Origin of the sequence: Cellulosimicrobium cellulans (assembly GCF_024124905.1) — a bacterium.
Taxonomy (GTDB): Bacteria; Actinomycetota; Actinomycetes; order Actinomycetales; family Cellulomonadaceae; genus Cellulosimicrobium; species Cellulosimicrobium cellulans_G.
The window spans coordinates 341495-455371 of record NZ_JAMXST010000001.1; the positions used below are offsets into that span (position 1 = coordinate 341495).

The window sequence follows — 113877 nt, forward strand, 5'->3', positions numbered from 1 at the left end:
AAGCTCATCCTCGTCCGCTCAAGTCCGTCTTCCGATCCGACGTCCGCCTGACGGTGCCGCTCTTCCAGCGCCAGTACGTGTGGAACGTCGCCGACCAGTGGCTCCCGCTCTGGCAGGACGTCCAGCAGACACAACGCCGGTTCGAGCTCGGGGATCTCACGCCCCACTTCCTGGGCGCCGTCGTCCTCCAGCAAAAGCCCGCCAGTCTCGGCAGCCTGGACCTCCGGGAGATCATCGACGGGCAGCAGCGTCTGACGACGCTGCAGCTTTTCATCACTGCCGTCCGAGACCTTGCCGAGCACCGGTACGGGGACACTCGGCTCGCCCGGCGACTGACCAGACTGGTGGAGAACGACCAGGACTTCGTGGAGCGCCCCGACGAGGAGTTCAAGCTCTGGCCCACCAACAGGGACCGCTCCGCGTTCAGGAGCGTGCTCTCCGGCGATCACGTCGAGACACCGTACGCCCAGTCGCTCTCTCGCCCGGTCCAGGCGTACACGTGGTTTCGCGACCACGTCGCGGAGCACCTCGACCGTACGGGGAGAACGCCGGGGGAAGCACTCGCTCGCCTCGCCGACGTGATCACCGACGGCCTTGTCATGGTCGTCATCGACCTCACCGCGGACGACGACGCTCAGGTCATCTTCGAGACTCTCAACGCCCGTGGGACGCCGCTCCTCGCGGCAGACCTCATCAAGAACCACATCTTTCGCACGCTCGAGAGCGCGGGTCGTCCGGTGGAAGACCTGTACGCCACGTACTGGCGCCCACTCGAAGAGCGCGTCTGGGACGAGGACGTCCGTCAGGGCAGACTCGTGCGCAAGCGTCTTGACGTCTTCATGAACTACGTCCTGACCGCCCACCTGCAGCAGGAAGTCCTCTCGCACGACCTCTTCTCGACCGTGCGGACGTATGTCGGCGGTGACGCTGGCCGGGCCGTCGAACTACTCGACGTGATCCGCGCGTACTCGAGCATCTACCTCGAGACGGAGGCCACCGTGATCGGCACCGCACAGGAGCAGCTAGCGCTGAGACGCCTGCGGATCGCCGACACGACCACGGCGACACCCCTGCTGCTCTGGCTTTTCAAGAACACCGGAGGCGCAGAGCGAGAGCGCGCCATCGCGGTGATCGAGTCGTTCATCGTCCGCCGAGCCATCTGCGGCTGGTCGTCGTCCAACTACAACAGGATCTTCCTCGAGGCCCTACGGCGGGTCAGCTCCGGTGAACGCCCTGTCGACGCCGTGATCCAGGAGCATCTGGCGGGGCTGGGTTCCGGTTCCGGGTATTGGCCGCGAGACCACGATCTAGAGCAAGAGCTGCCGACTCGTACGCTCTTCAAGCGACTCAAGCGCGAACAGCTCCGACTGCTGCTCGAAGCGCTCGAAGACGCGCTGACGACGCGGTACACCGAGGCTCGTCCCCCCGGTACCAAGCTGTCGGTCGAGCATCTTCTTCCTCAGGCCTGGCGCTCCAGCTGGCCCCTCCCCGACGAGCAGGGCGACGACGCCGTTCGCACGGTGAGCGAGCGACGGGACGGCCTGCTCCACACGCTGGGCAACCTGACCCTGGTGACCGGGCCCCTCAACAGCTCGATGTCGAACGGCTCGTGGGCCGCAAAGCGTCAGCACCTCATGCGCTACTCGGCTCTCACGCTGAACCGGACCCTTCCCGTGGTCTGGGACGTCGAGGAGATCGAGGAGCGCGGGCGGACGCTCACGCGTGCGGCCTGTGAGATCTGGCCCGCGCCGCCGCCGATCAGCGACACGGTCACGCCCGACCTCGCGACGACCGAGCGGGCGTCGGCAGACGAGCTGGCCATCGCAGGAGTCGATCCCTCGGAATCGGCACGACCGGTGCGCACAGGGCGTGGCGATATCGCGGCGCACATCGACTTCGCCTTCGCCGACCGCGCTCCCGGCGACTTCCTGACGATCCATGAGATCAGCAAGGTCCCCTCCCCGGCATACCCCGACAAGGCGCCGTCCCAGGGAGCGATCGCGGCGAGGCTCTTCCCGGACGGTCGTCCGTCGACGGTTCCGGGCGTGCGGCCGGACAGGCGCGACGGCGTCAGAGGTGCTGTCAAGGTCTGAGTGTCGTGGCGCTCGGTGTCGAACCCGCGGCGAGGTCCTGCGTGCCCAGCACGCCGAGCAGGCGGATCCGATCCACTGCCTCCGTGCCCGGTGCCGCCGTCAGCACGAGCAGCACCTGCTGCTGGTCCTCCGTCAGCAACGCCTGGCAGTCGACCTCGATCTCCCCCACGACCGGGTGCACGAGGACCTTGTGGTCGACGAAGCGTCGCGCGACCTCCTGCCGCTCCCAGAGATCGGCGAACTCGGGGCTCGTGCGCCGCAGCTCGCGCACCAGCCGCCCGGCACGCGAGTCCCGGCCGAGCACCGCGACCGCCGAGCGCAGGCTCGCCACGAGCGCGCGCCCCTGGCGTTCCCTGTCGTCCTCGGGATAGATCGTGCGCGCCGTCTCCGGGTGAGCGAACCACCGGTAGATCTCGCTGCGGTCCCACCCCGTGTACGCCGTCGCGTCGCCGTAGAGCGCACGGGCCAGGTCGTTCTGCGCGAGCGTCTCGCCGAGGGGGTTCAGGATCAGCGCCGGGGTGTCGCCCAGCCGGTCGAGCACGCGCTGCAGCGCGGGCGCCACGTGGCCGGGATCGGTCGCCCGGTCGGGGACGCCGTGCCCCGCGACCCGGAAGAGGTAGTCGCGCTCGTCGTCGGACAGGCGCAGCGCCCGCGCGATCGACGCGAGCATCTGGGTGCTGGGCTGCGGGCCGCGCTGCTGCTCCAGGCGCGTGTAGTAGTCCGTCGACATGAGCGCGAGCTGGGCCACCTCCTCGCGGCGCAATCCCGGTGCCCGACGGCGCAGCCCGGGCGGGAGGCCGACGTCGCCCGGCTGCAGCGCCTCCCGGTGGCGGCGGAGGAAGTCGGCGAGCGCGGCACGGTCCATGCGTCCCATCGTCCGGGGCGCGCGGCGCGCGTGCCAGGGATCGCCGGTCCCCCGTTCACCGGACTCTGCCGCGCGCGTCGCCGCGCGCCCAGGATCGAGGCATGGACCTCACGAACAGCATCGTCTTCATCCCCGGCGCGACGAGCGGCATCGGCCTGGCGCTCGCCGTCGCGCTCCACGAGCACGGCAGCACCGTCGTCGTCGGCGGCCGCCGCACCGCGCTGCTGGAGCAGATCGCGGCCGAGCACCCCGGCATCGACACCGTGCGCGTCGACACGACCGACCCGGAGAGCATCGCCTCCGCCGCGAAGGAGGTGCTCGAGCGGCACCCCGACCTCGACACGCTCGTCGCCATGGCGGGCATCATGCGCGCCGAGGACTGGCACCACCCCGAGGGGTTCCTCGACACCGCCGAGGAGATCGTCACGACGAACGTGCTCGGGCCGATCCGTCTCGTCGGTGCGTTCGTCGAGCACCTGCAGACCCGGCCGCGCGCGACCATCGTCACCGTGTCGTCCGGGCTGGCGTTCGCCCCGCTCGCGGTCACGCCGACGTACGACGCGTCCAAGGCCGCGATCCACATGCTCAGCGAGGCGCTGCGGCTCCAGCTCGCGGACACGAGCGTCGACGTCGTCGAGCTCGTCCCCCCGTCGGTGGCGACCGACCTCATGCCCGGCCAGCGCGAGAGCGCGTTCGCCATGCCGCTCGACGAGTTCGTCGCCGAGGTCGTCGAGCTGCTGCGCACGCAGCCCGACGTGCACGAGATCCTCGTGGAGCGCGTGAAGTTCCTCCGGTACGGCGAGGCCCGCGGCGACTACGACGAGGTCGTGCGCGTGCTTAACGCCTCGGACCCGCACGGCCGCTGAGCCGCGGGACGTCGGGCGCGTGCGATCGGGAGGTCAGAAGAGCGGCCACGGGACGGCGGGCATGCCGCCCGACGGCGCCGGGAACCGTGCCGCCCCGAGCAGGCGGTCGCAGCGCTCGGCGAGGGCCGTCACCTCGTCGGGCGCGAGGAGCTCCGCGAGCCGGCGGCCGAGAGCACCGTCGGGGTCGGCGCCGCCGCCCGTGCCGAGGCTCGCGCGCACGCGCTCCACGCCCGCGAGCTCGTCGGCGTCGAGGCTCTCGCCGAGCCAGCCCCAGAGCACCGTCCGCAGCTTGGGCTCGACGTGGAAGGTGACGCCGTGGTCGACGCCGAGGCGCCGCCCGTCGGGCAGCGGCAGCACGTGCCCGCCCTTGCGGTCCGCGTTGTTCACGACCGCGTCGAACACGGCCATGCGCCGCAGCGCGGGTGTGTCCTCGTGGACCACGCTCACCGGGCGGTCCTCCTCGTCGACGCCCTCGAGCACCGTCCGCACGCCGTCCGGCGGGACGTCGCCCGTCGGGACGACGTCGACCGGCGACTGCGTCGCGTCGACCTCCTGCCAGAGCTGGACCATGCCCGGACCCAGCGGGCCGTCGCGCAGCCACGTGCGCGGCACGATCCCCCAGCCGAGCGACTCCGAGACGAGGTACGCGGCCACCTCCCGGGCCGCGAGGGTGCCGTCCGGGAAGTCCCACAGCGGCTTCTCCCCCGCCACCGGCTTGTACACGACCGAGACCTCGCCGACCCGGGCGAGGAAGGTCGCGTTCGACGCGGCACGGATGCGTCCGACGACCTCGAGGCGCGCGGTGTCGAGCGGCGTCGTGTCGGGCGGCATCGCGTCGAACGGCGTCGTGTCGACGCCGTCGTGCGGGGACGTCACGCCTCGTCGGGCAGCGCGCACTCGTGCCCGTCCGGGTCGACGGGCCGACCGCAGCGCGGGCACGCCGGTCGCCCGGCCTGCACGACGGCGCGCGTGCGCTGGGCGAAGGCGCGCGCCGTCCCGACGGGCATGCGGATGAGGAACGACTCGGCGGGCTCGGGCTCGTCCGCGTCGGGATCGAGCTCGTCGTCGTCGACGAGCGGGAACGCCTCGACGACGACCTGCGCCGTCCGGGGGTCCCAGCTCAGCCGCATCGACCCGGTGCGGAACTCCTCCTCGACGGGGAGGTCCAGCGGGTCGTCGTCGACGAGCTCGGCCGCCACGTCGACGGGGACGCTGTACCGGTTGTCGGGCGCCTCCATCAGCTCGTCGAGCAGGCGCTGGATGGTGTCCGCGAGGACGGCGGACTGCTCCTTCTCCAGGGCGACGCTCGTCGTGCGGGTGCCCGTCCGGGCCTGGAGGTAGAAGGTGCGGGAGCCGGGCATCCCGACGGTTCCCACGACGACGCGGTCGGGCCAGTCGTGCTCGTGGACGAGAGGGGGCATGACCCCACTCTACGAGCGCCCGCGCGCGACCCGCCGGGTGGCCGCAGGTCGGATGTCAGGACGGCTGCGGCTCGCTCGCGCCGTCGTGCCGCGCCGGGCCCGCGCCGCCCCCGACCGGCGCGTCGCCGACCGGCGCCGCCGTGGCGAGCCACGAGAGGTCGCCGGAGTCGGTGTTCACGGCCACCACCTCCGGGCGGTGCGGCCCGTACCGGACGATCGAGATCGACGCCGGCCCGACGACGATCCGCTGGAACAGGTCCAGGTGCGTCCCGAGCGCGTCGGCGAGCACGGACTTGATGACGTCCCCGTGCGACACCGCGGCCCACACCGCGTCCGCCCCGTGACGCGCGGCGACCTCGGCGTCGTGCCGGCGGACGGCCTCGACGCCTCGCGCCTGCATCGCCGCGAGCGACTCCCCGCCCGGGAACACGGCCGCCGACGGCTGCGTCTGCACGACGGACCACAGCGGCTCCGTGGCCAGGTCCTTCAGCGCGCGCCCCTGCCACTGGCCGTAGTCGCACTCGGTGATGCCCTGCTCGGTGACGGACTCCGGCGTGGCCGCCTGGCGGTCGAGCAGGGCCTGCGCCGTCTGCCGGCACCGCTCCAGCGGGCTCGTCACGACGCGCGCGAGCGGCACACCCGCGACGCGCTCGGCCGTGCGGGCCGCCTGGTCGCGACCGACCGCGTCCAGCCGGACCCCGGCAGACCGCCCGGCGAGGATCCCCCCGGCGTTCGCGGTGGTGCGGCCGTGACGGACGAGGAGGACGGTCGGCATGCCCTGAGCGTAGGCGGGACCGCCGACCCGTGCGGACGGCGCGGGCGGCGTCCCGGCCTCAGGTGGCGAGGGCGAGCACGACGACCGCCGCCCCGAGGACGGCGTCGAGCGCGCAGCAGAACGCCGCGAGGGACGCGGAGACGACGCGGCCCGTGCGCAGGTGGTGCACGTCCCATGCCGCATGGGCGAGGAGCCCCGCGCCGACGAGCAGCCCGGCCCACGGCTGACCGAGGAGGGCGACGGCGACCGCGACGCCCACGACGACGGCCATCGCCACGGCCTGCAGCGGCAGCCCCCACGCCGGGCGGGCCGCCCCGCGCGCGAGGCCGTAGACCGCCAGCACGACGACGACGCCGAGCATCGCCCAGAACGGGTCGAAGCCGGGGAGCGCGAAGCCGACACCGATGAGCACGAACGTGAGCCCGAACAACGGCCACGCGGCGTCGCGGCGACCGAGCGCGGCCGCGCCGAGGTAGACGAACGCGGCGGCGGTCAGGACGAGCGAGGACTGCGCGGTGTCGGAGAAACCGACCCACGCGGCCACGGCGAGCGCGCCGCCGAAGAGCGCACCCGTGACGACGGGCCACCACGCGGCGGGCCGGGCGAGAGCGCGCCCCGCGGTGCGCGCGGGGGTACGGTCCGCGGCGGTCATCGCGCCACCTCGTCCGGAACCGCGGGCACCGGCGTGCCGGGCGGGGTGAAGGCGGCGAGGACCGTCGCGGTGATGGTCGTCGCCGCGTCGTCGGGCGCGAGCCGGCCCGCGTCGATCTCCTCCGCGGCGCCGTGCATCACCCGGTGCAGGGTGCCGACCAACCAGGATGTCGGCAGGTCGGCCCGGAACACCCCGTCCGCGCGACCCCGCTCGACGAGCCGCTCGACCCGGGACGCCGGCCGCGCGTGCAGCGCGAGCACCCGCTCGGGCCCGAGCGCCTCCGTCGCCGCGGTGAGGAGCGAGCCGACCTGCACGATCGTCAGCCAGCTCTGTCGGACGAGGCGCACCAGCGCGTCGCGCGGGTCGCCGGTCAGGTCGACGGCGTCGAGCGCCGCGTCACCCTCCTCGATCGCGCGCGCGACGACCGCGTCGACGAGCACCGCCCGGTTCGCGAAGTGGCCGTAGAGCGTGACCCTGCCGACTCCCGCGGACCGTGCGATCTCGGCGACGCTCGCGTCGGGGTCACGGCTCAGGCACACGGCCGCCGCGTCGAGGATCGCCTCGACGTTCCGGCGCGCGTCGGCGCGCCGGGTCTGCTGCTGGATGGGTTCTCCGGGCATGTCGCCCTCCGTAGTCGAACACCACTGTACGAGTTACAGGACCGACTCCACCCGAAGTTCGGGGCAGAGTCAAGGGTTCGGCAGCGGATTCCTGAACGCGGCCGAGCGCGTCAGCCGATCACGCGGACCGACAGACCCTGCGACGCGAACGCCGTGACGCGCTCGCGCAGCCGCTCGACGTCGACGTGCGTCGCCAGTCCCAGCGCGGGGTCGACCTCGAAGCGCACCGTCGTCCCCGTCGAGCCGTCGTCGGCGACCGGGACCAGGTCCGTGACCGGGACGCCCCGCGCGTAGCGCTGGGTCCACGAACCGTTCAGCCGGCGGTTCGTGTGCACCAGCTCGGCGCTCAGCGCGCTCACGACGGACATCCCGCGTCGCGCACGCCCGTCCGGCAGCACCGGCGGCTGCGTCGCGTCGAAGAACCGCAGGTCCCGCGTCGCCATCACCGGCTTCTTGACGAACCGGCCCGCGTCGTCCGGCAGCGTGGCGGTGCCACGACCGTCGTCCGCGACGGTGGCACCCCAGGCGCGCAGCGTCACGACGGCGGAGCCCCCGCCACGGTCCTCGGCCTCCTCCGCGGCATACGCCAGCACCTCCAGCACCAGGTGCTCCACACCGCCCGGTGCCAGCTCGTGCGCACGACGCCGCACGTCTGCGAGGTGCTCGTGGTCGACCGACGCCGACCAGTCGTGCGTCGTCCTCGTCCAACCGGTCACGGCCCTCCCCCTCGGTGACGCCACGGATGCGAATCTCTCACGGCTGGAGGGGATGCGCGACGGTGCGCAAACACGGAGAGGGACCGGCCGAAGCCGATCCCTCTCGATGTCGGGCTGACAGGATTTGAACCTGCGACCCCCTGACCCCCAGGCGTCCAGACGGCTCCGCCGATCCCGAAACCCGCGTCGTTCCGGACCCCAGGTCATGCAGCGCGTGTCACGACATGCATGGTTTGCATGATTCTGGTCCCCTTTTGGTCCCCCTCGTCACCGCGGCTTGAAGGGCTGATTGACACTTTGTTTCTCGGTCGAAGCGTCTCTTGTGCCAGCCAGATGCTTGACCGGGTCAAGGGCGTCCGAGTGGGCCACACGTCTTGCGTGCATCATCAGTCCTCGACGGGATGAGTACGATCCTTTGGCAGCCGCCAACCTGCCGGAACTCGATCGTCAGCGATGCTCGGGTTGGGCACTGGCAGTTGCCGCTCCTCTATGCGGACCGTGTAGCGGTGCCAGCCGGATGCTGCCTGAAACCTTGCCAGCCGGAGTTGCGTTACACCGAGAGGATCGGACACGTCACGGCTCACGCGACCACGGAACCAGACGTCGGAGATGCCATGCGGAAGGACAAGGTCGTCCACGTCCTCCCCCGTCCCGCCTTCGTAGGAGTCGGAAAGACGATAGAAGTAGGAGCCATCCCTATGTTGCCGAGCGAACAAGAACAAATGTCGCTCATCCGCCGATTGAGCTAGAAGCTTCTCGAAGTTCTGGCACGCCCACTGCGTCGCCAGCATCTCGGCGCAAACTCGCGCTAACTGATTCAGACGCGTGGGGATCGATCCACTCTCGGTCTGTGGCCGACCCTCCCTCTTCGCTCGCGCCCACTCAGCCAACAAGCGCTCGGCTGGCGGCGACGTGACCTCGACGATGCCCTTGCGTCCTCTGCTATCGGGGTAGGTCCAAGAACCGTCTGGCATCTTGTCACCAGCGCCCGCGTCCGCCAACGAGATGTCGATCCCAAGCACTTGTTCCATCGCCAGGAACGCAATCTCCTCTTCGCGACGAGCCTTCGCCCCGACCGCATTGCTCATAGGTTCAGCGTCCTCTGGCTTCGGAGTTGCCCGGTGTCATGTGGACCACCAGCAGGTGCCTGGTCGGCCTCCTACGTCTGCTCTTCATCTGCTTGGGGCAAATCGTCAACATATGCGTGGATCGTGGCAAGCACGTTCTCGGGCTTGATGTTGAGTTCCACTCGGTCTTCACGAGCCATGAAGTATCCAGGAGCCATACGGCTCAATGCCAAGCACTCTTCACGCAACTCGGCGTCAGTAATCGTTAGCTTCTTAGTGAGGCGGAGCGCGGTTCTGAGTGCCGCGTACTCGACCGTGTGGTCTCGATCATCCTGCTGGAGCTCCCACACTGTCTCCAAGATTTGTTGATGCGGGCTGGACTCCGGCTGAGACAGAGCAATGGCATCGACCCACTTTTCTGCGTCTGCTGGACTTTGACAAGTGGCGAGCAGTTCGCGCATCTTTGCCAGATTCACTCGCTTGATCGGCGCCAGCCTCACCAGCCTCGCCAAGTCCTTCGCGCGCATGAGGGTGATGCCTTTGGTCGGGTTCGCCACCCGATCGGCCTGGATCTCGCGCATGACCGCACCGAGGTCATCTGCACCGGTCTCGAAGTCCGGTCCGACAACGATCGCAAAATCGCACTCCGCTTCATCGCGGTGGCGCGCAATAGTGGATACCTCAACGCCGCTCTTCTTTACTTTTCCGCCGGGCTTCTCTTTGCTCTTGGCCTCTAGGGAGACTCGATACTGAGTCTTTCCATGCTCACCCGCAGGTAGGAACGCTTCCGCAAGCCCGTCCTGCTCGTCCTTTGCTGCTTTCGGGACGGCCTCGAAACCGAGTTGCTGGAATACCTCGACCAGCGCAAGCTCAAGGCCTTTGGCGCTAGTTAGCGATGCCATCAGGCCCTGCGCGACGGTAATTGAGTTGCGCGCACCCGACGAACGTGCAAGGTGGCGAAGTAGCTCGTCGCGAGAGTCCAGAACGGTCGAAACGGCGGAGTCATCAAGGTTTGCGTCGTGAAGCCCTGCTTCAAGAAGAATCTCCGCCATTGCGAAAAGTTCCAGAGGGAGGTTCTTCTTGCGATCGTTGAACTCGTCGGCAAAGTGTGCCACGAAGGGATGCTCAAGGTTGATCGAGAGCTGCCCGCTTGCGCTGTCCAGCATCGCCATTGGAAGCAGCGTGCCGAGGTCTTCATACACGACATCGCCGATGAGACCGCCGCCATCAGTGATACGACTTTCGAGAAAAGCGATCAGCTCTGCGGCGGTCGGGAACTTCTTCTTGTCGATCGGTACGAGATGGCGGGAGTGAATCTTCTCCTCATACGAGTCCACGACCATTCGCAGGATCGGTCGTTCCGTGAGGCTCGCAGGGCTGTCAGCGAAGCGCTGCGAGGCCCGCCTTTCGCGAGCGGTCTCGGTTTCGTGTGCGTCCAGTTTCGTTCGTGCAAGGTTGAAGAGACCACGAAGGAGTTCTCGGGCGCGCTCGACCACGGGGCTCGCGAGCAGAGTCTCGCGGCTGGATCGGAGCTCGGCGTCGAGACGATCGATGTTGATAACCAGGCGGAACCGCGAGAAGGTGCCGTGGCGAAGGCTGTTTCGGTCGATTCCGAACCCTGAGTCGTCGGGGTTGATGAGTCGGCCATGGACGTAGACGAAGAAGCCGTTGCTTCTCCCAACTGCTTCAGATTTTCCCGCATCGATGGGGTCTTCGTAGAGCTCAAGGTACCCACTGACAGGGCCCAGACTCTTGTCGACTAGGAGAAAGTGCTGGTACTCGGCTTCAGGAATCTTCTCGTCCGCGTCCGCGTCTAGCTCCTCTGGAGCAGGACTCGGGATGGTGAGAATATCTTTGCCGAGAACCCACGTCCCGACCTGCTTCGCGGATGCTTTCGAGGCGACGACTTCGTTGCCGTTCAGATACAGGGAGAAGTCATCGCGCAATGGCATGGCGGTAGATAGAACCCATCGAAGCCTGCCTGCGGAGAGTTCGATCGCCATCGGTTTGAGTTCGGTGATGATCGCCACGGTCCAGGAGTCCTCGGCCTCGTCCCCAAAGAGAGTCAGGTTCTCGCGGCCGGTGTCGTCAGACAGCCAGGGACGAACGGCTCTGTGCGCTTCCTCCTCGGTGAGTTCACGAAGCGGAAGCTGGACTGGTGGCGTCGCGGTGCCTTCAGACTCGTCAGTGCGTTCGCTCGCCGGTGGAGGCGTTGGAATCGCCTTGAAATCCATGGTTGTCGAGAAGAATTTCCCGTCCGCCTTCGTGATGTGTGTCAGGCGGGTGCCCAGGACGTAAGCTGCGAGCTTGCCGATGCCGAACTTCCCGATGGTACGGCGACCACGGGCGGTTGTGCGGTTGCTGGCCTTGACGGAGTCGCCGACGATCCAGTGGACCTTGAGCCCGGTTGCATCCATCCCAGTTCCGTTGTCAAGGATGGCGATAGACGCGTCACTCGCAGCTCGGTCAGGTGACATGACGGTATGTACGCACGTCGCATCGGCGTCAAAAGCATTTGAGACCAGTTCTTCAATCGCCTTGTTGGGGCTGCTATAGAGACCTTCGGAGAATAGGCCGATGATCTGGAAACTGATTTCGACATTGATGTGGTCTGTGACAGTGCCCGACTCGAAGAATGTGGTCATGGCTTCTTCACGGTCAGTACGACCTCGGTCCGCATCCGCTTCGCCATCGACGATTCGAGGTTCGCAGTCCGAACCGGGAGGTACCGCCTATTCTCCGGCAGCTCGCGCTCAGTTCGAGCCGCGACAAGGAAGCCAGAATGCTCATACGCCTTTCGGACGAGCACATCGTTCTGGATATAGTTTCCACGCAGCGTGGAGTTGCCGATTACCGTGACAACCTCAGAGCCGGTCTTGCAGACACGGTTAAGCTCGCGCGAGAAAAGTGCGAGATCGTGCGCGTAGCGCGTGATCGTGGCCATGGGAAGTTGGTCCGGCGCGTCCACCGAGTCCTTTATGTACTGCACCATATCCGTGACCTGCTTTAGAGCGTCGCCGTCGAGCGCGCGTTCTGCCCCGATGCTGTTCGAACGAATCTTCCGCAGTTCAGGGATCGTGTGTCCGAACCAGATCAGCGACATCTTATGGCCGCGTAGATAGTCGATCGCATTTAGGTATGGCGGTGAAGTGATAATCAAGTCAACCGATGAATCAGGCAAATCGAGCGCGCGCGCATCTCCCCTACAAACCTCAACCTGTCCAACGATGGATCGCTCATCGAGCAGCTTCTTGAGGCTTGCAACAGACCCCTCGAACCCGCGATAGACGTCGTAACTAGATTCGGTAGCCACACGGTGTGGTCTGCTGTGCGATGTGTCGGCCGCCAGCGAGGCCTTGGGCGCCTTCGTGACGATGATCCGACTCAACGCCACTTGAAGAGCCTGACGAACGGCATCATCGCCGATCCCGTCCAGCTCCCGTGCGAGGCGGTTGAGTTGAGTGCGCTGAGTTGCCGCAAACCAGTACTCGGCGAACTTCTGCGTCTCTGGGTCGTCCCATCGGGGTGAGTCCACGCTGGATGCTCGCGCAAGTGCGCAGATGCGCTCGGCTTCGGCGACGACTTCCTCGGTGTCAACGGCCTGGGTGGCAACGGAGCTCATGAGGACTGCGAGAGGGTCGACATCGAACCCGCGTGCGGCGTGGCCTCTGTCTGCCGCTGCGGCGAGGACCGTCCCTGACCCGCACATCGGGTCGAGTACCACTAGCTCCGACTCGTCTGCAGTGGAGTCCAGGTGGTCGATGGCGATGTCCGGCGCCATCCTGGCGGGGAACGGGTGGATCGTCCTTGCACCCATCAGCACTCCTTCGACTCGTACGTTCCGGCACGAGCAGGCGTGCTCCTAGAGGCCGTTCACCTTCTCATCATCCCAGGGGCGCGGGAGTCAGGTCAAAGAAGCCTGCCGGCGTGTCCGAGCGTATCGGCAGCCTCCGACACGCTCCTGGCGCCTGCGCCGCACGAGCTGGATCAGACTGACGGGGCCGTTCCAGAGGAACTTGAAGGCGTTCCAGACGAACACCAGGACCAGCAGGTGGAGCCAGCCGGGGCCGCCGTCGTTGATGATCGTGGTGCAGATCGCCGCGGCGTAGAGGTAGGCCCCGGCGAGGAGCATCGCGGGGATGCCCCACTTGAGGCCGCGTCTGGTGCGGATGGCGTTGAGCAGCAGGTTGGTGGGTGCGTAGCGGAGTACGCCATAGCCTCGTGCGCTGAGCGCCACGGACGTGCGGAGCATTGCGGGTCTCTCTTCCTCGTCATAGCGCGACGGGTGTCCGTCGTGGAGGCGGCTATGAACCGAGTGCCCGCGAGGGGCCGTCCCGAAGGACCCGCGTAGTTTGCTGAACCTGCCTCGCTACCGAGTTTACGACTGACTCGTGACAGAGGGAACCCCCGGCGGCAGGCAGGCGTGTACCTCGTCGGTGACCTTGGAGCGGAAGGGACACCGATCATGGCGACGTTGGCGGAGCAGGTGCAGGGTGAGCGGATGGCGCGGATCGCGCTGTCGATGATCGCCGAACCGAACGACCCGACCACGGGGTACGTCCTCACCCGTCACGGCGGGGTCGAGACGCTGCGGCTGATCGAGTCCGACGACGAAGTGCCCGGCCTGGCCCGCGCCGACACACTGATGTGGCGCGAACGGCTGACGGCACGTGTAACGTCCGGCCTGCTGGATCAGGTAGCTCAGGCGGAGCCGCACGGGCTCAGCACGCTCATCCCGGCAGACAAGGAATGGCCCGCCCGCCTGAACGACTTGGGCGACCGTGCGCCGTACCTGCTGTGGACGCGCGGCACGGTCTCGTTCTTGACGACGGCGTTGAGTGATCGGGCCACGATCACCGGCGCGCGCGCTGCGACCGCCTATGGAGAGCAGGTCGCGGGTGAACTGGCGATGGGTCTGGCCGATGAGGAACGAGTTGTGGTCTCCGGTGGCGCCTACGGGATCGAAGGGGCCGCGCACAAGAGCGTGCTCGCCGCGAGCGGACACACGATCGCCGTCCTGGCCGGCGGGTTGGACCGCCCCTACCCGGCCGGGCACAGCGAGTTGTTGAACCGGATCGGGGATGTCGGGCTGTTGGTCAGCGAGCTGCCCCCCGGAGCGACGCCGACCAGGCACAGGTTCCTGGGCCGCAACCGTCTGATGGCGGCGCTCTCGGGTGCGACTGTCATCCCCGAAGCCGGTCCCCGGTCCGGCTCGATGACCACCGTTCTCGCCGGACACGAACTCGGCCGGGGCGTCGGCGCGGTGCCCGGCCCCGTGACCAGCGTCACGAGCGCGGGACCGAACGAACTCATCAAGCAGGGCCTCGCCTCACTCGTCACTCAGTCGAGCGACGTGATCGACCTACTCGACGCCGACAGGACCCAGGACCGGACTGTGACGCGGTCCGAGGTCGGACGCGAGATCGGGCATCGGCGCCCGTCGCCGGGCACGCCGGGGCGCTCTCTCTGACGGCCGCCCCGCTGGACGGGTTCACAAGCTCGGTGCGGGGCGTGATGTGGTCGCTGGCCGCACCGCATCAGCCGTCGTGCCTTCGTGAGCGATCGCATGGGCGCGGTTGAGGGCGGCGCGGGCGCGGATGGCGTCGATCTTCTGGCTGGTGCTCTCCGGCGTCGGGCCGAGCGGGGTCCGGTCGTCGGTGATGCCGTAACGGTCGCGGTAGGCGGCGACGGTGCGAGCGGCACGCCACCACGCCGCCTTCTGCTTGTCGCCCCTCGGAGCCGCGCCGAGGTCGGCCGTCCACGGCTCCTCATCGGTGAGGTAGCCGCGGAGCACGGCGTCGGCGCGGGCTTCGATCAGCTCGCGGCGCTCGTCCAGGGCTCGCCGCATGTCGTCTGCCATCTGCCCGCCGGCGTGCGGGATCAGTCCGACGATCAGCCTCGGGGCCTTGCGGGTGCGGCCTGATCCGGCGGGCCGGGCGGTGGCGCGTGCCACGCGGGCGTGCAGGACGGAGGCGATGTCATCGGCATCGTCCAGACTCCGCGCGGCGACCAGCCGCGGGAGCAGCGCGTCGAGGTCGTGGTGGTTGGCCTCGGCGTGACGCAGCTCGGCCGACAGCGCGCCGTAGGCGTCGGAGCCGAGCACGTCTTCGACCTGCTCGACGGTGAGCCCGGACGCGGCGAGCAAGATCGCCCAGCGGTCGTGCTGGGCGGCTTGCGCGATCGTGTCGTACTCGGCCGCGAGCTGCGCGATCGAGCCCCAATGGTCCTGCTCGGCAGCGACCGTGTCGTGCGCAGACAGCTCGGCGCCGATGTGCTGCAACACGCCGTAGAGGATCGAGCGGGCGGTGACGTTCGGGTTGTCGCCAGGATGCGGCACCGCGTGTTCGGCGTCCTCTCGGTCGACGGTGACATAGGCGTGGTTGCTGTGGGCGCCGCGGGTCAGGGAGACGTAGAAGCTCTCGCGCGTCGTGGTGGCAGTGACGACCGCGTGCGCGGTGTCGGTGGTAACGCCCTGGGCGCGGTGCGCGGTGATCGCGTAGCCGAGGTCCAGGTGCTCGGCCACGTAGTCGGCAGGCAGGACGATCCCGCCGCCGAACCTGCGCCCGGGCGGGCGGATGCTGACCGACCCATCCTCACGAACTCCGGTGACGGTCCAGCGGGAGCCGTTGCGGACCCACGTTCGGCCGTTGTGGAGCCGCCGGTCGTTCTCGCGGGTGATGACCAGATCGCCCTCGGAGACCGCGGTGCCGTCGCGCAGCGGCAGTTCTCGGGTGGGACTCACGGTGCCGTCGATGATCCGATCCGCCCGCGCTCTGGTGTTCAGCTCGGTGACGGTCGCGTGGGTCTCGGTGACCAGGATCGACGCGCGCCCGGCGGCAAGGTCACGCCGCCATGCGGTGTAGGCGGCGTCGATCATCGCTTCCTCGTCGCCGCCGGTGATCCGGCCGTGCTCAATCAGGGTGTCGATCGCCTCGGTTCGGCCGTGGCGGAGCTGGAGCGAGGTGGTCTTCTCCCATTCGCTGGTGAAGCGGTGCAGATCGGTCAGCTCGGGGGCGTCGTCGCGGGCGTGCACGAGCATGGCGAAACTGCCGCCGGCGCCGGGTGATTGGAGCTGGCCCCAGTCGCCGACCAGGAGGACTTTCGCGCCGGCCTTCTCGGCTTCGTGGGTGAGCCGATCCAGCGACATCGTGCCGGCCAGGCTCGCCTCGTCGATGATGACGAGCTGCCCGGCCGTGAACGTGGTCCCGTACATGATGTGGTTCTGCCACCACTTCGCCGTGTTCTCAGTGGTGATGCCGAGGTCATCGGCGAGGACCTGCGCGGCGACCGCGGAGGGGGCGAGCCCGATCACCGACCCTGTGCCGTGCTCCTTCTCCCATGCCCGCCGGAGCCCATTCATGGCTGTGGTCTTCCCGGCGCCGGCCGGGCCGACCAGCACGTCCACGACGCGACCGGAGACCGCGATCGCGGCAAGGGCCGTGGTCTGATCCTCGCCGAGCACCCGGCCGCGTGCGTCGGGCTTGCGGGCGATCCTCTCGACCGTCTCCAACGGCACGGTCGGTCCTGTTGTGGCGGCGGCCCTTGCAAGGAGTAGGTCTTCGGCGGCCAGCAGGGCTTCGGATGAGAACAGGGTCGAGGCGTGCGGCCGGAACCGGGAGGTGCCGTCGACGCGGCGGAACTGCAACGGGCTCGACGCCAGCTCCGGCGGCGTCAGCCGTAGCGAGGCGTGCTCGGCGGCATCGACCACGAGCCCGGTGATCGCCTCCCGGTCCTGGATGCTGGCGAACCGCCACCCCATCAACTGCCGGGATGCTTCAGCGTGCAGGTTCCAGCGGGTCCAGGTCGAACGCTTCTCACCGACCGTCTCCATCACGGTCTGCCCGACCTCATGCACCAGATCCAGCGGCACATCATCGGCGCGCAGCACCCGCCGCGGCGCTTGCGCGTTCGCCGTGGTCAGCGTGCGCGCCCAGCCATTCGGGTCCCGGCGCAGCACCCGGCCGGCGCGTTGCCGCCACTCGGCGGTGAGGTCGGCCAGCGAGCGGACCTGCTTCTCCGGCCTCGTGGCGAGCGTCGCCTGCGCCCGGAGTTTCAGCACCGTTCGCGCGGAGGGCTGCCTGCCGTGCTTGGCGACGTACTCCGCGATCAGGCGGTCTTTCTCGGCCTCGATGTGCCGGGAGCGGGTGGAGAACTCGGTCACCAGTTCGTCGGGCACGCCCTCGATTTCCCATGCCGGGTTTCGATCCCGGCCTCGCTCGCGCGCTTCCCACTCGACGCCGAGGACGCGGGTGAGCTGGTCGGCCAGAGCGGCGTTGTAGAGCTCGGAGACTGCGACGACCACGGAGTGCATCGGCCGGCCGGCGAGGGTCCGCCAGCGGCCGTCCTGCACGGTCAGGACCTTGTTGCTGACGACGACGTGGGTGTGCAACTGCGGGTCGCCCGCACGGCTGTCGTAGTGATCGAATGCCGCGGCCACGACACCGGCGACGTCGACGTGCGCAACCGCGCCGTCCGGCCCGGTTGCACCGACGCGGGTTGCGGCAACCTCGCGTTCGAGGAACGCAACCAGCTCTGCAACCGCCGCATGATGGGCGTCCGCGATCAGGGCTTGGGTGCCGGCGTCCGCGACCGCCCAGATCGTGGAGACTGACTTGGGCACGCTGAATGTGAAGTCGTAACCGGCTACTGCGCGGCGGGTGCCGCGCTCGGCTTCCTCCGCCTCGATCGCGGCCACTTCCTGCGCTCGAGTCGCCGGCCCCAACTCGGGGTCGAGGGCGTCGACGCGCTGCTTGATCCGCTCGGTGATCGACGCGAACTGCTGGTAGGCGCGGCCCAGCGGCTCGCCCGTGATCGGGTCATGGCCCATCCCGACCAACAGCGCGAGCTGAGCTTCAGAGACCTGCCCTCCCTCGACCAGGTCGCCGTGCCCGAGACGACCCAGCCCCGAGCCCATCCAGAAGCCCGGCGGCGTGCCCGCCTCCGCGTAGTAGCGGGTCAGCGGCGTGCTCAGGCTCCGGTCGCCGTCGCCCGCGGCGATGGACTTCAACAGGTACTTGTATCCATCGCCCGCGCTCATCACGCGCATCGAAACCGTCACCTCGGCTGCTCCTTCCGGCCGCGCTCGGAGAGCAGGTGAGCCCGCGAGACCGGTCGCATCAGATGCGACAAAGCCCGAAACGGCCTCGTCTGAAAGACGTGTGATGGCTCGGTGGGCCGGCGAACGAGAGCTGGCGGCGCCGCCTGAGTCACGGATTCCGAAGTACGCGGGGGTGGTGCGCCGCGCGCGGGTCACGGCATCGGCGACGAGGCAAGCGGTGGCGGTTCGAGTGGTCGCGCACCTGGTCGCTGACCAGCCCGGTGGTGACCTCATGCGTGAAGTCCGACCGGGATCACCCGTCAACCGGAGCCCTCATGCACGACCCTCACGACCGGACTCGCCCACTCAGGGTCGGATCACTGTTCTCCGGGTACGGCGGTCTCGACCTCGCCGTCGAACACGCCTTGGATGGCGAGACGATCTGGTTCTCCGAGAACAACGAACACGTCTCCCGCATCTTCGCCCACCACTGACCCGACGCCCCCAACCTGGGCGACATCACCACCATCGACTGGCGCACCGTCGAGCCGGTCGATGTTCTCTGTGGAGGCTTCCCCTGCCAGGACGTCTCGACCGTGGGCAAGCGCGCCGGCCTCGCGCCCGGCACCCGCTCCGGGCTCTGGTCGTACATGGCCGCCGCGATCGACGCGCTGCAACCCCAGCTCGTCGTCATCGAGAACGTGCGCGGCCTGCTGTCCTCACCCGCCGTCCGCGCACCCCTAGAAGAAGACGACGATGCGCAAAGCAATCCCGACCACGCAACCCCCGGCGATGCAGCCCTTCGCGAAGTGGAACCCGACCCGTGGGGTCTGGGAGACCTCGCAGCTCGACCTCTCCGGGCAGTCGGCGCCGTACTCGGCGATCTGGCCGACCTGCGGTATGACACGCAATGGATCGGCCTACCAGCGTCCCTTGTCGGCGCTCCTCATCCCAGGCTTCGCGTCTTCATCCTCGCCCGCAGCCGGGGCACTGTTCAGGACGCCGCTCGCCACGGACTCGACTCGTGGCGGCGAGTCACTGGAACAGGTGAGGGCGAGGCGGGGGACGATCGCGCTCTCGCATCAGATCATCGACCTCGCGCTAAACGGGCCGGCTGGCTTGCAGAGCAAGAGCAGCGAACCCGAGATGCTGTGGTTCCTGATCGAGGACATCTTCGCCGCTGGGGACGCTACGCCCGCGCCATCGCCCGATGGGAGCATGTGACAGGACGAATCGCGCCAGCGCTGCTAGACAGGACTAGTGGACCGCGGCCGTCGCCCGAGTTCGTGGAGTGGTTGATGGGTCTCCCCAGTGGTTGGATCACTGATCCGATCCATCAACTCACGGCTAATCAGCAGATCGCTGCGCTCGGCAACGGCGTTCTTCCGCTACAAGCGCTCTCGGCGATGCGCGTCGGCGCACTCGTGCAGGCCGATGCTGCTTCGTTGGCTGGAGTCCAGCACCCGATGGTGTCGCGAGGATGCACGGTCTCGCAGGAGGAGGAAGGCGAGGACGAGAAAGCCGGCGAGAGTGCCTGAGACGATCAGCGTGTTGATCGACTGCGCCAACATGACGGCGGCGGTGAGCCCGTCCCGGAGCTCAAGGTCGGCGATCATGAGTCCGGGTTCGTCCGCGGCTAGTGCGGCCAGCGTGGCGCCGTTCGGGGCGAGTACCTGGCTGGTGCCGGTGGTGGAGAGGTTGACGACGCTGCGGCCGGTCTCGATGGCGCGCATGCGCGCGAACGCAAGCTGTTGCAGGTTTTCATCGGTGTCGCGAAAGTCGGCGTTGTTCGTCTGGAACATGAGCACCTGGGCACCGCTGTGCGCGCCTTCGTGAATGACGTCATCGAAGGCCACGTCGAAGCAGATCGCCAGTCCCACCTCTACGCCGTCGACCTCGATGGCGGGTGTGTCGACGCCGGCGGCGTACTCGCGTTCTAGGAGGTCTACCAGGCTGGGCACGAGCGCGCCGTAGAACCACCGGTCGGGCACGTACTCGCCGAAGGGGACGGGATGGCGTTTGGCGTGCGCGGCCGTCGGCCCGTTCGAGGTCCAGAGGAAGGAAGTGTTGTAGACGAGGTGGCCGTCTGCCGCGGCGGCGTTGAGCAGGATCGGGGCGTCGTATCGGGCGGCTGCATCGTCGAGCGCGTGAGCGGTGGCCTCGTCGGCGAGGGGATCACTGTCGACGCCGCCCTCGGGCCAGAGCACGATGTCGACCTGTTCGTCTTCGAGAGGGGCGGAAGCGGCGAGCTGAGATTCCAGGACCGCGCCCGGTTCGTGCTCATCGACGTACGCGGCGGGGCCGTTGCCCTGCACAGCGCCCACCCGGATGGTGCCCGCGTGACTGGTCGGGAACTGCGGCACCAGGACCATCACCGCTGCGAGACCGAGCACGGGGATCGACGCCGCCCACGAGGCGAGAGGTGTTCTCGGGTGCTCGGTGGCGTTACCGCGTGCCGATTGCGCGCGCACGATCCAACGGACTGCTTCGATCGCGGCGGCGCACACGGCGACCATCAGGAAGCCCAGGCCGGAGACGCCGACCCATGACGCGACCGGAGCGATCGGGCTTTCCGATTGGCTCATCGCCACCCGTCCCCACGGGAATCCGCCGTAGGGCCAGGAGCCCATGATGAGTTCGCGGATCGTCCAGGCTCCCGCTACCAGCAGCGGCAGCGCCAGCAGCCGCATCGCGAAGGCGTTGCGCCGGCGCGGCAGCCATCGGTAGGCGAGGGCGATCGGCACCGTCAGCACAGCCGTGTAGATCGTCAGCGCGCCAGCCAGGGCCACCCACGGGACCCAGCTCAGCGGATGCTCCCCGAGAAACTGCGCCGACCAGGACACGTGAGGAAACCAGAACGCTGCGCCGAAGACTGTCCCGACCAGCAGCGCCCCCCAGGACCGTCGCCCGATGAGAGTGACCAGGGACAACGTCACCGAGACGAACGCCAGCGGCCACCACCCGAGTGCGGGGAACGCCGCATCCATCGCGAGCCCGGCCACGCCGGCGACTGGCATCGCGGCCCATAGCGGCAAGGGCGCAGTCTCGGACGCCCGCGTCCGCGTGTCGGCCGATGTCTCGACTCTGAGCCCGGAAATGATGCGCTCCCTGTTCTAGCGAGGGTCGGACGCCTGCATTTGCGCGCGCACGTGGTCCATGTCGAGGTCGCGGATTTTGCCGATCAGGTCGTGGAGCGCTTTGGCCGGGAGCGCTCCGGGCTGGGAGTAGACCAGGACGCCGTCTTTGAAGCCCATCAGCGTGGGGATGGAGGTGATCTGTGCGGCGGCGGCCAGGGATGCCTGGGCCTCGGTGTCGACCTTGGCGAACAGGATGTCGGGATGCTCGGTGGACGCGGCCTCGAAGACGGGGGCGAAGCTGCGGCATGGTCCGCACCAGGCGGCCCAGAAGTCGACCAGCACGATGGGATGGTCGGTGATGGCGGCTGAGAATGCGTCTTCGGTGAGGTCGATGGTTGTCATGAGGGTGGGGCTCCGGAGTCTGGTCGGCGACGGTGTGTTGTGAGGTGAAGTGGTTCAGCCCGGGGTCGGCCGGGCTAGGCCGAAGGGACAGTTGAGAGCGGTCAGCCGGCAGACGAGGACGAGGACCACCGTGATGAGTCCGAGGCCTCCGGCGGCGATCGCCCAGGCCGGCGGCAGCTCGATCACGAGCACGAGCGTTCCGGTGAGCAGGACGAAGACGCCGAAGACCTTCTGGAGGGCGTCGGCTGGTATGCGTCCTGACAGGCGCGCACCGAGGAGCGCTCCGAGCACGGCCATCGCAGTGACCGCGGCCACCAGGGGCCAGTCGAGGGTCACCGTGGTCAGGTAGCCGGCGAGTCCGGCGAAGGACTTCATCGCGATCACCAGCAGTGAGGTGCCCACGGCCACCGGCATGCTGAGGCCGCCCAGCAGCACGAGGGCGGGGACGACGAGGAAGCCGCCGCCGGCGCCGACGATCCCGGTGATGAGGCCGACGACGATGCCTTCGAGCATGGTCCGCAGCATCGGCAGCGAGTGGGCGCGCTCGGTCCCGGCATCGGCCGTGGGTTGGTCGGTGTCGCGCCTGGGCTTTCTGGTGACCATCGCGATCGCGGTGGCGATCATCATGATCGCGAAGGCCACCATCAGCACGGCACCGGGGAGCTGGCCTCCGATGAGTCCTCCGGCGAAGGCGCCCACCATGCCAGCGGCTCCGAAGATGAGCCCGGTGCGCCATCGGACTCGACGGTGCCGGGCGTGCACGACGAGGCTGGACAGCGAGGTCACGCCGACGATCAGCAGCGAGGCCGCGATGGCCTCTTTCGGGGGCATGCCCGCGATGTAGGTGAGCAGCGGGACGGTCAGGATCGACCCGCCACCGCCGAGCGTCCCTAGCGCGAGCCCGACGCTCACGGCGAGCACGAGGGTGAGGATCAGGGTGCCGCTCACTCGTGCTCACCGGGCATCGTGGTTGGTGCTGCGGGTCGTGACGCCGACCGTGCCGATGCCGGTCCAAGATGCGGGGTCGTTGCGGTTGAACGCCGTCGGAACGTCGGAGCACGCCAGGGCATCACAGTTCCTGGGTCGCGACCGGGATGGATGCGATCGCGCTCCGTGCGGTGGGGCTGGCCGTGACCTTGTTCCAGGGCATGCGGGAGAGGATGCGGCCCATCAGGCAGGAGCCGGTGAGCGCCGCGACGACGAGCCCGGCGCTGAGCGCGAACGCGATGAATCGGGACTCCGGCCACAGGAACTCGGCCACGAGCAGGCTCACCAGGACGATCAGCCCGGCCGTGAACCGCACCTGGCGCTCGATGTCCCAGCGAGCTGCGCCGCGGACCACCTGGCCGCCAGCGGCCTCGAAGGCGGGCACGCCGCCGGTGAGCACGTTGGCCGTCCGCACGCCGGCGGCAGCGAGATGCTGCTGGGCCTGGGTGGCGCGGTTGCCGGACTGGCACACCAGCACCGCGCGGTGCCCGAGCCGCTCTGCCAGCTCCGAGGCATGTTCGGTCAGCAGCGGCAGCGGGACGTTGTACGAGCCGTGGATATGGAGGGTCTCGAACTCGGCCGGGGACCGCACGTCGATGATCGTGAGGTCGTCGTGAAGCTGACGCCACTGGGCGAGCTCCTCGGCGGTGATCGTTCGGAGTTCAGCGGAGGGATTGGTCATGGGGTGGTTCCTCGTCAGGTCTGGCCGCGGGCAGCGGAGATGCGAACGGAAGGGGCTGGGGCCGACCGCACGTCGGAGGATGCGAGCGGTCTGCTGTGCGTCAGGCCAGCGCGGTCTCGCTGGTGGTCTCCTGCCATGCGCGCCAGGCGTTGTAGCTGCCGTCGAGTTCTACGACGTCGTGCCCGGCGCGTCGTAGGGCGCTGGCGGCGACGGTGTTCCGCATCCCGGACTGGCAGTAGGTCACGATCGTGCCGGAGCACGGCAGCTCGTCTTGGTGCCAGAGCACGCGCGCGGCGCTGAGCTGTGTGGCGCCGGGGATGTGCCCGGCGGCGTACTCGCCGCGCTGGCGCACGTCCAGCAGCAGCGCGGCATCGAAACCTGCCAGCTCGGCCGGCTCGATGAGGGGCGGGACGAACCGGGGAAGCCCGTCGATGGTGGTGACGTAGCCGGCGGTCTGGTCGATGCCGACCCGCAGCAGCCGATCCGCGATCGCCTGGGCGGCGGTCTGGTCCTCGGCCAGCAGCACCAGCGGACGCGAGTCGGCCTCGGGATCGTAGGCCCAGGCGGCATAGGTGGCGGTCTTGGAGCCGTCGGGGATGTTGAGCGAGCCGGCAACGGTGCCCTGATGGGCCTGCGCCGGCGGGCGGGTGTCGACGAAGGTGATCTCGTCGGCCTCCAGCCGCCGCGCCACCTCCGCTACGGCCAGCTCTGGCACCGGGCCGCGCTCGCCCAGCACGGCGGGACCCTCGCGGTTCTGCTTCTTCATCCTCGCGAAGTAGGCGTGCGCGTCGGGCTGCCCGTCGAGCAGCTCCTCGATGAACCCCTGCTCGTCCTCGGCAGCCAGGTGGCGACTCCACCACGCGTGGGCGCGCTCGTAGCCGACCGTGGTCGAGGGCAGCGCTCCGAGCGCCTTGCCGCACGCACTGCCGGAGCCGTGCCCCGGGTGGACCTGGACATGATCCGGCAAGGTCAGGAACACCTCACGCAAGCTGCTGAACAGTTGCCGCGCGCCCTCGAAGCGCGTGTCGACCCCACCCGCGGCCTCGTCCAGCAGGTCGGGGCGGCCCAGGTCCCCGGCGAACACGAAGTCGCCGGAGATGAGGTAGCCGGGCTCGCTGGCGAAGGCACCATCGGTGACCAGGAACACCAGGTGCTCAGGAGTGTGACCAGGCGTGTGCCGGGCCTGGATCGTGATGTTGCCGATCGTGATCGTGTCGCCGTCGTACAGACGCCGGGCGTCGAAACCGTACTGCCAGTCCGCGCCGCCCTCGCCGGAGACGTAGACCTCGGCGCCGACCGCCGCAGCCAGCTCGCGCGTCCCGGACAGGTAGTCAGCGTGGATGTGGGTCTCGGTCACTGCGACGATCCGCATGCCGTGCTTGGCCGCGAGCGCCAGGTAGTCCGCGATGTCGCGGCGCGCGTCGATCACCACCGCCTCGCCCTTGGTCTGGCAGCCGATGAAGTACCCGGCCTGCGCCAGGTCCTCGTCGTAGATGCGTTCGAGGAGCACTGTTCATCCTTCCGTCGATGTCATCGATACCCTGGGGGGTATTTTTACCGTCTCATACCCCCTGGGGTATTTCAAGTCGAGTCTGCCACCCGAGCGCCCACGATCGACATGCCCGCGTGGCTGGACGTCGGGAAGGACTCGTTCAGAGGGGACTCAGCGATCGTCGCCACCAGGTGCCGTCGTTCCTGGAGGAGGAGTGCAGCGCCGTTGATGGTGATGTGGGTGGGCACGATGATCGGTCCTTGGCCGTCGGGTTCGTAGGCTTGGGCGACATCGCCGGTGAGGACGTTGTGGACCCGGATCGCCCCGTCCTCTCGCAGGTAGAGGAAGACGCCGCCGATCGCGGCGATGGTGGTCTCGGCGGCAACAGGCAGGGACCACAGCGGTCGGTCGTCGGCGTCGTAGCCGTGCAGGCCGGTGTCGTCCAGGGTGACGAGGGTCCCCGTGGTGGGGTCTACGGCGGCGTCGCGGGCGGTGCTGCTCACGATGCTGCCCTGATCCAGGTTGAGGAGCGCGCCGGTGGTCTCGGAGGTGGCGATGAGCGCGAGCCCGTCTCCCGGTTCAGGGCGCAGGGACGCGCTGATGGACGCCGCTGTCCAGCCGTGCTCGGCGAGGGGGATGCGCCAGAGCTCGTGATCGTCGGCCGTGTCGCGCGCGATCAGAGCGTCCTCGTGGGTGAGCAGCACGATGCCGTGGTACTCGCCGATGATGCGGATACCTTCAGGGCTCGACTCGTCGGCCGCGACGTCTCCGGTGGTGGGATCGAGCGCGACGCGTGGGCCGGTCTCGCCCATGAAGCCATCGGGAGGTGCGGCGAAGACCAGGCCGGGGCCTTGGTAGGGGCCGGGCACCTCGACCGGACCCCAGACCTGTTCCCCGGTCGTCAGGTCGTAGGCGGTGGCAGTCGTCGCGGCCAGGGCATCGGCCGTGATCTGGAGGTCGCCCAGGATCGCGAGGGCTCGGCCGTGCGCGTCGGTGGTCACGACGAACCCGGTGCAGCTCGCTGGACGTTGCGCGGCCCACAGCACGTCCCCGTAGACGTCCACGGCGGTGAACTCCAGCACACCGTCGCGTTCACCGGCGGCCAGGTACACCCCGTCCGCGTACTGAGGAGTGATGTCCCACCCGGGGTCCACGACCTCCAGCTCCTCGAACGGCGTCGGCAGCTGCAAGCCCGAGGTGTCCACCACGGGTAGCGACCCATCGACCGGGTAGGGGTCTCTTACGGGCTCGGGCTCGGATGCCCCGCAGCCGGTCACCAGCAGCGCGGCCACGGCGGCGAGGGCAAGGCTGGAGCGTCCCCGGCGCGGCGTCATGACTGTTCCGCGCGGTGCTCGCCCGCCTGGGCGTCAGCGCGAGCGTGGGTACGGCGGCGTCTGGCCCAGAGCACGAGCACGATCCCGGCGATGAGGACGACGGCGAGGATGTCCAGGATCGGGTTCGCCAGGATCGCGGTGTTCTCCTGGAGCCAGGCCTGGGCGTCGAGCGGAACCAGTTCGGGAGCCCCGACCAGGCCGTTGGTGGTCCAGAACAGCACCCCGACGCCCACGATCAGCAGCCCGGTGACCACCGAGGTGGTGTGCAGCTCCCGGCCCAGCACGGTGAACGATCGCCCGCGCAGGAACCGGCGTCCACGGGCGCCCAGGCGCTGCCAGAGCGCGGCGATCAGCAGCAGCGGCAGCACCATGCCCGCGCCGTACACGGCGAGCATGACGCCGGCGGCGAGGGTGTCGCCGCGGGCGGCGGCCAGGGTGAGCACGGCGCCCAGGATCGGGCCGGCGCAGAATCCCGCGATGCCGCTGGCAGCGCCCAGCAGCACCGTCTTGACGAGTCCGGTCTTGGACGCCGCTTGCGCGTGCAGGTCTGCCCCGGCCGGTAGCAGCCGGGCAGGGTCGAACCCGAACCCGAGCGCCTGCGCCGCGCCGAGGACGACCAGGACCAGCGAGGCGACGAGCACGATCGCCTGCCGGTGAGTCACGAACAGCGTCCCCAGGGCGCCGGCTCCGACCCCCACGGGGACCAGGACGGTCAGCAGGCCGACGTAGAACACGGCTCCGTGCAGCAGCAGCCGGGGCCCGCTGCCGATCGTGGAGGCGAAGAACGCCGGCATCAGCAACGCCGCGCACGGGCTCAGCAGCGCGAGCGTGCCGCCGGCGAACGCGGCGAGCAGTCCGATGTCCACGCCGCCTCACTCCGCCGCGTCGAGCGCGCTCTGGAACGCTTCCTGGAACACCTCGGTGGGCTGCGCCCCGACGATCGGCTGTCCGCCCAGGATGAAGATCGGGGTGGAGGTGGCGCCGAGGTCGAACCCGAACTGCTGGTTGGCGGCGATCACCTGCGCCGTCTCCTCCGAGCCCAGGTCGGCGGCGAACTGCTCGGTGTCCAAACCGAGTTCGCCCGCCAAGGCGACGAGGGCTTCCTCGCTCAGCTCGCTCTCGGACCTGCGCTCCCCGTCCTCGAACAGGGCGTCGTGGTACTCCCAGAGCGCCCCCTGGAGGGCGGCGGCGTACGAGGCCCGCGCTGCGCGCTCGGACGCGGGACCGAACACGTTGATGTCGCGCCACTCGATCCGCAGATCCCCGGCGTCGACGTGCTCCATCATCGACGGCAGTGTCTGCTCGCTCCACCGCGCGCAGAACGGGCACTGATAGTCCGAGAACACCACCAGCACCACCGGCGCATCCACGGGCCCGGCCGCGAGCAGGTCCGCCTCGTCCCTGGTCTCGGCCGCAGACAGGTCCGGTTGCTCGGGGTTCTGCACCTCCGTCGGCGCGCCGCTATCCGACGGCGAGCCCCCCTCCTCGGCCGTCGTGCCACTCCAGTTCACCGCCACGATCACGGCGATCAGGACAGCAGCCAGGGTCAACACGGCGACCGGCACGATTTGTGACGACCTCGAACGGTTCGACGGTTTCGGGCGGTTCGTGGTCTCGGTGGGCATAGGGATTCTCCTGTCACTGTCGCGGGCACCGACCTCTACTATCTCAGATAGTCGACTATGCGTGGTAGTCGAGTCGTGTCAGAATGGGTTCCATGACCTCTCCCACGACTCGATCCCGCCAGGGCATCGGCGAAAGCTTCCGGTTGGCGGTCCAGGCGCTTCGAGGGTGGACGGGCAGGCAGGTGCTGGCCGCGATCGCTGCCTCGGCGGTCGTCGCGGTGGTGATCGGGGTGGCGACGGTGCTGATCCCCAACCCGCTGTTCGGTCGAGACATCCCGCCGGTGTGGTGGAACTATCCGGTGTGGCTGGTCACCTCGGTGCTGTCGGGCATGCTGGTCGCTACGTATATCCGCCCGTACCGCGCCGCCGCGGACGAGCAGCAGGCGAATGCGGTCAGCGAGGACGGCGCCGCCACCGACGCGGCCGATGAGGCGCAGGCTCGGCGCAGCAGCCGGATGGGAATGGCCGGCGGCATCCTGGCGTGGTTCGCGGTGGGGTGCCCGGTGTGCAACAAGCTGGCGCTGCTGGCGCTGGGGTACTCGGGAGCGATCACCTGGTTCACCCCCGTGCAGCCGTTCCTCGCGCTCGGCGCGCTGATCCTGACCGGCGTCGCACTGGTGTGGCGACTACGCGGGCAGGTCGCTTGCCCGGTCCGCCCCGAGCCGGTGGCGGCTGTGCGATGAAGGCCGCCGATGGGCGCTCCGGCGACCTGCTGCGCCTGGGGGCGTTGGAAGCGCAGGTGATGGACGTGCTGTGGGACCACGGCCCGGCTACCGTGCGCGAAGTGATCGAGCACCTGCCCTCCGACCCCGCCTACACCACCATCGCGACCGTGCTCACCAACCTGGATCGCAAGCGCCTGGTGACCATCACGAGGCAGAACCGGTCCACCCGGTACGGCGCCAAGATCACCAGGCACGAGCACGCCGCGGGGCTGATGGAGCAGGTGCTGGAGGCTAGCCGCGACCGGGCCGCCTCGATCCTGCAGTTCGTGGACTCGATGCCCGAGAACGACCTGGACCTGCTGCGCGACTACCTGGAACGCCGCGACCGGGGAGACATGCCATGACCGCGGGCATCCTCACGATGGCTCTGTGCACCGGACTGGTGGCATTGGCGGTGTTCGGGCCGTGGTTGCTGCGGCACGCTGCCCCCGCCCTGGTGCGCGTCCCGCGCTTGGCGATCGTGGTCGTCGCCGGCGGCATCGGGGTCTGGCTGGTCACGCTGCTGGCGATCGGCCCGGTGCTGGCCTGGGCCGGAGCCGGCCCCGCGCTGCTGCCCGAACGCGCGGCCGAGGTCTGCCAACGGTGCCTGACCGCCGCGAACCCGTTCTCCGCCGACACCACCGAAACCCTGATCCCCGCGGTGCTGCTGCTCGCCCTGCCGGTGGCGCTGGCCCTTGCTCTGGGAGCAGGTCTTGCCCGCCAGATGGTTCGGCGCAGCTCTCGCTCCCGGGACGCCGCCCGCACGCTGCTACACGGCGCGCGGCGGCAGCTCCTTCACGGGCACGAGGTGGCACTGGTCGACGCCGAGCACCCGTTCGCGCTTACCTTCCCCGACCGTCACGGCGGGATCGTGCTCTCCACCGGCGCGGTGCGCGCGCTGGGGCCGGGCGAGCTGGCCGCCGTGCTGGCCCACGAGCACGCCCACCTGCACCAACGCCACCACCTCATCACCGCGCTAGTGGACAGCATCGCCGCCTACCTACGGTGGGTGCCGCTGATCCGCGCTGTCGCCGACGCGCTGCCGCACTACCTGGAGATCGCCGCGGACGACCAGGCCCGCCGTCACGCAGGAACCAGGGCGCTGGTCAGCGCCCTGGTCAAGCTCGGCGAACGCACCCACCCCGCCATGCCGCAGCACTCCTGCCCTGTCGCCTTGCACGCCGCTGGTCCCGAACGCATCCGCCACCTCGTCCACCCCAGCGCCGGGCTGGCAGGCGCCCTGCCCGCCGTCGCGATCGCCGCATACCTGGTCGGCATGGCCGCCCTTGCTGCCCTCGTCCATCTGCCCTACGTCTCGGCCGCCCTCACCGGCTGCACCATCTGACCCTGCCGGAAACCAAGAGAGAACACCAAACAATGAATGAGAACACTCGTGAGGTGATCCTGCACGTGGCCGACGACCCCGCCGACGTGCAACGGGCGCTGGACGCCGCCGCCGGACTCCACGCCGCCGGCCTGGGAGTGCGGGTGCGGGTGATCGTCAACGGCCCGGCACTGGCCGGCCTGACCGGCACCGATGCCGTCCAGGTGCCCGAGCACACCGAGGTGGCCGCGTGCAGCGTCGGGCTCGGACGGCGCGGCATCGACCCCGGCGAGTTGCGACCCGAGGTCGGCACGGTCCCCTCCGCGGTCACCGCGATCGTCCATGCGCAACTGGCCGACGCCGCCTACATCCGCATCTGACCGGACCAGAAGGTGGCAGATGGAGCGCCGATGAGGACCATCGGGTTGCTGCACGGGATGAGCAGCGTCGCGACGGTGGACTACTACCGCCGGATCAACGACCGCGTGAACGAGCTGCGTGGCGGGCACGAGCGAGCCGAGCTGGTGCTGTCCAGCGTGAACTTCGGCGTCATCGAACGATGCGTGCGCGCCGAAGCCTGGGATGAGGCCGGACAGTATCTGGCAGGCAAAGCCCGGGGCCTGCAGCGGGCGGGAGCGGACTTCATCGCCTGCGGGAGCAACACGATGCACCGAGTCGCGCCCGTCATCGAGGCGGCGATCACCGTCCCATTCCTGCACATCGCCGATGTGGTCGCGACCACAGCGACCGACATCGGGGTGACCCGGCTGGGACTGCTCGGCACCGCGCCGACGATGGAACAGGACTTCTACCGGAGAAGACTCGAGCGAGCGGGCTTCACTGTGCTGCCCCCGGAGCCCGTCGACCGGACCACGGTCGATCAGATCATCTTCGACGAGCTGACCAGACACGTGTTCCGGCCTGAGTCTCGGGAGACCTACATCCGGGTCATGACAGACCTCCACGCGGCCGGGGCCGAGGCGATCGTGCTCGGATGCACCGAGATCATCCTCTTGGTCGGCCCCGACGACGTGCCGGGACTGCCGCTGCTTGACTCGACCACGCTGCACGTCGAAGCCATCGTCCAGACCGCGATGTCCCGCGGCTAAGCCGCCCCACAGCGGGTCCGCCGCGCCGGGACGAGCCGGTCACCGGCGCTGGAGGAGAAGTACCCCGTCGGTCAGCTCGGCGGCCTCGCCGGAAGGGGCGGTGGCGTGTCGGGTGTGCGTCTGGATGCTCAGGACGAGCCAGTCGTGCTCGTTGAGGTTCAGCTCCACGAACTGTCGTGCCGGGCTGGGAAAGCTGTGCGCGGGATGATCCGCGGCGTCGACCCAGGGTGGGAGTGCGGCGTGGGAGAGGACCACGAGGTGACCGCCGGCGCGCACCGTGGTGGCTGCGCGTTGCAGGATCGCGATGCGCGGGAGCGAGACAGGCGAGTGCAGGAAGCTGGCGGTCATCAGATCGTAGGGGCCGTCGTCCGGCTCCCACCGTGCCAGGTCGGCAGTGACGAACCGGGTGGCCGCGCTGGCCTGTTGACGCTGAGCCTCGCGGCGTGCGCGGGCGATAGCGGTGGCGGAGATGTCCACGCCGGTGACGAGCCAGCCCTGGGTGGCGAGCCAGATCGCATCGGCGCCCTCCCCGCACCCCAGATCCAGCGCTTTCCCCGGAGCCAAGTGCTGCACAGCGTTGACCAGGCTAGGGTTCGGGCGGCCCGACCACACGCGCTCGGCGTCCCGGTAGCGGCCCTCCCAGAACTCCTGAGGATTCTGAGAGGGCGAGTCGTGGCGCGTGGCGCCTGTCATCGTCCGAACAAGCGGGCGAAGAACCCGCTCGTCGCGGCTGCCTTCTCCTTCTCCTTGTCGTGTCCGGGGCACCACTGGCCCGCCGGCACGGTGCGCTTGACCTCGGCGATGTGCTGGCCGCAGCCGGCCCAGGTGGTCTTGCCGCAGGTCTTACAGGTCACAGCTCGGCACATGGATTGCTTCTTCCTTCGAGGGCTGGCTGTCGGTTGGTCGTGAGGATCGCTCGTTCAGGCGAGCGTGAGGAACAGCTTCTCCAGCTCCTCGGTGGTGATGTCGTCGGCACGGTTGGTGCCGTCGGGGTCGGCGATGCAGTCCTTCATCGCGGTGGAGATGATCGCGAACCCGGCACGGTCAAGCGCCGAGGAGACCGCCGCGAGCTGGGTCACCACCTCCCGGCACGACCCGCCGCCTTCGACCGCGTCAATGACGGCGTTGAGCTGGCCGCGGGCGCGGCGGAGCCGGTTGAGGATGCGGCGCTGGGCGTCGGGGTCACTCGTGGACATGAGAACTCCTGTTCGGGACGGGGGCGCTCGTCAGGTCGACGTGCTGCCGGGCATCGGGGATGTCGAGTGTGTGCTGCGGCGTCTGAGGCTGCCGACGAGTGGTGAGCCAGCTCGTCGGGCATGTTCCAGTGACCGCCATGACCGCGATGACGGTGGCCATCACGCCGGCGGCTACCGCGATCGCCGGGTCCGTCGACAGCATGGATGCACCGAACGCGCCGACGATCAGGGCGACGGCTCCACGGCTCAGCCGCCCCCATACGCCGGCGCGGCATGCCGGGGCGCAGGTGAGCTGTCGGTCAGACATAGGCGAAACTCCTCTGACTGTCAGGAACGTCGTCGAGTGGGTGGTCGGCCCAAAAGCCCAGGATCGGCACCGAGCTCTCCTCGACCACCCCGGTCGGGTTCTCTCGCCTGATCTCGGTCGCGCCCATGACTCCACTATACCCCCGGGGGTATCGCGATCTCAACTTTGTCATCGCAGCGTCGCGAACGAAGTCTCCGCGACAGAGGCAAGCGGACTCTCCGGACGGTTGTGCAGCGCCCACCGATCGCTCCTCGCGCAGCCCACTCCTCTCGGACCGCGTGGGCCGCAGAGGTCACGAACCGGGCGGGAGGCGGCTACCCCACGGCGGCCGGCGAAGACAGGCTGAACCATACGACTATGCTAGATAGTAACTATCATGGATAGTCGAACATGAGGTTGGTCAACGTGCGGAACGGGGTTCGGAGCATGCGGGAGACAGTCGGACGGAGTAAGCCACCGCCGCGGCGCTGGCATGGGTTCCTCAGCGCGGCGGCGGGGACGGTCCTCGTCCTCGCTGGCGGGGCGCTGCTGGTAGGCCTTCTCGCCGCGCCGGAGCGGGTCGAGTATGTGTACGGGACGGTGAAGACGGCGGTCACGGGAAGCATCCATGCCGCGCGGGAGGACGCGTTCGGAGACCTGCCCACCGTGGACTTGGGCGCCACGGGTGGCGTGCACGAACTAGACGGCTGCGACGGAACGTTCACGGAGATGAGTTCCTACGAGCGGGAGGGCGTTCCGCCGGTATGGGCAGCTCACAACAATTGTCAAGGCGACGTCCTGCTCCCCTGGGAGATAGGCCAACGGGTGCAGGTCGAGGGTAGCGATCAGGTGTATCAAGTGGTTGATATCCGCCACACGCCAAAGACCTGGGCGACCACCGATGACCTACTTGGCCTCGACGGTTCATTCGCCTTGCAGACATGCTTCTACGGCGAGGACCGGATGAAGTTCGTTGGGCTCGAACCGGTCGATTAGTCGCGGGATTGTCGAGACCCGCCCGTCGCGCAGTCCTCAGCGCGGTCCGTCTGGTGCCCGCGAAAGAGGTGGTCAGGAATCCCATCCCAGGAATGCGGTTGATGAGCCCGAATCGGTCGCGGCGTCGAACCAACACGAGTCCTGCAGTCTCCGCGGTTTCGCACCCATCCTCGCCCGGAACCGCATCATCGTCCAGCCGGTCGGGCCGTTGGCCTACGACTGCGTTCAGGTCATCGTCGTTCGCGATGGAAGCGCTATCCTGTTTAGCGAGTTCAAGCAGAAGCTGGTCAAGTTTGGGGACGTGATTCTCCTGGGGGCCAACACACTGCTTGGGGGTGAGCCCGAGGGTCGTGCAACTGTGACGACGGTCTATCTCGACACCGACTACTTGATTGACCAGATTTTCTGGCAACACGTCGGCATATTACGGGACCGCCTCGACGCGCAGTGCTTTGCCGAGACTATGTATGCCGAGCCTGCGCAGGTACTTCATATCGGCGAAGATCGAGCGGGTATGCTGATGCCGCGTCTCGATGAGCTGGTTGCTCTCAGTATCGATGGCCGATTCGCGGAGAACTTCAATCGAATGCAGGCATTGTGGTTCAGCATCGCTCATGTCGTGACTCCCTTTGTCAAGACCTCACCGATCCGTACATCCCCGACGCAGCGCGCGACCGCGATACCCTCCCTACCTCGTGTTCGTCGGTTTGCGCCATTGCGCACAGAAGCGCGCAAGGTCGCTGAACTCTTACGGACGGACCCGGCGCGGCGTTGGTCCGTGTCGGACTTGGCAGATGAAGTACATCTGTCGAAGTCACAGGTCAACCGCATCTTCGTTGAGGCGTACGGGAAGTCACCGATCGCTTACCTGACCATGCAGCGAGCCGAGCGGATGGCGCATCTTTTACGCACGACGTCCCGCTCTGTTGCGGCGATCGCTCAGGAGGTGGGCTGGAGCGATCCTGACTTCGCCGCTCGCCAGTTCCGCCGCGGCGTCGGCCTTACTCCCAGCGACTACCGGACGATGCATCGGGTGACGTCCACGCAAGTGGCCGGGTGAAGGACGCATCTGTCCGGGTGATAGCCGCGGGATCGGTGGCCGCAGGCCCCAGGGCCAGTTCCGATCCGGTAGGCCGGTAGAGACTCGTCGGGTTCGTCGCGGAGCTGACGGTCGCCAGTCTTGTTCCGTCGTCCGTCTTGTCTTCCTGATCCGCCCGGCGTACCTCGCGGTCGCACGGTTGCTCCCACTCGGAGTGGCCCTGGCGGAGGGAGGTCAGGCGATGGCTGCGAACGAGGACAAGCAGGCGGCGCGGCAAGTGACGCTCGATGCGCTGGAAGAACGCATCGTGCGTTCGGTCGAGGAACTGGTGTCGGGCGATGACTGGCGGCGTGCGATCGAGTTCGCCGCGAGGTTCCGGACCCGCTCGTTCAACAACACGCTGTTGATCTGGGCGCAGCATCTCGAAGCCTACGAACAGGGCCGGGTGCCGACACCGACGCCGACCTGGGTTGCCGGGTACAACGACTGGCAGAAGATGGGCCGCTGGCCGGAGAAGGACGGCGGCTATCGGATTCGCGGTCCGGTCAAGGCGAGGTTCGCATCGGCGACCCCGCGCGATCCGGCGTCGTGGCGGCGGCTCGGGAAGTGGGAGAAGCCCCGACCGGGCGAAGTCGTGCGCAGGCGGATCGTCAGCGTCGTCCCGGCCTATGTGTGGGACGTGTCGAGGACGCACGGCGCACCGCTTCCCGAGCTGCCCCGTCCGAGGCTGCTGGAAGGCGAAGCCCCGGCCGGGCTGTGGGAGGGCCTGACCGAGCAGGCGGAGTCGCTGGGGTTCGAGGTGCTGCGGATGCCGCGCGACCGCATCGAACGGGGCGCGAACGGCTGCATCGACTTCGAGACCCGGCAAGTGATGGTCTGCGCGGACATGGACCCGGCCGCGCAGGTCAAGACCCTCGCGCACGAGCTGGCGCACGTCCGGCTGGACGGCCCGAATCAGCGGGACGACGCCCGCGAGCATCGAGGAATCAGCGAGGTACGCGCGGAGTCGGTCGCGTTGATGATCGCCGCCGCACACGGCATGGACACCAGCGACTACACGATCCCGTATGTCGCCGGATGGGCGAGCAACGTGGACGGGAAAGACCCCGTGGCGGTGGTCCGCGCCACGGGCGAGCAGGTGCGCAGCACCGCATTCGACATTCTCGACAAGCTCGACACCACACAGCTCGGGAACGGCAACCCGCTGTCCCTGCGTGTCGATGGCCCGGAGCACACGCCGCAGGCCCAGGAGACGCCAGAGCAGGCCGCGCGCCAGGTCGAGCCGCTGCCGGAGCGGGAGACGCCGGCGGCCTCAGTCGGCTCGGGACGGGGCCTGTGATGGTCACCCCCGCCACGGCTGCCGCCGTGTTCGGTCAGCTCGACGGGGCACCGTTGCCGGTCGCGGCTGGTGAGCTGGCGCGGGCCGGAGTTCCGGTGTTCCCCTGTGCGCCGGCCGGGAAGCGGCCGATCCCGGAGCGCGGATTCCACGAGGCCAGCATCGACCCGAGCCGTGTTGAGGCGTGGTGGCGGGCGCGGCCGGCCGCGAACATCGGCATCCCGACCGGTGCCGTCTCGGGGCTGGTAGTGATCGACGTGGATGTGCACGGCGTCAACGGGTACGCCGCCTACGCGCGGTCAGCCCGGGCCGGGCTGATCCCCGAGCCGCTGGCGGTCGTGCGCACACCCACCGGCGGCCAGCACGCCTACTTTCCAGCCGACCCGAACCAGGCGCAACGGTCCTGGCAGGCAGGGAAGGTCGGCATCGACTGTCGCGGGGACGGCGGCTACATCATCGCCCCGCCCTCGCTGCTACGGCTCGACGGCCTGCGCACGCCGTACCGGGTCGAGCAGCTCGCGGCCGGTGCGGCCTGGCCGATAGATGCGGCCCGGCTGCGAGACTTCCTTGATCCTCGGCCCGCGCCTCGGCCGCGCCTCGGTGGGCCAGTGCGGCGCGAGGATGCGGAGCGGCTGGCGACGTGGCTGGGGCGGCAGGCCACCGACCGCAACCTCAAACTCTTCTGGGCCTCGTGCCGGTTGTCCGAGGGCGGGGTGCCGCTCACGGATGCCCTGGACGCGATGGTGACGGCCGCACAATCCGATTTCGGGGAGCGGGAAATCACCCGCACCGTCTACAGCGCCTATCGCAGCGTCGGCGCCGGAGCCCGCCGGGACCGTCCGGCCGCATCGCCTTCGGGCGAGTTCGCTCGCGGGAACGCGCAGCAGCGGGCGCCCGCCACGCGGGGGCTGTCATGAAGGAGCTACGCGGCCGCCGGTGGGCGGTCATCACCTCGGTCGCCGGGACGGTGTTCATCGCCGCCGGCGCATTCTGGCTCAGCTTCACCTCCTTGGCCGACCTTGCCCGCCGCTCCGGGATCGGGACCGGGCAGGCGTGGGCGTGGCCGCTGATCGTCGACGGCGTGATTGTGGTCTCCACGGTCGCCGTCGTCGCCCTCGCCGGTGAGCGAGCGGCGTGGTATCCATGGGCGCTGCTGGTCGGCGGCGCCGCCGTGTCGGTGACGGCGAACAGCTTGCACGCGGTGGTCGCGGCCGACGCCGACGTGCCCGGACCGCTCGCGGCCGCGGTCGCTGCCGTGCCGCCGGTCGTGCTGCTGGCGATCACGCATCTGACCGTCGTGCTGACCCGCGCCACCGCACGCCCCACTATTGCGCTCGAGTTGCCACCGGCGGTCGAGCCGATCACCGCCCAGCCACAGCGCGAGGCGGCACCTCTCGACCCGCCACCTGCGGAGGCAGGCGTCACCGCTACGGACTCTGACGGCGGGCCGGATCGCCGGGTGCTCGCGGCAGAGCTGCGCGAGCAGGACTGGTCGAACAAGGCCATCGCCCGGCACCTGGGCGTGCATCCCTCGACGGTGGGCCGCTGGCTGCCGCGTGCTCACCAGTCCGATGAGGCGGACCCCTCCGGGTCGCAGCCCGAGATGGAAGGAGCCCTGCCATGAACGACGAAGACCGGATGCGGGAGCAGCATCGCCAGCACCCCGAGCCCGAGCCGCCGCCTGCGCGGAACGACCCGGACTCGTCCGAGGCGACCGAAGCCGCGGGGACTCCGGATGCGGTCAAGGACGCCGAGTCCCGCAAGGCCGCCAAGGAGAAGCTGGCGCGGGTACGGGGCCGGGGCGTGGATTGGGTGCGCCCGACCGACCTGATCGCCCAAGGCGGCGGCGCGCTGTCTCGCCGGGGCATCGACCGGACCGCCGATATGAACCGGCACGTCCGCGCCCCGATCGAGAAGGGCGCCCGCTGGGTCGCCGAGCGAGCCAAGCGTCTGCCGCCCCTGAGCGCGTTCGGCCGTCGCGGCGGCGCCGAGCAGGGACCGCACCGCTCCGGGGTCGGGATGAGGTAGCCGGGTGGTGATGAGTCATGGGCGCCCATTCCGTCACGGCGAGCCCCGCAGTCGTCTGCGGGTGCACCTCGCCGTCGGGAGGTGCCCAGACCATGACCAACGACACCAGCACCATGAGCGAGACCAGCGGCCGGACGGCTGAGGACTACCGCACCAGCGAGGGCCTGCGTGCCCTGCTGAAACGGCTGCACGCCGCCGGCCAGCGCGCCTGGGAGCACGACCCGGTAGCGGCAGAGCTGATGGCGTTCGCGGCCGAGAAGTACGCGGCGCTGGCGCACAAGCACCGGCTCGATCCGTGGGAGGCCGCGTCGGCGGCGTTCGACGTGATGCGCACCAAGGCCGCCCGCACCGCCGATGACCCGTGGGCGGTCATCACGCACGCGGTACGGATCACCTGCATCGCCGAGGAACGCGGCCAAGGGCTGCTGTGCTCGACCCACCAGGCACGCCGGCCCCGCTACTCGATCTTCCACGACCCCGAACGGCTCTCCGACCGCGAGAACGTCCTGAGCGACTACCATCCCGCGTTCCAGATCAAGGACGCCCACGACCGCGACAACACCCCGGAGCAGGCACCGGCCGAGCCGGCGGCAACCACCGCGAGGTCGGCGGTCGAGGACGCGATCACGCTGCTGATGCTGCTGGACTGGCCCGAGGGCACGGCACGCCCGGCGGTAGAACACGTCTGCGTGGCGCTGACCCGCGTCGGGAACCGGCATACGGCCTACGAGACGCTGCGACGCGACAAGCACGCCCGAGCCCTGATCGACCTCCCGGGACGCTCCTGGGCGGTGCTGCTGCGCGCCCTGCTCGGCTGCCCGGACCCGGCGCTCGCGGCGACCGGCGCGGGACGCGGCATCCTGCTGCGGCTGCTGATCGGCGAGACCCTGCCGGTGCTGCTGCGCGATGACGACCTCGTGCTCACCCTCTCGCTGGCTGCGCCGGGCACGACGAAGGCTCGGGGTGCGGGATGAGCGCACCGGCCGGGCACATCGAGCTGGAGCGGGCGGTGGACTCCATCATGGTCGGCAACCGGCATCGCACGGACCTGGGCGACATCGACGCGCTCGCGGCGTCGATCGACCGGGACGGTCTGTTGCAGCCGCCGACGATCACCCCGGACGGGGTGCTGGTGTGCGGGGCGCGCCGGATGGCCGCGATCAAGAAGCTCGGCTGGCGCCGCGTCAGCGTGTGGGTGCGCTCCGGTATCTCGGACCGGCTGGGGCATCTGCTGGCCGAGCAGGACGACAACCAGCTCCACAAGCCGCTCACCCCGATCGAGGCCGCCGCCTTGTACCGGGAGATCAAGGAACTCATGGCCGAGGACGCCGCACGCCGCAAGGCCAAGACCCAGTTCCACGAGGGCCACGAGCCCGGAAAGCATGGTCCCGCCGATTCAGCGGGACCATCGGACTCGCACCAGCTTGGGGATGCTCGTGCGCAGGCGGCGCGGATGGTGACCGGCTCGGCGTCCTATAGCCGGCTGGAACAGATCGGGTACGTGCGACGCTTGGCTGACGACCCGACTGCCTCCGAGGCGGTGCGCGCCCAGGCGCGAGACGGAGTGACGCAGATCGAGGCCGGCGCGGCGGTCAACCCGATCTTCCAGCGCCTTCACGACGCCCAAGCCGAGGCCGACAGCGAGCGAGACCGGCGGTTGCACGAGCTGGCCGACGAGGCCCTGGCCCGCGTCGACGCCGCCAAGACCAGCAAGGCCAGCAAGCCGGCCCCACCGAAGCGTCGACCAGCCGCCGAGGACGAGGGACCGGCGCGGTACCCGGTGCGCGCGTTCGTGCTGACCTGGGGCGACCTGGAAGCGTGGTGGACCCACTACGACATGGACGAGCTGGCCGTCGAGCTCACCGACGAGCAGGCCGAGGCGTTCTTCGCCACCGTCGACGGCACCACCGAGTTCGCCGACCAGCTCCGCACCGCCCGCACCACCGTCGCTGAGTCGGCGGGCCGGCCGCTGCTGCGCGCCCTCTGATGCACCGGTAGGGCCAGTCACCGGCGGGCTCACCTCTGGGCATGAAGACGAATCTCGCTTCCTGGTCCCGTGGCCGACTCATCGCGGTGATCGCCGCCGGCCTCGTGCTGCTGCTCCTGATCGGCGTCGGCGTGTATGGGCTCATCACCGGCCCACGACAGCCCACCGATCGCGCGCCCGATCCGGCTCCGACCATCACCGCTCCGGGTGAGTCCGAGCCCGGCAAACCGGGGCCGCCGCGGGTGATCCCCTCGCACGACCCGGATGAGTTCGCCCGCAATGTCGCTGAGGCGCTGTTCGCCTGGGACACCGGCTCCGGGCTGATGCCGCTGGATTACTCCGCCGCGATCTTGGAGGTCGGGGACCCCTCCGGCCATGAGCAGGCGGGCCTCGCCGCCGACATCGCGTCCTATCTGCCGTCGCGGGAGGCGTGGATCGAGCTGCGCAAGTACGCCACCACCCAGCATCTCACCATCGAGTCCTCGTTCGTGCCCCAAGCATGGGACACCGCGGTTGAGCAGGCCCAGTCCGGCCAGCTCCCGCGTGGTGCGACCGCGATCACGATCGAAGGAACCCGGCACCGCGAGGGCGTCTGGAACGGCGAACCCGTCACCAGCGAGCACCCCGTGGCCTTCACCGTGTTTCTGGCCTGCCCGCCCCCCGCGCCGGAGTTCCGCACCGGCCCGTGTCACGTGCTGCGCCTGTCGCAGCTCGACAACCCGCTGCGATGACAGAAGGCACGCCGTGGTCAAGAAGCTCCTCATCCTCGGACTCGCCTTCGTCCTGTTCGGCCCTGCCTGTGTCCTGATGGCGATCGGCGTGCTGATGAACCCCGCCGCCGCGAACTGCGCCGTCCCCGGCGGCAGCGTCACCGTGGGCAACGTCCCCGATTCGTTAACCGTCACCACGCAAGACGGCACCACGTTCACGCTGAACAAGACCCAGCTCACGCACGCGGCCACGATCATCACTGTCGGCGGCGGCATCGAGGGCGTCGGCCGGCCCGGCATCAAGATCGCGCTGATGGCCGCGCTCACCGAGAGCACCCTGCGCCAGCTCGCCAACACCAGTGCCTACCCCGAGTCCGCGAACTACCCCAACGACGGCAACGGCGGCGACCACGACTCCCTCGGCCTGTTCCAGATGCGCCCGCAATCCGGGTGGGGAACCGTCGCGGAGCTGATGGACACGAACTATCAGGCCCGCGCGTTCTACGGCGGACCCGATGGACCTAACTATCCCTCGCCGCGGGGCCTGCTGGACATCCCCGGCTGGGCCCAGATGGACCCCGGCGAGGCCGCGCAAGCCGTCGAGGTCAGTGCCTACCCTGACCGCTACCGCAACTACGAGCCGGTCGCCGAACGCATCCTCGACGCTCTCACCGGCGCGACGGGTGCGGCTGGCCCGGCCACCGCCTCGGTGGTGACCGGTCCGGTCGCGGAGTCCTCGCGGGTCGTGTTCCCGCTCCCCGAGGGAACTTGGGTGCTCACCAGCGAGTTCGGGCCGCGTATCCATCCGATCACCGGGGAACCGTCGTTCCACACCGGCACCGACTTCGCCGCACCGGACGGCACGCCGATCCTCGCCGCCGCAGACGGGACCGTGACCGTGGCCGAGTTCTCCGGCGGCTACGGCGGACTCATTGTCATCGAGCACCAGATCGACGGGCAGACCGTGGCGACCGCCTACGCGCATATGTGGCAGTCCGGCATCCTCGTCGCGGCCGGAGATCGTGTGACCGCGGGCCAGCACATCGGCGATGTCGGCAGCTCCGGGAACAGCACGGGGCCACACCTGCATTTCGAGGTCCGGCCCGGCGGCACGAGCGGCGAGGCCGTCGACGCGGCCAAGTGGCTTAACGACCACAACGCGGTCGACCTGCCCGAAGCCACGGTCGGCAGCCCGAACGAGTGCAGTTCCGGTGGAGCGCCGGGCGATCCCGCCCCGCTGGACGGCGACCCCGACCAGATGGTCGATGACCCCACCAGCGACGGGCAGATCACCGCGCGGATGGCGCACGTCATGGCCCAAGCCCGTGCCGCGTTCCCCGACAGCTCCTGGGCCTGCTACTCGCCCCGGCCCGGCACAACGTCAGAGCACCCGCTGGGCCGGGCGTGTGACATCACGTTCGGGAACCCGATCGGGACGCACCCGACGCCCGCGCAGCTCGAGGACGGGTGGCGGGTGACGAACTGGATGAAGGACCACGCCGAGTCGCTGGGCGTGGAGTACCTGATCTGGCAGGGCCAAATCTGGTCCCTGGCCCGCGACGCCGAAGGCTGGCGCCCCTACAACGGCGGCGGGATGCACGACCCCGGCGACGTGACCGGCGGCCATTACGACCACCTGCACGTCACCGTCAGGGCCGGTTCGTGATGGAAGTGTTCCCCGACTTCGACGGGCTCGGAGGCATCGGTGATCTGAAACAGGTCATCGGCGCCCTGCTGATGTTCGTGCTCATCGTCGCGGTGCTCATGGTCATCGTCTCGGCGATCTGCTGGGCGCTGGGCGCCTCGCACGGCAACCACTCGCTTGCCTCCAAGGGCCGGGTCGGGGTGCTCGTCGGCGTCGGCGCCGCCGCGCTCGCCGGCGCGGGGGTGGCGTGGGTGAACTGGCTCATCGCCCTCGGCCAACAGCTCTGATCCTCCGTCGCCAGCAGGCCCGCTCTCTGCGTTGGGAGCGGGCCTTTCGTCTGCCCGGTCTCGCCAGTCGCTCCCTGGTTCACCTCGTCGCCACAAGCCATTCGCTCAGCGAGGGAGTAACCGCCGTGATCGACATCGACCCCAACAGCTCGGGACTGCCCGGCATCGACCAGCTCCGCACCATCGTTGGCGCCGTGATGACGGTCGGCCTCATCCTCTCCGTACTGGCGCTAATCGTCTCCGCGATCGTCTGGGCCTACGGCGCCAACAGCTCGAACCCGCATCTGGCGGGCAGGGGCAAGCTGGGCGTTCTCATCTCCTGCGGTGCCGCGGTGATCTGCGGCGCGGCGGTGACGCTCGTGAACTTCTTCTGGAACGTCGGCCAGGCTGTATAGGGCCGCCGGTCACCGCAGGAGATTTGAGATGGGTGTCTGCGACGTTCCCGTGATTTCGACCGTCTGCGACGTGGCGGGCGAGGCTGCCGCGACGGTCGTGGCTGCCCCGTTCGACTGGCTCGCCCAGGCGATGGGCGGCGCGGCCGGCTGGCTGATCGAGGCGATGTGGGCCGTGTTCGACACGACCACGCTGGTCGATGTCCAGACGGACGGGTTCACCAGCGTCTACAACCTGATCTTCGGCATCGGCGTCTTCCTCGTCCTGATCTTCTTCTGCCTGCAACTCATCACCGGGCTGATCCGCCGCGACCCGACCGCGCTGTCCAGAGCCGCGCTCGGCGCGGCGAAATCGGTGCTGGGCGCGTTCGTGGTCGTCACGCTGACCGCGCTCGCACTGGAAATCGTGGACCAGCTCAGCATCGGCATCATCCAGACGTCCGGCGAGACCACCGAGACGATGGGCGACAAGATCATCCTGCTCGCCGCCGGGCTCAGCGGCATCAACATCGCCGCGCCCGGCGTCGGCGCGATCGTCACGATCTTCCTGGCCGGGCTGATGATCGCCGCCGTCGCGATCGTCTGGTTCAGCCTGCTGATCCGCAAGGCGCTGCTGCTGGTCGGCGTGGTGCTGGCACCGATCGCGTTCGCCGGCGCGTCCTGGGACGCCACCAAAGGATGGATCGGGAAATGGGCGGCGTTCGTGATCGCCCTCATCATCAGCAAGCTCGTGCTCGTCGTCATCTTCTTGCTGGCGATCACGCAGATCGCCACCCCGATCGAGCTGGACATCGCCGCCGTCACCGAACCGATCACCGGCATCGTGCTCATGGGCATCGCGGCCTTCGCGCCCTACATGGTCTACCGCTTCGTGTCGTTCGTGGGCTTCGACCTGTACCAGCAGATGGGCACCGAGCAGGAGGCCAAGAACGCGCTCAACCGTCCCGTCCCGATCCCCTCCAAGCCCCAAGGCGGCGGCGAGCCCAAGAAGGTTCTCGAAGACCCCAATGACGGCGCGTCGGACGCAGGATCAGGTGGCACGCCTCCGCCGTCGCCCGCCCCGGCGCAGGCACCTGCCGCGGCCGGCGGTGAAACCGTGGGCGCCGAAGCCGGCGCCTCCGCCGCGGGCGCGGGACCGGCGGCAGCCGTCGTGGTCGGAGCGAAGGTCGCCAAGGATGCCGCCGAGGCCGGGCCGAAGGCCGGGCACGCGGTGGCCGGTCAGGCCGAGACCGCCGCCGACGCCGCAGGCGGGCAGAACGGCGGCACCCCGCCGCCGTCGCAGACGCCCCCGCCGTCCACGCCGCAGCCGAGGACGCCCACGGAGCCGTCCAACCCCACGGCATCGCCGTGGGGCAAGGAGTGACCACCCATGCCCACCACGGACCAGAAGACACCCGGTAGCGAGCTGACGCCGATGAAGTTCAGCCGACTCACCCGCCGAGGGGTGCTGCTCGGCCTCTCGGTCGCGCAGCTCATCACCCTCGGCATCGGCGGCCTGGCGCTGCTGGCCGCGTTCTACGGCGGCGCCGGGATGCTGCTGGTCTACACCGCCCCGGTCTGGCTGCTCGCGGTCGTGCTGACCTGGGTGCCCATCGCTGGGAGGCCGATGGTCGAATGGCTCCCTGTCGCGCTCTGGTGGCTGTGGCGCTCCACCGGCGGGCAACTGCTCTACCGGCGGCGGATCGTCAAGCCCCGCCCTGCCGGAAGTCTCGCGCTGCCCGGTGACATGGCCCGGCTTCGGGAGCACCTGGACCCCGAGACCGGGGCGTGCATGATCCACGACCCCCGCCAGGCAACCTTGACGGTCGTGACGGAAGTGACCCATCCGGCATTCATCCTGCTCGACCCCGGCGAGCAAGAGCGCCGCGTCACCTCCTGGGGGCGAGTGCTCGCCACGGTCTGCCGGTCCGGGCGGATCGCGACCCTGCAAGTGCTCGAACGAACCCTGCCCGACTCCGGTAGCGGGCTGGCCGAGTGGTGGGCCGAGCACGGCACCGACGACGGCTCCTGGGCCGCGACCACCTACCGCGAACTGATCGAGCGGGCCGGCCCCGCCGGGGAACGGCACGCCACCACGGTCAGCCTCTCCCTGGACATGAAGGTCGCCTCCCAGCAGATCAGGACCGCCGGCGGCGGCATCCGCGGCGCCGCCGCGGTGCTCCGGCAGGAGATGGCGACGCTGGTCGCCGCGCTGCGTTCGGCGGACTTGACCCCTTCGGGGTGGCTCGGCCCCGGTCAGGTCGCGGTCATCCTCCGCTCGGCGTATGACCCGGCCGTGGCCGCCACCTTGGAGCGCCACGGGCGGCTCGGGCAGGAGCTCGCCGCCGCCGGCCCGGTCGCGGTCACCGAGACCTGGGGCAACCTGCGCACCGACTCCGCCTGGCACACCGTGCTGTGGGTCTCGGAGTGGCCCCGCAGCCTCGTCTATCCGGGGTTCCTCGCGCCGGTGCTGCTCTCCACCGGCATCCAACGGGCTGTGTCGCTGATCTACACCCCGATGCGCTCGGACCAGGCGGCCCGCGACATCCGCAAGAAGAAGGTCGAACACATCTCCGATGCGGCCCAGCGCGCCCGAATCGGGCAGATCGAGGACGCCGCGCAGACCGCCGAATACCAAGACGTTCTCCAGCAGGAAGCCGACCTGACCGCCGGCCACGGGATTCTACGGGTCTCCGGGCTCATCTCCGTCTCCGCCCCCAGCGTCGACGAGCTGGAAGCCGCAGTCGCCGCGATCGAACAAGCCTCGATCCAAGCCTCCTGCGAGACCCGAAGGCTCGTCGGCCAGCAAGCCGTCGCGTTCACGGCGGCCGCGCTGCCGCTGTGCCGCACGGTGTGACCGGCGCGCTCACCTGGCAGGCATCCCACCCTCGTTGAAGGAGGCCCGTGATGCCGACATACACGAACCCGACCAGCGACGCCAGCGATGCCTACGAGGCGTTGCGCGGTCTGGCTCACGCCAGCCGTAGCTTCGAGGACCCGTCCGAGACCTACGTGGTGATCGGTGAGCTGTTGGGCGGGCTGCGATCGCTGCGGCAGGTGCTCGACCAGCTCGCCGCCGCCCATCTGAGCCGGCAGCATCACGTCACCGACGAGTCCCGCGAGTACAGCGGCGGTGCGGCCGAGGCGCTGGCCGCAGCGGATGAGCTGCACCAGGCCGGCACGCTCATCGACCAGGCCGACGACCGCCTGAGCGCGGCCATGACCCACTCGGGCCGGATCGTGTGGAACCCGCAGGACCGGATGGTGGAGCGGTGGGTTGGCGTCGTGTTCCTCCAAGGCGAGGAAACCGACCGGGTGATCGACCTCATCGACGCCCACGGGGTCGAGGCGGGGATCGAGCATCTGTCGGCGTGGGACTACGGCGAGGAGACCACGAACGCCGCCTTGGAGAACGGCGACGTTCACGACACCGCCCCGGTCTATCCCGGTGACCGGCAGGCCGAGACCGGCGACTACGCGATGACCTACAACGCGATGGCCGGGCACGTCGCCCTGTACCGGCGGCACCTGATCCGTGCCGAGGACGCCATCGACAAAGAAGCAGGGGCGCACGTCCCGGCCCGCCGCCCGACGACAGGCCGTGAGCGAGAGACGGCCGGGCGGCGTAGCGCCGTCCGTGACGGGGGCTGGTTCGAGCATCCCGGCGTCGCCGCCGTCAAGCAGGCCCGCGGGCTGTCGCTCTGACATAGCCACCACGGAGACGTGCCGGCGCGCACCTGCCCGCCATGAACAGCGCAGACCCCACCGCTTCGATGTCCCGGCACGTCGGGACGCTCACCTTGACCGTCTGGCCGGACTCGCCGCTGGGCGAGCACCAGCGATATGCCTACCGCATCGAGGACACCGCGACCGGGCAGACGCTCGTCGGCCGGGACCTGTTCACCGGCGCCGGAGCGCCGGTCGCCCCGGACCGCGCGATGCGCGACCTCGCCGCCTTCCTGGCAGCGGCCGGCGACGCCCGCCAGTACGCCATCGACAACCCCGGCAGCAGGCCCGAGCATGAGTGCCTGTTTCCCGGATGGGTCGCGGAGGCCGCTCGCCAGAACGCGGACGCGCTGGCACCGCTCGGCATCGAGGGCCCGCCGCAGCCCAAGCCGGACATGCCACAGCAGCCTCGCCCGGCGCCGGACTCGTCATGGTTCGACCGTCCCGCCGGCGGTTGGGTCTCCGGGACGCGGGGGCGGTCGTTGTGAGCCGGGGCGAGAAGCTGCACACCGCTGTCCTCGTCACTCCCGCCTCGGAGCGGCGCCGGCTGCGCAAGCAGCGGCGGCAAGCCGCCGCCCGCCTCGTCGCCGAGCAGCGTCACGTCGAGAAGGAAGCGGCCCAGGCCAAGGCCGCCGCCGAACGGGCTGAACGCCGTGCCACGGTCTACCTGCCCGCCGCCGGCGAGCCCGGCCCGGCCGCGCTGAGGACACCGGGCCGCTTCCGGGTGGCCCGGCATCAGGACACCAGCGCCGTGCTCGCCGGGCAGTACCCGTTCCTGGCCGAAGCCGGGCTCGGAGCCGCGGGAATCTTCATCGGCCAAGACCTCTACAGCGGCTCCTCGTTCGTGTACGACCCGTGGGAGTTGTACCGCAGGGGCATCATCACCGCGCCGAACCTGATCTTGGCGGGGATCGTCGGCTCCGGGAAATCGTCGCTCGCCAAGAGCCTCTACACCCGCAGTCTGCCCTTCGGGTACCGCGTCTATGTCCCCGGCGACCCCAAAGGCGAGCACTCCGGCGTCGCCGAAGCAGTCGGCGGGAAAGCGATCATCCTCGGGCACGGGATGGGCAACAGGCTCAACCCCTTGGATGAGGGCTACCGGCCCGGCGGCCTGTCCGACCAGGAGTGGGCCACCACCCTCGCCGCGCGACGCCGCGATCTGCTCGGAGCCTTGACGGAGACGGTGCTGGATCGGCGGTTGGCGCCGTTGGAGCACACCGCGATCGACACCGCCCTGGCCGGCGCGGTCCGCGACGCGGACGTGCCGATCCTGCCGATGGTGGTCGACCGGCTGCTGCGCCCCGACCCTGCCGACGACCCGGACGGCCGGCTCACCGAGGACGGCCGCCAGGTCGGCCACGCGCTGCGCCGCCTGGTGGCCGGGGACCTGGCCGGCCTGTTCGACGGGCCGAGCACCGTCAGGTTCGACCCGTCGCTGCCGATGGTCAGCCTCGATCTTTCGCGCGTCACCGAGAACAGCACGTTGATTTCGGTGCTGATGACCTGCTCGTCGGCATGGATGGAAGCCGCCCTGCTCGACCCCAACGGGGGCCGCAGATGGGTCGTCTACGACGAGGCATGGAGGCTCATGTCCCACCCGGCGCTCCTGCGCAGGATGGACGCCCACTGGCGTCTCGCCCGGCACTACGGGCTGGCCAATCTCTTGGTGTTCCACAAGCTCACCGACTTGGAGAACGTCGGCGATGCCGGATCGGCGAACCGGGCGCTGGCGAACAGCCTGCTGGCAAACGCGGAGACGAGGATCGTCTACCGGCAGGAGACCGATCAGCTCGGCCCCACCGCCGTCGCGCTCGGGCTGACCGGCACCGAACGCCGCCTGCTGCCCGGACTCGGCACCGGGCAAGGGCTCTGGCGGATCAAGGACCGGGCCTTCGTCGTGCAGCACCAACTCCACCCCGCCGAGCTCGCCGCGTTCGACACCACCGCCCGCATGACCGGCATTCCCCGCAAGTTGAGGAATCCTGAAGTCGATTTGGCGTGAAGATGCGGGTTGAGAGGTCGCTGGAGCAGGTGTGAGTGTGCATGTTCACGGAAGATGCAGCCTCAGCGTGGCTTCCTGCGGGATCAGCAGGGGTGCGGCGTTCGACGAGGATGGTGTCGCGCCAGCGGCCGGCGTGCGGCCCGTAGTCCATGCGGGCGATGCGTTCTCGTCTGCCGACGGTGCGGAATCCGGCGCGCTCGTGGAGGCGCAGGCTTGCGGTGTTGTCGGGGAAGATTGAGGACTGGACCGTCCAGATGCCCGCGTGGTCGGCGACGGCAAGGAATGCGGCCAGGAGCCTGGAGCCGACGCCCTGTCCTGCAGCATCGGGGTGGATGTAGATCGAGTGTTCGACGACGCCCGCATAGGCGGTCCGCGTTGAGGTGGGGGCCGCGGCAACCCATCCGTTGACCCGATCTGCGGAGTCGAGGGCTACCAGGCTCAGCTCGGAGCGTTTGCAAGTGATGAACGCGGCCCAGTTCGCGGGCGGCACAGCTTCGAAGGTGGCGTGCCCGGTGGCGATCCCGGCTTGGTAGATGCTCGCGACCTCGGGCCAGTCGGACTCGACCATCGGCCGGAACCGGGAATCTGGCGTCAGGAGAGGAACGCCCGCGCGGCGCCGGCGAGCGTGTCGGTTGTGGGCTGGTAGTAGGCCCACTTACCGCGTTGCTCGCGGGTCACGAGACCGGCTTCGACGAGGAGTTTCATGTGGTGTGACACGGTCGGCTGCGACAGTCCGACGGGTTCGGTGAGGTCGCACACGCACATCTCGCCCTCGCTGCTGCCGACGATCATCGCCATGAGCTTGACCCGGGTGGGGTCGCCGAGCGCTTTGAACACCCGGGCGAGCTGCTGCGCGGTCGCGTCATCGAGCGGCTGCCCGGGGATGCAGCAGGTCGAGGCTTCGGGGGTGCTCTCGATGGTCGCGGGAAGGGCGTTCATGGCTCCATTCTGCCCTACGCATTGACATCTGTCGATACGTGAGGCAGGCTCGTTCACATTGAAGAACGTCAATGCATGGAGGTTGGGTATGGTTTCCGTCGTCGTTATCGGTGCGGGCCCGCAGGGGCTCGCAGCGGCCGCGCATCTACTGGAACGCGGATTGAACCCGCTCGTGCTGGAGGCCGGTGATGGTCCGGGGGCAGCTGTTGCGGAGTGGGGGCATGTGCGGCTGTTCTCGCCGTGGACGGAGCTCACCGATGCGGCATCTCGTCGCCTGCTGGAGCCGACGGGGTGGGTGGCGCCGGAGAAAGGCTATCCGACCGGGGCGCAGTGGATCGAGGGGTATCTCGCCCCGCTTGCGGACGCGCTGGGCGACCGGGTCCGGTATGGGGCTCGTGTGGTCGGAGCGGCGCGCAAGGGGCGGGATCTCGCGGTCGATGCCGGGCGAGCGGAGCAGCCGTTCGTCGTGCACGTCCGCCGCACGGATGGTGGGCAGGAGCGGATCGAGACCGACGCGGTGATCGACGCGTCGGGCACCTGGTACACCCCGAATCCCGCGGGTGCTGACGGTCTCCCCGCGCTCGGCGAGGAGGCTGCAGTCGATGCGGGGCTGGTGGAGCATCGCATGCCCGCGATCGACGATGCCCTGGGCTTGGCCGGTCAGCATGTGGTGGTGGTCGGCAACGGTCATTCTGCTGCGACGACGATCGGGATACTGTCGCGGGTAGCGAAGCGGGTGCCGGGGACGCGGATCAGCTGGGTGCTGCGCCGCGGCACGGTCGGCAACACGTTCGGCGGCGGGAGCGGGGACGAGCTGCCCGAGCGCGGTGCGCTGGGTCAGCGGGCGAAGAAGGCGGTCGAGGACGGGCTCGTGGATCTCGTCACCGGGTTCCGTACCGAAGAGGTGACGGTCGAGGACGGGCAGGCTGTGCTCCTCGCGGAGGACGGCCGCCGTTTGGAACCGGCATCGCGCGTGTTCGTCGCGACCGGGTTCCGGCCTGATCTGTCGTTCCTGTCCGAGATCCGGCTCGGTCTCGACATGCGGTTGCAGGCTCCGGTGAAGGTCGCTGTCGAGGTGGACCCGAACCTGCATTCGTGCGGCTCGGTCCGTGCCACGGGAGCTGCAGACCTCGCGCATCCGGAGCCGGGGTTCTACATCGTGGGGGCGAAGTCGTACGGGCGGGCGCCGACGTTCCTGGCTCTGACCGGGTTCGAGCAGGTCCGCAGCGTCGTCGCGGCGATCGCCGGCGACCGTGAGGCTGCCGCGCGCGTCGACCTCGTCCTGCCGGACACTGGGGTGTGTGGCGGGTCTGGCCTGTTCGACGCCCCGGACGATCAGGCGGCCTCGGGTTCGTGCTGCGCGCCTGGTCCGCAGCTGGTCCAGATCGGCGCGAGGGCGGACGGATGAGTCGGGGCCGCTTGCTGGTCGTCGGTGGCGGGCAGTCTGGCCTCGCTGCCGCCCGCACCGGACGCGACCGGGGCTGGGAGCCGGTCGTGCTGGAGGCCGGCCCGGAGCCGGTGGGGTCGTGGCCGTGCTACTACGACAGCCTGCGCCTGTTCTCCCCACGCCGGTTCAGTTCCTTCCCCGGGTACTCGTTCCCCGGCGACCCGGACGGCTACCCAGGGCGCGACGAGGTCGTCGAGTACCTGCGCGGATACGCCGACCAGCTCGGCGTCGAGGTCCGGACCAATGCCCGCGTCGTCGACGTCACCGCCGACGGGCCGGCGTTCACGGTGGAGCTGGCTGACGGGAGCAGCCTGGTCGGCGACGCGCTCGTCGCTGCCTCCGGTTCGTTCGGCAATCCCCACGTGCCGGCGATCCCCGGCAGGGAGGCATTCGAGGGGCGGGTTCTGCATGTGGCCGACTACCGGTCGCCGGAGGAGTTCGCCGGGCAGCGGGTCGTGGTCGTCGGGGCGGGCAACTCCGCCGTGCAGGTGGCCCACGAGCTCGCCGAGCACGCGGAGACGTCGCTGGCGGTGCGGGACCGGGTCCGGTTCGCGCCGCAGATGATCGCCGGACGCGACCTGCACTGGTGGCTGCGCCTCACGCGCGCCGACCTGCTCCCGCCATCGGTCCTCGAACGGCTCGTCACCGGCACCCCGGTGATTGGGACCGACACGTACAAGCGGGCGCTGGAGGCGGGCCGGCCCGACCAGCGGCCCATGTTCACCGCGTTGTCCCCGGACGGGGTCGTGTGGCCTGACGTCTCCCGGGAGCAGGTCGACGCCGTGATCTTCGCGACCGGCTACCGGCCGCACCTGACCTACCTGACCTCGCTCGGCGTCCTCGACGGGGCCGGCAGGCTCCGGCACGACCGCGGTGTCTCGACCGCGCTGCCGGGGCTGGGCTTCCTCGGTGTGGAGTTCCAGCGGTCGTTCTCCTCGAACACGCTGCGCGGGGTGCACCGCGACGCCCAGCACGTCGTCGACGCCCTGACCAGGCTGCCGCGGGGTGCCGCCGTTGCCTGAGCCCGGACCCCGCCCGTCGCTCGGCGCGGTGCTGGCGGCCCTGTGCGTAACCGAGATCGTCTCCTGGGGGCTGCTCTACTACGCCTTCCCGGTGCTCGCGCCGCGGATCAGCGCCGACACCGGCTGGTCCACGGTGGCCGTCACCTCGGCGTTCTCGGCGGCACTGGTGGTCTCGGCGCTGGTCGGGGTGCCGATCGGCCGCGTCATCGACCGGCGCGGACCGCGGCTGGTCATGACGGTCGGGTCGGCCCTCGGGGTCCTGGCTCTCGTGGTGATCGGCACGGCATGGAGCCTGCCGGTCTTCGTCGCCGGCTGGGTGCTGGCCGGGGCCGCGATGGCCGGGGTGCTCTACCCGCCGGCGTTCGCCGCGATCACCGGCTGGTTCGACGCACGCCGCCTCGGGGCACTGGCCACCCTGACGCTCGTCGCGGGCCTGGCCAGCACGGTCTTCGCGCCGCTGACGGCGACCGCCGGCGAGCAGCTGGGCTGGCGGGCGACCTACCTGTGGGCGGCAGCCACCCTCGCCGTCGTCACAGTGCCGGCCCACTCGCTCCTGCTGCGACGCCCCTGGCCCGCGCGCGGGCATCGCGACGCGCCCGCCACCGACAGCGCCCATGCCGTCGCGGTCCTGCGCAGCGCGCGGTTCTGGCTGCTCACGGGCGGTTTGACCGCGGCGTCGCTGGCCATGTACACGGGCCTGCTGGCCCTGGTCCCGCTCATGCTCGAGCGCGGCCTCGACGCCCGGGCCGCAGCCTGGGTGCTCGGCCTCGGGGGCGTCGGCCAGGTCGCCGGACGCCTCGTCTACACCGGCCTGGCGCACCGGGCCTCGCTGACCGCGCGCACCGCCGCCGTGTTCATCCTGGTGACTGCGAGCACGCTGGTCCTGGCCGTGGTGCCGGGCCCGGTGGGCCTGCTGATTGCGGCGTCGATGCTCGCCGGAGTCGGCCGCGGGATCGCCACGCTGCTGCAGGCGACCGCGATCACCGACCGCTGGGGAGAGCGCGCCTACGGCCACCTCTCCGGCGTCCTCGGCCTCCCGGTCCTGCTGGCCGCTGCCCTCGCCCCGTTCGCCGGGGCCGTCCTCGCCGAGGTGACCGGGAGCTACGCGAGGGCATTCGCTGTCCTGACCGCCCTGGCTGCAGTCGGGACGGCCCTGATGATCGCCAGCGCGTGGACGAGGGCCTGCGCGGAGCAGCCACTCCTCCCGCCGCGTGGCGTTCATAGTCGAAGTTGAGGTTATCGGAGCCGACAATAGGTCAGCGTTCACTGTATAGTTCAGTGTATGCTGACTATTGCTTCGCGTCTTGACGTCATGAACCGGCTGGGCCGGGCCATGGCGGATCCGACGCGCTCCCGGATCCTGATGACCCTGCTGGACGGCCCGAGCTACCCGGCCGTGCTCTCGCGCGAGCTGGAGCTGACGCGCTCGAACGTGTCGAACCATCTGACCTGTCTGCGCGACTGCGGGATCGTGGTCGCCGAGCCCGAGGGGCGGCAGACGCGCTACGAGATCGCCGACCCGCACCTCGCGGCGGCGCTCACGGCGCTGGTGGACGTGACGCTGGCCGTGGACGAGCACGCGCCGTGCGTGGATGCCGAGTGCACGGTGCCGGGCTGCTGCGGGACGGGAGCGGGCGCGTGAGCGCGGCGTGCGGCTGCGACGAGCCGGAGACCCGGGTCGGCGAGGAGGCCGAGGAGGAGCGGTCGTGGTGGCGTGACCGCGGGATCATGGTTCCGGTGTTCTCCGGCGTCGCCTTCGGCACGGGCCTGGTCCTGGAATGGACGGGTGCGGAGATCCCGGCGCTGGTGGCGTTCTGGATCGGCCTGCTGCTGGGTGCGTCGACGTTCACGCCCGGCGCGGTCCGCAAGCTGTTCACGGGCAAGCTGGGCATCGGGCTGCTGATGACGATCAGCGCGGTCGGCGCGGTGGTCCTCGGCTACGTCGAGGAGGCCGCGGCGTTGGCGTTCCTGTACTCCATCGCCGAAGCGCTGGAGGACAAGGCCATGGATCGCGCCCGCGGCGGGCTGCGGGCGCTGCTCAAGCTGGTCCCGGAGACCGCGACCATCCGGCGGGATGGCGCGTCCGTGGAGGTCGCCGCGAAGGATCTGGCCGTTGGTCAGCTGATGCTCGTGCGTCCGGGTGAGCGGATCGCGACCGACGGGATCGTCCGCACGGGCCGGTCGAGCCTTGACACCTCGGCGATCACCGGGGAGTCGATCCCGGTGGAGGTCGAGCCCGGCGACGCGGTGTCGGCCGGGGCGATCAACACCGCCGGTGCCCTGGAGGTCGAGACGACCGCGGCGGGCACCGACAACTCGTTGACCACGATCGTGGAGCTGGTCGAGCAGGCGCAGGCCGAGAAGGGCGACCGCGCCCGCCTGGCCGACCGGATCGCCCGGCCGCTCGTGCCTGGCGTGCTGATCCTCGCCGCCCTCGTCGCGATCATCGGCTCGCTGCTCGGCGACCCGGAGCTGTGGATCACCCGCGCCCTCGTGGTGCTCGTCGCCGCGTCGCCGTGCGCGCTGGCGATCTCGGTCCCGCTGACCGTCGTCGCCGCGATCGGCTCGGCGAGCAGATTCGGCGTGATCATCAAGTCCGGCGCGGTCTTCGAGCGGTTCGGCGTGATCCGCCACGTCGCCGTCGACAAGACCGGCACCCTCACCCGCAACGAGCCCGCCGTCACCGCCGTGCTCACCACCGAGGGCGTGACCGAGGCGCAGGCGTTGGCGTGGGCTGCGTCGCTGGAGCAGCATAGCACCCACCCGCTGGCCGCCGCGATCACCGCCGCCGCCCCCGGAGCTCCCGCCGCCTTGGACGTGACCGAGCAGGCCGGGCACGGCATCGAAGGCAGCATCGACGGGGCCAGGGTCACCGTCGGTAGCCCCCGCTGGCTGGACGCGGGGACGCTCAAGGACCAGGTCGCGGGCTTGGAGGAGCAGGGCATGACCGTCGTGATCGTGCACCGCGACGACGCCCCGGTCGCCGCGGTCGGTGTCCGCGACGAGCTGCGCCCCGAGGTCCCAGAGGTGGTCCGCACCCTCGCCGCCCAGGGCGTCGGGGTGACGATGCTCACCGGTGACAACGCCCGCACCGCCCGGGCGCTGGCCGCGCAGGCCGGGATCGAGGACGTGCGCGCCGAGCTGCGCCCGGAGGACAAGGCCACCGCGATCAGCAAACTGGGCGGGCACGGCTCGGTCGCGATGATCGGCGATGGCATCAACGACGCCCCCGCCTTGGCCGCCGCGGACATCGGCATCGCGATGGGCGCGACCGGCTCCGACGCCGCGATCGAGTCCGCCGACGTCGCCTTCACCGGCCACGACCTCCGGCTCCTCCCGCGGGCGTTCGACCACGCCCGTCGCGGCAGGCGCATCATCAACCAGAACATCATCCTGTCGCTGCTGATCATCACCGCCCTGCTCCCGCTGGCCCTGTTCGGCGTGCTGGGGCTGGCCGCGGTGGTGCTGGTGCACGAGATCGCCGAGGTCGTCGTCATCCTCAACGGGCTCCGCGCGGCTCGGACCCGAAAAGAGCGGATCGCATGAAGGTCGAACTGTTGCACATCCTCGACTGCCCGAACACGGACATCGCCGAAGCCAACGCGCGTGCTGCGCTGGACGCAATCGGATTTGTGGACGTGGCCGTCGAACTGGTAGCCATCCGGACCGAGGCCGAAGCGACGAATTCTCCGTTCGGAGGATCACCCACGCTCCTAGTCGACGGCGTCGACCTGTTCCCGACCGCACCGGTCCGCTCGCTCGCGTGCCGCGTCTACTCGACGGAAAGCGGATTCGCCGGAGCGCCCACGCCGGAGCAGATCGAAGCAGCGCTGCGAGGCGCTTCTCGATAGAGCGACAACCACTGGGGACGCAATTAGCGGGCCACACCCGCGGCACAACGATGTTCCCCGCATGGATCGAGCTCCCTCAAGAGCATGGGAGGGGCAAGCGCCGATGTTGCTTGCCCCTCCGGCGCTCACACTCCCTCAGACGAGCAGCTCTACCAAGAGCGCTTCGATGCGCCCCTTGATCTCGTCGCGGATCGGGCGCACCGCCTCGATGCCCTGTCCGGCGGGGTCGTCGAGCTTCCAGTCCTCGTACCGCTTGCCCGGGAAGAACGGGCAGGCGTCGCCGCAGCCCATCGTGATCACCACGTCGGAGGCCTGCACCGCCTCGGTGGTGAGCACCTTCGGCTGCTCGGCGGTGATGTCAATCCCTTCCTCGCGCATGGCTTCGACGGCCACGGGGTTGATCTGCTCGGCGGGCATGGACCCGGCCGAGCGGACCTCGATGCGGCCTGCGGCGAGGTGGCGGAGGTAGCCGGCGGCCATCTGGGAGCGGCCGGCGTTGTGGACGCAGACGAACAGGACAGAGGGCTGCTGAACGGTCATGAACTTTGGCTTCTTTCAGTCGGTGAGGGTCGCGAGGAGGGCGCGGACGCGGGACTCGATGTCGTGTCGGATCGCGTCGACCCCTTGCGGGGAGGCGAGGGCGGGGTCGCCGACGGCCCAATCCTCGTAGCGGACACCCGGGATGATCGGGCACACGTCGCCGCAGCCCATCGTCACCACAACGTCCGCGGCGCGGACGGCGTCGTCGGTCAGCGGCTTCGGGAACGCATCCCGAGCCTCCTGCTCGCCTTCGATCTCGACGAGCAGGGAGCGCACGTGCGGGTGCAGGTCCGACGCCGGGGTCGAGCCTGCGGAACGGGCGATCACTCGGCCGTCGGCGAGCTGGTTGACGATGGCGGCGGCGAGCTGGGAACGGCCCGCGTTCTGCACGCACACGAACAGCACCTGCGGCACCCCCGAAGACCGATCCCGGGTGAGGTCGGCGAGGCGCTGGCGGGCGAAGCGCTCGGTCAGCGGGATCATGTGCTGCGTCAGCTTCGCCGACCGCACCAGGCCCGCGTAGGACTCGCGCACGATCGCGATCACGACATCACGGTGCAGCCCGGTCAGCTCGTTGGCCAGTTCCTCGGCGAGCCGGGTCACGCGGGCGTCCATCTGCCGCAACGCTTCAACTCGCGCCTGAGCGTCCTCCGGCTCGTCGGCGACTGCCGCTGGTGCGAACGCGTCGAGGAGGGCCGCGACGGCGCGCTGCTTGCCCGGCGCGATCCGGTACCAGACCCACGTACTGCGCCGCTCGGACCGCAGCATCCCGGTCTCCTTCAACACCTTCAGATGGTGGGAGACGGTCGGCTGGGACACGTCGGCGAGCTCCGCGAGATCGCACACGCAGGACTCGCCGCGCGGGTCGGTCGCGATCGCGGACAGCATCCGCAGCCGCAGCGGATCCGCCAGCGCCTTGAGCGCCCCGGCCACAGTCGCAGCTGCGTCGGCGCCGATCGCGTGCATCGCGGAGGGCGCGCACGCCTCGGCGTCGGGAAGGACAGCGGTGTCGGTCATGACGTCCTCGATTCGATCGTGGATTCGGTGGCGTAGGGGTCCGTGCGGAACCAGGCTTTCGCCGCCCAGAGCGAGACGTAGACCAGCCCCACCAACACGGGCACCTCGATGAGCGGGCCGACGACCCCCGCCAAGGCCTGCCCGGAGGCCGCGCCGAAGGTGCCGATGGCGACCGCGATGGCCAGTTCGAAGTTGTTCCCGGCCGCGGTGAACGCGAGCGTCGTCGATCGCGCGTAGCTCAGGCCGATGCCCTTGCCGAGCAGCAGCCCCGCGAACCACATCAGCCCGAAGTACACCAGCAAGGGAAGTGCGATCCGGGCGACGTCCATCGGCCGGGAGGTGACCTGTTCGCCCTGGAGGGCGAACAGCAGCACGATCGTGAACAGCAGGCCGTACAGCGCCCACGGCCCGACCCTCGGAAGGAACGTCTCCTCGTACCAGTCGCGCCCCTTCCGCTTCTCGCCGATCCACCGCGAGGCGAACCCCGCGGCGAGGGGGACGCCGAGGAAGACGATCACATTCAGCGCGATCTGCCAGACCGAGATCTCCAGCCCTTGCGTGTCCAGCCCCAGCCAGCCCGGCAGGACGGTGAGATAGAACCAGCCCAGCAGGGAGAACGCGACGACCTGGAACACCGAGTTGATCGCCACCAGCACCGCGGTCGCTTCCCGGTCACCGCAGGCCAGATCGTTCCAGATCACGACCATCGCGATGCAGCGGGCGAGCCCGACGATGATCAGCCCGGTGCGGTACTCGGGCAGATCCGGCAGGAAGATCCAGGCCAGGGCGAACATCACCGCCGGCCCCACGAGCCAGTTCAGCACGAGCGAAGAGACCAGGAGCTTCTTGTCTTCGGTGACGGCGGCGACCTTGTCGTAGCGGACCTTCGCGAGCACCGGATACATCATCACCAGCAGGCCCAGCCCGATCGGGACCGAGATCCCACCGACCTCCATCGCGGACAGCACGTCGGAGAGCACAGGCACGAACCGGCCGAGGAGGAGACCGGCGACCATGGCGAGGCCGATCCACAGCGGCAGCCACTTGTCGAGTGTGGAGAGCCGTTTCGGTGCGGTGCGGGTCACGGTGTCGGTCATGCGAGCAGCTCCTCGATCTTCGTCGCGTAGACGGGCTTCGGGTGCGCGCCGATCAACACGTCCACCCGTTCCCCGTTCCGATAGAACCCGAGGGTCGGGATCGAGGTCACGCCGGCCGCGGTCACGGTCTCGAGGTTCTGATCGGCATCGACCTTCACGATCTTCACCCGGTCCGCGTACTCACCGGCGAGCTGGTCCAGGATCGGGGCGACCGCCTTGCATGGCCCGCACCAGGCCGCCCAGATGTCGACCACGACGGGCAGCTCGGAGTCGAGCACCTCGGCCCGGAACGTGGCGTCGGTGACGGGGGTGACGGTGCTCATGCGGAAACCTCCAGAACAGGTGCGGAAACGGTGGCGGGAGCAAGGTTCGACAGGTAGTGCTGGGCGTCCTGCGCGGCCGCGCAGCCGGTGCCCGCGGCGGTGATCGCCTGCCGGTACGTGTGATCGACGAGATCCCCGGCCGCGAACACCCCGGCCAGGTTCGTCCGCGTCGACGGGTGCGCGACCCGCACGTACCCGTCCGCGTCGGTGTCGACCTGGCCGGTCACGAGATCTGAACGCGGGTCGTGCCCGACCGCGACGAACACCCCCGTCGCGTCGAGTCTCCGCTCGGTCCCAGTGACGCTATCGCGCAGCGTGAGCCCGGTGACCTGCTCGTCGCCGAGGATCGCGGCGACCTCGCTGTTCCAGGCGACCTCGATCTTCGGGTCGTCCAGCACGCGCTGCGCCATGATCTTCGACGCCCGGAACTCGTCCCGGCGGTGCACGACGGTCACTTTCGACGCGAACCGGGTGAGAAACAGGGCCTCCTCCATCGCGGAGTCTCCGCCGCCGACCACGGCGATCTCCTGGTCGCGGAAGAAGAACCCGTCGCACGTCGCGCACCAGGACACTCCGTGCCCGGACAAGCGGTCCTCCTCGGGGAGGTCGAGCTTGCGGTACGCGGAGCCCATCGCCAGGACCACCGCCCGCGCCCGATACGTGGCCCCGGCACCGGTCTCGATGATCTTCACGTCGCCGTCGAGGTCGAGGCGGGTCGCGTCGTCGTAGACGATCTGAGCGCCGAACCGTTCAGCCTGCGCCCGCATCGACTCCATCAACTCCGGACCCTGCACACCATCGACGAAGCCGGGGAAGTTCTCCACCTCGGTCGTCGTCATCAACGCCCCGCCCGCGGTCACCGAGCCGGCGATCACGACCGGGGCAAGCCCCGCACGAGCAGCGTAGACCGCCGCGGTGTACCCGGCGGGACCGGACCCGACGATGACCAACTCGACCTCTTGATTCGACATGTATCTATATTGACGCTTCTCGAAGCACGCGGCAAGTCGGCGAGGCGCATCTGGGTGGTGTTTGCCGAAGGTTCATCTTCCGAGGCGGCTACGCACTGTCGGCCGTGATGTTCTGCGGTCCCGTGGCGGTGTGGGAGTAGCGCAGCGCGGTCTCGATGCCGATGCCGAAGAGGTCGCAGATGCGCCTGAAGTCGCCGCCGGTCTGCTCGACCTCGTAGAGAATCCGGTCGGTGCGCAGGGCCTGGGCTGTCACTCCGGCCTTCTTCCAGGGGAAGTTCCGGCCGGGCGGTGAGAGACGGGGCGCGGTCTGGACGGTGACGAGCAGGTAGGGGTTCTTCGTTTCCGGCCAGCGCTGGGCACGGTGGTCGAGCCACGCGCTCAGGCGGACGCGGACAGGTTTCGCGAGCGGGATGAAGCGGACGTCGGGCATTCGCAGACGTCCGTCGATGATGTCGGTGAGTTGGATGTGCTGGACCTGCTGCGTGGTCAGGGCGTGGAAGGCGACGAGCGAGACGGCCAACGCCACTGCGGGGTCGGGGTCGACCAGGGCGTCCCGGATCGCCGTGGGCTCCATCGGCAGCGGTGTGTTGCGCCGCGGGCCGCGCAGCGGGATCGCATTCGTCGGGTCGGTGAAGACCTGCTTGCGGCCGCGCAGGATCGTGAACAGACTGCGGAAACCGAGCATCATGGTGTGACGGCGCGAGGGGTCGTCAGGGAGGGCGGCGAGGATGTCTTCGGTGCTGATCCCTGCGAGGCTGGTGCGCCCGTCGTCGACCCAGCGAGTGATCGCGGGGAGGATGCCGTACATCTGGCCTTTGACGGTCATCGTGTCGCGGGGCTGACGGCGCGGCGGGGTCTTGGAGCCGTCGACCATGATGTCGCGCCAGACCTCGAGCTGGGATCGCATCGGCTCAGGAAGGGCATGGGTCTTGCGTTCGAAGAGCTTGGTGAACGAGGGCACCCGATCGTCGATGAGGAGCCCGGCGTCTTCGAGGACTTCGATGGTGGAGCGGATGTTGCTGCCGTCGTCGTAGCTGCGCATCGCGAGGATGTCAGAGGCGCGAAAGCGCAGATTCGCGCCGGGGAACACGAGCTGCAGGACTTTCAGGGTGCGCCTGACCTGGTTGGTCTGTCGCTTGCTCCAGGCGTACTCGCGGGCTCGGGCGTAGAGGAAGTGGTCGGTGCGGCTGGTGATGTCGCGCAGCCGGATCTCGTTGGAGCGCTGACGGAGGCGTTCGGGGTCGGGGTCGATATGAAACAGGACCGGCTGGTAGCTGGCGGGAACCGGCGGCGGCGTGTTGATGACCTTGAGCGCTTCGCGGATGCTCATCGCCATCGGTAGGTGGAGTTCTGCGGGCTGACGGGAGTCGTTCATCGAGGCGAGGAAGAGCTGCTGGCCGTACGTGCGGGCCGCGTCGAGGTCGAGCGGTTCACCAGGCGTCTGGTGGTAGCGGGCGGTTTCCAGGCAGAGGCGGCAGTAGCCCTGCTCACCGATGGTGACCTCGCGGTGACAGGAGACGCACTCGCCCTGCGGGTAGTGCGTGAACCACCAGCGGCACTTCCAGCACCGCCAGTTGCGTTGCCGGTAGACGCCCCAGGCGAGGCAATCGCGGCAGGAGCCGATGAAGCCGGGGCTGCCGGGGTGACAGTGGGCGCAGAGTCCTTGGCTGTAATACTCGGTTGATCCGCACTTGCTACAGGCCGGCGGTGTGAACGGGCCGCCGGGGATGCAGTCGTAGCAGAAGTCGATTCGGGGTGTGAGCCACGCGGCCGGCTTCACCCCGCACGCAGTGCAGGGCAACGGCGGACTCAAGGGTCCGTTCGGGCCGCGTGCCGGACTCATAGCGGCGGCGCCGGCCGATCGTTCTTCGGACCGAACCGGGGCGCGACCATATTCGTGCTCCCACTCGCTTCTACCCGCCGACGGGCGCCGGGCTTGCGTGCTCGGACCTTCTCGGGCTCGGGCACGAGAAGATCAGTCGGCTCGCAACCGAGGACATGGCAGATGACATCGAGATCGTCCAGTCGGATCGTGGTCGGGGTGCCCGTCCACAGCCCGGACATCTTGCCCTGGCTGATCTCTAGCCCGGCGTCGGCGAGCATCCGCCGCAGTTCCGCCGACTTCCAGATGCCGCGCTCGGCGGCCTGGACTCGCAGGTTCCATTTCATCGCGTGGTCATCCCTTCAAATCGGTCTTCCAGCCGTTGGTTGGCTTGCATCCACGAGTCCTCGACGTGCTCGCCCGGGACGTGGATGTACTGCGTCGTGGTCGAGAGCCATTGGTGCCCCAGCAGCTCTTGCAGCGCTTTCAAGTCCATGCCCGCCAGATACAATGATGACGCGCAGTAATGGCGGAGCACATGCGGCGTCATCCGTCCTCCGGCCCAGGCGGGCAAGAACCGTTCAGTCGCTCGGGTCAGGCCCCGCCGGAGCACGTCGTCGCTGGCCCGCCACGAACGACCGAGTTCGTGGTCGAACCGCTCGGACGGGATCATCGGGGCATCCGGGTTGTCCCAGTCGGGGCCGAAGCGGTGTCGCAGATCGCCGAGCCACCAGTCGATGAGCTTGTCCGCCCCGTTGATCGCAGGCACCAGACGCTGCTTCGACCCTCGTCCCCGCGAGCCTTTCCCGAACCGGACATGCAGGTTACCCAGCGCCCCGAGATCGGGCCGCCAGTCACGGATGTCGAGTTTCGTGCTCTCCGTGATGCGCACCCCGACCCTGCGCCAGAGCGACGCAGCGAAGTAGTTCCTCGCGGCGGGCAGATAACGTCGCTCATCTTGGAGCGAGGCGGCCCACCCGCCGAAGAGCCGGCCGATCTCCGCATCGGACGGCGGCACACGGACCTTGCCCAGCGACGAGCCCGACTGCCGGTTGTACTCGTCGACGGGCTGCTCGATCACCCAATCGGTCAGCGCATTGATGTCGCCCTGGTAGCGGGCGATGGCGAAGTCGTAGAACTGCGCGATCGCGCCCGCCTTGCTCGCCCGCGTCGTGACCGCCAACCCAGCCCGACGTAGCCCGGCCAGAAAAGCGTCCGCGTCGGAGGGCCTTGCTTGCCACAGCGGGACGTCGAGATGGTGACGGAACTCGAACACGACTGCTCTGGACTGCGCGATGTAGCCGTCGCTGAGCCCGGCGGCAGCCATCGCGAGAGCGTACTGGTCGATGATCTCCTGCTCGAAGTCGGCAGCATCCTCCTCGGACCGCCAGCCCCTGGCAGTTCCGACACCCCGAACCGCAGCGAGCTTCATCACTCCGCAGCTTCACGAATCATGACTATGCATCAAGAATACTGCAAAAGTGTCAGGAATCATGATGATTCGTCAGAATTCTCGACAAGCGGTAATTCCGTTGCAGCGGCGGGCGGAGCGCACCTGCGAGGCATGAACCTCGGTCAGAAAGATGCGGCTCTAGAGATAAAAGGCTAGAGCCGTCGCCCGCGATCGATTCCCGTTCTACGCCTGTCCGCATAGCGTCCCGCTTACGCTGGAAGCATGGCTGTGGACCCCGCACTTTCCGAGCTCGCTCGCCCGATTGAGGACGGACAGCCGTGGCCGCGGCCTGCGTGCCCCAAGTGCCAGACCGGATACATCGGATTCTCAGCGCCCACCGAGGATGAAGGACACGATTCAGCTTCCGCGCGCAACCACCCTGCGTTCGAGCCGGAGTGGATTTCCGGCACGTTTGTCGTCCGCGGTCAGTGCGAGAATCCCGAGTGTCGACAGGCTGTGCACGGCACGGCGACTATCGCGTGGACTACTCCCACAGGTCGAACCGCGATGATTTCGAGTACCAAGGCATCGCCTATTCCTCGTACTACACTGTGACGCACCTGCATCCGCCGATGCTGATAATGCCGATCCCGAGATAGGCACCCGACGAAGTAAGAGAGGGTGTGCTGCGCGCTTCTCGCGTGCTTTTCGCTGATCCTGGTCTGGCCGCGCCTGCGCTGCGTGCCACGGTGGAACGGTTCTTGACTTCAGAAGGAATCTCTGCAACTCGACCATCTGGGCAATTTCGGAACGCGCACGAACGTATCAAAGAGTGGCGTGATGCTGACCCAGACCGTCCAGCGGTGGCCGATCTCTTCTTCGCCGTCAAATGGCTCGGAAACGTCGGAACCCACGAGGACTCGGACTTAACCACTATGGAGGTGCTGGACGGAGCCAGAGTGCTCGACGAGGCGTTCCACCGACTCTTCACTGGCCCGGATATCGATGCCCAAGCACGAACCATAAACGCGGCCAAGGGGCCATCGCGGCAACCTTGAGCAACGATGGCCAAACCAGGGCTAAGTGACTCAACCTCTGAGTCTGTAGACCGTCTCACCCGTGTTGACATCGACCACACGGCCGTCATCGCGCACGCGAAACCGTGTCTCGCCGGAATTGGCATCCACCACTCTGCCGTCGTCGCGGACACGGAATGATGTCTCCCCAGTGTGCGCGTCAACCATCCGGTTGCCGCGCACGCGAAACCGTGTTATCACCCGAACTCGCACTGACCGCCCGGCGGCCGTCCCAAGTTTCATCACTCATACGAAGAGCCTGCCAGAGACGTCCGACATTCCTCCGTACGCGGCAGAGGTTCGACCTGCACGGCTCGTACGTGCGCGCGGACGCCCAGGAGCGCCACGCATGCTCTCATGGCGGCGTTGGCTCACCTCGACGCTATGAGGAAGCCCGAGCCTGAGCCCGTCCCGGTGTCCATTCCGCTCGTCGTGCTCGATGTGCGCGAGGACGGCACCGTGACCGTCACCGTCGACGGGAAACGGTTGGACCCTGACCCTTTCGCGCCGCCGTGGCGGCGCTCCTCGTTCGGGCAGATCATCGACCGCGCCACGAACGACCGGACGACACCGGCGAGGGTCGAGGTCCGCGAAGCGGACGGCACGACGTTCACCGACATCGTCGCCGCCCGCCGCCGGCGTTCCCGCCCCGAGCCCGAACCGGAACCGGCGGCGCAGGCCGGGCCGGTGTTTCACACCGTCGAGGGCAAGGGGTTCGTTCCGGGCGAGGACGTGGCGGTCGCAGTCGTCACCGGGCACACCGACGCCGCCCACTCCGGCACCGCGCGCGCCCTCATCGACCCAGCCGGGAACGGCGCCGACCGGACCGACGAGGTCATCGAGGTCATCCTGTTCGGCCGGGTCTCCGGCACCACGATCATCCGGCGAGTGCCGTGAACGAGCAGGGCCGGCAGACCGGCTCGTTCGGGGACGAGCTGACCAACGCCGCGATGATCGGGCTGGTCGTCCTGTTCGGCGTCGCGCTGATCCTGCGCGCCGCGGGATCGGTGGCCGCGTTCCTGACCGGCACGCCCCAGCCGGCCGGCGATCCCGCTTCCGGGGTCGGTGTGCTGTTCCACCCTGGTGATCCCGGCGCGGCGCTCGACGCGGACGGCCTGAACCCGGTCGTCTACTGGATCGTCGCCGGGCTGCTGCTCGCCGGCCTCGTGACCGGCGGGCTATGGGCGTGGCTGCGGTTGCGCCGCCACACCCACCGGATCGAGACCGACCCGCGCCGCATGGCCGGGATCGCCACACGGCACGAAGTCGCCGCCGCTGCGTCTGAGAAGGCGCTGCTGCGCCGCGCGGGAAACCTGCGCCCCGGCCTGGCTGACCCGAAGCCGGCGGACGTGGGCTACCGGCTCGGCACCTCCAAGGGCACCGGCGTGTGGGCGTCGGTCGAGGACTCGATCATGGTGATCGGGCCGCCCCGCTCCGGGAAGGGCCTGCATCTGGTGATCCCGGCGATCCTCGACGCGCCCGGCGCCGTCGTCGTCACCTCGACCAGGCCGGACAACCTCACCGCGACCATGCGCGCCCGTCGCAGGATCGGCCCCGTCGCGATCTTCGACCCGCAACACTTGGCCGAGGGTCTGCCCGCCGGTCTGCGCTGGTCACCGATCCGGGGCTGCGAGTCGCCGCAGACGGCGATGATCCGCGCCACCGGGCTCGCCGCCGGCACCGGCCTGTCCGCAGGCGGCGTCGACGGCGGAGGCTTCTGGGAGGGCAAGACACGGGCCGCGCTCCAAGCCCTGCTGCACGCGGCAGCGATCGACCATCGGCCGCCCGCCGAGCTGTTCAGGTGGACTCTCGATCCGACCGCGGCCGCTGACGCGGTGGCGATCCTGACCGGCTCCACGCAGGCTGCGACCGGGTGGGCCGAGTCTCTGGAAGCGATGATCGACTCCGACCCCCGCACCCGCGACTCGATCTGGCAGGGCGTCTCCTTGGCTCTCGGCTCCCTCGCGGACCCGCGCGTGCTCGACGCCGTATCGCCCGGCCCCGGTGAGGGCTTCGATCCCGAAGCGTTCATCCGCGACCGCGGCACGTTGTTCCTGCTGGCAACCGGGTCCGGTGCGGGAGCCAGCGCCGCGCTGGTCGCCGCGCTCGTGGAAGACCTCATCGAGACCGCCCGCCGCCTGGCCGCACGGTCGGCCGGTGCCCGGCTCGATCCGCCGATGCTGCTGGCCTTGGATGAGATAGCCAACCTCTCGCCGTTGCCGTCGCTGCCGACGCTGATGGCCGAAGGCGGCGGGTCGGGGATCACGACCATGCCGGTGCTCCAATCGCTCGCGCAGGCGCGGGACAAGTGGAACGAGCACCAGGCGAACGCGATCTGGGACGCCTCGATCGTCAAGGTCATCCTCGGCGGGGCTTCCAACAGCCGGGACCTGCAAGACCTGAGCGCCTTGGTCGGCGAACGCGACGAATACACCGACTCCGTGACGCTGGGCGACCACGGCACCCGCTCCAACCAGCGGTCCGTGCGCCGGGTGCCGATCTTCCCGCCCGACCGCATCCGCCGGCTCCCGTTCGGGACCGGGATCGTGCTGCTGCGCTCCGCGGCCCCGATCGTCACCGACCTGCACCCCTGGCCCAAGCGTCCCGACGCCGGCCAGCTCGCCGCCGACCGTGCCGAGATCGAAGCCCTGCTCCGTCGTTCCGGCACCTGAACGCCGGTCGCGGCACGGAGCACCTGCCCGCCACAACGGCCCGGCACGAACCGGCGCCGGAGAGCAGACAGGAGCCCAGCATGTCCGACGAACCCGGTGGCGACGCCACGACGAACGATGTTCCCGACTCGGATGTGGACCAGATGGACGACGACGGCTACGACGAGCCGCTGATCGCCGAGCCGCCGCACCCGATCAACTGGAACCTGCTGAGTGCCGAGGACGCCGAGGCCGAGTGGTTGGAGCTCAACCGCTGGGTGGACTGGCTACGCCACACCTACGGGCTCCCCGCCTCCGTGATCCCGCCCACCTGGCACATGCACCCGGAGCTGCTGTGGGAGCTGAGCGCGCTGCACCTTCACTGGCTCTGCGCCTACGACCCGGACCAGAACGGCAGCGCACCGCTCGGCTGGCACCGCGACTTCGCCGACGCCCGCCAGCGGCTCCGCGAATGGGTCGCCGCCTGCGGCACCCGGCTCGACCACGACCGTCCCACCCGGCAGACTGTCTGGCCCGGCGAGGAACCCGGCGACCCGATCGAGGACATCCCGATCACCGACCGCGACGCCGAGTTCGTGGAGTTCGTCATGGCCGACGTCCAGGCCCGCCGCGAGGCAGAGGAAGCGTTCTACCGCGACCTCGACCCGGACACCGGAGAAGTGTCGTGAGCGACAAGACCGAGGCACTCGTCTCGCCCCTGCTGGACAGCCGTGAGGTCGCCGCGTACTTGAAGGTCTCGGAGTCCACCCTGTCGCGGTGGCGCTCGGCCGGCACGGGGCCGCCGTTCCTGCGGCTTGGCGGGATCGCCCGGTACCGGCTCGACGCCGTGGACCGCTGGCTGAGCGAGCTGGAACACGACCGTGCCCCGCAGAGCTGAACCGCAGCCGACCGCCGAGCCCAAGCCGGTCCCGCCGATCGGCGTGAAGGTCTCCACAGACATGGAGCGCCGCTCCTACGGCATCCGCGCCCGAGCCCGGTGGACCGACCCGACCACCAAGCGGCGTGTCATCCGCTCGGAAATCGTGCGAGACGAAGCGGCCGCGCACGCGTTCTTCGACCAGCTCCGCAACTCATCGACCAAGGGCATGGACGTGTCCATGACGCTGCTGGAGTTCGTCACCTCCATCGGCGACCGGTGGGCGCGGGGCCTGGACCCGACCTCCACCGGCGAGACCTACGGGTACGGGCTGAAACTGCGCGTGCTGCCCGCGCTCGGGCACCTGCCGGTCACCCAGATCACCGCCGGGATCATCGACCGCACCATTGATGAGTGGGAGCAGCGTCACGGCGCGTCGACCATCAAGAACACCATCGCCCCGCTCGTGCGGGTGCTCGATGAGGCCGTGCGGGACGGGCTGATCCAGATCAATCCTGCGAAGAACCGCGCCAAGCGGAGCCTGAACCGCAACGCCTTCCGCGGCCAGTCCGCCGAACACACCTCCCCACGGGCGCACGCAATCCCGGACATGAAGACCCTCAACCGCCTCGCCAGGGCGTGCGGCAAGGTGCATCAGTCCTACAGCGACTTCGTGATGCTCGCCGCGCTACTCGCCGCACGGTCCTCGGAGGTCTCCGGGTTGCAGGTCGGGGACGTGGACTACGGCAAGAACCTCGTCGTGATCCGCCGGCAGGTTTTCCCCGGCAAAGGCGGCCTGGTTACAAAACCGACCAAGAGCCGCAAAGAACGCCGCGTGCCGATCCTCGAACCACTCCGGCCAGTGCTCGAACGCCTCACCGACGGGAAGGAGCCCGAGGACTCGTTGCTGGTCGGCCCGAAGGGCGGCTATCTCACCACCGCGACCGTCCGCGACGCCACCAACTGGGACGGCATCGTCGCGAAGCTCGGACTGCCCGACCTCACCCGGCACGGCCTACGCCACACCGGGGCAACCTGGATGGCCGACGCGGGCATCCCGCTGCACGTACTGCAAGACATCCTCGGGCACGCCTCGATGGAGACCACGCGCGGCTATCTCCACCCCGACGACCGCCACCTCGCCTCCGCCGCCGAGCAGGCCAACGCCTTCCTCTCCACCGCCGGACAACGCAAGAACGCCCGGCGCAGCAGCCCCGCGACCAGGGGCCTGTGATGCGCTCCGACGCCCGCGGGAGTGCTCCCGGAAGCGTTCTGGTCCCCTTTTGGTCCCCTTATCCACAGGACGCGGGTTCTGGGCGATCAGTTCGTCCACAGGCGACCACCGGCGAGAGCGCCGGGGGACCAGAGGGGGACCACAGAGAACGACCCCCGGACATGATGAAGCCCAGGCGAGAAACCTACTCTCACCTGGGCTTTTACGTCGGGCTGACAGGATTTGAACCTGCGACCCCCTGACCCCCAGTCAGGTGCGCTACCAAGCTGCGCCACAGCCCGTGGCATGGATTTTCAGTTGTTCAGGCCGACCAGAGCGGGGTAAACCCCTTAACCCCCAGTCAGGTGCGCTACCAAGCTGCGCCACAGCCCGTGGCTGGATCACTGGGCCGTCCAGCGCGACACTTACACACCGACCGGACCCCGTGAAGCCTCGGATACTCTACCCCATCCGCGACGCCGCCAGCGCACCGTTTGCCCCGGTCGGGGCTGTGCGGTCGGTCTCGTCGGCAGCACCCGGGGTGCCGTCCCGCTCCCCCGTCGGCGGGTGGGCGCGCCACGCGCTGGCGACGATCGCCAGGCAGACGGCGGCGATGACCAGTCCGCCGAGGAACATCTGCGTGTACGTCCACCGCACGGACAGCGCCGCGAGCGCCACGGGCACGCAGAACCCGACGTAGGTGATCGAGTAGTAGACCGCCGTGAGGCCGGCGAGGTCGTCGGGTGTCGCGATGCGCTGGACCTCGCTGAGCCCGGCGACGAGCGCGAGCCCGTACCCGGCGCCGAGCACGGCGGCGGCGACGAGCGCCGTCGGGAGGTCGAGCCGGGCCGCGGCGTAGGCGCCGAAGCCCATGCCGACGACGACGATCGACATCGCGACGACGGACGCCCGCGCGCTGCGGCGGGTGTCGATGAGGCGCCCGAGCACCTGGATCCCGACGCCGCAGCCGAGGCCGAGCACGGTCATGAGGCCGGAGAACGCGATGGGCGCGCTCCCGGCGCTCGCGGACACGAGCCCGGGCAGCACGGCGTAGGCGCTGCCCGCGCACCCGAACACCCAGGGCGCCACGGGCACGACGACGCGCAGGAACCGCCGGTGCGCGACGGCCGGTACGCGCAGGTCGTCCTGCAGCCGGCCGCGGGACGCACCGTCGGGCGCTGCCCGCGTCTCCGGCACGCCGAGCACCCACACCCCGGCGCCGACGGCGAGCACGGCGTGCAGCAGGTAGGCCGTGTGCGTGGGCCAGGGCGCCCACTGGGCGAGCACCGCCGCGACGCCGGCGCCGACGAGGAACCCCAGCGTGAGGGCGAGGCCGGCGCGCCGGGCTCCGGAGCCGCCGTCGGGCACCCCGGACGCGACCGCCGCCGCGTCGGTGAGCTCCTTGACCCACGTCGTCCCGACGGCCATGACGAGCCCGAGCGCGACGCCGCAGAGCACGCGGCCGGTGGCGAGCAGCGCCGCGGACGACTCCCCCGCAGCGAGCACGAGCGACCCGACGAGCGCGATCGGCGCCGCGGGCAGCAGCAGGGGCCGGCGCCCGTACCGGTCGGACAGAGGTCCGCCGAGCAGGAGCGCCGGGATGATGCCCAGCACGTAGGCGGCGAGCAGCGCGTCGACCGTCACGGCCGAGAAGTGCCCCACCTCCCGGTACATGACGAGCAGCGGCGTGAACTCGTTGCCGCCCCAGGCGACGGCGAACATGACGGCGGCGACCGCCACCCAGGCCCGCGGCCCGACGGCGGTCCCCGCCCCGCGCCCGGACGGGGCGGTCTCGTTCTCGGTCCCCTCAAACCCAGGCACGGAGGTCGCTGCGCTCACAGACCGGCCCTCGCGTCCTCGAGGTGGCGCTGGATGCGGCGCTTGTAAGTGCGGGTGTCGCGCACCTCGAGCGCGTCGACGAGGGCGCGGTGCCCGGCGACGAAGGTCGCGGCGCGGCGCGGGTCCCACCGGACGCTGTGCGCGACCATGCGCTGCTGGCGCTCGCGCAGGCTCACGGAGAACGTCGTGAGGAGCGCGTTGCCGCCCGCGGCGACGATCTCCTGGTGGAAGCGCGCGTCGAGCGTCGCGTACTCGGCGACGTCGCCGTCGGCGACCGCCGCCTCCTGCGCGGTGACGAGGTCGCGCAGCAGCGCGACGAGCGTGGCGAGCTCGGTGTCGGGGAGCCGGACGACGTTCTGCGCCGCGTGCGTCTCGACGAGCAGGCGCGCGTCGAGGACGTCGTCCGCCTCCCCGGGCGCGACCGGGACGACGAGCGCGCCCCGCTTCGGGTAGAGGCGCAGCAGCCCCTCGGTCTCCAGCCGCAGGAACGCCTCGCGCACGGGCGTGCGGCTCACGCCGAGCTGCTCGGCGATCTCGCCCTCGCTCGTCATGGACCCGCCGGGCAGGCTCCCGTCGAGGACGAGGGACTTCACGTGCCGATAGGCCTGCTCGGTAGCAGAACCGCTGGTCGTTCGAGGCATAGATACATGATGCATCTATCTGGTGCGCGACATCGACCGGAGTCGCACCGCACGCCCGTGGCGCTCGCCACACCCGCGCACCAACCTTCACGTGATGCTTCAGGACGAGGGATCCGGCGCCGCCGAGCACGCCCTTGCGCGCCTCAGTGGTGGTGCCCGCTCCGGCCGAGCGTGGCCTCCGGCGTCGCACCGGGACGGGTCCACTGGGGCACGGGGCGCGTGGTCGGGCCCCAGCCCGCGACGCCGTCGGCGTCCGCGCGCCAGTACCAGCACGCGCCCTCGCCCTCGGGCCAGCCGTCGGGGGTGTCCTCCCACGACTCCCTGCGCCCGTAGGGCGTCATGTCGAGGAGAGCGAAGTGCGGGCTGGTCGGCTCGTTGCCGCGACCCGTCGTGCGGTACGTGAGGAACACGCGGTCGCCGTCGCGCAGGAAGCAGCTCACGTAGCCCATCTCGCCGCCGACCGGCTCGTCCAGCCCGCGCACCGAGTACCACGGCTGCGTGTAGCCCATGAACTCGACGTACGGCTCGACCTCCTCCCAGCGGCCGACGGTGAGGATCGCGAACGAGACGCCGCGCGCGTTGAGGTAGACGGCGTCCCGCAGGGCCCACGCCGTCCACGTGCACCCCTCGCACTGTCCCTGGTGCGGGGCGCCGTCGTGCCACATGTGCTGGTAGACCACGAGCTCGTCGCGTCCCTGGAACAGGTCGACGAACGGGACCGCCCCGTCCGGGCCGACGACCTCCACCGCGCCGTCGATCTCCACCATGGGGAGCCGCCGGCGTGCCGCCGCGATGGCGTCGCCCTCACGGGTGTGCGCCTTCTCCCGGACCAGGAGCTCGTCCCGGGCGGTCTGCCAGGTGGCGAGGTCGACGACGGGTGGTCGGCCGGGCAGGGAGACGGTGGGGCCGCTGGTCGTGGTCGTCATGGTGTCCTCCACGGATGTCGGTGCCGGTCGGCGCAGGCCGCCCGACGAGGTCACCCGCAACGACCCGACGGGCGACCGGAACTCATCGGCCCGTGCCGGCTCGCTCGACCTTCCGGTCCTCGACACCGCTCCCTCGGTCGACGACCACCGCCCGCGCGGTTCGTCCGCGCCGGGCGCGCGCCTGCGCACAGATGGTCGCCACGTCCGCAGCAACTCGAGACGCTCCCGTCAGACCACGGGGCCGGAGCCCTGAGCGATCTGGAGCACGCGGGAGACGCCCGGCTGGTCGGGGTCGTCGGTGATCTCACGGCCGTCGAGCCAGCTCTCGACGACGTGGGCGAGCTCGCCGGGGTGGCTGAAGTTCATGGCGTGGGCGGCGCCGTCGATCGCCACGATCGTCACGTGCGGGGGCGCGAGGGTGCCGACCTCGTGCACGCGCCGGGGCGGCGGCATGAGCGGGTCGCGCGTGCCGATCACCGCGAGGGTGGGGACCGGGACGCGGATCACGCGTTCGAGCGACGGGAACCGGACGAGCTCGGAGAACAGGTGCAGCGCGTTGACGGCACCGAAGCGCGCGTAGTCGGGCACGGCGATGCGCGCCATCCGCGGGCTCTCCCGGCCGGCGTCCCGGGCGAGCTGGGTGAGCGCGCGGGCGAACGGCTGGTTGTGGACGCCGCCGGCGGGCGAGGCGAGGACGATCCCCGCGACGCGCTCCGGTGCGGAGTGCGCGACCTCCAGGCTGATCGGGCCGCCCATGGAGTTGCCGACGAGGATCACCCGCTCGAGCTCGAGCGCGTCGAGCAGCGAGAGCAGCGCCCACGCGAGCGACGGGATCCCGAGGGTGTGACCCCAGCGCTCGCTGCGCCCGTAGCCGGGCAGGTCCGGCACGACGGCGGTCGCCCGGTGCGCGAGGCGCTCCGCGGTCGGGAGCAGGTACGTGCCGGAGACCGCGAACCCGTGCACGTGCACGATCGGGACGGCGCCCGGCACGTCCGGGCCGATCCGCACGAACACGTCGTGCCCCTCCACCTCGACGTGGCGCGAGCGCCACCCGTCAGCAGCCATAGGCCGATGGTGGCAGAGCGGACGCCGCAGCGCCCGGGCAGCGGGAGCACCCGCGGCGGGTGAGGCGGGCGCACGGCGCGGCCGGTGAGCATGGACGGCGGACGGGGGTCGACGTGGAGCAGAGCACCGAGAACACCGCCGGCCGGCCGACCGCGGCCGCCCGGCGTCTCGCGCTGCTCCTCGCCGCGGCGATGTTCGTCCTGGTCGTCGACACGTCGTTCATGAACGTGTCGATCTCGGCCGTGGTCCGCGACCTGGACACGACCGTGAGCGGGGTGCAGACGGCGATCGCGCTCGAGGCGCTCGTCTCCGCGTCGTTCATCCTCGTGGGCAGCAAGGTCGGCGACCTCGTCGGGCGCCGCCGCGCGTACGTCGTCGGGCTGCTCGCGTACGGGGCGGGCGCCGTCGCGATGACCATGGCCCAGAGCCTCGTGGCCGTCGTGGTCTTCTGGTCGGTCGTCGGCGGCCTGGGCGCCGCGCTGCTGCTCCCGGCCATGCAGTCGCTCGTGCACGGGAACTTCGACGGCGCCGCGCGCAAGTCCGCCTACGCGCTCGTGGGGGCCGCGGCGTCGATCGCGGCGGCCGTCGGGCCGCTGCTGGGCGGCGTCATCACGACGACCCTGTCGTGGCGCGTGGCCTTCGGTCTCGAGGCCGCGGTCATCGTGGTGGTGCTCCTGGGGGTGCGGCTCGTGCGCGACGTCCCGTACACCGGCGACCGCACGGTCGACGTCGTGGGGACCGTCCTGTCGGTCGTCGGGATGGGCGGCATCGTCCTCGGCGTCCTCGTCTGGCAGGAGGGCGGCGAGGCGGTCGGGGCGTTCGTGGTCGTCGGTGCCGCGGGCCTCGTGGGGCTGGCGGCCTGGCTCGTGCGGCGCGCGCGGGCGGGGCGGACGACGCTCGTCGACCCGGGCCTGTTTCGCTCCCCCGCGTTCCGCGTCGGCGTCTCCCAGCAGCTCTTGCAACAGGTCGCGCTCGGTGGCGCGATGATCGCGCTGCCGATCTTCCTCCAGATGGCGCTCGGCTACGACGCGCTCCTGGCGGGCCTCTCGCTCGCCCCGCTGTCGCTGACGATGTTCGCCGCCGCGCTCGTCGCGGGCAAGCGTCCCGGCCGACGCCGCCCGGCCACGCGCGTGCTCGCCGGGTTCGCGCTGCTCGTCCTCGGGATCGCGGCGGCCGTCCTCGTGGTGCCGCGCGCGACGTCGGGCTGGTGGCTGGCGCTGCCCCTCGTCGTCGCGGGCGCCGGGCTCGGGCTGCTCGTGTCGCAGCTCAACGCGTACACGCTCTCCCCCGTCCCCGAGGAGCGCGCGAGCGAGGCCGCGGGCGTCAGCTCGGCGGCGGGGTCGTTCGGGCTCTCGCTCGGCCTCGCCGTCGCCGGTGCGGTGATGCTCGCGTCGCTCGCCGCCGGGTTCACGGCACAGGCCGAGTCGAGCACCGTCCTGCCCCCGGACGACAAGCAGCAGGTCGCGACGGTGCTCGAGGACGACGCCGAGATCATGAGCGACGCCCAGCTCGTCGAGCTGCTCGCCGACGAGCCGCCCGAGGTGCAGGACGAGATCCTGCGCATCAACGACGACGTCCGAGCCCGCGCGCTCCAGGTCGCGCTCCTCGTGCCGCTCGTCGCGGGACTGCTCGGCGTGGTCGCCGCGCTGCGCATGCGACGGATCCCCGATCCCGAGGTGCGCGAGGACGCGCCCCCGGCCCTCGGCTGACGCCCGACGACCGGCACCGCAGGTCGGCTCGCTCGGCACGGTCCGTGACCGGACCGAGACTCCCTTCGTCGCTCGCGCTAACCGCCGCGAAACTCCCGGGAAACAGCGACTTGTGAGCATCGGTCCCGGCAGGGGGCTCCACCACCACCGCGGTCGTGCGCGCAGTCCGGCGCGCGCCGAGGAAGGACCAGCTCCCCCATGACCCACTTCCCTTCGCGCCGACGGCTCGGCCGGCGCGCCGCGCTCGTCGGCGGCCTGGCGGTCGCCGCGACCGCTCTCACCGCCCCGGCTCACGCCGCGCCGTCGGTCTCCGACGCGACCCTCGACGCACCGTCGAGCGTCGAGGTCGGCGCCCCGATCACGGTGACCGTCGCTGCGGCCGGTGCCGTCGACCTCTACGCCTACGACCTGGCGGTCTCCTACGACCCGGATCTCGTCGAGCTCGTCGAGGACTCCGTGGTCACGCCCGACGGCGGGTTCTCCGACGTCGCCGACGACGCGGCCGGGACCGTCTCCGTCACGCACACGCGGCTCGGCACGTCCCCCGGACTCGCGGGCGACGTCACGCTCGCGACGCTCACGTTCACCGCCGTGGCCGACGGCGACGCCCCGTTCGCCGTCCCCACGGCCACCCTCGTCGGCGCCGACGCCACGACGGCGTCGCTGACGGACGCCGCGGCCGCCTCGACGACCGTCACGGCCGTCGTGACGACACCGCCCACGGACGACCCGACGGACGGCACGACCTCTCCGTCTCCGACCGGTGACGGCTCGGCCGCTCCCGGGGCCGACGGCGCGTCCGACTCGCCGTCGACCTCGGCCGGATCGGGCTCGCTCGCCTCGACGGGCGCGAGCGTCGCGTGGTTCGTGGGGGCGGCCCTGCTCGCCGTCGCGGCGGGCGTCGGGATCCTCTGGGCACGCCGTCGGGCGGTGGCCTCGCGATGACTCTCGAGACGACCCCCGACCTGACGAGCACCCGTCCGACCGCCGCGCCCGGCGCGCCCGCGCCCCGGGTCCGTCACACCTCGAAGGAGCAGCCCGTGCCCACCATCCACCGACGCGCCGCGGCGGGCGGGCTCGCCGCGCTCACGGCGACAGGGCTCGTGCTCGCCGTCGCCACGGCTCCCGTCGCGACCGCGGCTCCCGCCGCGACCCCGCTCCTCGCCCCGTACTGGACGGAGCTCGACCTCACGGGCGACGACCAGGTCACCTCGGACGACCTCGCCGTCGTCGCCGCGGCGCTCGGCGCGACGACCGACGACGCCGCGTGGGCCGACGTCGCGACGGCCGACACGGACCGCGACGGCACGATCACCGTCGCGGACCTCGCCGCCGTGTCCCAGCGGATGATCTACGACGACGGGCCGTTCGAGCTCGTCGAGGCCTCGGTGCTCGACATGCAGGCCGCGATGAACGCAGGGGTCACGTCGTCCGTCGCGATCACCCAGGAGTACCTGGACCGCATCGCGGCCTACGACACGACGCTCGTCGACACGGGCGCGGGCGGGCGGCCCCTGCACTCGATCGTCACGACGAGCGACGTGGCGCTCGAGGCCGCCGCGCGCGCGGACGCGGCCCGCGCCGCGGACGGCATGACGAGCCTGCTGCTCGGCGTGCCCGTCGCGCTCAAGGACAACTACGACACGAAGGACATGCCGACGACGGGCGGCTGCGGCTGCTGGGACGGCAACCGGACCGCGACCGACGCGACGATGGTCGACGGGCTGCGCGCCGACGGGGCCGTCGTCCTGGCCAAGGCGAGCCTCGACGAGTTCGCGTTCGGCTTCGTGTCCGAGTTCTCCTCGTACCAGGACGCGGGGACGAGCACGCTCGTCGCGAGCCCGTACGTCACGAGCCGCACGGCCGGCGGGTCGAGCGGCGGCACGGGCGCGGCGATCGCCGCCAACCTCGCCGGGCTCGGGTTCGGCACGGACACGGGTGGCTCGATCCGAGTGCCGTCGTCGTACAACCAGCTCGTGGGCGTGCGGCCGACGGTCGGGCTCGCGAGCCGCGACGGCATCATCCCGCTCGCACTGAGCCAGGACACGGGCGGCCCCATGGCACGCAGCGTCCTGGACGCGGCCGTCGCGCTCGACGCGGTCGTGGGCGTCGACCCGGCGGACCCCGTGACGTCGCGCCAGGAGGGAGCGGTCCCCGCCTCGTACACGCAGTACCTGGACGCGGACGCGCTCGACGGCGCCCGCATCGGGTACGTGCCGTCCATGCTGGGGAGCAACGCCACGACCCTGCGCCTCTGGGCGCAGACGCGGGCCACGCTGGAGTCGCTCGGCGCCACCGTCGTCGAGGTGACGCCGCCCCCGACCTGGTCGCCGGTCCTCCCGAACGGGTTCGCGAGCGTGCTCAGCGAGGGCTCGGGCTCGACGAACGAGTTCAAGCACGACCTGGACGAGTACGTCGCGCACCACCTCTCGACCGACGTCACGGCGCGGTCGCTGGCGGGCATCGTCGAGTCCGGGCGGTACGTCCCGTCGCGGCGCAGCACCTACGTGTCGCGCGACGCCGTCACCCCGGAGACGTACCAGGCGTGGGCCGGACCCGCGGGCACGCACACGAAGGTCCTCGCCGAGGGCAAGCAGCTCGTCACCGCGATGCTCGACGACGCCGACCTCGACGCGCTCGTCTACCCCAGCGCGAACCCGTACGGGACCATCGGCACCAACCTGCGGCTCAGCCCCAACACGGGCCTCCCCGCCGTGACGGTGCCGATCGGACAGGCGACCGAGGCCGACGCGACCGTCACGGGCGGAGGCGTCAATCTCGAGCTCCTGGGCCGCGACTTCGAGGAGGGCCCGCTCCTCGGCCTGGCGTTCGCGCTCGAGCAGGCGACGCACGCGCGCACGTCGCCGGCGCTCTACGGCCCGCTCGACTGAGCCCGGGTACTGCGCTCCTGCCGGACGGCGGCCGGTCCCTCGCGGGTCCGGCCGCCGCCCTCGCGTCGGACCGGTCGAAGGGTGCTAGGTTCCTCCTGACACCGCTATCAACCTCAACGCCGAGGGACGCCCGGATGCCACTCGTACACACCCCAGCCACCCGCACCGCGCGTTCTCTGCGGCGCAGGCTGCGCACGCTGCTCGCCGCCCTGACCACCGTCGGGCTCCTCCTGACCGGCCTCGGGACGGCGTCCGCCACCGACGCGCCCGCGCCCGACGCCGCGGGCTGGTTCACGAGCTGGGCCCAGTCCCAGCAGCGCGTCTCCACCAAGAACTTCGCGAACCAGTCGATGCGGATGGTCACCCGCCTGAGCCAGGGCGGGGACGCCGTGCGGATCCGGCTGCAGAACCAGTTCGGGGTCGGGCCGGTCGTCATCGACCAGACGTCGCTCGCCCTGAGCGCCGGCGGACCGGCGATCGTCGCGGGCACCGACCGCGTGCTCACCTTCGGCGGGGCCGAGAGCGTCACGATCCCCGTGGGCGGAGAGGTCTGGAGCGACCCGACGAGCATCGCCACCGACGACCTCGACGAGGTCGCCGTGACCTTCTACCTCGCCCGGCCGACCGTGACGAGCCTGCACGACCGCGCGGGCCGCAACAACTACGGGGCGCCGACCGGGTCGGGGAACCTCAACGCCGAGGTCTCCGGCGCGTCGTTCACCGAGAACCTGCCGTGGACCTACTTCGTCAGCGCGGTCGACGTGTACGACGCGGACGTCGCGGGCACGATCGTCGCCTACGGGAGCTCCGTCGTCGACGGCGTGGGCAGCGAGAACTGCGGGCCGGGCTGCGACGCGTTCGGCCAGGACCGACGTTGGACCGACGACCTCGCGCGGCGCGTCGCGGCCGAGCTGCCGCCGTCGCGGCAGGTCGCGATCGTCAACGAGGGGATCAGCGGCACGACCTCCTCGCCCGCGTGCGGGGGCGGCGGGAACGACGGCGTCTCGCGCCTCGAGCGCGACGTGCTCGCCCTGCACGGGGTGACCGGCGTGATCTTCTACTACGGCACCAACGACCTGGCGAACGGCTGCACGGACGCGACGATCCTGGCCAGCTACGAGCAGATCTTCGAACGGCTGCGCGCCGAGGGCATCAAGGTCTTCGTCACCCCCATCACCCCGCGCCCCGGGTACACCGCGCTGCAGAACCAGTACCGCCGCGCCGTCAACGACGTCGTGCGGGCGGGCGGCGACTGCAGCGGCACGTGCGACGGCGTCCTCGACTTCGACGCGGTCCTGCGGGACCCGGCGAACCCCGACTCGATCTACCCGCCCTACGACACCGGGGACGGCGTCCACGCCAACGTCGCCGGGCAGCAGGCCATCGCCGACTCGGTCCCGCTCGACCTCCTCGTCGGCGACCGGCCGTCGGTCGCGACGGACGTGCGCCTGCGCTGCCTCGCCGGCACCCCGTACGTCGCGGTCCGCGTCGCCAACACGGACGACGTCGCGCTCGACGTCGACGTGGAGACCGCCTACGGGTCGAGGTCGTTCACCGGCGTCGCGCCCGGGTCGAGCGCGTACCAGTCGTTCGCCGTGCGGACCGCACCGGGCGGCGGCGTCGTGACGGTCACCGCGCGCACGGCGGGAGGTGGCGGCGCCGAGCGGGTCGAGCAGGTCGAGCACGCCGCGCCGGCCTGCTGACGGACGCGCGAGGCGCCGAGCCGGGCGGGCGTCGAGCGCGTCGTCGTGCACAGCAGCGAGCGTGCCGTCCGCGCCGACGACCGGGCGGGCATCACGTCCGACGCGAGCGCTTGCGCCACCGGCGACTGCGCCCGGTCGACGCTCCTCGTGACGTCAGGGGCGCGTGACGTCGAGGAGGGCGTCGATCGACCCGGCCTCCTCGACGAGCCCCGACCACCCGACCCGCGAGGCGGTCTGCGCCTCCGCGTCCGTGAGCAGCCGCAGCGTGCGGATGTGGCCGACCACGTTCCCCGCGGCGTCGATCACGTCGTCCAGCGCGGCTCCCCACCGCGAACCCGTGGCCATGATGGCGGAGATCTGCGTCCCGGTCAGGAACGGGTCCCGGTTGCGCCACGGCGTCTCGAACGGCGGCGTGCGGCGGTTGACCGCGATGTCGTCGCACACGATCCGCAGGGCGACGAGCGCGGCGCCCTCCTGACCCTCGGGCACCTCGACCGCCAGCTCGACGGGAGGCCCGGCGTCGACCGGCAGCCGGGAGACGCCCGCGGTGAGGAGCGTGATCGGCCCGTCCGTCGGCTGCTTGGCCACGACCATGACGGAGCCGCCGATGCGCTCGTCGAGCAGGGCCGGCGGCACGCCGAACGCGTCGAAGACGTGGTTCGGGAAGGCGTCGTGGCTCCGAGCGAGCGGGAGGTCGGTCATGGGCACCGATCCTCGGGGCGGCGGGCCGCAGGCTCGCCGCCCGACGCCCCCGAGATGGCGACGTACGGCGCTCGACTCCGGGCCCGAGCGGTCGCGCGTCGCCATCTCGGCGGCACGCCGCTATCTCGGGGCAGCACGTCCGGTCCTCGGGGTGGTCCGGGACCGGGCCCGACGGTCGTCGTCGCCGCCCAGAGCGGCGCCGAGAGCGGACAGCACCAGCAGGTCGACGGCCAGGCCCGCGACGCCGACCCACTGGAGCGCGCGGAACACGAGGAGCTGGGTGAGCAGCAGCGACACGAGCACGCCACGGCGGACCCAGACCGCGCCCGCGCGGTGGTCCTCCGGACTCCCGCCGCGGGCCACGACGACGCCCGCCACGACGCACGCGACCGTCCCCGCGACCCCGACGACGATCCCCGCGCCCACCCACGTCGGCACGTCGATCCCGCCGGTGAGCACGCGGACGCCGGCGAACAGCGACCCGAGCGCGGTGCCCAGCACGAGGACCACGACCACGGCGGCCGCCCAGGGCCGCCCCAGGGCCGCTGCGAACCACGCGGACGCACGGCGGACGAGCGCGCGCACGGGGTCGGGGACGTCGACGTCGTCGCGCGGCACGGCCTCGACGAGCGCGGACACCTCCGCCGCGGCGGGCTCGCCCCGGCCCCGCGCCGCGAGCGCCCGCGCCTCCTCCCGCGCGTCGTCGGTGAACCCGCCCGCGACGCCCGCGACCGCGCGATCGGTCGCGACGGCCAGGTACTCCGCCGGATGATGGCGGCGCCGCCCGTGCAGCGCCTCGACCACGAGCACGAGGACCACGACGGTCGCATAGATCAGCGCCGCCGTCGGCTGGTAGAAGTAGTCGTTGTCCGCGGTGACGAACTTGCCGATCTCGTCGACGAACAGCCCGAACCCGACGCCGCCGACGACCGCACCGAGCGAGCGCAGCGCGGGCCCGACGAACGACAGCAGCACGACGACCGCGAGCGCCATCCCGAGCCCGCCCCAGAGCACGTGCGCGACGTGCAGGTCTCCCCCGCCGACCTGCGGGTACCCGGAGGCGGCGAGCAGGAAGCGCGTGACGAGCACGGTCGCGACGGTCACGACGAGGAACGTCACGAGGTGGCGCGTGGCGGCGGTGTCGCGCGCGACGCCGAGGCGCAGCGCACGCCCCCGCCGGGTGACCCCCGCGGGGACGCGTGCGGCGCCGTCGCTCACCGCTTGCGCTTCTCCCGCACGCGGACGCTGATCTCGATGGGCGTGCCCTCGAACCCGAACGTCTCGCGCAGGCGGCGCTCGATGAAGCGCCGGTACCCGGCCTCGAGGAAGCCGGTCGCGAAGATGACGAAGCGCGGCGGGCGCGTGGATGCCTGGGTCGCGAAGAGGATGCGGGGCTGCTTGCCGCCGCGCAGCGGGTGCGGGTGGGCCGCGACGAGCTCGCCGAGGAACGCGTTGAGGCGCCCGGTCGGGATGCGCGTGTCCCACGAGTCGAGCGAGCGCTGGATCGCGGGGACGAGCCGGTCGGTGTGCCAGCCGGTGCGCGCGGAGACGTTGACGCGCGGCGCCCACTGCACCTGGACCAGGTCCTTCTCGATCTCGCGCTCGAGGAAGGGACGACGGTCCTCGTCCATGAGGTCCCACTTGTTGTACGCGATGACGAGGGCGCGCCCGGCGTCGACGACCTGCGAGATGACGCGCGTGTCCTGCTCGGTGAGCGGGACGGACGCGTCCACCAGCACGACGGCGAGCTCCGCCTTCTCGATCGCGGCCTGCGTGCGCAGCGACGCGTAGAAGTCGGCCCCCTTCGTCTGGTGCACGCGGCGGCGGATGCCCGCGGTGTCGACGACGACGTACGGGACGTCCTTGATCGTCACGAGCTCGTCGACGGGGTCGCGGGTCGTCCCCGCGGTCTCGTCGACGACGACGCGGTCGGCGCCGGCGATCTTGTTGAGCAACGACGACTTGCCGACGTTCGGCCGCCCGACGAGCGCGACGCGGCGCGGCCCGGTCGGACGCACCTCGCCGTGGGCGGACTCGGTCGGCAGCGCGGCCATCGCGGCGTCGAGCAGATCCCCGGTCCCGCGCCCGTGGAGGGCGGACACGGGGTAGGGCTCGCCGAGGCCGAGGCTCCAGAGGTAGGCCGCGTCCGCCTCGCCCGACTGTCCGTCGACCTTGTTGGCGCACAGCACGACCGGCTTGCCGGACTCGCGCAGCAGGCGGACCACGCGCTCGTCGGTCGCGGTGGCGCCGACCGTGGCGTCCACGACGAACAGCACGGCGTCGGCGAGCGAGATCGCGACCTCCGCCTGCTCGGCGACCTTGGACTCGATGCCCGCGACGTCGACCTCCCACCCGCCGGTGTCGACGAGCGAGAAGCGCCGCCCCGCCCACTCGGCGGGGTAGCTGACGCGGTCTCGCGTGACGCCGGGCTTGTCCTCGACGACGGCCTCGCGGCGCCCGATGATGCGGTTGACGAGCGTCGACTTGCCGACGTTCGGCCGGCCGACCACGGCGAGCACGGGCAGCGGCGCCTCGGGCTCGTAGCCCTCGATCACCTCGCCGTCGGCGTCCAGGAGGACGAGGTCGGTGTCCTCGAGCTCGTAGTCCTCGAGGCCGGCGCGCAGCGCGCGCTCGCGCGCCGCGTCGTCCGCCGAGTCCGCGAGGTCCGCGGGCGCCAGGGGCTCCTCGGCCTGCCCGGCGGCGTCGATCTGTCCGGGCGTGCCGGGCTGGGCGGGGTCGGGTGTGGTCATGGCATCCATTCTCCCAGGCCGCGGGCCGGGCTCCGAACCGCCCGCCCCGGCGCGGCGCGCGCGTCCTCTCCGAACGGCCCGCGTCAGCCCGCGGCGCCGTCGCGGCGCGCGGCCAGGCGCTCGACGACGGCCCGCACGACGTCGTCGGGCACGGGCTCCGCGAGCGGGAACCGCAGCGTGCCCTTGCCGTCCTGGTAGCGCACGATGCGGCGCGCGAGCGCGTCGTCGACCTCCGGGACGGGGTACAGCGAGACGTGGTGCGCCCACCCCGCGAGGTAGACGACGTAGCGGTCGTCGAGCGTGAACGTCGGGATGCCGTAGCTGATGCGCTCCCCGAGGCCGGGCACGGTGTCGTGCACGACGGCGCGCAGGTGGGCGACGACGTCCCGCGCCGGCGGTGCCAGCGTCGCGAGGTACTCGTCCACGGTCGTGGGCTTGCCCGGAGCGTCGGTCATCCGCACTCCCCCTCCGTGTGCTGGCTCGCGTCCGCGGCCTCGCGGCGGCGCGCCGCACGACCGGCTACGCGCGAACCTACCGCGCGGCGGGCGACCCCGCGAGGCGCACGAGCACCACGCCCGCGACGACGAGGACTCCGCCCGCCGCCTGCACGAGCGTCGGCACCTCGCCGAGGAGCAGCCACGCGATGACGACGGCGAACATCACCTCGGACAGCCCGACGAACGACGCGAGGCGCTCCCCCATGCGCACGGTCGCGGCCACGCCGGAGACGTAGGCGAACGCCGTCGCCACGAGGACGACGACCACGAGCGGCACGTACCAGGGGGTCGACGCGCCGAGGAGCGCGACGTCGACGAACGGCGCGGCGAAGGGCAGCACGCCGACGAGGCCGGCGGCGCCGAGTGCGAGCGCCCCGACGCCCAGCCCCGACGCGGCGAGCGCGACGGCCGGCAGCCGGGTGGGACGCGCGGAGAGGACGAAGTAGGCGCCGAGGCCCACGGCCGCGCCGAGGGCGAAGAGGACCCCGACGAGGTCGGGGCGCGCACCCGCGGGGTCGACGACGAGCACGAGCCCGGCGACCGCGACGACGCAGCCCGCGAGCGTGAGCCGCGGCGGGACGTGCCGCGTGCGCAGCCACGCGAGGCCCACGAGCAGCACGGGTGCGAGGTACTCGACGAGCAGCGCGATGCCGACCGGCATGCGCGCGACGGCCGCGAAGTAGCAGAGCTGCGTGCCGGCGACCGCGACGAGGCCGAACCCGAGGACGAGGCGCCACTCCTCGCGCAGCAGCCGGTGGCTGCCCCGCAGCGCGACCGCCGCGACCGGGGAGAGGACGAGCGCCGAGCACAGCGCCCGCGCGAAGACGGCCGCGCCCGGCGTCCACCCGGCCTCGAGCAGCGGCTTGACGAACGGGCCGCTCGCGCCGAACGCGAGCGCGGACCCGAGGCCGACGAGGATGCCCGTGCCCGGCCGATCGCCCACGACGTGCGCCGTCGTAGGTCCCGCCGGCCCGTCGAGGCGCCCCTGCGGCGACGCGGTCACGGCATCGCCCGCCGCTCCCGGTTCGGGTCGTCCGTGGGCAGCGCCACGCCGGTGCGGGCGACGGTGTCCGCGACGAGGTCCGCGAGGGCGGTGCGGATGCGCTCGTTCGCGTCCTCGAGCGCCTGCTTGCCGCTCACGCCGGGCGCCCGCTCGACGGCGAACGGCTCGCCGAACCGGACGACGAGGCGGCGACGCAGGCCCGGGATCCGGTTGACGCCCTCGCCCGTGCGGCGCGTGCCGAGCACGGCGACGGGGACGACGCGCGCGCCCCCGTTGAGCGCGAGCCACGCGACGCCCGCACGCGCGGACGTCGCGTCGCCGCGCCCACGGTTGCCCTCCGGGAACACGCCGACGGCCCCGCCCCGGCGCAGCACGCCCAGCCCGGTCGCCAGCGCGCGCCGGCCGCCGCTGCGGTCGACGGGGATCTGGCCCGCGGCCCGCAGGACCCACCCCACCGGACCGACGAACATCTCCTCCTTCACGAGCACGTGCAGCGGGCGCGGCGCGACCCCCAGCACGATCGGCCCGTCGACCACCCCCGTGTGGTTCGCCGCGAGCACGACCGGTCCCTCGGTCGGCACGTTCTCCGTCCCGAGGACCCGGGTCGACCAGACCACGCGGGCGAGGAAGCGACCGACCCAGCGCGACCAGGCCGGCCCCGCGGGCGAGGGCACCCGCACGCCGGGCGAGCCCGCGCTCACGAGCCCTGGCGCGGGCCGACCACCCGCCCGGTGACCTGCTCGACGACGGCGAGCACGGCGTCGATCGTCTGCTCCAGGTCCAGCTCCGACGAGTCGACCGTCACGACCCCGTCGGCCGCGACCTGGAACTGCGAGACGGTCGCGTCGTCCCGGTCCCGACGCAGCACCTGGTCCTTGGTCGCCTCGACCGCGGCGGCGTCCGCCGTCCCGTGCACGTCGAGGGAGCGGCGCGCCAGGCGCGCCTCCTCGCTCGCGGTGAGCAGGACGCGCGCGTCCGCGTCGGGCGCGACGACCGTCGTGATGTCCCGGCCCTCGGCCACGACCCCGCGCCCCCCGGCGAACCCGGACGGCGTGCGCTCGACCTCGATCACCGCGCGCTGCAGGCGCCGCAGCTCCGCGCGGACGTCGAGGTTGGTCGCCACCGCGCTCACGGCCGTCGAGATCTCCGTGGAGCGGATGGCCTCGCCCACGTCGGTCCCGTCGACGTGCACCGTCGGCCCGGCCGGGTCCAGCCCCATGACGAGCGGCATGACGCGCACCGCGTGCGCGACCGCCGCCTGGTCGGCGAGGTCCTCGCCCCGGTGCAGGCACCACCAGGTCGCGGCGCGGTACATCGCGCCGGTGTCGAGGTACGCGAGCCCGAGCCGGCGCGCGACGCCCTTGGACACGCTCGACTTGCCCGACCCGGAGGGCCCGTCGACGGCGATCGTCAGCGCGGCGCCCCCGGTGCCCCCGATGCCCGAGGCGCCCCCCTTCCCCCCGCTCACTGGGCCAGGTCCTTGCGCAGCGACGTGGCGCCGTGCAGGTACACGTGCTGGACGGCGGACCGCTCGACGTCGAGGTCGGCGTGCGCCATGAGCCGCACGACGCGCGGCAGCGCGCCCGGCACGGCGATCTCCGTCGCGCACATGAGGGGCACGTCGCCGAGCCCCATCTCGCGCGCCGCGGCGGCCGGGAAGTCGGCGACGAGGTCGGGCGTGCAGGTGAAGAGGATGGAGATCAGCGCGTCGGTGTCGACGGCGTTCGCGTCGAGCACCTCCTGGACGAGCTCGCGCGTGCGCTCGAAGAGGTGCTCGCGCTCGTCCACGTCGAGCTGGGTCGCGCCCCGGATCGCCCGGACCGGCATGGGTGGTGCTCCTTCTCGCGGGACGGCCCGCCTCACGGCGGTCCGTCGGGTGGTCGTACGGGCGTGGTCCGGGCGCTAGAGCCCGACGCCCGCCATGAGGCTGCCGAGCTCGGTGCGGCCGAGGACACGCGTCGTCCCCGGGCGCAGGTTGCCGAGCGCGACGGGTCCGATGCGCGTGCGCACGAGGCGCGTCACTGGGAAGCCGACCTCCTCGAACATGCGCCGCACGACGCGGTTGCGCCCCGAGTGCAGCACGACCTCGATCATCGTCTGGTCCGCGACCTGGTCGACGACGCGGTACGCATCCGCGCGCACGACGCCGTCCTCGAGCTCGATGCCGTGCAGGAACTTGTTGGCGACGTTGCCCGGCACCTTGCCGCGCACCGTGACGAGGTACGTCTTGGCGACCTCGTGCGAGGGGTGGGCGAGGTGGTTCGCGAGCTCGCCGTCGTTCGTCAGCAGGAGCAGGCCCTCGCTGTCGGCGTCGAGCCGCCCGACGTGGAAGAGCCGCTCGGGACGGTCCGCGACGAGCTCCGCGATCGAGGGTCGGCCCTCCGGGTCGTGCATGGTCGACACGACGCCGCGCGGCTTGTTGAGGGCGAGCGTCACGCGCGACGAGTCGAGCTGGAGCCGCATCCCGTCCACGTGCACGACGGCACGCGCCGGGTCGATCCGCACGCCCAGCTCGGTGACGCGGACGCCGTCGACCTCCACCCGCCCCTGGGAGATGAGCTCCTCGCACGCGCGGCGCGAGCCGAGCCCCGCCGAGGCGAGCACCTTCTGCAGGCGCACGCCGTCCTCGACGTGCACGTCCCGCTGCGGCGCCGCGGGCCGCTGCCCACGGCGCGGCCGCCCGGGCTGCTGCCGCCCGGGCTGCTGCCCCCCGCGCGACGGCGCCGCGCCGCGACCCGCGCCCTGGCCACCGCGGCGGGCGCTCGCGCCACGGCCCGTGGACGTGCCCGCCGACCCGGAGCCCGCCCCTCGCGGGGCACCGCCCGAGCGTCCGGCGTCGCCGCGTCGCGGGCCGCCCCGGCGCGCGTCGCCCTCCCCGTCGCGCGGAGCGCGTCCGCGCCCCCCGTCACCGGGCTGGCGCCCGTCCTTCGAGCTCATGCGTGTCCTTCGTCCGTCGTGTCCTGCGCGGCGTCGAGCGCCACGTCGTGCAGCGTCGGGGCCGACGCCGGTGCGTCGTCCCCGTCGTCAGCCGCGCCGTCGGAGAGGCCCGACGAGGACGCGACCGCGCCCGCCCGCGCGCTGCCACGCAGGTCGGCGAGCCCGTCCAGGCCCTCGAGGTCGTCCATGTCCGGCAGGTGCGGCGCGAGCGGGGGCAGCTCGTCGAGCGACGTGAAGCCCATGCGCTCGAGGAAGTAGCCCGTGGTGCCGAACAGGCCGGCGCCGGTGTGCGGGTCCTGGCCGACCTCGGCCACGAGCCCGCGCGCCACGAGAGTGCGCACCACGCCGTCCACGTTGACCCCTCGCACCGCCGACACCTGGCCGCGGCTGACCGGTTGACGGTACGCGATCACGGCCAGAGTCTCCAACGCCGCCTGCGTGAGCCGCGCCGTCTGGCCGCCCTGCACGAACCGGCCCACGACCTCCGCGTGCGCGGGCGCGGAGTACACGCGCCAGCCGCCGCCCGCCTCGCGCAGCTCGAACCCGCGCGGCCGGGCGCCGTCGTCGCCGCGGTACTCGGCGGCGAGGTCGTGCAGCGCGCTCAGCACCTCGTCGACGGGGACCGCGAGCGCCGCGGCGAGCTCGACGACCGGGATCGGCTCGTCCGCGACCATGAGCACGGCCTCCAGGGCGGCGGGCAGGCCACCCGGGAGGTCGTGCACGGCGGGCGCGAGGACCTCGTCGAGAGCGGGGGCGCCGTCGGGCTGCGTCACGCGGGGACCTCCTGGTCGGTGGGTGCGGGGGCGCCGACCGGCTCGGGGTCGTCCCCCTCGTCGAACTCGCTGCCCACGTCGGCGAGGGCAGGCTCCGGAGCGTCGTCGCCCGACCACCGCACGGTGAGCTCGCCGAGCGGCGTCACCTGGTCGAACGCGACGAGCGCCTGGCGGAACAGCTCGAGCAGCGCGAGGAAGCGGGCCACCACGACCGCCGTCTCCCCCGCGTCCGCGACCAGGGCCCGGAACGTCGTCGTGCCGTGGCTGCGCACGCGGTCCACGACGATGCCCGCCTGCTCGCGCACGCTCACCGCGGGTGCGTGCAGGTGGTCGAGCGAGACGCCGGGCGGCGGCGCCTTGGGCGCGAGCGCGCGGGCCGCGAGCGCGGCGAGCTGCTCGGGCCCCATGGTCCACACGAGCTCGGGCAGGAGCGCGGCGAGGTGCGGCTCGAGCTGCACGACGCGCGGGAACCGCCGACCCGCGCTCTCGAACCGCTCCGCGAGGACGCCCGAGACGTCCTTGTACGCGCGGTACTGCAGGAGCCGGGCGAACAGGAGGTCGCGCGCCTCGAGGAGGGCGAGGTCCTCGTCGTCCTCGACGCTGCCCGTGGGCAGGAGGCGCGCGGCCTTGAGGTCGAGCAGCGTCGCGGCGACGACGAGGAACTCGCTCGCGGTCCCGAGGTCCCACCCGGGGTGGTCCTCGCCGGCGGCGCGCGCGGCGGCGGCCGCGCGCTCGGCGTCGCGGATGTAGGCGATGAAGTCGTCCGTCACGCGCGCGAGCGCGACCTCGGTGATGTCGAGCTTGTGCTTGGTGATGAGCGACAGCAGCAGGTCGAACGGGCCGCTGAAGTTGTCGAGGCGGACCTCGAACCCTCGACGCGCCGGCTCGGTCTCAGGCGGCGTCGCCACGGGCGACCAGCTCCCGGGCGAGCTGCCGGTACGCGACGGCGCCGGGGTGGGTCGGCGCGTAGACGGTGATGGGCTCGGCCGCGACGGACGCGTCGGGGAACTTCACCGTGCGTCCGATGACGGTCTGGAGCAGCTTGTCGCCGAACGCCTCGTGCACGCGCGCCACGACCTCGCGCGAGTGCAGCGTGCGCGAGTCGAACATCGTCGCGAGGATCCCGTCGATCTCGAGACGCGGGTTCAGGCGGTCGCGCACCTTCTCGATCGTCTCGACGAGCAGCGCCACGCCGCGCAGCGCGAAGAACTCGCACTCGAGCGGGATGAGGACGCCGTGCGCGGCGGTGAGCGCGTTGACCGTGAGCAGGCCGAGCGAGGGCTGGCAGTCCACGAGGATGACGTCGTAGTCGTCGACGACGGGCCGCAGCACGCGCGACAGGACGGACTCGCGCGCCACCTCGCCGACGAGCTGGACCTCGGCGGCGGACAGGTCGATGTTCGCGGGCAGGAGGTCGAGGTTCTCGACGTCCGTCGGGACGAGCACGTCGTGGATGTCCGCGCCCCGCTCCATGAGCAGGTTGTAGACCGTGCGGTCGAGCTCGTGCGGGTTGACGCCGAGCCCGACGGACGCCGCCCCCTGCGGGTCGAAGTCGACGAGCAGGACCTTGCGTCCGTACTCGGCGAGCGTCGCACCGAGGTTGATGGTCGTCGTCGTCTTGCCGACGCCGCCCTTCTGGTTGCACATCGCGATGATGCGTCCGGGGCCGTGCGCCGCGAGCGGCGCGGGGACCGGGAACTCGGGCAGGGGCCGGCCGACCACGTCGGTGGGCGCCTCGGCGGAGTCGTGGCTCACGCCGTTCGTGGCGTGGTCGACGACGGGTGCGTCGTCGCGCTCGGCGGAGGTCACGGGGGCGGCCGGACGGACGGCGTCGCCGTGCGAGCTCTGCGCGCCGCGCGTCTCGGGCTGGGTCTCGGCCTGGCTGCTCACGTCCGCCACGGTATCGCAGGACCTCGCCGCCGCTCGTGCGCACGCGCCCGCGCGCCGCGTTCCCGGCGACGGGCCTCCGGACGACGGGCGAGCGCCCCGGTCAGCCGAGCGCGCGGGGGTGCGCGGCGGCGTACACCTCGCGCAGCGTGTCCGGGGTGACGAGCGTGTAGATCTGGGTCGTCGTCACCGACGCGTGCCCGAGGAGCTCCTGGACGACGCGCACGTCGGCGCCACCCGCGAGCAGATGGGTCGCGAACGAGTGCCGCAGCGTGTGCGGCGAGATCCGCTCCGGGTGGTCGATCCCCGCGCGCTCGGCCGCGGTGCGCAGCACGGCCCACGCGCTCTGCCGCGACAGGCGCGCGCCGCGCGTGTTGAGGAAGACGGCGGGTGTCCCCCGGCCCTGCGCGGCCAGCCCCGCACGCCCGCGCACCAGGTACGCGTCGAGCGCACGCCGCGCGAACGAGCCGACGGGGACCACGCGCTCCTTGCCGCCCTTCCCGAGCAGGCGGACCGCACCGGTCCCGAGGTCGAGGTCGTCGACGTCGAGGCTCACGGCCTCGGAGATGCGTGCGCCGGTCGAGTAGACGAGCTCGAGCAGCGCGCGGTCGCGCAGGGGCCCGGGGCCGTCGCCGACGCCCGCGGCGTCGAGGATGCGCGCGACCTCGTCGGTCGAGATCGCCTTGGGCAGCCGCTTCCCCTGCGCGGGCGGGCGCACGTCGGCGGACGCGTCCGCGTCCGCCAGGCCCTCCGCCGCGCAGAAGCGGTGCCAGCCCCGCACGGCGGCCACGGACCGCGCCGTGGACGACGGCGAGAGGCTCGCCCCGCCGTCGGCCCCGGTGCGCAGCGCGGTGACGTACGCGGCGACGTCGTCCGCCTCGACCTCACGGACGGCGTGGTTGCCCCGGGAGGCGAGGAACGCGACGTAGCGCGCGAGGTCGCGCCGGTAGGCGGCGACGGTGTTCGCGGACAGGCCCCGCTCGACGGCGAGGTGCGCGAGGTACTCGCGCGCGGCACGGTCCAGCGCCTCGGGCACGTGCGCCTCGCCGGAGCCCATCGTCCTACCGTCCTCCCGGCACGGCCGGGCTCACAGGGGGAGGAAGACGTCGACCGCGACCGCCACGAAGAGCAGGGTGAGGTACGTGATCGACGCGTGGAAGACCTTCATCTCCCCGACCTTGCCGCCCTTGCCGTCGGCCTTCTCCCGCGCACGGCGCAGCATCGTCACGCACGAGGACAGGAACCAGACCCCGAGGACGGTGGCGACGACGCCGTAGACCCAGGTCATGCCGGCGAGCGGCCACAGCGCGAGCGACGAGGCGACCATGGCGACGCCGTAGACGATCATCTCGCGCGCGACCCTGCGGTCGTCCGCGACGACCGGGAGCATCGGCACGCCGGCGTTGGCGTAGTCGCGCTTGAACTTCATGGACAGCGGCCAGTAGTGCGGCGGCGTCCAGAAGAAGATGACGAGGAACAGGGCGAGCGCCGCCCAGCTCAGCGAGCCCGTGACGGCGGACCACCCGATGAGCACCGGCATGCAGCCCGCGATGCCGCCCCAGACGATGTTCTGCGGCGTGCGGCGCTTGAGGATCATCGTGTAGCCGACGACGTAGATCGCGATCGCCGCGAACGTGAGCCACGCCGAGACGACGTTGACCAGGAGCGCGAACCAGACGAGCGACACGACGCCGAGGACGGTCGCGAACACGAGCGCGGCCCGAGGCGTCACCTCGCCCGTGACGAGCGGTCGCCGCTTGGTGCGGTTCATGACCTCGTCGATGTCGCGGTCGAGATAGCAGTTGTAGACGTTCGCCGAGGCCGCCGCGAGCGTCCCGCCCACGAGCGTCGCGAGGATCAGCCCGATGCCCGGCAGCCCGCCCTGGGCCAGGATCATCGTCGGGACCGTGGTCACGAGGAGGAGCTCGATGATGCGCGGCTTGGTCAGCGCGACGTAGGCACCGAGGCGCTCGCGCAGGGCGAGGGTCGCACGCGCGGCCTCGGCCGTCGGGGCGACGGAGGTCGCGGGGCTCGTCGGCGAGGACGGCTGCTGGGTCGACGCGGCGCCAGACGGGCTTCCGGTCCCGTCGATCGGTGCCTGGCTCGTGGTGTGCACGCGCTTCGGTGTTCCGTTCTGAGGTGGGGGGCGAGCTGGGGACGGACCGCCGGTCGTCCTCGCTCATCGTACGGCCCCGCCCGCGCCGGGGCCGACCGGACGGGCCGGGCGATTGTGTGACATCCGACCGAAATCCAGCACGTGGGCACCGCCCGGGCGCGAACGGCGTCCGCGTATAGGCTGGACCTGCAACCGTCCCGCGTCGGACCGCTCGTCGAGACCTGTGGACCGCGGACGACGTGACCGGCACCGGGCCGCCCCGCCCCCTGAGGCGTGAGGCCGGGAAATGTTCAACGGTTGTTTCGAGTTGTCGCGAGGATCCGGGGCGCGCGCTCCGGACGGGAATGAGGTTCGGTGAACGCGTTGTCCCCTGCTCACACGCCCCTGGACTGGACGGACCTGGACGACCGGGCCGTCAAGACGATCAAGGCGCTCGCCGCCGACGCGGTGGAGAAGGTGGGCAACGGCCACCCCGGCACCGCGATCTCGCTGGCCCCGGCCGCCTACCTCCTGTTCCAGAAGGTCATGCGTCACGACCCGTCGGACGACCGCTGGGTCGGCCGCGACCGGTTCGTGCTCTCGGCGGGCCACTCGTCGCTCACGATCTACCTCCAGCTCTTCCTCGCCGGGTACGGCCTGGAGATGGCGGACATCGAGGCCCTGCGCACGTGGGGCTCCAAGACCCCCGGCCACCCCGAGTACAAGCACACCAAGGGCGTCGAGATCACGACCGGCCCGCTCGGCCAGGGCCTCGCGTCCTCCGTCGGCATGGCCTTCGCGGCCCGCCGCGAGCGCGGTCTGCTGGACCCGTCGACCGCCCCGGGCGAGTCGCCGTTCGACCACCACGTGTACGTCATCGCGTCCGACGGCGACCTGCAGGAGGGCGTGACGAGCGAGGCGTCCTCGCTCGCCGGCCACCAGCAGCTCGGCAACCTCGTCGTCATCTGGGACGACAACAAGATCTCCATCGAGGACGACACGGACATCGCGTTCACCGAGGACGTCCTCGCGCGCTACGCGGCGTACGGCTGGCACACCCAGCGCGTCGACTGGACCAACGGCGGCACCGGCTACGCGGAGGACGTCGACGCGCTGCACGCCGCGATCGAGGCCGCCAAGGCCGAGACCGGCAAGCCGTCGATCATCGCGCTGCGCACGATCATCGGCTACCCGTCGCCGACCAAGCAGAACACCGGCGGCATCCACGGCTCGGCCATGGGCGCGGACGAGATCAAGGGCCTCAAGATCGAGCTCGGCCTCGACCCCGAGGCGAGCTTCGCGATCGACGACGAGGTGCTCGCGTACACGCGCGCCGTCGGCGAGCGCCAGGGCGACGCGCGCGCCGCCTGGGAGACCGCCTTCGCCGCGTGGAAGACCGCGAACCCCTCGGGCGCCGAGCTCCTCGACCGGCTCGAGAAGCGCGAGCTGCCCGCGGGCTGGGAGGACGCGCTCCCCACGTTCGAGGCGGGCAAGGCCGTCGCGACGCGATCCGCGTCGGGCAAGGTCCTCACCGCGCTCAAGGACGTGCTCCCCGAGCTGTGGGGCGGCTCGGCCGACCTCGCCGGCTCCAACAACACGACCATGGACGGCGAGCCGTCGTTCGTGCCCGTCGAGCACGCGACCAAGAAGTTCCCCGGCCACGAGTACGGGCGCACGCTGCACTTCGGCATCCGTGAGCACGCCATGGGCGCGATCCTCAACGGCATCGTCCTGCACGGCGGCACGCGCGCCTACGGCGGCACCTTCCTCCAGTTCAGCGACTACATGCGTCCCGCGGTGCGGCTCGCCGCGCTCATGGAGATCCCGACGACGTTCGTGTGGACGCACGACTCGATCGGCCTGGGCGAGGACGGCCCGACGCACCAGCCCGTCGAGCACCTCGCCGCGCTGCGCGCCATCCCGGGCCTCGACGTCGTCCGCCCGGCCGACGCCAACGAGACCTCGTGGGCCTGGCGCACGATCCTGGAGAACACCGAGCGCCCGGCGGGCATCATCCTCACGCGTCAGAACGTCCCGACGTTCCCGCGCGGCACCGAGGGCTACGCCGACGCCTCGGGCACCGCCCGCGGCGGCTACGTGCTGCTCGACACCGAGGGCACGCCCGACGTCATCCTCATCGGCACCGGCTCCGAGGTGCAGCTCGCCGTCGAGGCGCGCGAGATCCTCGCGGGCGAGGGCGTGCAGGCGCGCGTCGTCTCCCTCCCGAGCCGCGAGTGGTTCGACGGTCAGGACGCCGCCTACCGCGAGTCCGTCCTGCCGGCCGCCGTCCGCGCGCGCGTGTCCGTCGAGGCGGGCGTGGCGCAGGGCTGGCGCGAGCTCGTCGGCGACGCCGGCCGCTCCGTGAGCCTCGAGCACTACGGCGCCTCGGCCGACTACCAGGTGCTGTACCGCGAGTTCGGCATCACGTCCGAGGCCGTCGCCTCGGCGGCGCGCGAGTCGATCGCGGCGGCGCGCGGCGACGACGCCCCGGGCGCCGCGCCGACGCCGTCGGAGGGCGGCACTGGCGACCAGCGCTGACCCTTCGTAGATTCCGAGGTGGGGCCGTGCGCGGCCCCACCTCGGGCTGCCCGGGGTGTCACGCACGGCCCGGGGCGCACGCCCGCAGCGAGAGCACCACCGAGAGGAAGTCCGATGACGCAGTCCCCCACCGTCCCCGGCCCCATCGAGCAGCTCACGGGAGCGGGCGTGTCGATCTGGCTCGACGACCTCTCCCGAGAACGGCTGCGCACCGGCAACCTCGCCGACCTCGTGGCGACGCGCGGCGTCGTCGGGGTGACCACGAACCCCACGATCTTCGCGGCGGCGCTCGCGAAGGGCGACGCCTACGACGCCCAGCTCGCCGAGCTCGCGCCCGCCGGCACGGACGACGCGGCGGTCGAGGCCGCCGTCGAGCGGATCACGACGGACGACGTGCGCGCCGCCGCGGACCTGCTGCGCCCCGTTTACGACGCGACCGACGGCGTCGACGGGCGCGTGTCGATCGAGGTCGACCCGCGCCTCGCGCACGACGCCGACAAGACGGTCGTCACGGCCGAGCGCCTGTGGGCCACCATCGACCGGCCCAACGTCTACATCAAGATCCCCGCGACGGTCGCCGGCCTCGACGCGATCTCCCGCACGCTCGCGCAGGGCATCAGCGTCAACGTGACGCTCATCTTCTCGCTCGCGCGCTACCGCGCCGTCATGGACGCGTTCGCGATCGGGCTCGAGCAGGCGCGCGCGGACGGCATCGATCTCGCGCCCGTCGGCTCGGTCGCGTCCTTCTTCGTCTCCCGCGTCGACACCGCGGTGGACGCCGCGCTCGAGAAGGTCGGCACCCCGGAGGCGCTCGACCTGCGCGGCCAGGCCGCGATCGCCAACGCCCGGCTCGCGTTCGAGGCCTACGAGGAGTTCCGCCAGACGGACCGCTGGCGCTCGCTCGCCGCGTCCGGCGCGCACCCGCAGCGCCCGCTGTGGGCCTCGACCGGCGTGAAGAACCCGGAGTACCGCGACACCATGTACGTCGACGAGCTCGTCACGGACGGGATCGTCAACACCATGCCCGAGGCGACGCTGCAGGCGTTCGCCGACCACGGCGTCGTGACGGGCGACACGGTCACCGGCACGGCGTCCGCCTCGCGCCGCACCCTGGAGACGGTCGAGTCCTTCGGCGTCTCGCTCGTCGAGGTCACCGACCGCCTCGAGGAGGAGGGCGTGCGCAAGTTCGAGGACAGCTGGACCGACCTCCTCGCCACGACGCGCGACGGCCTGCGCGACGCCGCCGGCTCCTGACCCGCCGACGCGTGGCCGCCCCGACGGGCACGCGTCCGACCAGCGGGAACGACGGCGCGCCCGTCCGGGCCGCCCGTATCATCCCGCTCACGCCTCAGTCCTTCTGCAGTCCTCCCGACCCCTCGAAACGGAACGGTGCCACCAGGTGAGACCGGCCAAGATCACGCCAGAGCACAACCCGCTGCGCGACCCGCTCGACCTGCGCCTGCCCCGGATCGCGGGCCCCTGCGGGCTCGTCATCTTCGGCGTCACGGGCGACCTCGCCCGCAAGAAGCTCATGCCCGCGGTGTACGACCTGGCCAACCGCGGCCTGCTCCCCCCGGGCTTCGCGCTCACGGGCTTCGCGCGCCGCGACTGGGCGGACCAGGACTTCGCGCAGGTGGTGCACGACGCCGTCAAGGAGCACGCGCGCACGCCGTTCCGCGAGGCCACCTGGCGCCAGCTCTCCGAGGGCATCCGGTTCGTCCAGGGGTCGTTCGACGACGACCAGGCGTTCGAGCGCCTGCGCGAGACGGTCGAGACGCTCGACGCCGAGCGCGGCACGGGCGGCAACCACGCCTTCTACCTCTCCGTGCCGCCGAGCGCGTTCCCGGTCGTGTGCCGCCAGCTCGCCGAGTCCGGGCTGTCGCGCTCGCAGGAGGACGCGTGGCGCCGTGTCGTCATCGAGAAGCCGTTCGGGCACGACCTCCAGAGCGCACGCGAGCTGGACGCCGTCGTGTCGGAGGTCTTCCCGCCCGACTCGGTGTTCCGCATCGACCACTACCTCGGCAAGGAGACGGTCCAGAACCTCCTCGCCCTGCGGTTCGCCAACCAGATGTTCGAGCCGATCTGGAACGCGAACTACGTGGACCACGTGCAGATCACGATGGCCGAGGACATCGGCATCGGCGGTCGCGCGGGCTACTACGACGGGATCGGCGCCGCGCGCGACGTCATCCAGAACCACCTGCTCCAGCTCCTCGCGCTCGTCGCGATGGAGGAGCCGGTGTCGTTCGACGCCCCGTCGCTGCGCGCCGAGAAGATCAAGGCGCTCTCGGCCGTGCGCCTGCCGCGCGAGCTGTCGAAGCACACCGCGCGCGGCCAGTACGCCGCCGGGTGGCAGGGCGGCGAGGAGGTCATCGGCTTCCTCGACGAGGACGGCATCCCCGCGGACTCGACGACCGAGACGTACGCCGCGATCCGCGTGGACATCGACAACCGCCGCTGGGCGGGCGTCCCGTTCTACCTGCGCACGGGCAAGCGCCTCGGGCGCCGCGTGACCGAGGTCGCGGTCGTGTTCAAGAAGGCACCGCACCTGCCGTTCGAGACCTCGCAGGCCTCCGACCTCGGCAACAACGCCCTCGTCATCCGCGTCCAGCCCGACGAGGGCGTGACGATGCGGTTCGGCGCGAAGGTCCCGGGCACCGCGATGGAGGTCCGCGACGTCACGATGGACTTCGGGTACGGGCACGCGTTCACCGAGTCCTCCCCCGAGGCCTACGAGCGGCTCATCCTCGACGTCCTCCTCGGCGACCCGCCGCTCTTCCCGACGCGCGAGGAGGTCGAGCTCTCGTGGAAGATCCTCGACCCGATCACCGCGCACTGGGCCGCCAAGGGCACGCCCGACCAGTACCGGTCCGGCACGTGGGGGCCCGAGTCGGCCGACACGATGCTCGCGCGGGACGGCCGCTCGTGGCGGCGCCCGTGACGGCCGCCGTCCCCGCGCCGGCCCCGCGGAGCGCGGCGCCCCTGAGAGAGACCCCCCGACCCCGTCGTGCGCCGCAGGGCCGCACGACCTCCCGACCGGCGAGGACCCCGCGATGATCATCGACCTGCCCGACACGACGACGAACGCGGTGAACAAGCGCCTCGTGCGGCTGCGCGACGAGGGCGGCGCGATCGCGCTCGGCCGCGTCCTCACGCTCGTCGTCATCGCGCGCGAGTCCGACGTCGAGACGTCGATCGAGGCGGCGAACGACGCGAGCCGCGAGCACCCGTGCCGCGTCATCGTCGTCGCGCCCTCCGGCCGGAGCACCGTCCCGCACCTCGACGCCCAGATCCGCGTGGGCGGCGACGCCGGCGCCTCCGAGGTCGTCGTGCTGCGGACCGCGGGTCCGCTGCTCGAGCACGCCGACACGCTCGTCATGCCGCTCCTGCTCCCGGACGCGCCGATCGTGGTGTGGTGGCCGGGCCAGCCGCCCGCGTCCGTCGACGACGACCCCGTCGGCGCGATGGCTCAGCGCCGCATCACCGACTCGATCACGTCCAAGGACCCCGAGGCGACGCTCGCGCAGCTCGCGACGTCGTACGGCCCCGGGGACTCCGACCTGGCGTGGGCCCGCGTCACGCTGTGGCGCGGCCTCATCGCCGCCGCACTCGACCAGCCGCCGTACGAGCCGGTGACGAACGTCCTGGTCGAGGGGCAGGCGAAGCACACCTCGCTCGACCTGCTCGCGGCGTGGCTCGGCTCTCGGCTGCGCTGCCCCTCGCAGGTCGTGCGCCGTCGCGGCGCCGAGGCGATCACGCGCGTCACGCTCGAGCGCAGGAGCGGGCCGATCATCCTCGACCGCCCGGACGGGCGCATCGTGACGATCAGCCAGCCGGGCAAGCCCGACCGCCGCGTCGCGCTGCCGATCCGGACGCTGAGCGAGGCCCTCATCGAGGAGCTGCGCCGCCTCGACCCGGACGAGATCTACGGCGAGGTGCTCACCAAGGGGCTGCAGAAGGTGGGCGCGTGACCGCCACCCGGCCCGGGGACGCGCACGCGTCCCCCGGGCGCCTCGTGGTCGTGCACCCCGACGCCGGCGTCCTCGCCGAGGCCGTCGCGTCGCGGCTCGTGACGCGCCTGCTCGACGTGCAGTCGGTGCGCAGCCCGGTGCACGTCGTGCTCACCGGCGGCACCGTCGGCATCGCGAGCCTCGCGGCGCTCGAGCGCCACCCGGCCCGCGACGCCGTCGACTGGTCGGGCGTTCACCTGTGGTGGGGCGACGAGCGCTTCCTGCCCGCCGGGGACCCGGACCGCAACGAGACGCAGGCACGCGACGCGCTGCTCGCCCACCTGCCCCAGCTCCCGGCCGGGAACGTGCACCCGATGCCCGCGGCGGACGTCGCGGCGACCCCCGAGGAGTCGGCCACGGCCTACGCGGCGACGCTCGCCGCGCACGCCCCGGACGGCGCCGAGGTGCCCGCGTTCGACGTGCTCCTGCTCGGGATGGGACCCGACGGCCACGTCGCGTCGCTCTTCCCCGGGCACCCGGGGCTCGACGTGACGGGCGTCCCGACCGCCGGCGTCCACGGTTCGCCGAAGCCGCCGCCGGAGCGCGTGACGCTGACCTTCGAGGCCATCGCGCGAGCCCGTCAGGTGTGGGTGGTCGCCGCGGGTGCGGAGAAGGCACCGGCCGTCGCGTCGGCGCTCGGCGGGGCCCCGGCGTCCGAGACCCCGGCGGCTGCGGTCACGGGCACCGAGCGCACGCTGTGGCTCGTCGACGCCGCGGCGGCGGGCACGCGGGACGCCGACCGATGACGACCGGCGGCGAGCACGTGGACCCCGCGGTCACGTGGGACGCGGTCGACGCGTACTTCGGGCCGCTCGTGGGCGAGGACGACGTGCTCGCCGCCGCCGGCGCGAGGGCGCGCGCTGCGGGCCTCCCGGAGATCCAGGTCTCCCCCGCGCAGGGGCGGTTCCTGCAGCTTCTCGCGCTCGCGTCCGGCGCGCGCCGGGTGCTGGAGGTCGGGACGCTCGGCGGCTACTCGACGATCTGGCTCGCCCGCGCGCTGCCGCCCGACGGCGCGCTCGTCACGTGCGAGATCGATGCCGCGCACGTTGCGGTCGCGCGGGAGTCCCTGGCCGAGGCCGGTCTCGCGGGGATCGTCGACGTCGTGCACGGCCCGGCCGCGGACACGCTGCGGGGCCTCGTCGATGAGGGCGTCGAGCCGTTCGACCTCGTGTTCGTCGACGCCGACAAGCCGTCGAACCCCGTCTACCTCGACCTCGCGCTCCGGCTGTCCCGCCCCGGCACGCTGATCGTCGTGGACAACACCGTCCGTGGCGGCGCCGTCGCCGACGCGGAGAGCACCGACCCGAACGTGCTCGGGGTGCGGGAGATGGTCGAGCGCGTCGTCGCGGACCCTAGGCTCGACGCCACCGCCCTGCAGACGGTGGGGTCGAAGGGCTACGACGGGTTCGTCCTGGCGCGCGTGCGCTGAGGCGCGCGGGCGCTGCGCACGGGCCGAGCCGGTCCCGACCCGAGCTCGACGGACCGGTCAGCGGCCGCGGCGAGCACGCAGCGCAGCGAGCGCCTCGTCGAGGATCGCGACGCCGTCCTCGTCGCTGCGGCGCTCCTTCACGTACGCGAGGTGCGTCTTGTAGGGCTCGTTGCGCGACGGCGTCGGCGGGTTCTCGCGGTCCTGCCCGGCCGGGAACCCGCAGCGGGGGCAGTCCCAGGTCTCGGGCGCCTCGATCTCCGCCTCCGAGGAGAAGCTCGGGCGCGTCTCGTGGCCGTTCGCGCACCAGTAGGAGACCCAGAAGCGCGGCGCGATCTCGCCGCGCTCGGACTCCCCGAGCGGCCCCGCCCCGACGCGCGACCCGCGGATCGCGTTACCACCTGCCACGTGCTCTCCCCCGTCCGTGCCGTCGTCGGCACTCGATCCTGCCCGTACCGCGCCGTCCGGCGCGGCTGCCCCCCTGCCGGCTCCTCGAGCCCGGTCGATCCTGCGGCGCCCTCACGGGGCGCCGCAGGTCAGCTCACCTTCTGGAGGAGCCCCAGGAGCACGATGACGACCGTCCAGACGAGGGCGAACGACACGGTGATCCGGTTGAGGTTGCGCTCGGCGACGCCGGAGCTGCCCACCGAGCTCGAGATCCCGCCGCCGAACATGTCGGAGAGGCCGCCGCCCTTGCCCTTGTGCATGAGCACGAGCAGGGTGAGGAAGCCGCTGGTGAGGACCAGCAGGATCTGGAGGATGATGCGCAGCACGTCCACGAGTACGTCCTTGAGGCTCAGGGCCGTCCCGACCGATGTCGAGCGCGACCGCACGGTTGTCGTGCGCAGGCGTGACCTGCTGCACAGGGGACAAGAGTAGGCGACGCGGGGCCGCTGCGGCCAACCCCGGCCGGCGGCGTCTCACGCCAGGGGCCGACGGCCCCGGGATCCGCTCCCGGGGCCGTCGGCGCGAGGGTCTCGCAGAGGTCAGGCGCCGGTCGCGTGCGACTGGTAGCGCACGATCTTGGCGAACTCCTCGGGGTCGAGGCTCGCGCCGCCGACGAGCGCGCCGTCGACGTCGGGCTGCGCCATGATCGCGGCGACGTTGGACGACTTCACCGAGCCGCCGTACAGGATGCGCGTCGAATTCGCGAGGTCGGCGTCGTACAGGTCGCCCAGGGCGCCGCGGATGGCACCGCAGACCTCCTGCGCGTCCTCCGGCGTCGCGACCTCGCCCGTGCCGATGGCCCAGACGGGCTCGTACGCGATGACGAGCGTGGCGAGCTGCGCGGCGGGGATGCCCGCGAGGGCGCCCTCGACCTGAGCCAGCGTGTAGGAGATCTGCTCGCCGGCCTTGCGCACGTCCAGGCCCTCGCCCACGCACAGGATCGGGGCGACGCCCTGACCCACGGCGGCGACGATCTTCTCGTTGACCTGGGCGTCCGTCTCGCCGTGGTACTGCCGGCGCTCCGAGTGGCCGATCGCGACGTAGCTCGCGCCGAGCTTGGCGAGCATCGTCGCCGAGATCTCGCCCGTGTAGGCGCCCTCCAGGTGCGCGGACACGTCCTGCGCGCCGTACTTCAGCTCGAGCTTGTCCGCGTCGACGAGCGTCTGCACCGACCGGAGGTCGGTGAAGGGCGGCAGCACGGCCACCTCGACGGCCGCGTAGTCGTGCTTCGCGTCCTTGAGCGTCCACGCGAGCTTCTGCACGGTGTGCGTCGCCTGGTGGTGGTCCAGGTTCATCTTCCAGTTGCCCGCCATGAGCGGGGTACGGCTGTTCGCCACGGTCCTTCTTCTCTCTGTGGGGGTCGCACCGCCCGCGCGCACGGCGTGCCGCGGGCGGTGCGTGAGGATGGTTCGGGAGGGCGCTCAGCCCTCGAGGACGGAGATCCCCGGGAGGTCCTTGCCTTCGAGGAACTCGAGGCTCGCGCCGCCACCGGTCGAGATGTGGCTGAAGCCGGCCTCGTCGAAGCCGAGGATCCGGACCGCGGCAGCCGAGTCGCCGCCGCCGACGATCGTGAACGCGCCGTTGGCCGTCGCGTCGACCAGGGCCTGGGCCACGGCGCGCGTCCCGCCCGAGAACGCCTCGAACTCGAACACGCCGGCGGGGCCGTTCCAGACGACGGTCTTCGCGTCGACGATCTTGCTCGCGAAGAGCTGCGCCGACTCGGGGCCGATGTCGAGACCGATCTTGTCGGCCGGGATCGCGTCCGCCGCGACGACCTCGTGCGGGGAGTCCGCGGCGAACGCGTCGGCCACCACGATGTCCGTCGGCAGGACGATCTCGACGCCGTTCTTCTCCGCGTCCGCGAGGTAGCCCTTGACCGTGTCGATCTGGTCCTCCTCGAGGAGGGACTTGCCGACGCCGTAGCCCTTCGCCGCGAGGAACGTGAACACCATGCCGCCGCCGATGAGCAGACGGTCCGCCTTGGTGAGCAGGTTCGCGATGACGCCGAGCTTGTCCGAGACCTTGGAGCCGCCGAGCACGACCGCGTACGGGCGAGCCGGGTCCTCGGTCGCCTTGCGCAGCGAGTCGACCTCCTTGAGGACGAGCTCGCCCACCGCGGACGGGAGCACCTGCGCGACGTCGTAGACCGACGCCTGCTTGCGGTGCACGACGCCGAAGCCGTCGGAGACGAACACGTCCGCGAGCTGCGCGAGGTCCTGAGCGAGCGCCTGGCGCTCCGCGTCGTCCTTCGACGTCTCGCGCGGGTCGAACCGGATGTTCTCGAGCAGCGCGACCTCGCCGTCGCCGAGCGCGGCGACCGTCTCGCGCGCCGAGTCGCCGACGACGTCCTGCGCCAGGTGCACCGGCACGCCCAGCAGCTCGCCCAGGCGGGCCGCGACGGGCGCGAGGGAGTACTTCGGGTCCGCCTCGCCCTTGGGACGGCCGAGGTGCGCGGTGACGATCACCTTCGCGCCCGCGTCGGTGAGCTTCTTCAGCGTCGGGAGCGCGGCGCGGATGCGCCCGTCGTCCGTGATGGTCGTCCCGTCGAGCGGGACGTTGAAGTCGGAGCGGACGAGGACGCGCTTGCCGCGCAGGTCGCCCAGGGAGTCGATGGTCAACATGTGGTCTCCTACGGTTCTGTCGCCGTCGTGCGGGGCGCCTGCCTGCAGCCGGCCAGGCCCGCACATGAGGACGTCCGCGTGCGCGTCACCGGGCGGTGCCGGGACGCGCACGCGGACGCATGGTGCTACGCAGGGATGTGCTGCGTCAGCAGGTGGCTCAGAGCTTCTCGCCGACCAGGGCGGTCAGCGCGACGAGGCTGTTCGAGTAGCCCCACTCGTTGTCGTACCAGGAGACGACCTTGACCTGGTCGCCGATCACCTTCGTGAGCTTCGAGTCGAAGATGCTCTGGTGCGGGTTGGTGACGATGTCGCTCGACACGATCTCGTCGTCGACGTACTCGAGGATGCCCTTGAGCGGGCCCTCGGCCGCCGCCTTGAGCGCAGCGTTGACCTCGTCCACCGTGACCTCGCGCGAGGCGGTGAACGTGAGGTCCGTCGCCGAGCCCGTGATGACCGGGACGCGCAGCGCGTAGCCGTCCAGCTTGCCCTTGAGCTCGGGCAGGACGAGCGACACGGCCTTGGCCGCACCCGTCGAGGTCGGGACGATGTTCTGCGCGGCGGCGCGGGCGCGACGCAGGTCGCGGTGCGGGCCGTCCTGGAGGTTCTGGTCACCCGTGTAGGCGTGGATCGTGGTCATGAGACCACGCTCGATGCCGATCGAGTCGTTGAGCGCCTTGGCCAGCGGGGCGAGGCAGTTCGTGGTGCACGACGCGTTCGAGATGATGTGGTGCGCGGCCGGGTCGTACTGGTCCGAGTTCACGCCCATGACGAACGTGGCGTCCTCGTTCTTGGCCGGGGCCGAGATGATGACCTTCTTGGCGCCGGCGTCGATGTGCGCCTTCGCCTTGGTCGCGTCGGTGAAGAAGCCGGTCGACTCGATGACGATGTCGGCGCCGAGCTCGCCCCAGGGGAGGTTCGCGGGGTCGCGCTCCGCGAGCGCACGGATCTTCTTGCCGTCGACGATGATGTTGTCGTCGTCGAAGTCCACGCTCAGCGGGAAACGGCCGAGGACCGTGTCGTACTTGAGCAGGTGCGCGAGCGTCTTGTTGTCCGTGAGGTCGTTGACGCCCACGATCTCGATGTCGGCGCCCGACTCGACGATGGCGCGGTAGAAGTTCCGTCCGATACGACCGAAGCCGTTGATACCGACGCGGATGGTCACAATGCCCTCCTCAGGGCGCGCCGGTTGTCCCGACGCACACGGTTGATGCCGAACGATCACGTACGCCGTCGTACGCAGGTGGTGATCGCGCCCGTGCCCCGCTGCCCGGCATCCCGGCACAGCACCCTCCGTGCCCGTGGACCGTCACGGCGACAGCCGGGACCACCCACGCCCACGAGGGGTGTCAGCGAAGGAGCACGTCGTTGTCACCTGACGCATCCGAGCCTATACCAACACCACGCCGACATGTGACCTGGATCCCACGGTTCGGGACCATCGTCCCGTCGGTGCATGACGTCCAGGGGCCGGGCGGGTCGCCGGGCGCCGGGTCGGGGCTCGGCGGGTCAGAGGTCGAGCAGCTCCGGGCTCAGCCCCGCCTCGGTGTCCGGGATGCCGAGCTCGGCGGCGCGCTTGTCGGCCGTCGACAGCAGGCGGCGGATGCGTCCCGCCACGGCGTCCTTGGTCAGCGGCGGGTCCGCGAGCTGCCCGAGCTCCTCGAGCGACGCCTGCTTGTGGGCGAGGCGGAGCTCGCCGGCCTCGCGCAGGTGGTCGGGCAGGTCCGGGCCGAGGATCTCGAAGGCCCGCTCGACCCGCGCGCCCGCCGCGACCGCCGCCCGGGCCGAGCGGCGCAGGTTCGCGTCGTCGAAGTTCGCCAGCCGGTTCGCGGTCCCGCGCACCTCGCGCCGGGCACGCCGCTCCTCCCAGACGAGGACCGCCTCGTGCGCGCCGAGACGCGTGAGGAGCGCGCTGATCGCGTCCCCGTCCCGGATGACGACGCGGTCGACGCCGCGGACCTCGCGCGACTTCGCGGAGACGCCGAGGCGGCGGGCGGCACCGACGAGCGCCAGGGCCGCCTCGGGGCCCGGGCACGTGATCTCGAGCGCCGACGACCGGCCCGGCTCGGTGAGCGACCCGTGCGCCAGGAACGCGCCGCGCCACGCCGCCTCCGCCTCCTCCACCCCGCCGGAGACGACCTGCGGCGGGAGCCCCCGCACGGGTCGCCCGCGCTGGTCCAGGAGACCCGTCTGGCGGGCCAGCGACTCGCCGTCGCGCACGACCCGCACGACGTAGCGGCTGCTCTTGCGCAGACCACCCGCCGAGACGACGATCAGCTCGCTCGTGTGCCCGTAGACGTCCGCGATCGTCTCGCGCAGGCGGCGCGCCGCGATCGCGGTGTCGAGCTCGGCCTCGATGACGACGCGGCCCGAGATGAGGTGCAGCCCGCCCGAGAACCGGAGCATCGCCGAGACCTCCGCCTTGCGGCACGAGGTCTTGTCCACCCGCAGTCGAGCCAGCTCGTCCTTCACCTGTGCCGTGAGCGCCATGCGGGACATCCTGCCACCGATGCCGACGCGTCGCGGCGGCGGGCCGGGCACCCCCGGGGGCCCTGCGCCGCGGCGCGCGGATCAGCGGGCGGGCGAGCCGACGTCGCCGAGGAAGTCGTCGAACACGTCCCGGTAGGCCGCCGCCAGGCGCAGCGCGTCGTGGCGCGCCGTGCCGTCCCCGCGCCGCACCTGCCGCAGGAGGAGCCGGGCGCCCATGCGCGCCGCGGCCTCCGCGAGCTGCTCGGTGTCCTCGACGGCGGACGGGTCCGCGACGACGGCATCGATCCGGAGACCGGGTGCGTGCTTGTGCAGGGCCTCGAGGTGGTCGGTGGCGGAGAGCCCGTACGTCTCCCCCGTCTCGCTCGACAGGTTGAGGGTGACGCAGCGTCGCGCGCTGGTCTCGTGCAGGGCGCGCGCGAGGTCGGGCACGAGCAGATGCGGCATCACCGACGAGAACCACGACCCCGGCCCGAGCACGACCCAGTCCGCCTCCTCGACGGCCTGGACCGCCTCGGTGCACGCGGGCGGGTCCGCGGGCACGAGCCGGAGCTGCTCGATGCGGCCGTGGGTGACGGCGACGTGGCTCTGCCCGACGACGGTCTCGAGCCGGTCGCCGGTCCGCACGTCGGCCTCGATCCCGAGGGGCACCGCCGCCATGGGCAGCACGCGCCCGCGAGCGCCGAGCAGCTTGCCCACCCAGTCGAGCCCGGCGACCGGGTCGTCGAGGAGCTCCCACAGCGCGACGATGAGCAGGTTTCCCACGGCATGGTTGTCGAGGTCGCCCTCGGACGTGAACCGGTGCTGCAGGAGCGCGCTCCACGTGCGGCCCCACTCCGAGTCGTCGCACAGGGCCGCGAGCGCCATGCGCAGGTCCCCCGGGGGCAGGACGCCGAGCTCGGAGCGCAGACGCCCGGACGACCCGCCGTCGTCGGCCACCGTCACGACGGCCGTGAGCCGGTCGGACATGAGGCGCAGCGCGGAGAGGCTCGCGGACAGGCCGTGGCCGCCGCCCAGGGCGACGACGGCGGGGTTGCGCTTGGCGACCACCGGTCACTCCTTGCCGAGGTCGCGGGCGGTCACGATGACGCGCTGTCCCTGGGCGCGCAGGCGTGCGGCGATCGCCTCGCTGATCGCGACGGAGCGGTGCTTGCCCCCGGTGCAGCCGACGGCGATCGTCACGTAGCGCTTCTCCTCGCCCAGGTACCCGGCCAGGACCGGCTCGAGGGCGCTCACGTACCGGTCGACGAACTCGAGCGCGCCGGGACGCCCGAGCACGTAGTCGCGCACCGGGGCGTCGCGCCCGGTGAGGTGGCGCAGCTCGGTGATCCAATACGGGTTCGCGAGGAACCGCACGTCGACCACGTGGTCCGCGTCGAGCGGCAGCCCGTACTTGAACCCGAACGAGACGACGTTGATGCGCAGCGTCTCGGGGGTGCCGTCGGCGACGGCGGCCCGCACCTCGCGCGCGAGGTCGTGCACGGTGAGCTCGGACGTGTCGATGACGACGTCGGACCGCTCCTCGAGGCTCGCGAGCAGGCGTCGCTCCTCGGCAAGGCCGTCGAGGATGCGCCCCTCCCCCTGCAGCGGGTGCGGTCGCCGGACCTGCTCGTACCGGCGCACGAGCACCTCGTCGGACGCGTCGAGGAACAGGATGCGGTAGAACACCCCGCTCTGGCGGAGGTGGTCGAGCACCTCGACGAGGTCGGTGAAGAACTCGCGCCCGCGCACGTCGACGACCGCCGCGATGCGCTCGAGCGTCGAGCCCGACCGGGTCATGAGGTCCACGAGCGGGACGATCATGCGCGGCGGCAGGTTGTCGACGACGTACCAGTCGAGGTCCTCGAGCACGGCGGCCGCCCGTGTGCGGCCCGCGCCCGACATGCCGGTGATGATCAGCACCTCGGCCTCGCGCGCCTCCGGGGGGTGGGTCGCCGCCTCGATCGCGGGGATCCCGCTCGGGACGGTGGTCGGCGAGGGCTCCGGCACGCGGGCGGGCGGCCCCTGCGGGCTGAGGTCCGGGGTCGGCTCCGAGGTCATGGCACCAGCATGCCAGCCGCTCACGCCCGGGCCGCGGCCCCGTCGCCCACCGGAGTGTCCTGCGCGCCGTCCTCCACGCCGTCCTGCACGGGGTCCGGGCGCGCGTCGCCCTCGGCGGGCGCCCGCTCCGCCGGGGTCGCGCCCGGGGACGGCTCGGCGGCTCCGCCCAGGGCGGCGACGACGGCACGCGCCGTGCGCTCGCCCATGCCCCGCACCGTCGCGATCTCCTCGACGCTCGCCGCCCGGAGGCGCTTGAGCGAGCCGAAGTGCTTGAGGAGCGCGGTGCGCCGCGCCGGCCCGAGGCCGGGGACGTCGTCGAGCGCGGACGCCGTCATGCCCTTGCTGCGCTGCCTCCGGTGCTGGGCGATGGCGAACCGGTGCGCCTCGTCACGCACGCGCTGCAGCAGGTAGAGGCCCTCCGACGAGCGCTGGAGGATCACGGGGTAGTCGTCCCCCGGGACCCACACCTCCTCGAGCCGCTTGGCAAGGCCGCAGAGCGCGACGTCGTCGATCCCGAGGTCGGCCAGCGCCCGCGCGGCGGCCGCCACCTGCGGCGGGCCGCCGTCGACCACGACGAGGTTCGGCGGGTAGGCGAACCGGGCCCGCCGGTCCACGGGGGCGTCGGCGTCGACCTCGCCGCTGCGCGGCACGTACCCCGCGGCCTCCGCGGCCCGCTCCGCGCGGCGGCCCGCGGCGTCGGACCCGGTCGCGACGTCGTCGGCCTCGAGGTCCAGCTCGACCTCGCCCGAGCGCGAGCGGTCGGACAGGTAGCGCTTGAACCGGCGCGTGATGACCTCGTACATCGCCGCGGTGTCGTCCGCGGCCCCGTCGCCGTCGGGCCCGCGCACGGTGAAGTGCCGGTACTCGCTCTTGCGCGCGAGCCCGTCCTCGAACACGACCATCGACGCGACCTGGTAGGTGCCCTGGTTGTGGGAGACGTCGTAGCACTCGATCCGCAGCGGGGCGGTGTCGAGGTCGAGCGCCTCCTGGATCTCGCGCAGCGCCTGGCTGCGCGTCGTGAGGTCGCCCGCGCGGCGCGTGCGGTGCAGGGCGAGCGCGTGCTCCGCGTTCGCCCGCACGGTCGCGGCGAGCTCCTTCTTGTCGCCACGCTGCGGCACGCGCACGTCGACGCGCGCGCCCCGCAGGCCGGAGAGCCACGTCGTGACCTGCGCGGTGTCCGGCGGCAGGACGGGGACGAGCACCTCGCGCGGGACGACGTCGCGCACGCCGGCCCGGCCCTGGCCGGTCCCCGGGTCGGCCGCCGCGGCCTCCTCGGCCGCGCCGTAGACCTGCTGGAGCAGGTGCTCGACCAGCTCCGCGTCGGTCACGTCCTCGACCTTCTCGACGATCCAGCCGCGCTGGCCGCGGATCCGCCCGCCGCGCACGTGGAACACCTGGACGGCCGCCTCGAGCTCGTCGCCGACGAGCGCGAACACGTCCGCGTCGGTGCCGTCGCCGAGCACCACCGCGTTCTTCTCGGTCGCGCGCTGGAGCGCGACGATGTCGTCGCGCAGGCGCGCCGCGGCCTCGTACTCCATCGCGGCGGCGGCCTCGTTCATCTTGCGCTCGAGTCGCCGCACGAAGCGCTGCGTGTCACCCGCCATGAAGTCGCAGAAGTCCTCGGCGAGCGCCCGGTGGTCCTCGGGCGTGATGCGCCCGACGCACGGGGCCGAGCACTTGTCGATGTACCCCAGGAGGCACGGGCGGCCCGTCTGGTGGGCTCGCTTGAACACGCCCGCCGAGCAGGTGCGCACCGGGAAGACGCGCAGCAGGAGGTCGAGCGTCTCGCGGATCGCCCACGCGTGCCCGTAGGGGCCGAAGTACCGGGTGCCGGGTCGCTTGGCGCCGCGCATGACCTGGGCGCGGGGGAACTCCTCCCCCATCGTCACCGCGAGGTACGGGTAGGACTTGTCGTCGCGGTACTTGACGTTGAACCGCGGGTCGAACTCCTTGATCCAGGAGTACTCGAGCGCGAGAGCCTCGACCTCGGTGCCCACGACGGTCCACTCGACGGACGCCGCGGTCGTCACCATCGTCTGGGTGCGGTGGTGCAGGTTCGCGACGTCCTGGAAGTAGTTCGACAGGCGCGCGCGCAGGTTCTTGGCCTTGCCGACGTAGATCACGCGCCCGTGGTCGTCGCGGAACCGGTAGACGCCTGGCGAGGTGGGGATCTCCCCCGGCGCCGGGCGGTACGTCGCGGGATCAGCCATGTTCTCCAGCCTAGGTCAGGCCACCGACGGCGCGGTGGCAGGGGACGTGCGCGGGCCGCGGCGGCCCGGCGAAGACGTGGTGTGACCTGCACCACCGCCCGCTAGGGTGGCGGCCATGAGCGCACAGCACGGGTACGCCGCGACGGTCCGCTGGACGGGTGCGGGCGACAGGGGCACCGCCTCCTACACGGCCTACGGCCGGGACCACGACGTCCTGCTCGAGGGGAGGCCGCCGCTGCCCGGGTCCGCGGACCCGGCGTTCCGGGGCGACCCGACGCGCTACAGCCCCGAGGAGCTGTTCGTCGTGAGCCTCTCGCAGTGCCACATGCTGTGGTTCCTCCACCTCGCCGCGGCGGCGGGCGTCGTCGTGCGGGAGTACGTGGACGACGTCACCGGCACGATGCGCGTCGAGTCCGGCGGCGAGGGGCAGTTCACGGACGTCACGCTGCACCCCCGCGTCGTGGTCGACGACGGCCCGGGGACCGACGAGGAGTCGCTGGCCGCGCTCCACCAGCGCGCGCACGACCACTGCTTCATCGCACGCTCGGTGAACTTCCGCGTGCTCGTCGAGCCGGCTCCTCCGCGCCGGGCCGCCGCCTGAGCGGCCCGCCCGCGGCCCTCGACACCCGCGGCGGCGCGTCGAGGACGCGTCGCCGCGAGGTCACGCCAGGGCAGCATGCCGGCGCACCGCGTCGGCTCTCGGCTAGGCCGCGGACGCCTTGCGGCGCGGGCGGGTCGTGCCCTCGTCGGTCGCCCGGCGGGCCTTGGCCGAACGACCCTTGGCTCCCTTCGCGGCGGGCGCCGGCGCCGCACCGGGCTTCGTCGGCGCACCGACCGGCACGGGGTCGTGCTGGTCGAGGATCTCCGCGAGGAAGCGGCCGGTGTGGCTCGCCTCGACGCGCGCGACCTGCTCGGGCGTGCCCTGCGCCACGACCTTGCCGCCCCCCGAACCACCCTCCGGGCCCATGTCGACGACCCAGTCGGCGCTCTTGATGACGTCGAGGTTGTGCTCGATGACGAGGACGCTGTTGCCCTTGTCGACGAGCGACTGCAGCACGCCGAGCAGCTTGCGGATGTCCTCGAAGTGCAGGCCCGTCGTCGGCTCGTCGAGCACGTAGATCGTGCGCCCGGTCGAGCGCTTCTGCAGCTCGCTCGCGAGCTTCACGCGCTGCGCCTCGCCACCCGAGAGCGTCGGGGCGGGCTGCCCGAGGCGGACGTACCCGAGGCCGACCTCGACGAGCGTCTTGAGGTGCCGCGAGATCGCCGGGACGGCCGCGAAGAACTCCGACGCCTCCTCGATCGGCATGTCGAGGACGTCGGCCACCGTCTTGCCCTTGAAGTGCACCTCGAGCGTCTCGCGGTTGTAGCGCGCGCCGTGGCAGACCTCGCACGGCACGTAGACGTCCGGGAGGAAGTTCATCTCGATCTTCAGCGTGCCGTCGCCCGAGCACGCCTCGCAGCGGCCGCCCTTGACGTTGAAGGAGAAGCGGCCCGGCGTGTACCCGCGCACCTTGGCCTCGGTGGTCTCCGCGAAGAGCTTGCGCACGTGGTCCCATACCCCCGTGTACGTCGCCGGGTTCGACCGCGGCGTGCGCCCGATCGGCCCCTGGTCCACGTGCACGACCTTGTCGAGGTGGTCCAGGCCCGTGACGCGCGTGTGCCGGCCCGCGACCTGACGCGCGCCGTTGAGCTCGTTGGCGAGGACCGTGTAGAGGATCGAGTTCACGAGCGTCGACTTGCCCGACCCCGACACCCCCGTCACGGCGGTGAGCGTCCCGAGCGGGAAGCTCACGTCGATGCCCGTGAGGTTGTGCTCGCGCGCGCCCACGACCGTGACCTGACGGCCCGGGTCGGTCGGGCGACGCTCGGCCGGGAGCGGGATGCTGCGACGGCCCGCGAGGTAGGCGCCCGTGACCGACTCCGGCGCCTCCAGCAGACCGGCGTAGTCGCCCGAGTGCACGACGCGTCCGCCGTGCTCGCCCGCGCCCGGGCCGATGTCGACGACCCAGTCCGCGGTCCGGATGGTGTCCTCGTCGTGCTCGACGACGATGAGCGTGTTCCCGAGGTCGCGCAGGCGCGTGAGGGTCTCGATGAGCCGGCGGTTGTCGCGCTGGTGCAGGCCGATGCTCGGCTCGTCGAGGACGTAGAGGACGCCGACCAGGCCCGAGCCGATCTGCGTCGCGAGCCGGATGCGCTGCGCCTCGCCGCCGGAGAGCGTCGCGGCCGGTCGCTCGAGCGAGAGGTAGTCGAGGCCGACGTCGAGCAGGAACCCGAGGCGCGCGTCGATCTCCTTGAGGACCTCCGTCGCGATGGCGCGCTCGCGCGCGCCGAGCTCGAGCGAGCCGAGGAACGCCGCGGCCTCGCGCAGCGGGAGACGGCACACGTCCCAGATCGACTTGCCGCCGACCTTGACGGCGAGGACCTCGGGCTTGAGGCGCGCACCCCGGCACACCGGGCACGGGACCTCGCGCATGAAGGCCTCGTACTTCTCCTTGGACCAGTCCGACTCGGTCTCGGTGTGCCGGCGCTCGAGGAACGTGATGACGCCCTCGAACCCGGTCGAGTACTGCCGCTCGCGGCCCCAGCGGTTCTTGTACCGGACGTGGACCTGGTGGTTCTGCCCGTGCAGGACCGCCTTCTTCGCGCGCTCGGGCAGCGCCCGCCACGGCGTGTCCATGGAGAACCCGAGGTCGTCCGCGAGCGCCGTGAGCACCCGCTCGAAGTACTCCGAGGAGATCTGCGCCCACGGCGCGACCGCGCCCTCGCTCAGCGACTTCTCGACGTCCGGCACCACGAGGTCGGGGTCGACCTCGAGGCGGAAGCCGATGCCCGTGCACTCGGGGCACGCGCCGTAGGGCGCGTTGAAGGAGAACGTGCGCGGCTCGATCTCGTCCAGCGCGAGCTCGTGGTCGTTGGGGCACGCGCGCTTCTCGGAGAAGCGGCGCTCGCGCGCCGGGTCGTCCGCGTCGGCGTCGACGAGCTCGACGACGACGAGCCCGCCCGCGAGCCCGAGCGCGGTCTCGACCGAGTCGGTGAGCCGGCGCTGCACGCCCTCGCGTGCCACGAGGCGGTCGACGACGACCTCGATGTCGTGCTTGAGCTTCTTCTCGAGCGCCGGGACGTCGGTGAGCGTGCGTACCTCGCCGTCGACGCGGGCGCGCGCGAAGCCCTTGGTCTGGAGCTCCTTGAAGAGCTCGGAGTACTCGCCCTTGCGCCCGCGCACCACCGGCGCGAGCACCTGGTACCGCGTGCCCTCCGGCAGCTCGAGGAGCCGGTCCACGATCTGCTGCGGGGTCTGCGCGGTCACGCGCTCGCCGCACACGGGGCAGTGCTGCGTCCCGGCGCGCGAGAAGAGCAGGCGGAGGTAGTCGTAGACCTCGGTGATCGTGCCGACGGTCGAGCGCGGGTTGCGGTTCGTGGACTTCTGGTCGATCGACACCGCGGGCGACAGGCCCTCGATGAAGTCGACGTCGGGCTTGTCCATCTGCCCGAGGAACTGGCGCGCGTACGCGGACAGCGACTCGACGTAACGGCGCTGCCCCTCCGCGAAGATGGTGTCGAACGCGAGCGAGGACTTGCCCGAGCCGGAGAGCCCCGTGAAGACGATGAGCTTGTCCCGCGGGAGGTCGAGGTCGACGTTGCGGAGGTTGTGCTCGCGGGCACCGGAGATGACGAGGCGATTGCTCACCGCAGCATCGTACGACCGACCACCCACATTCGCACAGGTGTTCGACGTCACCTTCGCGCGTCCTCCGACGAACGCTCACCGTGGCCCGCCCGCGCCCGGCGGGCGAGGCAGACTGACCGCATGACGTACACGGGACAGGTCGTGGTGGGCGGGCCCGCCGACGTGCGCCGTCTCGACGAGGTCGAGATCCGCAAGCTCGCCGTCGGGCCGCTCGCCAACGACGTCTACCTCCTCACGTGCCGGCGCACGGGCGCCCAGGTCCTGATCGACGCGGCCGACGCGCCCGACGACGTCCTCGC

111 protein-coding genes, 1 tRNA gene and 3 pseudogenes (2 of these 115 only partly in view) are annotated in these 113877 nt (G+C 71.2%); 51 read left to right on the plus strand and 64 right to left on the minus strand.

What is annotated here, in order from left to right:
- Positions 1–2093, plus strand: partial view of a DUF262 domain-containing protein gene (locus NHH00_RS01580; protein ID WP_290444578.1) — the 3' portion only. It extends 52 nt beyond the left edge of the window; the window shows 2093 of its 2145 coding nt (coding positions 53–2145); its start codon lies beyond the left edge, outside the window; it ends in the stop codon at positions 2091–2093.
- Here NHH00_RS01580 and NHH00_RS01585 read toward each other — a convergent pair.
- Positions 2083–2958: a helix-turn-helix transcriptional regulator gene (locus NHH00_RS01585; protein ID WP_253049567.1), complete on the minus strand. Its 876-nt coding sequence runs from the start codon at positions 2956–2958 to the stop codon at positions 2083–2085. The genes NHH00_RS01580 and NHH00_RS01585 overlap by 11 nt on opposite strands.
- A 101-nt stretch (positions 2959–3059) precedes the next feature.
- Between NHH00_RS01585 and NHH00_RS01590 the strand changes: the two genes are divergently transcribed.
- A complete protein-coding gene (locus NHH00_RS01590; RefSeq protein WP_253049569.1) occupies positions 3060–3824 on the plus strand; it encodes an SDR family oxidoreductase in 765 nt (254 codons plus the stop codon).
- 33 nt (positions 3825–3857) lie between these two features.
- Here the strand turns inward: NHH00_RS01590 and NHH00_RS01595 are convergent, their stop codons facing one another.
- From NHH00_RS01595 to NHH00_RS01640, 10 genes are all read right to left on the minus strand, one after another.
- Positions 3858–4655: an SCO1664 family protein gene (locus NHH00_RS01595; RefSeq protein WP_253050708.1), complete on the minus strand. Its 798-nt coding sequence runs from the start codon at positions 4653–4655 to the stop codon at positions 3858–3860.
- A 41-nt stretch (positions 4656–4696) separates the two neighbouring features.
- On the minus strand, positions 4697–5245 hold the full coding sequence (locus NHH00_RS01600) for a DUF3090 domain-containing protein (RefSeq protein ID WP_253049571.1): 549 nt from the start codon (positions 5243–5245) through the stop codon (positions 4697–4699).
- A 55-nt stretch (positions 5246–5300) separates the two neighbouring features.
- On the minus strand, positions 5301–6020 hold the full coding sequence (locus tag NHH00_RS01605; RefSeq protein ID WP_253049573.1) for a histidine phosphatase family protein: 720 nt from the start codon (positions 6018–6020) through the stop codon (positions 5301–5303).
- A gap of 58 nt (positions 6021–6078) precedes the next feature.
- On the minus strand, positions 6079–6672 hold the full coding sequence (locus NHH00_RS01610; protein ID WP_253049575.1) for a hypothetical protein: 594 nt from the start codon (positions 6670–6672) through the stop codon (positions 6079–6081).
- A complete protein-coding gene (locus tag NHH00_RS01615) occupies positions 6669–7292 on the minus strand; it encodes a TetR/AcrR family transcriptional regulator (protein ID WP_253049577.1) in 624 nt (207 codons plus the stop codon). The genes NHH00_RS01610 and NHH00_RS01615 overlap by 4 nt, the downstream gene beginning before the upstream one ends.
- A 110-nt stretch (positions 7293–7402) precedes the next feature.
- Positions 7403–8008: an ATP-binding protein gene (locus NHH00_RS01620; protein ID WP_253049579.1), complete on the minus strand. Its 606-nt coding sequence runs from the start codon at positions 8006–8008 to the stop codon at positions 7403–7405.
- A gap of 386 nt (positions 8009–8394) precedes the next feature.
- Positions 8395–9096, minus strand: coding sequence for a hypothetical protein (locus tag NHH00_RS01625; RefSeq protein WP_253049581.1), 702 nt, complete (start codon positions 9094–9096; stop codon positions 8395–8397).
- 71 nt (positions 9097–9167) lie between these two features.
- Positions 9168–11720, minus strand: a complete 2553-nt coding sequence (locus tag NHH00_RS01630; protein ID WP_253049583.1) for an ATP-binding protein — start codon at positions 11718–11720, stop codon at positions 9168–9170.
- Positions 11717–12892 carry a hypothetical protein gene (locus NHH00_RS01635; RefSeq protein WP_253049585.1) on the minus strand — a complete coding sequence of 392 codons (1176 nt, stop codon included), beginning with the start codon at positions 12890–12892 and terminating at the stop codon, positions 11717–11719. Before NHH00_RS01635 ends, NHH00_RS01630 begins: the two co-directional genes overlap by 4 nt.
- Before the next feature lie 87 nt (positions 12893–12979).
- Positions 12980–13327 carry a sulfate permease gene (locus tag NHH00_RS01640; protein ID WP_253049587.1) on the minus strand — a complete coding sequence of 116 codons (348 nt, stop codon included), beginning with the start codon at positions 13325–13327 and terminating at the stop codon, positions 12980–12982.
- 213 nt (positions 13328–13540) lie between these two features.
- Between NHH00_RS01640 and dprA the strand changes: the two genes are divergently transcribed.
- Positions 13541–14545 carry a DNA-processing protein DprA gene (dprA, locus tag NHH00_RS01645; protein ID WP_253049589.1) on the plus strand — a complete coding sequence of 335 codons (1005 nt, stop codon included), beginning with the start codon at positions 13541–13543 and terminating at the stop codon, positions 14543–14545.
- 21 nt (positions 14546–14566) lie between these two features.
- Here dprA and mobF read toward each other — a convergent pair whose 3' ends face one another.
- Positions 14567–18121, minus strand: a complete 3555-nt coding sequence (mobF, locus tag NHH00_RS01650) for a MobF family relaxase (RefSeq protein ID WP_445292705.1) — start codon at positions 18119–18121, stop codon at positions 14567–14569.
- Positions 18122–18639: 518 nt separating this feature from the next.
- On the opposite strand from mobF, the pseudogene NHH00_RS01655 reads away from it, so the two are divergent.
- Together NHH00_RS01655 and NHH00_RS01660 are read left to right on the plus strand one after the other, a co-directional pair.
- Positions 18640–18774: pseudogene (locus NHH00_RS01655) on the plus strand (DNA cytosine methyltransferase); the annotation flags it as partial.
- 94 nt (positions 18775–18868) lie between these two features.
- Positions 18869–19336: a hypothetical protein gene (locus NHH00_RS01660; RefSeq protein ID WP_187326295.1), complete on the plus strand. Its 468-nt coding sequence runs from the start codon at positions 18869–18871 to the stop codon at positions 19334–19336.
- A 164-nt stretch (positions 19337–19500) separates the two neighbouring features.
- Here the strand turns inward: NHH00_RS01660 and lnt are convergent, their stop codons facing one another.
- From lnt to NHH00_RS01700, 8 genes are all read right to left on the minus strand, one after another.
- Entirely contained in the window at positions 19501–21114 is a 1614-nt protein-coding gene (gene lnt, locus NHH00_RS01665; protein ID WP_253049590.1) for an apolipoprotein N-acyltransferase, read from the minus strand.
- Between the two features lie 111 nt (positions 21115–21225).
- Positions 21226–21591, minus strand: coding sequence for a thioredoxin (trxA, locus tag NHH00_RS01670; RefSeq protein WP_036542724.1), 366 nt, complete (start codon positions 21589–21591; stop codon positions 21226–21228).
- Positions 21592–21645: 54 nt separating this feature from the next.
- Positions 21646–22539 (minus strand): sulfite exporter TauE/SafE family protein, encoded by an 894-nt coding sequence (locus tag NHH00_RS01675; protein WP_112266842.1) that lies wholly within the window; start codon positions 22537–22539, stop codon positions 21646–21648.
- Positions 22540–22660: 121 nt separating this feature from the next.
- Positions 22661–23260 (minus strand): rhodanese-like domain-containing protein, encoded by a 600-nt coding sequence (locus NHH00_RS01680; RefSeq protein WP_112266844.1) that lies wholly within the window; start codon positions 23258–23260, stop codon positions 22661–22663.
- A 100-nt stretch (positions 23261–23360) separates the two neighbouring features.
- On the minus strand, positions 23361–24770 hold the full coding sequence (locus NHH00_RS01685) for an MBL fold metallo-hydrolase (protein ID WP_112266846.1): 1410 nt from the start codon (positions 24768–24770) through the stop codon (positions 23361–23363).
- Between the two features lie 71 nt (positions 24771–24841).
- Positions 24842–26044 carry a hypothetical protein gene (locus tag NHH00_RS01690; RefSeq protein ID WP_158495191.1) on the minus strand — a complete coding sequence of 401 codons (1203 nt, stop codon included), beginning with the start codon at positions 26042–26044 and terminating at the stop codon, positions 24842–24844.
- Positions 26045–26082: 38 nt separating this feature from the next.
- Positions 26083–26952: a cytochrome c biogenesis CcdA family protein gene (locus NHH00_RS01695; protein ID WP_102209895.1), complete on the minus strand. Its 870-nt coding sequence runs from the start codon at positions 26950–26952 to the stop codon at positions 26083–26085.
- 6 nt (positions 26953–26958) lie between these two features.
- The gene (locus NHH00_RS01700) at positions 26959–27711 is read right to left on the minus strand and encodes a DsbA family protein (RefSeq protein WP_051016935.1); all 753 of its coding nucleotides are present in this window, start codon (positions 27709–27711) and stop codon (positions 26959–26961) included.
- Between the two features lie 92 nt (positions 27712–27803).
- Between NHH00_RS01700 and NHH00_RS01705 the strand changes: the two genes are divergently transcribed.
- From NHH00_RS01705 to NHH00_RS01725, 5 genes are read left to right on the plus strand one after another with little or no spacing between them, the layout of a single operon-like run.
- The gene (locus NHH00_RS01705; protein WP_051016936.1) at positions 27804–28394 is read left to right on the plus strand and encodes a hypothetical protein; all 591 of its coding nucleotides are present in this window, start codon (positions 27804–27806) and stop codon (positions 28392–28394) included.
- A complete protein-coding gene (locus NHH00_RS01710; protein ID WP_036542093.1) occupies positions 28391–28780 on the plus strand; it encodes a BlaI/MecI/CopY family transcriptional regulator in 390 nt (129 codons plus the stop codon). The genes NHH00_RS01705 and NHH00_RS01710 overlap by 4 nt, the downstream gene beginning before the upstream one ends.
- Entirely contained in the window at positions 28777–29760 is a 984-nt protein-coding gene (locus NHH00_RS01715) for a M56 family metallopeptidase (RefSeq protein ID WP_036542091.1), read from the plus strand. Before NHH00_RS01710 ends, NHH00_RS01715 begins: the two co-directional genes overlap by 4 nt.
- Positions 29761–29813: 53 nt before the next feature.
- Positions 29814–30119 carry a hypothetical protein gene (locus tag NHH00_RS01720; RefSeq protein WP_112266848.1) on the plus strand — a complete coding sequence of 102 codons (306 nt, stop codon included), beginning with the start codon at positions 29814–29816 and terminating at the stop codon, positions 30117–30119.
- A gap of 30 nt (positions 30120–30149) precedes the next feature.
- On the plus strand, positions 30150–30848 hold the full coding sequence (locus NHH00_RS01725; protein WP_028850584.1) for an aspartate/glutamate racemase family protein: 699 nt from the start codon (positions 30150–30152) through the stop codon (positions 30846–30848).
- A gap of 39 nt (positions 30849–30887) precedes the next feature.
- On the opposite strand, the gene NHH00_RS01730 is transcribed toward NHH00_RS01725, so the two are convergent.
- The 5 genes from NHH00_RS01730 to NHH00_RS20485 form a co-directional block, all read right to left on the minus strand.
- Positions 30888–31541 (minus strand): class I SAM-dependent methyltransferase, encoded by a 654-nt coding sequence (locus NHH00_RS01730; protein ID WP_112266850.1) that lies wholly within the window; start codon positions 31539–31541, stop codon positions 30888–30890.
- Complete coding sequence (locus NHH00_RS01735) at positions 31538–31702, minus strand: hypothetical protein (RefSeq protein ID WP_169720974.1); 165 nt, start codon at positions 31700–31702, stop codon at positions 31538–31540. Before NHH00_RS01735 ends, NHH00_RS01730 begins: the two co-directional genes overlap by 4 nt.
- 66 nt (positions 31703–31768) lie before the next feature.
- Positions 31769–32044, minus strand: a complete 276-nt coding sequence (locus tag NHH00_RS01740; protein WP_026529653.1) for a metal-sensitive transcriptional regulator — start codon at positions 32042–32044, stop codon at positions 31769–31771.
- A complete protein-coding gene (locus tag NHH00_RS01745; protein ID WP_028850586.1) occupies positions 32031–32351 on the minus strand; it encodes a hypothetical protein in 321 nt (106 codons plus the stop codon). Before NHH00_RS01745 ends, NHH00_RS01740 begins: the two co-directional genes overlap by 14 nt.
- Positions 32344–32478, minus strand: a complete 135-nt coding sequence (locus NHH00_RS20485) for a hypothetical protein (protein ID WP_290444580.1) — start codon at positions 32476–32478, stop codon at positions 32344–32346. The genes NHH00_RS01745 and NHH00_RS20485 overlap by 8 nt, the downstream gene beginning before the upstream one ends.
- Before the next feature lie 263 nt (positions 32479–32741).
- Between NHH00_RS20485 and NHH00_RS01750 the strand changes: the two genes are divergently transcribed.
- The 17 genes from NHH00_RS01750 to NHH00_RS01830 all read left to right on the plus strand — a co-directional run bounded on the left by NHH00_RS01750 (position 32742) and on the right by NHH00_RS01830 (position 48457).
- Positions 32742–33326 carry a hypothetical protein gene (locus NHH00_RS01750; RefSeq protein WP_112266852.1) on the plus strand — a complete coding sequence of 195 codons (585 nt, stop codon included), beginning with the start codon at positions 32742–32744 and terminating at the stop codon, positions 33324–33326.
- A 208-nt stretch (positions 33327–33534) separates the two neighbouring features.
- A complete protein-coding gene (locus tag NHH00_RS01755) occupies positions 33535–34386 on the plus strand; it encodes a helix-turn-helix domain-containing protein (protein ID WP_164498149.1) in 852 nt (283 codons plus the stop codon).
- 220 nt (positions 34387–34606) lie between these two features.
- A complete protein-coding gene (locus NHH00_RS01760) occupies positions 34607–35704 on the plus strand; it encodes an ArdC-like ssDNA-binding domain-containing protein (RefSeq protein ID WP_112266854.1) in 1098 nt (365 codons plus the stop codon).
- On the plus strand, positions 35704–36618 hold the full coding sequence (locus NHH00_RS01765; RefSeq protein ID WP_253049592.1) for a bifunctional DNA primase/polymerase: 915 nt from the start codon (positions 35704–35706) through the stop codon (positions 36616–36618). Before NHH00_RS01760 ends, NHH00_RS01765 begins: the two co-directional genes overlap by 1 nt.
- Positions 36615–37325, plus strand: a complete 711-nt coding sequence (locus tag NHH00_RS01770) for a DUF2637 domain-containing protein (protein WP_253049594.1) — start codon at positions 36615–36617, stop codon at positions 37323–37325. The genes NHH00_RS01765 and NHH00_RS01770 overlap by 4 nt, the downstream gene beginning before the upstream one ends.
- The gene (locus NHH00_RS01775) at positions 37322–37729 is read left to right on the plus strand and encodes a hypothetical protein (RefSeq protein WP_253049596.1); all 408 of its coding nucleotides are present in this window, start codon (positions 37322–37324) and stop codon (positions 37727–37729) included. Before NHH00_RS01770 ends, NHH00_RS01775 begins: the two co-directional genes overlap by 4 nt.
- A gap of 92 nt (positions 37730–37821) precedes the next feature.
- Positions 37822–38703 (plus strand): hypothetical protein, encoded by an 882-nt coding sequence (locus NHH00_RS01780; RefSeq protein WP_253049598.1) that lies wholly within the window; start codon positions 37822–37824, stop codon positions 38701–38703.
- A complete protein-coding gene (locus NHH00_RS01785) occupies positions 38700–39716 on the plus strand; it encodes a ParB N-terminal domain-containing protein (RefSeq protein ID WP_253049600.1) in 1017 nt (338 codons plus the stop codon). The genes NHH00_RS01780 and NHH00_RS01785 overlap by 4 nt, the downstream gene beginning before the upstream one ends.
- A 41-nt stretch (positions 39717–39757) precedes the next feature.
- Positions 39758–40447, plus strand: a complete 690-nt coding sequence (locus tag NHH00_RS01790) for a hypothetical protein (RefSeq protein ID WP_036542082.1) — start codon at positions 39758–39760, stop codon at positions 40445–40447.
- 13 nt (positions 40448–40460) lie between these two features.
- The gene (locus NHH00_RS01795) at positions 40461–42092 is read left to right on the plus strand and encodes a M23 family metallopeptidase (RefSeq protein WP_253049602.1); all 1632 of its coding nucleotides are present in this window, start codon (positions 40461–40463) and stop codon (positions 42090–42092) included.
- Positions 42092–42358 carry a DUF6112 family protein gene (locus NHH00_RS01800; RefSeq protein WP_026529667.1) on the plus strand — a complete coding sequence of 89 codons (267 nt, stop codon included), beginning with the start codon at positions 42092–42094 and terminating at the stop codon, positions 42356–42358. Before NHH00_RS01795 ends, NHH00_RS01800 begins: the two co-directional genes overlap by 1 nt.
- 125 nt (positions 42359–42483) lie before the next feature.
- Positions 42484–42753 (plus strand): DUF6112 family protein, encoded by a 270-nt coding sequence (locus NHH00_RS01805; protein ID WP_026529668.1) that lies wholly within the window; start codon positions 42484–42486, stop codon positions 42751–42753.
- Positions 42754–42781: 28 nt separating this feature from the next.
- The gene (locus NHH00_RS01810) at positions 42782–44113 is read left to right on the plus strand and encodes a conjugal transfer protein TrbL (RefSeq protein WP_026529669.1); all 1332 of its coding nucleotides are present in this window, start codon (positions 42782–42784) and stop codon (positions 44111–44113) included.
- Positions 44114–44119: 6 nt separating this feature from the next.
- Entirely contained in the window at positions 44120–45586 is a 1467-nt protein-coding gene (locus NHH00_RS01815; protein WP_112266861.1) for an SCO6880 family protein, read from the plus strand.
- 50 nt (positions 45587–45636) lie between these two features.
- A complete protein-coding gene (locus NHH00_RS01820; RefSeq protein ID WP_026529671.1) occupies positions 45637–46434 on the plus strand; it encodes a hypothetical protein in 798 nt (265 codons plus the stop codon).
- A 41-nt stretch (positions 46435–46475) separates the two neighbouring features.
- A complete protein-coding gene (locus NHH00_RS01825; protein WP_026529672.1) occupies positions 46476–46943 on the plus strand; it encodes a hypothetical protein in 468 nt (155 codons plus the stop codon).
- Positions 46940–48457, plus strand: a complete 1518-nt coding sequence (locus NHH00_RS01830; RefSeq protein ID WP_112266863.1) for an ATP-binding protein — start codon at positions 46940–46942, stop codon at positions 48455–48457. Before NHH00_RS01825 ends, NHH00_RS01830 begins: the two co-directional genes overlap by 4 nt.
- Positions 48458–48650: 193 nt before the next feature.
- Here NHH00_RS01830 and NHH00_RS01835 read toward each other — a convergent pair.
- Positions 48651–49025 (minus strand): annotated as a pseudogene (locus NHH00_RS01835) (GNAT family N-acetyltransferase); the annotation flags it as partial.
- Positions 49026–49048: 23 nt separating this feature from the next.
- Entirely contained in the window at positions 49049–49396 is a 348-nt protein-coding gene (locus NHH00_RS01840; RefSeq protein WP_112266865.1) for an ArsR/SmtB family transcription factor, read from the minus strand.
- Positions 49397–49484: 88 nt separating this feature from the next.
- Here NHH00_RS01840 and NHH00_RS01845 point away from each other — a divergent pair, with 88 nt between their 5' ends.
- Genes NHH00_RS01845 through NHH00_RS01870 form a run of 6 tightly spaced genes read left to right on the plus strand, consistent with a single transcriptional unit; the run spans position 49485 to position 55716 of the window.
- Positions 49485–50804 carry an FAD-dependent oxidoreductase gene (locus NHH00_RS01845; protein WP_112266867.1) on the plus strand — a complete coding sequence of 440 codons (1320 nt, stop codon included), beginning with the start codon at positions 49485–49487 and terminating at the stop codon, positions 50802–50804.
- The gene (locus NHH00_RS01850; RefSeq protein ID WP_112266869.1) at positions 50801–51865 is read left to right on the plus strand and encodes a flavin-containing monooxygenase; all 1065 of its coding nucleotides are present in this window, start codon (positions 50801–50803) and stop codon (positions 51863–51865) included. Before NHH00_RS01845 ends, NHH00_RS01850 begins: the two co-directional genes overlap by 4 nt.
- Complete coding sequence (locus NHH00_RS01855; RefSeq protein WP_253049604.1) at positions 51858–53099, plus strand: MFS transporter; 1242 nt, start codon at positions 51858–51860, stop codon at positions 53097–53099. Before NHH00_RS01850 ends, NHH00_RS01855 begins: the two co-directional genes overlap by 8 nt.
- 48 nt (positions 53100–53147) lie before the next feature.
- Positions 53148–53507 carry a Cd(II)/Pb(II)-sensing metalloregulatory transcriptional regulator CmtR gene (gene cmtR, locus NHH00_RS01860; RefSeq protein WP_007633539.1) on the plus strand — a complete coding sequence of 120 codons (360 nt, stop codon included), beginning with the start codon at positions 53148–53150 and terminating at the stop codon, positions 53505–53507.
- Positions 53504–55411, plus strand: coding sequence for a heavy metal translocating P-type ATPase (locus NHH00_RS01865; protein ID WP_253049606.1), 1908 nt, complete (start codon positions 53504–53506; stop codon positions 55409–55411). Before cmtR ends, NHH00_RS01865 begins: the two co-directional genes overlap by 4 nt.
- The gene (locus NHH00_RS01870; RefSeq protein ID WP_013864598.1) at positions 55408–55716 is read left to right on the plus strand and encodes a hypothetical protein; all 309 of its coding nucleotides are present in this window, start codon (positions 55408–55410) and stop codon (positions 55714–55716) included. The genes NHH00_RS01865 and NHH00_RS01870 overlap by 4 nt, the downstream gene beginning before the upstream one ends.
- 135 nt (positions 55717–55851) lie before the next feature.
- Here NHH00_RS01870 and NHH00_RS01875 read toward each other — a convergent pair whose 3' ends face one another.
- The 8 genes from NHH00_RS01875 to NHH00_RS01910 all read right to left on the minus strand — a co-directional run bounded on the left by NHH00_RS01875 (position 55852) and on the right by NHH00_RS01910 (position 62918).
- Positions 55852–56256, minus strand: coding sequence for an arsenate reductase ArsC (locus NHH00_RS01875; protein WP_112266873.1), 405 nt, complete (start codon positions 56254–56256; stop codon positions 55852–55854).
- 15 nt (positions 56257–56271) lie between these two features.
- The gene (locus tag NHH00_RS01880) at positions 56272–57273 is read right to left on the minus strand and encodes a metalloregulator ArsR/SmtB family transcription factor (protein WP_013864596.1); all 1002 of its coding nucleotides are present in this window, start codon (positions 57271–57273) and stop codon (positions 56272–56274) included.
- Entirely contained in the window at positions 57270–58370 is a 1101-nt protein-coding gene (arsB, locus tag NHH00_RS01885) for an ACR3 family arsenite efflux transporter (protein ID WP_112266874.1), read from the minus strand. Before arsB ends, NHH00_RS01880 begins: the two co-directional genes overlap by 4 nt.
- Positions 58367–58693 carry a thioredoxin gene (gene trxA / locus NHH00_RS01890; RefSeq protein ID WP_112266876.1) on the minus strand — a complete coding sequence of 109 codons (327 nt, stop codon included), beginning with the start codon at positions 58691–58693 and terminating at the stop codon, positions 58367–58369. Before trxA (NHH00_RS01890) ends, arsB begins: the two co-directional genes overlap by 4 nt.
- Positions 58690–59664, minus strand: coding sequence for a thioredoxin-disulfide reductase (trxB, locus tag NHH00_RS01895; protein WP_112266878.1), 975 nt, complete (start codon positions 59662–59664; stop codon positions 58690–58692). The genes trxA (NHH00_RS01890) and trxB overlap by 4 nt, the downstream gene beginning before the upstream one ends.
- Before the next feature lie 88 nt (positions 59665–59752).
- Complete coding sequence (locus NHH00_RS01900) at positions 59753–61444, minus strand: hypothetical protein (RefSeq protein WP_223172693.1); 1692 nt, start codon at positions 61442–61444, stop codon at positions 59753–59755.
- Between the two features lie 59 nt (positions 61445–61503).
- Positions 61504–61833 (minus strand): helix-turn-helix domain-containing protein, encoded by a 330-nt coding sequence (locus NHH00_RS01905; protein ID WP_013864591.1) that lies wholly within the window; start codon positions 61831–61833, stop codon positions 61504–61506.
- Entirely contained in the window at positions 61830–62918 is a 1089-nt protein-coding gene (locus NHH00_RS01910) for a tyrosine-type recombinase/integrase (protein ID WP_253049608.1), read from the minus strand. Before NHH00_RS01910 ends, NHH00_RS01905 begins: the two co-directional genes overlap by 4 nt.
- 662 nt (positions 62919–63580) lie before the next feature.
- On the opposite strand from NHH00_RS01910, the gene NHH00_RS01915 reads away from it, so the two are divergent.
- The 6 genes from NHH00_RS01915 to NHH00_RS01940 all read left to right on the plus strand — a co-directional run bounded on the left by NHH00_RS01915 (position 63581) and on the right by NHH00_RS01940 (position 68717).
- Positions 63581–63937, plus strand: coding sequence for a DUF4145 domain-containing protein (locus NHH00_RS01915; RefSeq protein WP_308202264.1), 357 nt, complete (start codon positions 63581–63583; stop codon positions 63935–63937).
- Positions 63938–64312: 375 nt separating this feature from the next.
- The gene (locus tag NHH00_RS01920; RefSeq protein ID WP_253049610.1) at positions 64313–64852 is read left to right on the plus strand and encodes a hypothetical protein; all 540 of its coding nucleotides are present in this window, start codon (positions 64313–64315) and stop codon (positions 64850–64852) included.
- Between the two features lie 53 nt (positions 64853–64905).
- The gene (locus NHH00_RS01925) at positions 64906–66627 is read left to right on the plus strand and encodes a type IV secretory system conjugative DNA transfer family protein (protein WP_112268220.1); all 1722 of its coding nucleotides are present in this window, start codon (positions 64906–64908) and stop codon (positions 66625–66627) included.
- Between the two features lie 80 nt (positions 66628–66707).
- Positions 66708–67295, plus strand: coding sequence for a hypothetical protein (locus NHH00_RS01930; RefSeq protein ID WP_374613867.1), 588 nt, complete (start codon positions 66708–66710; stop codon positions 67293–67295).
- Positions 67292–67504: a helix-turn-helix transcriptional regulator gene (locus NHH00_RS01935; RefSeq protein WP_026529681.1), complete on the plus strand. Its 213-nt coding sequence runs from the start codon at positions 67292–67294 to the stop codon at positions 67502–67504. The genes NHH00_RS01930 and NHH00_RS01935 overlap by 4 nt, the downstream gene beginning before the upstream one ends.
- Complete coding sequence (locus NHH00_RS01940) at positions 67488–68717, plus strand: tyrosine-type recombinase/integrase (protein ID WP_026529682.1); 1230 nt, start codon at positions 67488–67490, stop codon at positions 68715–68717. The genes NHH00_RS01935 and NHH00_RS01940 overlap by 17 nt, the downstream gene beginning before the upstream one ends.
- A 207-nt stretch (positions 68718–68924) precedes the next feature.
- On the opposite strand, the gene NHH00_RS01945 is transcribed toward NHH00_RS01940, so the two are convergent.
- The 5 genes from NHH00_RS01945 to NHH00_RS01965 form a co-directional block, all read right to left on the minus strand.
- Positions 68925–68998 (minus strand) — tRNA-Pro (locus NHH00_RS01945).
- A gap of 160 nt (positions 68999–69158) precedes the next feature.
- A complete protein-coding gene (locus NHH00_RS01950; RefSeq protein WP_253049612.1) occupies positions 69159–70517 on the minus strand; it encodes an MFS transporter in 1359 nt (452 codons plus the stop codon).
- A 14-nt stretch (positions 70518–70531) separates the two neighbouring features.
- Complete coding sequence (locus NHH00_RS01955; RefSeq protein WP_308202243.1) at positions 70532–71191, minus strand: GntR family transcriptional regulator; 660 nt, start codon at positions 71189–71191, stop codon at positions 70532–70534.
- Between the two features lie 128 nt (positions 71192–71319).
- The gene (locus tag NHH00_RS01960) at positions 71320–72102 is read right to left on the minus strand and encodes a DUF899 family protein (RefSeq protein ID WP_253049616.1); all 783 of its coding nucleotides are present in this window, start codon (positions 72100–72102) and stop codon (positions 71320–71322) included.
- Positions 72103–72330: 228 nt separating this feature from the next.
- Complete coding sequence (locus NHH00_RS01965; RefSeq protein ID WP_253049619.1) at positions 72331–73167, minus strand: alpha/beta fold hydrolase; 837 nt, start codon at positions 73165–73167, stop codon at positions 72331–72333.
- Positions 73168–73358: 191 nt separating this feature from the next.
- Here NHH00_RS01965 and NHH00_RS01970 point away from each other — a divergent pair, with 191 nt between their 5' ends.
- From NHH00_RS01970 to NHH00_RS01985, 4 genes are all read left to right on the plus strand, one after another.
- Positions 73359–74876, plus strand: coding sequence for an MFS transporter (locus tag NHH00_RS01970; RefSeq protein WP_253050715.1), 1518 nt, complete (start codon positions 73359–73361; stop codon positions 74874–74876).
- A gap of 198 nt (positions 74877–75074) precedes the next feature.
- Complete coding sequence (locus tag NHH00_RS01975; RefSeq protein WP_253049621.1) at positions 75075–75821, plus strand: cohesin domain-containing protein; 747 nt, start codon at positions 75075–75077, stop codon at positions 75819–75821.
- Between the two features lie 95 nt (positions 75822–75916).
- Positions 75917–77767 (plus strand): amidase family protein, encoded by a 1851-nt coding sequence (locus NHH00_RS01980; protein ID WP_253049623.1) that lies wholly within the window; start codon positions 75917–75919, stop codon positions 77765–77767.
- 134 nt (positions 77768–77901) lie between these two features.
- Complete coding sequence (locus tag NHH00_RS01985) at positions 77902–79470, plus strand: GDSL-type esterase/lipase family protein (RefSeq protein WP_253049625.1); 1569 nt, start codon at positions 77902–77904, stop codon at positions 79468–79470.
- A gap of 153 nt (positions 79471–79623) precedes the next feature.
- On the opposite strand, the gene NHH00_RS01990 is transcribed toward NHH00_RS01985, so the two are convergent.
- The 14 genes and pseudogenes from NHH00_RS01990 to NHH00_RS02055 form a co-directional block, all read right to left on the minus strand.
- Positions 79624–80172, minus strand: a complete 549-nt coding sequence (locus NHH00_RS01990) for a hypothetical protein (protein ID WP_253049627.1) — start codon at positions 80170–80172, stop codon at positions 79624–79626.
- Between the two features lie 120 nt (positions 80173–80292).
- Positions 80293–81390, minus strand: coding sequence for a hypothetical protein (locus tag NHH00_RS01995; protein WP_253049630.1), 1098 nt, complete (start codon positions 81388–81390; stop codon positions 80293–80295).
- Complete coding sequence (gene der, locus NHH00_RS02000) at positions 81387–82922, minus strand: ribosome biogenesis GTPase Der (RefSeq protein WP_253049632.1); 1536 nt, start codon at positions 82920–82922, stop codon at positions 81387–81389. The genes NHH00_RS01995 and der overlap by 4 nt, the downstream gene beginning before the upstream one ends.
- Positions 82923–83005: 83 nt before the next feature.
- Complete coding sequence (locus tag NHH00_RS02005) at positions 83006–83377, minus strand: iron chaperone (RefSeq protein ID WP_253049634.1); 372 nt, start codon at positions 83375–83377, stop codon at positions 83006–83008.
- 76 nt (positions 83378–83453) lie between these two features.
- A complete protein-coding gene (locus NHH00_RS02010; protein ID WP_253049636.1) occupies positions 83454–84362 on the minus strand; it encodes an EamA family transporter in 909 nt (302 codons plus the stop codon).
- Between the two features lie 56 nt (positions 84363–84418).
- Positions 84419–85123 (minus strand): lysophospholipid acyltransferase family protein, encoded by a 705-nt coding sequence (locus tag NHH00_RS02015; protein ID WP_253049637.1) that lies wholly within the window; start codon positions 85121–85123, stop codon positions 84419–84421.
- The gene (cmk, locus tag NHH00_RS02020; RefSeq protein ID WP_253049639.1) at positions 85120–85890 is read right to left on the minus strand and encodes a (d)CMP kinase; all 771 of its coding nucleotides are present in this window, start codon (positions 85888–85890) and stop codon (positions 85120–85122) included. Before cmk ends, NHH00_RS02015 begins: the two co-directional genes overlap by 4 nt.
- The gene (gene aroH, locus NHH00_RS02025) at positions 85887–86249 is read right to left on the minus strand and encodes a chorismate mutase (protein ID WP_087472142.1); all 363 of its coding nucleotides are present in this window, start codon (positions 86247–86249) and stop codon (positions 85887–85889) included. The genes cmk and aroH overlap by 4 nt, the downstream gene beginning before the upstream one ends.
- A 75-nt stretch (positions 86250–86324) precedes the next feature.
- The gene (locus tag NHH00_RS02030; RefSeq protein ID WP_253049641.1) at positions 86325–87359 is read right to left on the minus strand and encodes a pseudouridine synthase; all 1035 of its coding nucleotides are present in this window, start codon (positions 87357–87359) and stop codon (positions 86325–86327) included.
- Between the two features lie 164 nt (positions 87360–87523).
- Positions 87524–88132 (minus strand): annotated as a pseudogene (gene scpB, locus NHH00_RS02035) (SMC-Scp complex subunit ScpB); the annotation flags it as partial.
- Positions 88129–89040, minus strand: a complete 912-nt coding sequence (locus NHH00_RS02040) for a segregation and condensation protein A (RefSeq protein ID WP_253049646.1) — start codon at positions 89038–89040, stop codon at positions 88129–88131. The pseudogene scpB and the gene NHH00_RS02040, both read right to left, overlap by 4 nt.
- Positions 89024–89887, minus strand: coding sequence for a ParA family protein (locus tag NHH00_RS02045; RefSeq protein ID WP_253050717.1), 864 nt, complete (start codon positions 89885–89887; stop codon positions 89024–89026). The genes NHH00_RS02040 and NHH00_RS02045 overlap by 17 nt, the downstream gene beginning before the upstream one ends.
- A 235-nt stretch (positions 89888–90122) precedes the next feature.
- Positions 90123–91076, minus strand: a complete 954-nt coding sequence (gene xerD, locus NHH00_RS02050) for a site-specific tyrosine recombinase XerD (protein ID WP_253049648.1) — start codon at positions 91074–91076, stop codon at positions 90123–90125.
- Positions 91077–91106: 30 nt separating this feature from the next.
- Entirely contained in the window at positions 91107–92135 is a 1029-nt protein-coding gene (locus NHH00_RS02055) for a heme o synthase (RefSeq protein ID WP_308202244.1), read from the minus strand.
- Between the two features lie 354 nt (positions 92136–92489).
- Here NHH00_RS02055 and tkt point away from each other — a divergent pair, with 354 nt between their 5' ends.
- From tkt to NHH00_RS02085, 6 genes are all read left to right on the plus strand, one after another.
- Positions 92490–94652: a transketolase gene (tkt, locus tag NHH00_RS02060; protein WP_253049650.1), complete on the plus strand. Its 2163-nt coding sequence runs from the start codon at positions 92490–92492 to the stop codon at positions 94650–94652.
- Positions 94653–94766: 114 nt separating this feature from the next.
- Positions 94767–95906, plus strand: coding sequence for a transaldolase (gene tal / locus NHH00_RS02065; protein ID WP_253049652.1), 1140 nt, complete (start codon positions 94767–94769; stop codon positions 95904–95906).
- 145 nt (positions 95907–96051) lie between these two features.
- Positions 96052–97593, plus strand: coding sequence for a glucose-6-phosphate dehydrogenase (zwf, locus tag NHH00_RS02070; RefSeq protein WP_253049653.1), 1542 nt, complete (start codon positions 96052–96054; stop codon positions 97591–97593).
- Positions 97594–97705: 112 nt separating this feature from the next.
- A complete protein-coding gene (gene opcA / locus NHH00_RS02075) occupies positions 97706–98623 on the plus strand; it encodes a glucose-6-phosphate dehydrogenase assembly protein OpcA (protein WP_253049654.1) in 918 nt (305 codons plus the stop codon).
- On the plus strand, positions 98620–99408 hold the full coding sequence (gene pgl, locus NHH00_RS02080; RefSeq protein WP_253049655.1) for a 6-phosphogluconolactonase: 789 nt from the start codon (positions 98620–98622) through the stop codon (positions 99406–99408). Before opcA ends, pgl begins: the two co-directional genes overlap by 4 nt.
- On the plus strand, positions 99405–100091 hold the full coding sequence (locus NHH00_RS02085) for an O-methyltransferase (RefSeq protein ID WP_253049656.1): 687 nt from the start codon (positions 99405–99407) through the stop codon (positions 100089–100091). The genes pgl and NHH00_RS02085 overlap by 4 nt, the downstream gene beginning before the upstream one ends.
- 57 nt (positions 100092–100148) lie before the next feature.
- On the opposite strand, the gene NHH00_RS02090 is transcribed toward NHH00_RS02085, so the two are convergent.
- From NHH00_RS02090 to uvrC, 9 genes are all read right to left on the minus strand, one after another.
- Positions 100149–100496 carry an RNA polymerase-binding protein RbpA gene (locus tag NHH00_RS02090; RefSeq protein WP_047232819.1) on the minus strand — a complete coding sequence of 116 codons (348 nt, stop codon included), beginning with the start codon at positions 100494–100496 and terminating at the stop codon, positions 100149–100151.
- Between the two features lie 128 nt (positions 100497–100624).
- The gene (gene secG / locus NHH00_RS02095; protein WP_253049657.1) at positions 100625–100867 is read right to left on the minus strand and encodes a preprotein translocase subunit SecG; all 243 of its coding nucleotides are present in this window, start codon (positions 100865–100867) and stop codon (positions 100625–100627) included.
- A gap of 207 nt (positions 100868–101074) precedes the next feature.
- Positions 101075–101848: a triose-phosphate isomerase gene (gene tpiA, locus NHH00_RS02100; protein ID WP_290444722.1), complete on the minus strand. Its 774-nt coding sequence runs from the start codon at positions 101846–101848 to the stop codon at positions 101075–101077.
- Positions 101849–101956: 108 nt separating this feature from the next.
- Positions 101957–103156 carry a phosphoglycerate kinase gene (locus NHH00_RS02105; RefSeq protein ID WP_253049660.1) on the minus strand — a complete coding sequence of 400 codons (1200 nt, stop codon included), beginning with the start codon at positions 103154–103156 and terminating at the stop codon, positions 101957–101959.
- 157 nt (positions 103157–103313) lie between these two features.
- Entirely contained in the window at positions 103314–104318 is a 1005-nt protein-coding gene (gene gap, locus NHH00_RS02110; RefSeq protein ID WP_021481805.1) for a type I glyceraldehyde-3-phosphate dehydrogenase, read from the minus strand.
- Positions 104319–104662: 344 nt separating this feature from the next.
- Entirely contained in the window at positions 104663–105643 is a 981-nt protein-coding gene (gene whiA / locus NHH00_RS02115; RefSeq protein WP_047232822.1) for a DNA-binding protein WhiA, read from the minus strand.
- Positions 105644–105724: 81 nt separating this feature from the next.
- Positions 105725–106690 carry a gluconeogenesis factor YvcK family protein gene (locus NHH00_RS02120; RefSeq protein ID WP_253049662.1) on the minus strand — a complete coding sequence of 322 codons (966 nt, stop codon included), beginning with the start codon at positions 106688–106690 and terminating at the stop codon, positions 105725–105727.
- Positions 106691–106693: 3 nt separating this feature from the next.
- Positions 106694–107680 carry an RNase adapter RapZ gene (rapZ, locus tag NHH00_RS02125; RefSeq protein ID WP_253049664.1) on the minus strand — a complete coding sequence of 329 codons (987 nt, stop codon included), beginning with the start codon at positions 107678–107680 and terminating at the stop codon, positions 106694–106696.
- A gap of 20 nt (positions 107681–107700) precedes the next feature.
- Complete coding sequence (uvrC, locus tag NHH00_RS02130) at positions 107701–109890, minus strand: excinuclease ABC subunit UvrC (RefSeq protein ID WP_253049666.1); 2190 nt, start codon at positions 109888–109890, stop codon at positions 107701–107703.
- 115 nt (positions 109891–110005) lie between these two features.
- On the opposite strand from uvrC, the gene NHH00_RS02135 reads away from it, so the two are divergent.
- Positions 110006–110491, plus strand: a complete 486-nt coding sequence (locus tag NHH00_RS02135; protein WP_253049668.1) for an OsmC family protein — start codon at positions 110006–110008, stop codon at positions 110489–110491.
- Positions 110492–110593: 102 nt separating this feature from the next.
- Here NHH00_RS02135 and uvrA read toward each other — a convergent pair whose 3' ends face one another.
- Entirely contained in the window at positions 110594–113578 is a 2985-nt protein-coding gene (uvrA, locus tag NHH00_RS02140) for an excinuclease ABC subunit UvrA (protein WP_253049670.1), read from the minus strand.
- A 120-nt stretch (positions 113579–113698) separates the two neighbouring features.
- On the opposite strand from uvrA, the gene NHH00_RS02145 reads away from it, so the two are divergent.
- Positions 113699–113877 carry the 5' portion of an MBL fold metallo-hydrolase gene (locus NHH00_RS02145; protein WP_253049672.1) on the plus strand. The gene runs 529 nt beyond the window's last position, so only the first 179 of its 708 coding nucleotides appear in the window; the start codon lies at positions 113699–113701; its stop codon lies beyond the right edge, outside the window.

Coding starts and splice junctions, on each gene's coding strand:
- NHH00_RS01955 (WP_308202243.1), bottom strand. CDS start 71,191: ATGCATCATGTATCTATGCCTCGAACGACCAGCGGTTCTGCTACCGAG.
- NHH00_RS01715 (WP_036542091.1), top strand. CDS start 28,777: ATGACCGCGGGCATCCTCACGATGGCTCTGTGCACCGGACTGGTGGCA.
- NHH00_RS01815 (WP_112266861.1), top strand. CDS start 44,120: ATGCCCACCACGGACCAGAAGACACCCGGTAGCGAGCTGACGCCGATG.
- NHH00_RS02030 (WP_253049641.1), bottom strand. CDS start 87,359: ATGAGCTCGAAGGACGGGCGCCAGCCCGGTGACGGGGGGCGCGGACGC.
- NHH00_RS01700 (WP_051016935.1), bottom strand. CDS start 27,711: ATGCCCACCGAGACCACGAACCGCCCGAAACCGTCGAACCGTTCGAGG.
- NHH00_RS01605 (WP_253049573.1), bottom strand. CDS start 6,020: ATGCCGACCGTCCTCCTCGTCCGTCACGGCCGCACCACCGCGAACGCC.
- NHH00_RS01810 (WP_026529669.1), top strand. CDS start 42,782: ATGGGTGTCTGCGACGTTCCCGTGATTTCGACCGTCTGCGACGTGGCG.
- rapZ (WP_253049664.1), bottom strand. CDS start 107,680: ATGACCTCGGAGCCGACCCCGGACCTCAGCCCGCAGGGGCCGCCCGCC.
- whiA (WP_047232822.1), bottom strand. CDS start 105,643: ATGGCGCTCACGGCACAGGTGAAGGACGAGCTGGCTCGACTGCGGGTG.
- NHH00_RS01585 (WP_253049567.1), bottom strand. CDS start 2,958: ATGGACCGTGCCGCGCTCGCCGACTTCCTCCGCCGCCACCGGGAGGCG.
- NHH00_RS01920 (WP_253049610.1), top strand. CDS start 64,313: ATGGCGGCGTTGGCTCACCTCGACGCTATGAGGAAGCCCGAGCCTGAG.
- NHH00_RS01750 (WP_112266852.1), top strand. CDS start 32,742: ATGAGGTTGGTCAACGTGCGGAACGGGGTTCGGAGCATGCGGGAGACA.
- xerD (WP_253049648.1), bottom strand. CDS start 91,076: ATGGGCTCCGGCGAGGCGCACGTGCCCGAGGCGCTGGACCGTGCCGCG.
- NHH00_RS01600 (WP_253049571.1), bottom strand. CDS start 5,245: ATGCCCCCTCTCGTCCACGAGCACGACTGGCCCGACCGCGTCGTCGTG.
- NHH00_RS01640 (WP_253049587.1), bottom strand. CDS start 13,327: ATGCTCCGCACGTCCGTGGCGCTCAGCGCACGAGGCTATGGCGTACTC.
- NHH00_RS01680 (WP_112266844.1), bottom strand. CDS start 23,260: ATGACCAATCCCTCCGCTGAACTCCGAACGATCACCGCCGAGGAGCTC.
- aroH (WP_087472142.1), bottom strand. CDS start 86,249: ATGCCGGTCCGGGCGATCCGGGGCGCGACCCAGCTCGACGTGGACGAG.
- NHH00_RS01760 (WP_112266854.1), top strand. CDS start 34,607: ATGGCTGCGAACGAGGACAAGCAGGCGGCGCGGCAAGTGACGCTCGAT.
- NHH00_RS02085 (WP_253049656.1), top strand. CDS start 99,405: ATGACGACCGGCGGCGAGCACGTGGACCCCGCGGTCACGTGGGACGCG.
- NHH00_RS01710 (WP_036542093.1), top strand. CDS start 28,391: ATGAAGGCCGCCGATGGGCGCTCCGGCGACCTGCTGCGCCTGGGGGCG.
- tpiA (WP_290444722.1), bottom strand. CDS start 101,848: ATGGCGGGCAACTGGAAGATGAACCTGGACCACCACCAGGCGACGCAC.
- NHH00_RS01590 (WP_253049569.1), top strand. CDS start 3,060: ATGGACCTCACGAACAGCATCGTCTTCATCCCCGGCGCGACGAGCGGC.
- cmtR (WP_007633539.1), top strand. CDS start 53,148: ATGCTGACTATTGCTTCGCGTCTTGACGTCATGAACCGGCTGGGCCGG.
- NHH00_RS01730 (WP_112266850.1), bottom strand. CDS start 31,541: ATGACAGGCGCCACGCGCCACGACTCGCCCTCTCAGAATCCTCAGGAG.
- NHH00_RS01930 (WP_374613867.1), top strand. CDS start 66,708: ATGTCCGACGAACCCGGTGGCGACGCCACGACGAACGATGTTCCCGAC.
- NHH00_RS01775 (WP_253049596.1), top strand. CDS start 37,322: ATGAACGACGAAGACCGGATGCGGGAGCAGCATCGCCAGCACCCCGAG.
- NHH00_RS01595 (WP_253050708.1), bottom strand. CDS start 4,655: ATGCCGCCCGACACGACGCCGCTCGACACCGCGCGCCTCGAGGTCGTC.
- NHH00_RS01705 (WP_051016936.1), top strand. CDS start 27,804: ATGACCTCTCCCACGACTCGATCCCGCCAGGGCATCGGCGAAAGCTTC.
- NHH00_RS01820 (WP_026529671.1), top strand. CDS start 45,637: ATGCCGACATACACGAACCCGACCAGCGACGCCAGCGATGCCTACGAG.
- trxA (WP_112266876.1), bottom strand. CDS start 58,693: ATGAGCACCGTCACCCCCGTCACCGACGCCACGTTCCGGGCCGAGGTG.
- arsB (WP_112266874.1), bottom strand. CDS start 58,370: ATGACCGACACCGTGACCCGCACCGCACCGAAACGGCTCTCCACACTC.
- tal (WP_253049652.1), top strand. CDS start 94,767: ATGACGCAGTCCCCCACCGTCCCCGGCCCCATCGAGCAGCTCACGGGA.
- NHH00_RS01905 (WP_013864591.1), bottom strand. CDS start 61,833: ATGAAATGGAACCTGCGAGTCCAGGCCGCCGAGCGCGGCATCTGGAAG.
- NHH00_RS01985 (WP_253049625.1), top strand. CDS start 77,902: ATGCCACTCGTACACACCCCAGCCACCCGCACCGCGCGTTCTCTGCGG.
- NHH00_RS01765 (WP_253049592.1), top strand. CDS start 35,704: ATGGTCACCCCCGCCACGGCTGCCGCCGTGTTCGGTCAGCTCGACGGG.
- trxB (WP_112266878.1), bottom strand. CDS start 59,664: ATGTCGAATCAAGAGGTCGAGTTGGTCATCGTCGGGTCCGGTCCCGCC.
- NHH00_RS01785 (WP_253049600.1), top strand. CDS start 38,700: ATGAGCGCACCGGCCGGGCACATCGAGCTGGAGCGGGCGGTGGACTCC.
- NHH00_RS01910 (WP_253049608.1), bottom strand. CDS start 62,918: ATGAAGCTCGCTGCGGTTCGGGGTGTCGGAACTGCCAGGGGCTGGCGG.
- NHH00_RS01975 (WP_253049621.1), top strand. CDS start 75,075: ATGACCCACTTCCCTTCGCGCCGACGGCTCGGCCGGCGCGCCGCGCTC.
- NHH00_RS01625 (WP_253049581.1), bottom strand. CDS start 9,096: ATGAGCAATGCGGTCGGGGCGAAGGCTCGTCGCGAAGAGGAGATTGCG.
- NHH00_RS02135 (WP_253049668.1), top strand. CDS start 110,006: ATGAGCGCACAGCACGGGTACGCCGCGACGGTCCGCTGGACGGGTGCG.
- trxA (WP_036542724.1), bottom strand. CDS start 21,591: ATGACAACCATCGACCTCACCGAAGACGCATTCTCAGCCGCCATCACC.
- NHH00_RS01725 (WP_028850584.1), top strand. CDS start 30,150: ATGAGGACCATCGGGTTGCTGCACGGGATGAGCAGCGTCGCGACGGTG.
- NHH00_RS01845 (WP_112266867.1), top strand. CDS start 49,485: ATGGTTTCCGTCGTCGTTATCGGTGCGGGCCCGCAGGGGCTCGCAGCG.
- NHH00_RS01840 (WP_112266865.1), bottom strand. CDS start 49,396: ATGAACGCCCTTCCCGCGACCATCGAGAGCACCCCCGAAGCCTCGACC.
- NHH00_RS01800 (WP_026529667.1), top strand. CDS start 42,092: ATGGAAGTGTTCCCCGACTTCGACGGGCTCGGAGGCATCGGTGATCTG.
- NHH00_RS01925 (WP_112268220.1), top strand. CDS start 64,906: ATGATCGGGCTGGTCGTCCTGTTCGGCGTCGCGCTGATCCTGCGCGCC.
- NHH00_RS01615 (WP_253049577.1), bottom strand. CDS start 7,292: ATGCCCGGAGAACCCATCCAGCAGCAGACCCGGCGCGCCGACGCGCGC.
- NHH00_RS01960 (WP_253049616.1), bottom strand. CDS start 72,102: ATGACGACCACGACCAGCGGCCCCACCGTCTCCCTGCCCGGCCGACCA.
- NHH00_RS01850 (WP_112266869.1), top strand. CDS start 50,801: ATGAGTCGGGGCCGCTTGCTGGTCGTCGGTGGCGGGCAGTCTGGCCTC.
- NHH00_RS02005 (WP_253049634.1), bottom strand. CDS start 83,377: ATGACCGACGCTCCGGGCAAGCCCACGACCGTGGACGAGTACCTCGCG.
- NHH00_RS01970 (WP_253050715.1), top strand. CDS start 73,359: ATGTTCGTCCTGGTCGTCGACACGTCGTTCATGAACGTGTCGATCTCG.
- NHH00_RS01635 (WP_253049585.1), bottom strand. CDS start 12,892: ATGGGTGCAAGGACGATCCACCCGTTCCCCGCCAGGATGGCGCCGGAC.
- uvrC (WP_253049666.1), bottom strand. CDS start 109,890: ATGGCTGATCCCGCGACGTACCGCCCGGCGCCGGGGGAGATCCCCACC.
- der (WP_253049632.1), bottom strand. CDS start 82,922: ATGACCACACCCGACCCCGCCCAGCCCGGCACGCCCGGACAGATCGAC.
- NHH00_RS01780 (WP_253049598.1), top strand. CDS start 37,822: ATGACCAACGACACCAGCACCATGAGCGAGACCAGCGGCCGGACGGCT.
- NHH00_RS01790 (WP_036542082.1), top strand. CDS start 39,758: ATGAAGACGAATCTCGCTTCCTGGTCCCGTGGCCGACTCATCGCGGTG.
- NHH00_RS01740 (WP_026529653.1), bottom strand. CDS start 32,044: ATGTCCACGAGTGACCCCGACGCCCAGCGCCGCATCCTCAACCGGCTC.
- NHH00_RS01630 (WP_253049583.1), bottom strand. CDS start 11,720: ATGACCACATTCTTCGAGTCGGGCACTGTCACAGACCACATCAATGTC.
- opcA (WP_253049654.1), top strand. CDS start 97,706: ATGATCATCGACCTGCCCGACACGACGACGAACGCGGTGAACAAGCGC.
- NHH00_RS01875 (WP_112266873.1), bottom strand. CDS start 56,256: ATGACCGTTCAGCAGCCCTCTGTCCTGTTCGTCTGCGTCCACAACGCC.
- NHH00_RS02105 (WP_253049660.1), bottom strand. CDS start 103,156: ATGTTGACCATCGACTCCCTGGGCGACCTGCGCGGCAAGCGCGTCCTC.
- NHH00_RS01660 (WP_187326295.1), top strand. CDS start 18,869: ATGCGCAAAGCAATCCCGACCACGCAACCCCCGGCGATGCAGCCCTTC.
- NHH00_RS01965 (WP_253049619.1), bottom strand. CDS start 73,167: ATGGCTGCTGACGGGTGGCGCTCGCGCCACGTCGAGGTGGAGGGGCAC.
- NHH00_RS01870 (WP_013864598.1), top strand. CDS start 55,408: ATGAAGGTCGAACTGTTGCACATCCTCGACTGCCCGAACACGGACATC.
- NHH00_RS01770 (WP_253049594.1), top strand. CDS start 36,615: ATGAAGGAGCTACGCGGCCGCCGGTGGGCGGTCATCACCTCGGTCGCC.
- NHH00_RS01825 (WP_026529672.1), top strand. CDS start 46,476: ATGAACAGCGCAGACCCCACCGCTTCGATGTCCCGGCACGTCGGGACG.
- mobF (WP_445292705.1), bottom strand. CDS start 18,121: ATGCGCGTGATGAGCGCGGGCGATGGATACAAGTACCTGTTGAAGTCC.
- NHH00_RS01610 (WP_253049575.1), bottom strand. CDS start 6,672: ATGACCGCCGCGGACCGTACCCCCGCGCGCACCGCGGGGCGCGCTCTC.
- NHH00_RS01990 (WP_253049627.1), bottom strand. CDS start 80,172: ATGACCGACCTCCCGCTCGCTCGGAGCCACGACGCCTTCCCGAACCAC.
- dprA (WP_253049589.1), top strand. CDS start 13,541: ATGGCGACGTTGGCGGAGCAGGTGCAGGGTGAGCGGATGGCGCGGATC.
- NHH00_RS01745 (WP_028850586.1), bottom strand. CDS start 32,351: ATGTCTGACCGACAGCTCACCTGCGCCCCGGCATGCCGCGCCGGCGTA.
- NHH00_RS20485 (WP_290444580.1), bottom strand. CDS start 32,478: ATGGGCGCGACCGAGATCAGGCGAGAGAACCCGACCGGGGTGGTCGAG.
- NHH00_RS01880 (WP_013864596.1), bottom strand. CDS start 57,273: ATGACCGACACCGCTGTCCTTCCCGACGCCGAGGCGTGCGCGCCCTCC.